The organism is Pseudomonas sp. B21128 (assembly GCF_044218865.1).
In the GTDB taxonomy this organism is placed as follows: Bacteria; Pseudomonadota; Gammaproteobacteria; order Pseudomonadales; family Pseudomonadaceae; genus Aquipseudomonas; species Aquipseudomonas iridis.
Genome location: NZ_CP162590.1, coordinates 921751 through 1037093, shown reverse-complemented (window position 1 = coordinate 1037093; position 115343 = coordinate 921751). Strand labels below are relative to the sequence as shown.

The following is a 115343-nucleotide window of genomic DNA, read 5'->3' as shown; positions in this document are numbered from 1 at the left end:
AGGTTCTCGAAGTTACCGCCAGTCGCTTCCTTAATGGTGACTTCGACTTTGCCCGCGTCTTTGTAGACGTCATCGGTCGGCGCAGGAATGGTCACGGTGCCCGTCGTTTTGCCAGCGTCGATGGTGATCACCGAGCCGTTGCTCAGAGTCACGGTCACTGGTGAACCAGCGGCGTTGGTCAGGGTGGCGGTGTAGGTGATCTGGCCACCCTCGGCCACGGAACCGGTCGCACTCAGCGACAGGTTGGTGGTGTCGACCGTATCGGTCACCGAAGTCACGGCCGGCGATTTGTCCGCCAGCAGATTTTCGTAGTTGCCGCCGCTGGTGCCGTCAATCTTCACGCTCAGGGTGCTGCCACCCGCGAGTGCATCGTTCGGTGCAGTGAAGTTGACGCTGCCGCTGCTGGCGCCGACCGGGATGGTGATGGTCTGGCCGTTGGACAGGGTCACGACAACCGGCGAACCGGTGACCGGCGCGGTCACGGACGCGGTGTAAACCACCACGCCACCTTCAACGGTGCTGGCCGTGGCGGTCAGCGAAACGGTGCTGTTGTCGATGGTGTCGGTCACGTCGGTCACGGCCGGGGTCTTGTCGACCACCAGGTTCTCGAAGTTGCCGCCGGTGGTCTTGGTGATGCTCGCGTCGACTTTGCCGGCGTCCTTGTACACGTCATCGCCAGGTGCTGCGACGGTGGCGGTGCCGGTAGTCGCGCCTTTGGCGATGTTGATCACTGCACCGTTGCTCAAGGTCACGGTCATGGCCGTGCCGGCTGCATGGGTCAGTGTGGCGGTGTAGATGATCGAGCCGCCCTCGGCGACCGAACCGGTCGCGCTCAGGCTGATATTGGTGGTGTCGACGGTGTCGGTGACGGTGGTGACCACGGCCGAGCGGTTGGCATCGACCTGCTCGAAGTTGCCGCCGCTGTGGCTGGCAATCGCGGTCTGCACTTTGCCGCCATCGATATACGGCGTGTTGGCTGGCGCGGCGAAGTTCACCGATCCCTGAGTGGCGCCGGCAGCAATGTTGATGACTGCGCCGTTGGCCAGGGTCACGGTCATGGCGGTGCCGGCCGGGTTGCTCAGAGTCGCGGTGTAGGTGATCTGGCCACCTTCGCTGACGGTGTCGCTTGCGGTCAGGGTCAGGCTGGTCTTGTCGACGGTGTCATTGACGGTGGTGCTGACAGGCGTCTTGCTGACGTCGAGCTTCTCGAAGTTGCCGCCGCTGGCATCGGTCATGGTCACGGTGAGCTTGCTGACGTCTTTATAGACGTCATCGCTCGGCGCCGGAATGGTCACCGAACCCGTGGTTTTACCGGCCTCGATGGTGATGGTCTGGCCGTTGCTGAGGTTGACGGTTACCGGCGTTTGCGCGGCGTTGGTCAGGGTCGCGGTGTAGGTGATCGACGTGCCTTCGAGCACATAGCTTTCGGCGCTGAGGGTCAGGTGCGTGGTGTTGATCGTGTCGGCAACGTTGGTGACCGCAGGCGTGGTGCTCGGAACGAGGCTCTCGAAGTTGCCGCCGGTAGCGTCCTTGATGGTCACTTCGACTTTGCCCGCGTCTTTATAGACGTCATCGACAGGTGCCGGAACAGTCACGGTGCCAGTGGTCTTGCCGGCGTCGATGGTGATGGTCGAGCCGTTGCTCAGGGTCACGGTTACCGGCGTGCCGGCCGGGTTGTTCAAGGTCGCGGTGTAGACGATCTGCCCGCCTTCGTTGACGTTACCGGTGGCGGTCAGCGAAACGGTGGTGGTGTCGACGGTGTCGGTCACGGTGGTGCTGACCGGGGTTTTGTCAGCGACCAGGTTTTCGTAGTTGCCGCCGGTCACGTTGGTGATCGAGTTGGTCAGCGGTGTGTGGCCGGCCAAAACGTCGTTCGGTGCGGTAGTGGTCGCGGTGCCTGTGGTCTGGCCCACGGCAATGGTGATGCTCTGGCCGTTGGCCAGGGTCACCACGACAGGTGAACCCGTCACGGGCGCGCCGACAGTAGCGGTGTAGATGACGCTACCACCTTCAGCCGCGGTTTCGCTGGCGGTCAGTTTGACGGTGGTGGTGTCGACGGTATCGGTCACGTCGGTGACGGCCGCAACGGTGCTTGGCACCAGGTTCTCGAAGTTGCCGCCGGTAGCGTCCTTGATGGTCACTTCGACTTTGCCGGCGTCCTTGTAGACGTCATCGGCTGGCGCTGGAACAGTGACGGTGCCGGTGGTCTTACCGGCCTCGATGGTGATCACCGAACCGTTCGACAGGGTCACGGTAACGGGCGAGCCCGCAGCGTTGGTCAGGGTCGCGGTGTAGGTGATCTGGCCACCCTCGGCCACGGAACCGGTGGCGCTGAGCGACAGGTTGGTGGTGTCAGTGGTGTCGGTCACGGTGGTGCTGACCGGGGTTTTGTCGGCCACGAGGTTTTCGTAGTTGCCGCCGGTGACGTTGGTGATCGAGTTGACCAGCGGTGCATGGCCGGTCAAGGCATCGTTCGGGGCAGTCGTTGTCGCAGTGCCGGAGGTCTGGCCAACACCGATGGTGATGGTCTGGCCGTTAGCCAGGGTCACGGTCACTGGAGAACCCGTCACCGGTGCACCGACAGTCGCGGTGTAAGTGACGGCGCCACCTTCAGCAGCGGACTCGGTCGCAGTCAGTTTGACAGTCGAAGTGTCAACGGTGTCGGTAATGTCAGTGACGGCTGGAACGGTGCTCGGTACCAGGTTCTCGAAATTGCCGCCAGTCGCCGTGGCAATGGTCGCTTCGACTTTGCCAGCGTCTATATAGACGTCATCGGCAGGCGCCGGAACGGTCACGGTGCCGGACGTTTTGCCGGCATCAATGGTGATCACGGCACCGTTCGACAGGGTCACGGTGACTGGCGAGCCAGCAGCGTTGGTCAGGGTCGCGGTGTAAGTGATCTGACCACCTTCATTTACCGAACCGGTGGCGCTGAGCGACAGGTTGGTGGTGTCGGTGGTGTCAGTCACAGTGGTGCTGACCGGGGTTTTGTCCGCTACGAGGTTTTCGTAGTTACCGCCCGTCACGTTGGTGATCGAGGTGGTGACCGGGGCTTGGCCAACCAATGCATCGTTCGGTGCGGTGGTGGTCACGGAGCCAGTGGTCTGGCCGACAGCGATGGTGATGTTCTGGCCGTTGGCCAATGTCACCACGACCGGCGAGCCCGTCACCGGCGCGCCAACGGTGGCGGTGTAGGTGAGGGTGCCACCTTCAGCGACCGTGGTGTCGGCAGTCAGTTTTACGGTCGAGGTATCGAGGGTGTCGGTGACTTCGGTAACGGCTGGAACGGTGCTTGGCACCAGATTCTCGAAATTGCCGCCAGTGGCGTCCTTGATGGTGACTTCGACTTTGCCGGCGTCTTTATAGACGTCGTCGGCAGGCGCCGGAACGGTCACGGTGCCGGTGGTGTTGCCAGCATCGATGGTGATGACAGAGCCATTGCTCAGAGTCACAGTCACTGGCGAGCCTGCGGCGTTGGTCAGGGTCGCGGTGTAGGTGATCTGGCCACCCTCAGCCACAGAACCCGTTGCACTCAGCGACAGGTTGGTGGTGTCCGCGACGTCAGTCACGGTGGTCGAAACCGGCGTCTTGTCGGCCACGAGATCTTCGTAGTTGCCGCCGGAAACGCCGGTGATCGAGTTGGTCAGCGGTGCATTACCGGCCAGCGCATCGTTCGGCGCGGCAGCGGTCACGGTGCCAGTGGTCTGGCCGACGGCGATGGTGATGCTCTGACCGTTGGCCAGAGTCACGACAACCGGCGAGCCGGTCACTGACGCACCCACGGTGGCGGTGTAAGTGACGGTGCCACCTTCAGCCACCGAAGTATCGGCGGTCAGTTTCACGGTCGAGGTGTCGACGGTATCAGTGACTTCGGTCACCGCTGGCGTGGTGCTCGGGACAATGTTCTCGAAATTGCCGCCGGTAACCGTGGCAATGGTCGCTTCGACTTTACCGGCGTCTTTATAGACGTCATCGGCAGGCGCCGGAACGGTCACGGTGCCGGTGGTGTTGCCAGCGTCGATAGTGATGACAGAACCGTTCGAAAGGGTCACGGTCACTGGCGTGCCAGCTGGATTGGTCAGGGTCGCTGTGTAAACGATCGAACCACCTTCAGCCACCGTGCCGGTGGCGCTGAGGCTCAGGCCAGTGTTGTCGACCGAGTCAGTGATGGTGGTCACTGCTGGCGTCGGGTTCGGCACCAGGTTTTCGAAGTTGCCACCGGTAGCACCAGTGATGGTGGTGCTGACGGTGCTGCCGTTGTTGTAAACGTCGTTGGCCGCGGTCGGCACGTTGACGGTGCCAGTGGTCTGGCCCGCGTCAATGGTGATGGTCGAGCCGTTCGACAGGGTGACGGTGACCGGCGTTTGTGCCGGGTTGGTCAGGGTAGCGGTGTAGGTGATCTGGCCACCTTCGGTGACGCTGCCGGTCGCGGTCAGGGTCAGGCCGGTGTTGTCGACCGAGTCAGCGATGGTGGTCACTGCTGGTGTCGGGTTCGGCACCAGGTTTTCGAAGTTGCCGCCGGTAGCGCCAGTGATGGTGGTGCTGACGGTGCTGCCATTGTTGTAGACGTCGTTGGCCGCGGTCGGCACGTTGACGGTGCCGGTGGTCTGGCCCGCGTCGATGGTGATGACAGAGCCGTTCGACAGGGTGACGGTGACCGGCGTTTGCGCCGGGTTGGTCAGGGTCGCGGTGTAGGTGATCTGGCCACCTTCGGTGACGCTGCCGGTCGCGGTCAGGGTCAGGCCGGTGTTGTCGACCGAGTCAGCGATGGTGGTCACTGCTGGCGTCGGGTTCGGCACCAGGTTTTCGAAGTTGCCACCAGTCGCGCCAGTGATGGTGGTGCTGACGGTGCTGCCATTGTTGTAGACGTCGTTGGCCGCGGTCGGCACGTTGACGGTGCCGGTGGTCTGGCCCGCGTCAATGGTGATGGTCGAGCCGTTCGACAAGGTGACGGTGACCGGCGTTTGTGCCGGGTTGGTCAGGGTCGCGGTGTAGGTGATCTGGCCACCCTCGACGACGCTGCCGGTCGCGGTCAGGGTCAGGCCGGTGTTGTCGACCGAGTCAGTGATGGTGGTCACTGCTGGTGTCGGGTTCGGCACCAGGTTTTCGAAGTTGCCGCCGGTAGCGCCAGTGATGGTGGTGCTGACGGTGCTGCCATTGTTGTAGACGTCGTTGGCCGCGGTCGGCACGTTGACGGTGCCGGTTGTCTGGCCCGCGTCAATGGTGATGGTCGAGCCGTTCGACAGGGTGACGGTGACCGGGGTTTGTGCCGGGTTGGTCAGCGTCGCGGTGTAGGTGATCTGGCCACCTTCGGTGACGCTGCCGGTTGCGGTCAGGCTCAGGCCGGTGTTGTCGACCGAGTCAGTGATGGTGGTCACTGCTGGTGTCGGGTTCGGCACCAGGTTTTCGAAGTTGCCGCCGGTAGCGCCAGTGATGGTGGTGCTGACGGTGCTGCCATTGTTGTAGACGTCGTTGGCCGCGGTCGGCACGTTGACGGTGCCGGTGGTCTGGCCCGCACCGATGGTGATGGTCGAGCCGTTCGACAGGGTGACGGTGACCGGCGTTTGTGCCGGGTTGGTCAGGGTCGCGGTGTAGGTGATCTGGCCACCTTCGGTGACGCTGCCGGTCGCGGTCAGGGTCAGGCCGGTGTTGTCGACCGAGTCAGTGATGGTGGTCACTGCTGGCGTCGGGTTCGGCACCAGGTTTTCGAAGTTGCCGCCGGTAGCGCCAGTGATGGTGGTGCTGACGGTGCTGCCATTGTTGTAGACGTCGTTGGCCGGTGTTGGCACGTTGACGGTGCCAGTGGTCTGGCCCGCACCGATGGTGATGATCGAGCCGTTCGACAAGGTGACGGTGACCGGCGTTTGCGCCGGGTTGGTCAGGGTCGCGGTGTAGGTGATCTGGCCGCCTTCGGTGACGTTCGCCCCCGTCGTCAGAGTGACGGTGGTGGTGTCGATCGTGTCGGTAACCTGAGTCGTGGCCGGTGTGGTCGGCGGCGTCACGGTGATACCGTTGCCGCCGGTGGTGCCGGTGACGGTCACGTCGATCTGGGTCGGGTCGTTATAAACCGAGTCGTTCGGTGCCAGCGGTACGTTGACAGTACCGGTGGTCGAGCCGGCAGGAATCACGATCACCGAGCCGTTTGACAGGGTGATGGTCAGGTTGGTGAGCGGCGCCTGGGTCAGGGTCGCGGTGTACACCAGCACGCCGCCGGCTTCGGTGATGGTCGGCGTGGCGCTGAGGCTCAGGGTCGAATCAAGCAGGGCATTCGTCGTGGTGTCGGTGGTCTGGCCACCGGTGATGTCCTGTGCAGCCTGACCGGCCGAACTGATGCCCGCCGTCGGGAAACCGATAGTCGGATCAACGCGACCCGCCGTGGCGTCGAGCATCACGAAACTGTGGCCGCCGCCGGCAGCCCCCCCCGTACCTGCGGCGCTTGGGCCGGCAGCGGTGGCTTCGAGTGCGGTAGTCGGGTCGACACCGGCGGCGATGGCCTGCTGCAGTTCTTCTACAGACGGCGCAGCCTGCGCGGTGGCTTCGGACAGGTCAGTGCTGGAGTCGGGCGCGTTGGCGCTCCATTGGGTATCGCGACCCAGATCCAGCGTGCGGCCATCAGCCAATTCCAGCGACACGGCGCCGGAAAGACCAGTGTCGATCTGATCGCCCACATACAGTCGATCGCCTTCAACGAGCACGCGACGTACGCCCTCTGGGGACACCACGAATACCTGACCAACAATGCTTTTGACGATGGCAACAACACTGCTCATTGAAGACTCTCCGGGTGTCACGTTCAGTTGACTTCCATGAACCTGAAGGCATGGATGCCAATTCAGTCTGGACGTACTTTAAAAATGTGCGAAACAAATTTTGACGCTGCTAATCGTCAATAATTTGGCTATATTCTTTGGCTATTAACTTTATGCCAAACTATTGACGTTCTGGGTGCCATCCTAAACAATCGTCCCACTAATGTCACATTGATATTCCGCGGCGACCTGTCCTTTTGCGTGTGAACCAGTTCCTGTTTTGAACTTTCCGACATATGGTCAATCCAGTCGCCAATCATCCGACGCAGCAGCACGTTTAGCTGTGATTCAAGACAAGAAGTTCTGGGAAATTTTTACCATGCGTTCGCAATTGCTCAAGGCTCTACCCTTCGCCCTCGCCGCCTCATTCGTACAAGCACAATCCTTACCAGAAGCCATGCAGCAGGCCATGGATGTCCATCCGGAAATCCAGGCAGGGGTTAACAGTCGATTGGCCGCGGATTATCAATTAAAGGCCGCGAAAGGTGGATACCTGCCCAAGGTCGATCTGCTGGGCGGTTATGGCCGTGAAGGCACCGACAGCGTGACCACCCGTGCCAACGGCGGCGGCAATCACTGGGAAACCCTGAACCGTAGCGAGTCAAGTTTACGTCTCTCGCAAATGGTCTTTGACGGTTTTGCGACGTCCAACGAAGTCGCGCGTCAACAAGCCAACGTCAGCTCCCGCGCCTACTCGCTGCTCGGTACGTCAGAGCGCACTGCGCTGACCGTCGCCCAGGTTTATCTGGATGTGCTGACCCGTCGTGAATTCGTGCGTCTGGCCGAGGACAACCTCAAGAGTCATCAGCGCATCTACGACCAGATCCAGTTGCGCACCCAGCGCGGCGTCGGCAGCGGCGCCGACCTTGACCAGGCCGAAGCGCGGATGGCCCAGGCGCGCAATAACCTGATCACCGAGCAGACCAACCTCGCCGACTCGGAAACCAATTTCCTCAGCGCCGTTGGCCAGATGCCTGATCAACTGGAGCGTCCGGCGCCGTTCATGGCGATGATGCCGGCCAACCTCAATGAAGCGCGTCAACAGATGTTGGAGAACAGTCCGATCCTGCGGTCGGCCGAGTCCGACATCGCCGCTGCCGAGAAGCAATACGCAACCGCCAAGTCGACCTTTTACCCACGCTTTGACGCTGAGCTGGGGCGTACCGCCGACAATGATCTCGACGGTCAGAACGGCCACAACAACGAATGGCAGGCCATGTTGCGCATGCGTTTCAACCTCTATTCCGGCGGCAGCAACAAGGCCGATCTGGAATCCAAGTCGTACCTGTCAAACCAGGCCCTGGACATCCGCAACAACGCCCTGCGTCAGCTGAACGAAGAACTTGGCTTGGCCTGGAATGCCCTGAACAACGCCAACGCTCAGGTGCCGATCGCGCAGCAGTACGTCGATCACAGCACCTCGGTGCGCACTGCTTATCAGCGTCAGTTCAGCCTCGGCGAGCGTACCCTGCTCGATTTGCTCGACAGCGAAAACGAGTTGTTCACCGCTTCACGGCGTCTGGCTGAAATCAAAAACATTCAGTTATTTACTCAGTATCGAATCAAGGCGACCATGGGCGAGTTGCTCAGAAGCCAGGGAGTGGTCGCGCCGTTGGCATCCGTTGTGCAGAACGACGTGAAGCCCAAGGTTCAGCTGCCTGGGATGAATTGAGTTATCCCTTTCAACTGTTAAAGAGTGTCGAGCGTGGAATCAGAAGTCAGTCGAGTTCATCTCAGTCATGATCCACGCGCGTTGCACGACGATCCGTTGCTGGACGGTCTGCTCGCCCTTTGCATGCTGCACCAGAAGCCCGCCAGCGCGGCGATGCTGACAACCGGCCTGCCGCTGCCCAAACAACGTCTGAGTGTCGAGTTGCTGCCCCGCGCGGCGGCTCGCGCCGGCCTGCAAGGGCGGGTTTTGCAGCGCAAGCTGGAAGAGATTCCAGCGATTGCCATGCCCGCGTTGTTGCTGCTCAAGGATGGCCGCAGTGCCGTCCTGCTCGGCTGGCAAGGTGACAACGAAGCGCGGGTGCTGCTCAGCGAAAGCGACGGCGGCGAATCCGTGGTCAGTCGCGAACTGCTGGCCGACGACTACACCGGCAAGGTCTTCTTCGCCCAACCGCAGCACAAATTCGACGTTAACCACGGCACGCTGATCCCGCGTGCGCGCTCATGGTTCCGCGACACCCTCAAGCGTTCGCGCTGGCTGTACGCCGACGCCATCGCCGCCAGTTTCCTGATCAACATCATCGCCATGGCCGCGCCGCTGTTCGTGATGAACGTCTACGACCGCGTCGTGCCGAACCAGGCCGAAGCCACCCTGTGGGTGCTCGCGCTGGGCATCACCGGCGCGTACATGTTCGACCTGATCCTCAAGAGCCTGCGCAGCCTGTGCCTGGATCTGGCCGGGAAGAAAACCGACCTGATCATCTCCGCCACGCTGTTCGAGCGCATTGTTGGCATGTCGATGAAGTATCGCCCGGCGCGGGTCGGCAGCTTCGCGCAGAACATCCATGAGTTTCAGAGCCTGCGCGATTTCCTCGCCTCGCTGACTCTGACCAGCCTGATCGACCTGCCGTTCACCATCCTGATCTTCATCGTCATCGCCATTCTCGGCGGGCATCTGGTGTGGATTCCCGTGCTGGCATTCCCGATAGCCCTGCTGATTGGTTACGCGCTGCAAAAGCCGCTGGTGGCAACCATGGAACGCACCATGGCCCTCGGTGCAGAACGTCAGTCGAGCCTGATCGAAACCCTCGCCGGCCTCGACGCGGTCAAGGTCAACAACGCCGAAAGCGAACGCCAATACCAGTGGGAACAGACCATCGGCACCCTCAGCCGCCTCGAACTGCGGGTGAAAATGCTGTCCGGTCTGGCGATGAACATCACCCTGCTGATTCAGCAACTGGCCGGGGTGATCATGATCGTCTTCGGCGTTTATCAGATCATCGCCGGCAACCTGAGCATGGGCGGTCTGATCGCCTGCTACATGCTCAGTGGTCGCGCACTCAGCCCGCTGGCTTCGCTGTCGGGTTTGCTGACCCGCTACCAGCAGGCGCGAGTGACGATGACATCGGTGGACCAGATGATGGAGCTGCCGCAGGAACGCAATTTCGAAGAGCGCCCGTTGAGCCGCAAGGTCCTGCAAGGCGCCATCGAGTGCCGTCAGCTCAACTTCACCTACCCCGAACAACAGAACCCGGCGCTGAAGAACATCAACCTGGTGATCCGTCCCGGCGAGAAAATCGGCATCATCGGTCGCAGCGGCTCGGGTAAGAGTTCGCTCGCCAAACTGCTGGTTGGCCTCTATCAGCCGGACGACGGCGCATTGCTGGTGGACGGCGTTGATATCCGCCAGATCGACGTCAGCGAGTTGCGCTACAACATCGGCTACGTGCCGCAGGACATCCAGCTACTGGCCGGCACCTTGCGTGACAACCTGGTTTCCGGCGCGCGTTATGTCGAAGACGAGCTCGTGCTGCAAGCCGCCGAACTGGCCGGTGTCCACGAATTCGCCCGCCTGCACCCGCAAGGCTACGAACTGCAAGTGGGCGAGCGCGGGCAAAACCTGTCCGGCGGTCAGCGCCAGAACGTCGCGCTGGCCCGGGCGCTGTTGCTCAATCCGCCGATCCTGCTGATGGACGAGCCGACCAGCGCGATGGACAACACCGGCGAAGAACGCCTCAAGCAACGCCTCGCAGCGGTGATTGAAAACAAAACCGTGGTACTCGTCACGCACCGGGCCTCCCTGTTGTCGCTGGTGGATCGTCTGTTGGTGATCGATCGCGGGCAGATTCTCGCCGACGGCCCGAAAGCTGCGGTGATGGAAGCGTTGAAGAAGGGGCAGATCAGTGTTGCTTAAGTCGGGTTTCAAGGATTCGATCCGTCGCTACTTCAAAGGCACTGCATCGCTGCAGGGCCAGCCACTGCCCGAGGTCAACAAGGCGCTGATCGAAGATGCCCCGCGCGTCGTGCGCCTGACCATCTGGGCGACCATCGGCTTTTTCGTGTTCCTCATGCTCTGGGCCAACTTCGCCGTGATCGACGAAGTGACCAAAGGCGACGGCAAGGCGATTCCATCGTCGAAGATTCAGAAAATCCAGAACCTGGAGGGCGGGATCGTCTCCGAATTGTTCGTCAAGGAAGGTCAGATCGTCGAAGCCGGTGCACCGTTGATTCGTCTCGATGACACGCGATTTGCCTCCAACGTCGGTGAAACCGAGGCTGATCGGCAGTCGATGCTGCTGCGCGTCGAGCGCCTGAGCGCCGAGGTCGATGACCGCCCGCTGAATTTCCCGGAAGACGTGGTCAAAGCCGTTCCCGGTCAGGCGAAAAGCGAAGAATCGTTGTATATCAGCCGTCGTCAGCAACTGCACGACGAGATAGGGGGCTTGCAGGAGCAGTTGATCCAGCGTCAGCAAGAGCTGCGCGAGTTCAGCTCCAAGCAGGCGCAGTATCGTCAGCAGCTGAATTTGCAGCGTCAGGAAATCAACATGTCCGAGCCGCTGGTGGCGCAGGGCGCGGTGTCCCCGGTTGAAGTGCTGCGCCTCAAGCGTGCCGAAGTGGAAACCCGTGGTCAGCTCGACGCCACCACGTTGGCGATTCCACGCGCCGAGTCGGCGATCAAGGAAGTGCAACGCAAGGTTGATGAGACGCGCGGCAAATTCCGCAGCGAAGCGCTCACTCAGTTGAACGAAGCGCGCACCGATCTGAACAAGGCGCAGGCCACCGGCAAGGCCCTGGAAGACCGCGTCAGCCGTACGCTGGTGACATCGCCGGTGCGCGGCATCGTCAACAAGTTGCTGGTCAACACCATCGGTGGCGTGATTCAGCCGGGCAGCGACATGGTGGAAATCGTACCGCTGGACGACACGTTGCTGGTTGAAGCGAAGATCCGTCCGCAGGACATCGCGTTCCTGCACCCGGGGCAGGAGGCGATCGTGAAATTCACCGCCTACGACTACACCATTTACGGCGGGCTGAAAGCCCAGCTGGAGCAGATCGGCGCCGACACCATCACCGACGAAGACAAGAAAACCACCTACTACATCATCAAGGTGCGCACCGAGCGCAGCCACTTGGGCACCGATGAGAAGCCGTTGTTGATCATCCCGGGCATGGTGGCGTCGGTGGATATCATCACCGGCAAGAAGTCGGTGTTGAGTTATCTGCTCAAGCCGATCATTCGCGCGCGGGCCGAGGCGTTGCACGAACGGTAGATATCTATTGGCTTTACTGGCCTCATCGCTGGCAAGCCAGCTCCCACAGGGTTCTCGGTTGGAACACGATTATGTGTTCAACATCGGGACCTGTGGGAGCTGGCTTGCCAGCGATGGCGTCATTGCAATCACTCCATTTCGCCAATAAGTGACACAAATCGTCACTCACCATTCAGTCCAGACAGGCGCCAACTAACTTAGGGATGTTTGCTAGCATTGCGCACAGATCAATCCAGATCGGCCACGAGTGCTCAGCATGCAACTCCCGGATATGAACCTGCTGGTCGCCCTCGACGCCCTGCTCGACGAGGGCAGCGTGGTCGGCGCCGCGCGGCGGATGAACCTCAGCCCGGCGGCGATGAGCCGGACGTTGACGCGGATCCGTGAAGCCATCGGCGACCCGATTCTGGTGCGCGCCGGCCGGGGGCTGGTGCCAACCCCAAAAGCGTTGGAATTGCGTGAGCAGGTGCGCGATGTCGTCGAGCAGGCCGCGCTGTTGTTCCGTTCGGCTGACGAGGTGGAACTGAGCACCTTGCGCCGGCGCTTCAGCATCCGCGCCAATGACTTTTTTGTCGGCGTTTACGGCGGCAAGCTCTTCGACACCCTCGACCAGGTTGCCCCGCACTGCGAACTGCGCTTCGTCCCCGAAGGCGATGGCGACGATGAAGCGTTGCGAGAAGGGCGGATCGACCTGAGCGTCAGCAACACCCGGCCGGTGACCCCGGAAGTGAAAGTACAGAATCTGTTCTCCACACACTTCGTCGGCCTGGTGCGCGAGGATCATCCCTTGCTCGATGGCGAGATCACCGCCGAGCGCTATGCCGGGTTTTCCCATATCAGCATGTCCCGCCGGGGCATTGCTCGCGGACCCATCGACACGGCATTGAACGCCTTGGGCCTGGAGCGGCGAGTGGCGGTGATCGCGCCGAGTTTCCATGCGGCGATGTTCGCTTTGCCGGACTCTGACCTGATCCTGCCGGTGCCCAAGGAAGCGCTGCTGAGTGTGCGGCGACTGGGACTGAAACTGCGCTCATTCGACCTGCCGATCCCGCTGCCGACGTTGATGCTGACGCAGGCGTGGCACCCGCGTTTCGACAAGGATCCGGCGCACCGCTGGCTGCGTGAAACCCTCAAGAGTTGCTGCGACGAAACCTGGCTCGCTGCCCAACCCTAGTATTGGCAGACACCATAAATCCCTGTGGGAGCGGGCTTGCCCGCGATGATGCCGGCGGCCAAGCCATCCTCAGTGACTGCCCCTCCGCTATGCGGGCAAGCCCCCTCCCACAAGGTTAATCGTTGCGTCAGACGCACTTATAACCTGCCAACAAGTCAATTTTCGTCAGCACTAAGCCCGACTAAGATGCTCCGGTATTTTTCCCTCCGGAGTTTGTACTCATGACATCCCTGACGGTCCCGGCGCCTCTTGCTGCGGCCAGCCCGGCGAAGGCGGTCACGCCTCCGGTGTTCGGGGCGCGGATCATCATCGGGCTGGTCGGCGTGCTGTTGGCGGTGCTGGTGTCGGGCCTTAACGAGATGGTGACCAAGGTTGCCCTGGCCGACATTCGCGGCGCGTTGAATATTGGTTACGACGAAGGTACCTGGCTGGTTGCCAGTTACACCGCCACCTCGGTCGCGGCCATGGCCTTCGCGCCGTGGTGCTCGGTGACCTTCTCGTTGCGCCGTTTCACCCTCTGCGCGATCAGCCTGTTCACCTTGCTCGGGTTGCTCTGTCCGTTCGCCCCGAATTACGAAAGCCTGCTGCTGATGCGCACCTTGCAAGGGTTGGCGGGCGGCGCGTTGCCGCCGATGCTGATGACTGTTGCGCTGCGCTTCCTGCCGGCCAATTTCAAACTCTATGGCCTGGCCGGTTATGCACTGACCGCCACTTTTGGCCCGGGCCTGGGTACACCGCTGGCCGGATTGTGGACCGAGTACGTCGGCTGGCAATGGACGTTCTGGCAAATCATCGTGCCGTGCCTGGTTGCCATGGTGATGGTGGCTTACGGCATCCCGCAGGATCCACTGCGCCTTGAGCGTCTCAAGGCGTTTAACTGGAAGGGCCTGCTGCTGGGCTTTCCGGCGATCTGCATGTTGGTGATCGGCCTGTTGCAGGGCAATCGGCTGGACTGGTTCGAATCGAACCTGATCAGCGCCTTGCTGATCTCGGGATCGCTGCTGCTGGTGGCGTTTCTGATCAACGAGTGGTCGCAGCCGATTCCGTTTTTCAAGTTGCAGATGCTTGGTATCCGCAATCTGGCGTTCGCGCTGATGACCCTGGCTGGCGTGTTGATCGTGCTGCAAGCAGTGGTGTTGATTCCGTCGAGCTATCTGGCGCAAGTGCAGGGTTATCGGCCGGTGCAGACCGCGCCGATCATGCTGATCGCGGCGTTGCCGCAGTTGATCGCGCTGCCGCTGGTGGCAGCCCTGTGCAACCTGCGCTGGGTCGATTGCCGTTGGGTGCTGGGGATGGGTTTGAGCATGCTGACGCTGTCCTGTCTGGGCGGGTCGCTGCTGACTTCGGAGTGGATTCGCGACAATTTCTATGTCCTGCAATGGCTGCAGATTTTTGGCCAGCCGATGTCGGTACTGCCGCTGCTGATGCTATCGACCGGCAGCATCCAGCCAACGGACGGGCCGTTTGCCTCGGCATGGTTCAACACTGTGAAAGGCCTGGCGGCGGTAGTCGCTACAGGCGTGATCGAAGCGCTGACCACATCGCGTCTGCATTTTCACTCGACCATGCTGGTCGACAGCCTCGGCAATTCGCCTCTGGCCGACCGCAACGACCCGGGCCTCGCCCATCGCCTCCACGAACAAGCGGTGGTGCTGACGTCTTCCGATCTCTATGTGTGCATGGCGGGCGTCGCAGTGACGCTGATCCTGCTGATTTTCTGGCTGCCGACGCGGATCTTTCCACCGCGCGCACCGACCTGATTGCTGTACTGAAAATGAAGGTTTCCATGACGACTCAAGCAAAGCAAAAACTCGCGGTGGCTATGGCGGCCACGCTGGCTGTTGGCGTGCTGGTGTATCTGGCGGTGCCCGGCCTGTTCGGCAAACGCACTCAGCAGAACACTAACGATGCGTTCGTTTCCGCCGACTACACCCTGGTGGTGCCGCGCGTGGCCGGGTTCATCAAGGAAGTGCTGGTGGAAGACAACCAGCAAGTGAAGGCGGGGCAGTTGCTGGCGTTGATCGATGATCGCGATTTGCGTGCTTCTGCCGAGGCGGCGGATGCGCAAACCCTGGTCGCCCGGGCGCAATTGCAGAACGCCAAGGCGACGCTGGAGCGTCAGACTTCGGTGATCGCTCAGGCGCAAGCTTCGGTGGTGTCGGCCAAGGCTGAAATGGCCTTCGCCCGGCAGGAATTGAATCGCTACAACCACCTCGCCGGTGTCGGCGCTGGCACCCTGCAGAACGCACAACAGGCCCGCACCCGCATCGATCAAGCCAGTGCGCGCCTTGACACGGCCAGCGCGAAACTGGCGGCGGAGCGCAAGCAGGTCGACATCCTCGCCGCCCAGCGCGATGCCGCCGAAGGCAGTTTGAAGCACGCGCAAGCGGCGCTGGAAATCGCCAGTTTCGAGCTGTCCTACACGCGCATCACCGCGCCGCAGGATGGCATGGTCGGCGAGCGGGCCGTGCGTGTCGGCGCTTATGTGACGCCGGGCAGCAAACTGCTGGCAGTGGTGCCGTTGAAGCAGGCTTATGTGGTCGCCAATTTTCAGGAGACACAACTGACCGATGTGCAGCCGGGGCAGGAAGTACAGGTGCGCGTTGATAGTCTTGGTGGCGAAGCGCTGACCGGTCGCGTCGAAAGCATTGCTCCGGCCACCGGCGTGACGTTCGCGTCAGTGAAACCGGACAACGCCACGGGTAACTTCACCAAGGTTGTGCAGCGGATTCCGGTGAAGATCATGCTCGAGCCGGGCCAGCCATTGGCCGAGCGCCTGCGGGTGGGTATGTCGGTGGAGGCGAGCATTGATACGCGTACGTCGGCAGCTTCGGTGCGTGAGGTGACTCAGCGATGAATCGAATTGACCGAACCGACGCCTTCGCGAGCAGGCTCGCTCCCACATCGTGCAATGCGTTCCACCTGTGGGAGCGAGCCTGCTCGCGAAGAGGCAATTTGCAGCGATTGATATCCACAGTCGTAATCGCTGCTGGCCTCACCGCCTGCACCGTCGGCCCCGACTTCCAAAAACCCGAAGCCCCGCAAATCGCCAACTGGGCAAAACCAGCCAAATCCGCCCCCAGCCAAGCGGTCAGCGAGCCCCTTGACGAGCGCTGGTGGGAAGTCTTCAACGACTCGCAACTCTCGGCCCTGACCCAGCGCGCTGTCAGCAGCAACCTCGACCTGAAACTGGCTAGCAGTCGCCTGCAACAGAGCCGTGCCGCACGTCAGGTCATCACTGCCGAGCGCTACCCGAATACCGCCGCCACCGGCAGTTACGGGCGCAAACGCAACAGCGGCGAAGGCCTGAACGACCCGTCCGGGCACAACGGCGATTCCGCCTTCAACCTGTGGGACGCCGGTTTCTCCGCCTCGTGGGAACTGGATTTCTGGGGCCGCGTGCGCCGCGAAACCGAAGCCGCCGACGCCACCCTCGAAGTCGCCGAAAACGACCGTCGCGGCGTGCTTTTGGCGGTGCTCGCCGACACTGCGCAGAACTACATCCAGCTGCGCGGCGTGCAGAACACGCGTGCCGTCACCGAGCAGAATCTCGACGTCGCCCGCCACAGCCTCAAGCTCTCGCAGCTGCGCCTCAACGATGGCGTGGCGACCGATCTGGACGTCGCCGAAGCCGCTGCGCAAGTCGCCGCCATCGAGTCCCGCTTGCCTGCACTTGAACAGCGCCAGTCGCAACTGATCAACGCGATCAGCCTGTTGATAGGCGAGCCACCGCAGGCTCTGAATAAAGAATTATCCACAGACGCCCCGGTGCCACAGTCGCCTCTCGAAGTTGCTATCGGCCTGCCGTCGCAACTGGCTGAGCGCCGGCCGGACATCCGTCAAGCCGAAGCGCGACTGCATGCCGCCACCGCCAACATCGGTGTGGCCAAGGGTGATTTCTATCCGCGCATCACCCTGTCCGGCAACCTTGGTTCGCAAGCGATGCAGCTCAGTGATTTCGGCTCGTGGGGCTCGCGTGCGTTCGGCATCGGCCCGCAATTCAGCCTGCCGCTGTTCGATGGCGGCCGCCTGCGCGGCGTATTGCAGTTACGCGAAGCCCAGCAACAGGAAGCAGCGATCGGCTATCAGCAGACCGTGCTGCGCGCCTGGCACGAAATCGACGATCAACTGACCGCCTACAACGCCAGCCAACGCCGCCGCGACAGCCTCGCGGAGGCCGTACGCCAGAACCAGATCGCCCTGCGCACCGCGCAACAGCAATATGTCGAAGGCGTGGCCGATTTCGTCAATGTGCTGACTGTGCAAGGTGCGTTGCTCGCAACGCAGGAGCAATGGGTGGAGAGTTCAACCGGGGTTTCGCTGGCGATGGTCGGGTTGTATCGGGCGTTGGGTGGAGGATGGGAGTCGGTGTATCCCGCAGAAGTTGTTACCAGTAATCCGCCTGGCCAGTAGTCCGTAAAAAACGTTTTAGCCATCGACAAAAAACCCATGGCGCACAAAAAAATCCTCAGAAACGAAAAAACCGGCCTGGGCCGGTTATTTATCCACAACTGCCAGCGCACTGAATCGCTGCGTACAGGGTTGTGAGTACGTCATGTCGCACTCATGACTTCCCTCGCGACAGGAATGGCCTCAGGATTTTCCCGACAAGTCCGCCATGCCCTTGAGCAACTCAATCGGTAGCGGAAAGACAATCGTCGAACTCTTGTCGCCAGCAATCGAGGTCAAGGTCTGCATGTAGCGCAGTTGCATCGCACCGGGCTGGCGCCCGAGCATTTCGGCGGCCTGCATGAGCTTTTCCGAGGCCTGCAGTTCGCCTTCGGCGTGGATTACCTTGGCCCGCCGTTCACGCTCGGCCTCGGCTTGTTTGGCGATGGCGCGCACCATCGACTCATTCAGGTCGACGTGTTTGATCTCGACATTGGCAACCTTGATGCCCCAGGTATCGGTTTGGGCGTCGAGCACTTGCTGGATGTCGATGTTCAGCTGCTCGCGCTCGGCCAGTAGTTGATCCAGTTCATGTTTACCGAGCACGGCGCGCAGCGTGGTCTGCGCCAGTTGGCTGGTGGCGGAGAGGAAGTCTTCGACCTGAATGATGGCCTTCTGCGGGTCGAGCACGCGGAAATACAGCACCGCGTTGACCTTCACCGAAACGTTGTCGCGGGTAATCACGTCCTGCGGCGGCACATCGAGAACCACGGTGCGCAGGTCGACCCGAACCATTTGCTGCACCACCGGAATCAGCAGGATCAGCCCTGGGCCTTTGACTTGCCAGAAACGCCCGAGCTGGAATACCACCCCGCGCTCGTATTCACGCAGGATGCGAAACGTCGATCCCGCCAGGACGATCACCAACAACAGCAGCGCAACAAAACCGATTTGCAGACCCATGATCACTCTCCGTGTTGAGCCGCGTCAGTCGCGCTGACTTGCAGCAATAAGCCGTTTCGCCCGACCACGCGTACCGACTGCCCTGTGTGCAGTGGTGTGGTGCTGAGCACCTGCCAATGTTCGCCTTGCAGTTGCACCCAGCCGTTATGCGGATTTTGCGCGTGCACGGTAGTCACCGCCGTCACGCTGCCGACCAGGCCGGCGTCGCCACTGACCGCGTGTCGCGGCCGGGTTTTCAAGGCGCGGATGATCAGCGCCAGCAAGAGCAAAGCGCTCAGCAGACCGAGACCGATCATCATGGGCACCGGCAAGTCGGCGTTGCCCAGAATCAGCGCACCGATGACGAACATGATGATCCCGCCCAGGCCAATCACGCCGTAATTGGGCAGCGCGGCTTCGGCAATCAAAAAAACGATACCCAAGGTGATCAGCCATAAGCCGACAGGGCTCATCGGCGGTAATGAGGTGTCGGCGGCGCAGGCCGACCCACTCAGCAGGAGTAACCAGACAAACGCACAACATCGGCTGTTCACGTGTTCCTCCGCGACAGTCATTGGTGGTTCTTTCAGTCTAGTTGAGCCTCGCGCTGGCTGAATGTTGATCAATGTGCGGATGTGTCCGGTGAGCGGATTTCCCTTCGTCTGCAACCTGCCGAACTAGACTCAAAGACACCGCAACCACCCTTCAGCGCAACTCCGAGGTGCATCATGCGAATGGCCAAAAAGGTGCAAAGAAGCCTGGCCCGGGGGTAATGGGAATATGACATCGTCGCCCACCGCAGCAGCCTGGAGAACGCGCGGGTTAGTCCATACGCAGGTGCGGGAGTTGAGTTATTAGGTTTTGTGCCGGTCTCGCTGACGCGTTCGCGAGCAAGCTCGCGAAAATTCTTCCACTCACCGCCTCATCCAAGGAATTCATCAATGGAAAACCCAAACCACAGCCTCCCGTCGCTATTCAAACAACTGGGCCTGGACAATGACCCGGTCAGCATCGACCAATTCATCGCCACCCATTCCCCCCTCAAACCAGAGCTGCATCTGGCGGACGCGTTTTTCTGGAGCAAAAGCCAGGCGGAGTTTTTGCGGGACGAGATTCTTGATGATGCGGACTGGGCGGAAGTGGTGGATCAGCTGAATGTGTTGTTGCGTAAGGGGCGGCAGGGATGACTGAATGATGACCGCTTGTAGCCTTATCTTTTTTACGATTGTAAAAAAGAAACTCGCCGAGCGATTGATGCTGCCAAGAGTATTGGCTGATGCGCTCCACGGAATGACTGATTGCTACAAAATCAAACTCAAGGCATCTGGTTACCGTTTGGTTTATCAAGTAATCGAAGAGCGCGTCGTCGTTTCCGTCGTTGCGGTAGGCAAACGCGAGCGCAGCAATGTGTATGAAAATGCAAAAAACGCTGAGTACATCCAGCCAATCCATTTCTCCATGGCTGAACGGTCAATTTGTTTCAAAACTTGACTGAAATTCCCCTCCAATGCGATATTGATAGTTAGCAAACTAACAGTGTCTATTCTCCCGTGCCAAATTCCCTCGACGCTCTCCAGATGAACATCAGCAGTGCCATGGTGGTGGCCGCCAGGCATTGGCGGAAGATCTGCCAGACCACGCTGGTCAACTATGGAATCTCCGAAGCCTGCGCCGTGCCGTTATTAATGATCGGGCGTTTGGGCGAGGGTGTGCGCCAGGTGCAAGTGGCGCAGGCGGCCGGGATGGAGAGTCCGTCGCTGGTGCGACTGCTCGATCAGTTGTGCCACGCCGGCTATGTCTGCCGCACCGAAGACACACAGGATCGCCGCGCCAAGTGCCTGAGCCTGACCGACACCGGTCGTGAGCTTGTGCACGCGGTGGAAGTCGAACTGGTGCGTCTGCGTCACGAAGTACTCGAAGGCATCGACCAGAGTGATCTGGAGGCTACGCTTCGAGTACTCAGAGCTTTTGAGGCGGCCAATCCGCCCGTGGTGGTTAATTCTTGAACGGTTTTTTCACTGGCATTCCGCCGGCCCGTGACTGGTTCTACGGGATCCGCACGTTTGCCGCGTCGATGCTCGCGCTGTACATCGCCATGCTCATGCAAATGCCACGTCCCTATTGGGCGATGGCCACGGTGTACATCGTTTCCAGCCCATTTCTGGGCCCGACCAGTTCCAAGGCGCTGTACCGCGCCATCGGTACTTTTCTCGGTGCGGCGGCGGCGGTGTTTTTTGTGCCGATGTTCGTCCAGAGCCCTTTTGTGCTGGTGGTCGTCATCGCCTTGTGGACGGGGATTTTGCTGTTCCTGTCGCTGCATTTACGCACCGCCAACAGTTACGCCTTGATGTTGGCCGGTTACACGCTGCCGCTGATTGCCTTGCCAGTGGTGGATAACCCGTTGGCGGTGTGGGACGTGGCGGAAGCGCGTACCGAAGAGATTTTCCTCGGCATTGCCGTCGCCGCCGTCGTGGGTGCGATGTTCTGGCCACGTCGTCTTGCGCCGGTATTCAACGATGCCGTGGGCAAATGGTTTGCCGACGCGTCGACCTACAGCGTGAGGTTTCTCAGCCGCGATGTGCAGCCCGAAGAAGTCACGGCCCTGCGCATGGCGATGGTTGCCAGTTTCAATAGCCTTGAGTTGATGATCGGCCAGTTGCCGCACGAAGGCGCGCGACCGCAAACCGTGCGCAATACCAAGGAACTGCGCGGGCGAATGATCCACCTGTTGCCGGTGATTGATGCCCTCGAAGACTCGCTCTATGCACTCGAACGACGCACGCCGGAGCTGGTGGAAAAATTCGCGCCGTTGTTGGCCGCGACGCGTGAATGGCTCAAGCACAACGACGCCGATCTCGACCGCTGGCAGGCACTCAAAGATCAGCTCGAAGCCTTGCAACCAAGCGCCGAAGCACTTGAGGACCGCAAGCAGTTATTGTTTTCCAACGCGATTTATCGCCTCGGCGAATTCATCGATTTGTGGCAGGACTGCCGCAGTCTGCAAGACGCGATTCTCTGCGAGCGGCAGGACAGTTGGCGCGCGGTTTATCGCCACTGGCGCCTCGGCCGCCTGACGCCGTTTATCGACCGTGGGCTGATGTTCTATTCGGTGGCGTCGACCATTCTGGCGATCATCGTCGCCTCGGTGCTGTGGATTTTGCTCGGCTGGCCGGATGGCGGCAGTGCGGTGATTCTGGCGGCAGTCGCGTGCAGCTTCTTCGCTTCGATGGACGACCCGGCGCCGCAGATTTACCGGTTCTTTTTCTGGACTGGCATGTCGGTGCTGTTCGCCAGCCTGTATTTGTTTTTGATTCTGCCGAACCTGCACGATTTTCCGATGCTGGTATTGGCGTTTGCCGTTCCGTTTATCTGCGTTGGCACCCTGACGGTACAGCCGCGTTTCTACCTCGGCATGCTGCTGACGCTGGTTAACACCTCGTCATTCATCAGTATTCAGGGGGCTTACGATGCGGACTTTTTTGCCTTCGTGAACTCCAACCTGGCGGGGCCGATCGGCCTGCTGTTCGCGTTCATCTGGACGCTGGTGGCGCGTCCGTTCGGTGCCGAGTTGGCAGCCAAACGGCTGACCCGCTTCAGTTGGAAAGACATTGTCGACATGACCGAGCCGGCCAGTCTTGCTGAACACCGCAAGCTGGGCGTGCAGTTGCTTGATCGGCTGATGCAGCACCTGCCGCGTCTGGCGCTGACTGGGCAGGACACCGGCATTGCCATGCGCGAAGTACGCGTGGGCCTGAATCTGCTCGACCTGCTCGCCTACACACCGCGAATGACCGGCATACCGAAGGCACTGTTGCAGCAAGTGGTTAGCGAGGTCGGCGGGTATTTCCGCGCTTGCCTCAAGGCTGGCGAACGCTTGCCGGCGCCGAGCCCTTTGCTGATGACCCTGGACCGCACCCGCCGTGCGCTCAATGGCCACGGCGACGAAGAAACCCGGCTACACCTGTTGCACGCCCTGAGCGGTTTGCGTCTGGCGTTGCTGCCCGGCGTTGAATTCGTTTCCAGCGCCGAGCCCGAAGAACCGCTGCCCGATGGAGCGCCCCTATGATCGGTGATCTGGACATCAGCGGCATTTTCCTGCCGACCCTGCTGGTGTTGATGGGCATCACTTATGTGCTGTTTTTGCTGGTGCATGCCGTGCTCACGCGCGTGCACTTTTACCGTCTGGTCTGGCACCGGGCATTGTTCAACGTGGCGCTCTACGCCGTGCTTCTGTACGGCGTGGACTCACTCAGTCGATACCTGATGACATGAAAAAACCGTTTTTGACCATCGGTCGCGTGGTACTGACCCTGCTGATCGTGACTTTTGCCGTTGTCCTCGTCTGGCGCATGGTGATGTATTACATGTTCGCGCCGTGGACCCGCGACGGCCACATTCGCGCCGACATCATCCAGATCGCCCCGGACGTTTCCGGGCTGATCCAGCAGGTCGAGGTGAAGGACAACCAGCTGATCAAGCGTGGCCAGGTGCTGTTCAGCATCGACCAGGACCGCTTCAAACTGGCGCTGCGTCAGGCTAAAGCCGCGGTCGCGGATCGCGAAGAAACCCTGGCGCAAGCGCAGCGTGAAGCCAAGCGAAACCGTGGATTGGGTAATCTGGTCCCGGCCGAGCAACTGGAAGCGAGCCAGTCGCGTGTCGCCCGTGCCCAATCGGCGCTGGCCGAAGCGCTGGTGACGGTGGACAGCGCTCAGCTCAACCTTGATCGCTCGGTCATCCGCAGTCCGGTGGATGGCTACGTCAACGACCGTGCACCGCGTCCTCAGGAATTCGTCACCGCCGGGCGCCCGGTGTTGTCGCTGGTCGACAGCAACTCCTTCCACATCGACGGCTATTTCGAAGAGACCAAACTCGACGGCATTCATGTCGGCCAGTCGGTGGATATCCGTGTGATTGGCGACCGTGCGCGACTGCGCGGGCATGTCGAAAGCATCGTCGCCGGCATCGAAGACCGCGACCGCAGCAGCGGCAGCAACCTGCTGCCAAACGTCAACCCGGCGTTCAGTTGGGTGCGGCTGGCGCAGCGGATTCCGGTGCGCATCGCCTTCGATGAGGTGCCGGCAGACTTCCGCATGATCGCCGGGCGGACCGCCACGGTGTCGATTATTGACGACAGAACCCAGGAGCCCGAGCAATGAACAAGGCCCTGATGATCGCCGGGTTGGGCGTGATGCTCTCGGCCTGTCAGATGGTCGGGCCTGATTATCAGGTGCCCGATGAGGCAGCCGTCCAGCGCAAGGATTTTCAGGGCGAGCTGGCGGTGGCCGGTAAACCGGTGGTCTCGGCGCCGGTGCCGGCTGACTGGTGGCGCCTTTATAAGGACCCGCGACTGGATCAACTGGTGCAGCAGGCCATGGCCTCCAACACGGATCTGCGCGTGGCGGCGGCGAACCTGGCGCGGGCGCGCGCGCAGGTGGATGAGGCCGAAGCGGCGGGTGGCTGGAGCGCTGGCGTAAAAATGGGCGCGCAGCGTTTGCAGGAATCCGGTCAGGCATTCCTGCTTCCGGAAAAAGTCCCGGTCGATAACGTCGGCGACATCGGCATCAGCGCTTCTTATCAATTCGATTTGTGGGGCACCTTGCAGCGCGGCATCGAAGGCGCGAAGGCCAATGCCGATGCCACCCAGGCAGCCGCTGATACTGCGCGGATCACGTTGGTGGCTGACGTGGTTCGCGCCTACACCCAGGTGTGTGCGGCGAATGAGGAGCGGGAAATCGCAGAACATTCTCTTGATCTGCAAGCGCAAAGCACCACGCTGACCCAGCGCTTGCGCGATGCCGGACGTGGCGACGAAACCCAGGTCACCCGCTCGCAAACCCAATTCAAATCTCTGCGCGCAGACCTGCCACGTTACGAAGCGGCGCGTCAGGCTGGGCTGTTTCGATTGTCGATGCTGCTGGCCAAACCCGTTGATCAATTGCCGGCAGGCACAGCGACCTGTGCCGAGCTACCCAAAATCGCGCAATTGGTGCCGGTCGGTGATGGCGCCGCGTTGCTCAAGCGCCGGCCTGATATTCGTCAGGCCGAACGGCGCCTGGCCGCTTCGACCGCAGGGATCGGTGTCGCCACCGGCGAGTTGTACCCGGACATCAGCATCGGCGCGACGATCGGCACCGTCGGCCTGATCGACGACCTGGGCGACCCATCGACCAATCGTTGGGGCTTCGGTCCATCGCTGAGCTGGAAGGTGCCGACCAACGGTGCCCGCGCGCGCATTCGCGAGGCCGAAGCGTCTACGCAAGGCGCGTTGGCGCATTTCGACGGCGTGGTGCTCAACGCCATTCGCGAAACCCAGACGGAGCTGGCTCAGTACACGGCCTTGTTGCAGCGCCGTGATGCACTGGCCGATGCCGAGCAATCGGCGAAACTGGCTGCAGACCAGACGCACCGCTTCTTTCAGGCCGGCCGCGAATCGTTCCTCGCCGACCTGCAAGCGACCCGCACCTACACCGATGTCACTGCGCAACTGGCCGCTGCCAACACTCAAGTCGCCATGAGCCAGATCGATTTGTTCCTCGCCCTCGGCGGCGGTTGGGAAAGCGGACGAACGCAAGCCTCAAGCCCGAGCAAACCCTGATGCCGTAGCTATGCTTGAAGTGTTGAAAGGGCGCCCCGTGCAAAAGCGTCCTTTCAGCGCACATTGCTAGCGCTGGTCTAGGGGAAACCAATAATGAAAAACCCTTACGCTCTCGGCTTCTGGTGCTCGTTGGCAGCGCTGGTGCTGCTTTCGGCCACCTATTTCTACGGCATCATGCTGGCCCACCAGATCGACAAAGCGATGATTTTCCTCGACAGCGCTGTGGCGCTGATCGCGGTGATGGCAATCGTCGTGGTGGCCTGGGCGTCTCTGCAGGTCCAGCGAGTCAAGAAACGACAGCTCGAACGAGGCAAGACCCTGGTGCTGATCTGGGACACCAAAGTCGCCCTGCGCCGGGTCGAAACCGTGTTCGACCGGTATTTCTGGGGCAGCTACTGGCAACCCGGGCGTACCTTCGCCGAGGTCATGGGCGAACTCACCGGCACGCCGCTGGAAAAAAGCCTTGAAGCGCTGAAGAAGCAATGCCTGGAACTCGACAAGCAGTTCGACGACGAGGGCTGGCATTGGCTGAACAATGCCCGCGAACTGTCCGATGTCGCCACGGCCATGGCCCGTGAACGCTATCAACTGGATTACTGCGACCCGCGCGCCGATGGCCCGAGCGGCGCGGTGATTGATCGGGATTTTGAAGTGCTGGTGTATACCTGGACTGCGCGGTTGAAGAGCTTTGATCATCAATTGGATGAGATCGAGGTTCAGTATTCCTGATCTTCTGCGAATCACCTGGCCTCATCGCTGGCAAGCCAGCTTCCACAGGTTTTTGTGGTGTTCACAAGTTTTGTGATCACCCAAGGCTCTGTGGGAGCTGGCTTGCCAGCGATGGCGTCTGCAAAAACAGCGAAACGCTTCCAGCCTGTCGACTGTCCACACTCCCCATAGACACTCTTTCACCTTTAAACATTGGGCCGTATCCCGCGCCCAGTGCTAATCTGCACCGCTAATTCAAGCGGAGTCGAGCCGTAACCCGGTCACGGGTTCAGGGAAGACGACCACACTTACAGCCACGGAAATCGATCAGGTCATTCATGAATAAATCAGCAGGCGTGCTACTCGGAATTGTTGTTGCCATCGGCGCGATCAGCGCAGGCGGGGCCTGGTACACCGGGACCAAGATCGAAGGCGTACTGAACAACGCCGTCACCAACGCCAACAAAGAACTGCAAACCGCGATGGCCGGCTCCAACGGCACGGCGTCGCTGGAACTGGTGTCGCTGGAGCGCCACACGTTCACCAGCACCGCGCACTATCGCCTCAAAGGTGAAGGCGAGTTGTTTGGCGATGCGCCGGTCGAGCTGCTGTTTGTCGACCACATCGAGCACGGCCCGCTGCCGTTCTCGCGTCTGGTGTCGCTGAAGTGGCTGCCGGTCATGGCTACCAGCAACTACGAGCTGGAAAAGAACCCGGCCACCGAAAAATGGTTCGCTGCGACCAAGGGTGCAGCACCGCTCAAAGGCGTGACCAACATTGGCTACGACGAATCCACCACCAGCACCATCGACCTGCTGCCGCTGGAAACCGCACTGGATGCGCAATCGAGCCTGAAATTCTCCGGCCTGACCCTGAATATTTCCGCCAGCGCCCAAGCGCAAAAGGTCAAGGCTGACGGCTACATGGACAGCCTGAAGCTGGTCACCGTGGCTGAAGACCAGGCGCCCGTGCAGATCGAACTCAACGGTCTGACCCTGGCCAGCAACCTCGCCAAGAGCAGCTTCGGCTACTACACCGGCGCCAACACCCTGGAACTGACCAACAGCAAGACCACTTTCGGCACCAAGCAATCGGTGCTCGGCGTGAAGGGCTTCGAGATGAAGAACCTCACCGAAGAAAGCGGCAGTAATGCGTCCGGTCGCGCCGATTACAAGGTTGACGAAGTCACCCTCAACGACAAGAAAATCGGTTCCGCCAACCTGGCATTCAGCCTGAAGAACCTCGACATCCCGTCGACCCTGTCGCTGATGCAGATCTATCAGACCAAATTGCAGCCTTACGAAAAAGCCGCTGCCGAAGCTGCAGAAGCAGGCCTGCCAGCGCCGGAGCTGAACCTGACCGAAGCCGAATCGGCTCAGGTCAAAGCCGATCTGCAAAAGCTGCTGGCGGCCGGTCCGCAAGTGGCGCTGGAGAACCTCTCGCTGAAAACCGCCAATGGTGAAAGTCGCGCCAATCTGGTGATCGACCTGACCAAGCCGCAATCGATGGACCTGCCGCCGGATCAACTGGGCAAACAGCTGATCGCGTTGCTCGATCTCAATATCGTCGTGTCCAAGCCAATGCTGATCGATCTGCTCAGCGTCCAGGCGCAGCTTGATGGTCAGACCGACGCCAAAGCCATTGTCGATCAGGCCAGCGGTGCGGCCGACATGTTCTCCGGGATGGCCGTCGGTTCGCAGTTGGCGACCGTTGAAGGCACCAATGTCGTGACCAAGCTGCATTACGCCGCCAATCAGGTGGAGTTCAACGGCCAGAAAATGACCGTCGAGCAGTTCGTCGCTTTCCTGATGAGCAAGTTCGCGGGCGTCACGCAAGTGCAGTAATACTGCGTCCTTAATAGCAACGCCCGGCCTCTGTCTTGCACAGACGCCGGGCGTTTTGCTGTCTGGTGTTCGGGTTTTCAGCGCTCCTGCCAAGCCGCCATCACGATTCTGAACAATTATTGTGTTCCGAATTTTGCTCCGCGCTTGCGTGCAAACTGCCTGACTAAGCTTGGCCGAGCGTTGTTGGCTCGGCTCCGTTACGAATGGGCAAGGAGGGCATTGAGACCCGGCTAGCCATGTAAGGATGCTGACGAATGCCGCGTATTGATGTTCCCGTATTGCATCGTGGTTTACGCCCTTTGTTCCGCGTAGCGTTGTGCAGCCAATTACTTTGGCCGGCACTCGCGTTTGCCGATACACCCTATGATCAGAGGGTGCGCGACGCCCGTGCTGGGCAAACCACGCCTGCGCTGACGGTGCTGCGTCAGGTACCGCCGGGGCAGGCGAGCACCGGACAGATCAGCGATCACCTGCAAATTGCCAGTTGGGCCGGGCTCGACGCCGAAGTGGTGCAGGTCTATGAAACCCAGGGCCGCGCCCGCGTGCTGCCGATTCAGGCGCTGACGGCCACTGCTCGCGCCTATCGCAACCTCAAGCGTTGGGATCAGGCGACTCAGGTCTACAACAAGGCCTTGGCGCTGGAGCCGGACAACGCCGACCTGCAACTGGGTCTGGCCCTGACCCAGGCTGACGCCGGCCAACCCGATCAAGCTGTAACCCGCGCCAAAGCGCTGGTGGCCGCCAAGCCTGAAGATCCTTCGCGCCGTTTGGCACTGGGCTATGCGCTTAGCCGTGCCGGCAAGCAATATGACGCCTTGTTCGAATACGATCAGGCCTTCATCCGCGCTGGCCACAAACCGGAAGTCGCCCGCGAGTACGTGGTCGCGCTGCAGAAGGCGCGTCTGCCGGAACCGGCACTGCGCCTGGCCCATCAGCGTCCGGGGTTGATCGATCCGGTCACCCTGCGCCGCCTCGAAGGCGATCTGGCTGCCGAACGCGTACGCCTCGCTGAACTCGCGACCCGCAGCGAAAAAGAACGCTACGTGATCGCCGATCGTGCCTTGGCCGATTACGACAAACTGCTCGCCACCTGGACGCCCGACGCCAGCGCCAAAGACGACGTGACCCGCTGGCGCATCGACCGCATGGGCGCACTCAAGGCCCGGGCGCGTACCGCCGACATCATCAGCGAATACCAGAGGCTGCAAGCCGAAGGTGTGAAGATTCCGACCTACGCCCAGCGCTGGGTGGCGGCAGCCTATCTGGACCAGCGCGAGCCAGAGATAGCCTCTGATCTCTATCGCCAAGTGCTCTCGGCGCCGGACGCTGATGTCGGTGATCGTCTGGAGGACACCAGTGCGCTGTACTACTCGCTGCTGGAAAGTGACCGCGCCGACGAAGCGCGCAAAGTCGCCGAAGACTTGGCCAAGTCCCAGCGTCCACGCGTTGAACTCAAGGGCTTGCCGATAGGCAACCCGAACGATGAGTGGATGGACGCCCAGCAACTCGCGGCGCAGGCCGGTATCTATGGCGCCGACCTGCCCCATGGCGAAGAGCGTTTGCAGACCCTGGTCGATCAGGCGCCGGGCAACGTCGGTTTGCGCCTTGCTCAAGCCGATCTGTACCTGGCCCGCAACTGGCCACGTCGCGCTGAGATCCAGCTCAAGGACACCGAAAGCATGGTGCCACGCGACATGGGTCTGGAAGTTGCTCAGGCCCGCACCGCCATGCAGCTGCAGGAATGGCGGCAGATGGATGCGCTGACCGACGATGTGGTGGCGCGTTATCCGGACAACCGTCAGGTACAGCGTCTGGCTCGAGAGCGTGAAGTCCACGACATGTCCGAGCTGCGCGTCGAAGCCTATGGCGGCAAGGCCAATGGCGGTGGCAGCGGTGAGGCTGGTGCGGTGAGTGGCAGCCGCGATTTCGGTATCCAGACGACGTTGTACAGCCCGCCGATCGATGAAGACTGGCGTGTGTTCGCCGGTGCCGGTTATGCCACTGGCGACTTCGCCGAAGGCACCGGCCATCACCGCTTCCAGCGCGTCGGTCTGGAGCGTCGTACTCGCGACATGACCCTCGAAGCCGAAATCTCCAATCACGATTATGGCTTCGGCGACAAACAGGGCGCGCGTCTGGCGATCGCCCGCGACATCAATGACAACTGGCAGTACGGCGGCAGCCTCGAGTACCTGTCGGCGGAAACGCCGTTGCGCGCGCTCAACAGCGACATCAAGGCCAACGGTGGCAGCGGTTTTATCCGCTGGCGCGCCAACGAAAGCCGCGAGTGGCGGCTGTCGGTGAGCCCGTCGCACTTCAGTGATGGCAACAACCGCGTCGAAGCCTTGCTCACCGGTCGCGAAGGCGTCTACAGCGCGCCAAACGTGCAAGTCGATGCGGGGCTGGAAGTCGGCACCAGCCACAACTCCAAATCCGATGACGTGCCGTACTTCAATCCCAAATCCGACTTCAGTGTGATGCCGCTGATCAACGTCAATCACGTGCTCTACCACCGTTACGAAACCTCCTGGAGCCAGCAGTTCCAGGCGGGTGCGGGTACGTACAGCCAGCGTAACCACGGCACCGGCGGCATGGCGTTGCTGGGCTACGGCCAGCGTTATACCTGGAACGACGTGTTCGAGGTGGGCGGTTTGTTCAGTGTGATCAACCGGCCCTATGACGGCGATCGGGAGACCGATCTGCGTCTGCTCGTCGACCTCACTTTCCGCTTCTAGAAGAGTTTGAAGATGCCTTTTATTTCGCGTTTCATCCTTTTGCTGGGAGCGCTGCTGGTCAGCGCTTGCGCCCAGCAAGCCCCGGCCTTCACGCCGCCGTCCGAGCGCCCGGTGGCGGCCAGTGAAAAACCGTGGCCGAAGAATCACGTGCTGGGCATTGCTTATCACGATGTCGAAGATCTTGATCCCGATCAGGCCGTGGTGGCGGTGCGCACCGAGCGCATGATCGAACAGCTCGCCTGGCTGCGGGAGAACAACTACAAACCGGTCACGGTCGACCAGATCATGGCCGCCCGCAAGGGTGGGCCGGAGCTGCCGCCGAAGGCGATCCTGCTCAGTTTCGACGATGGTTATTCGAGCTTCTACACCCGCGTGCTGCCAGTGTTGCGCGCCTATAACTGGCACGCGTTGCTGGCGCCGGTCGGCACCTGGATCGACACGCCGCTCAACCAGCCAGTGGATTTTGCCGGTACGCCACGAGCGCGCTCCGACTTCCTGACCTGGGAGCAGGTACGCGAGATCTCCAGGTCCGGGCTGGTGGAAATCGCCGCCCACACCGACGCCAATCACAAAGGCATTCTCGCCAACCCGCAAGGCAATCTGCAGCCTGCCGCCGCGACCCGACGTTACGATCCGCTGACCAAACGCTATGAGTCCGAGGCCGATTTCCAGGCGCGGATTCGCACCGACGTCAGCAACATCTCGGAAAAAATCCGCAAGGCCACCGGTTATAGACCGCGGGTCTGGGTCTGGCCATATGGCGCGGCGGACGGCACTTCGCTGACCGTGGTGGGCGAGGAGTGCTATGAAATGGCCCTGACCCTCGACGACGGTCTCGACGCCCTCGACAACCTGATGAGCAGCCCGCGCTTCCTCGTCGCCTCCGATCCTGACGGCACGCATTTCGCCAACAGCGTTGTCTCGGCGCAGGCGGATTTCGCCATGCGCGTGGTGCACGTGGATCTGGACAACGTCTACGACCCGGACCCGGTGCAGCAGGACATCAACCTCGGCAAACTGGTGCAGCGCATGGCCGACATGGGCGCCAACACCGTATTCCTGCAAGCCTTCGCCGATCCCAAGGGCGACGGTCTGGTGCACTCGCTGTACTTCCCCAACCGCCACTTGCCGGTGCGTGCGGATATTTTCGATCGTGTGGCCTGGCAACTGCGCACCCGTGCTCACGTGAAAGTCTTCGCCTGGATGCCGGTGCTGAGTTTTGCTCTCGATTCGAAATTGCCGCGTGTGATGAGCTGGGACCCGGAAACCGGTACCACCTCGGTCGCTCCTGATCAGTACAAACGCCTGTCGCCGTTCGATCCGGAAGTACGGCGGATCATCGGTGAAATCTACGAAGACGTGGCGCGCCTGACTTCGGTCGACGGCATCCTTTACCACGACGATGCCGTGTTCTCGGACTTCGAAGACGCCGGCCCGCAAGCATTGAAGGTATACGCCGCAAACGGCTTGCCGGGTTCGATCGCGGCACTGCGTGATGACCCGGCGGCGATGCAGCGCTGGACGCGCTTCAAGAGTCGTTACCTGATCGATTTCACCAACGAGCTCACCGCCAAAGTCCGCGCCATCCGAGGGCCGCAAGTGCAGACCGCGCGCAACATCTTCGCCGAGCCGATGCTCAATCCACACAGTGAAGAATGGTACGCACAGAACCTCGATGACTTCCTCGCGACCTACGACTGGACGGCGCCGATGGCCATGCCGCTGATGGAAAAACAGACGCAGGAACAGTCTGGCCCATGGCTGGAAAAGCTGGTGCAAACCGTCAGCAAACGCCCCGGCGCGCTGAACCGCACGGTATTCGAATTGCAGGCCCGCGACTGGACGAAAAAGGATCAGGCCGACATCGATGGCGCGCATCTGGCGGACTGGATGGGCCGCCTCAAGCGTCAGGGCGCGACCAGTTTTGGCTACTACCCGGACAACTTCCTCGACAACCTGCCGGACCTGAAAACCGTAAGGCCTGCACTCTCCAACAAATGGAACCCATGACATGCTGGATAGACTGTTAGCCCTGCTTGTTCTGGCGCTCGTCCTCGGCGTACCGCTGGGGCTGATCTTCCTGGTCACCGGGCAGTTCCTGATGGACTTCGTGTTTTTCTACCCGTTGTTCATGTCTGGCTTGTGGATTGCCGGTGGCCTGTATTTCTGGCTGCACTGGGAGCGGCACTGGCCGTGGAAGGACGACACGCTGCCGCCGTCACTGGAAGGCGAGCCGCTGATCTCGATCCTGATCCCTTGCTACAACGAAGGCGACAACGCCGCCGACACCATCCATGCGGCGCTGGCCCAGCATTACCCGAACATCGAAGTCATTGCGATCAACGACGGCTCCAAGGACAACACCGCTGAAGTGCTCGACCGGCTGGCCAAGGAAGACCCGCGGCTACGGGTCCTGCACCTGGCGGAAAACCAGGGCAAGGCTGTGGCCCTGCGTATGGGCGCGATTGCCGCGCGCAGTGAATATCTGGTGTGCATCGACGGCGATGCGCTGCTGGCGCCGAACACGGCGGCCTATCTGGTGGCGCCGATGCTCGACAACGCACGCCTTGGAGCCGTGACCGGCAATCCGCGGATCCGTACGCGTTCGACGCTGGTCGGGCGGGTGCAGGTCGGCGAGTTCTCATCGATCATCGGGCTGATCAAACGCACTCAGCGCGTATTCGGGCGAATCTTCACCGTGTCCGGCGTCATCGTCGCGTTCCGCCGCACGGCGCTGAACCGGGTGGGCTACTGGAGCCCGGACATGATCACCGAAGACATCGACATCAGCTGGAAACTGCAACTCGATCACTGGAGCATCTTCTACGAGCCCCGCGCCCTGTGCTGGATTCTGATGCCGGAAACCCTCGGCGGCCTGTGGAAGCAGCGGTTGCGCTGGGCACAGGGCGGCGCCGAAGTGCTGTTCAAGAACATTCGCGGCATTTGGCAGTACCGCCATCGTTACCTGTGGCCGCTACTGTTCGAATACTGCCTGTCCACCGGTTGGGCGTTTACCTTCCTGCTGTCGGTGATCTTCTGGGGCGTCGGCAAGTTCGTGGTCATGCCAGAAGCCATCGCGGTGGATCATTTGATGCCGCCGGCGTTTACCGGGTTGCTGCTGGCGTTCGTGTGTCTGGTGCAGTTTGCGGTCAGCATCGTCATCGACCGTCGTTATGAACCGGGGCTGGGCCGGACGATGTTCTGGGTGATCTGGTACCCGCTGGTGTTCTGGTTGATCAGTCTGCTGACCACGCTGGTCAGTTTCCCCAAGGTGCTGTTCGGCCAGCATCAAAAACGTGCGCGTTGGGTCAGTCCCGATCGGGGTATCAAGCCGATCGGCGACGACGAAGAGGAAGTCATCAAATGAAAATCATCCGGACCCGCCAGCGGCCAATCCTGGTCGTGATCGACGTTATCCTCACGGTGGTGGCCTGGGTCGGCCTGCTGTTTCTGCTGGTGCGCGGGCTATGGCCGCTGATGGAAACCCACGCCGGCGCGCCGCGCATCGACAGCTCGGCATTCGATGCGCTGGGCACGTTGCAGATTTACCTGTGGATCGCTGTGGTCAACGCCGTGATCCTGATTGCATGGGCGCGTTATCAACAGCGCAAAAGCAGAAGCTTCGCTCAGCGCCGTTTGCCGTCACCGGTGATCGACGATGCAGGGCTGAGCAAGAGTTTCAAACTCTGCGATGACCGTCTGCAGAAACTGCGCACGCCCGGGGTGATGACCATCCACAACGATCAGGAAGGTGACATCAGTCATGTGGTGACGCATTTCTGGCCAGTGACACCCGCGCAGCTGCCATCGCCACTGGCACCGCTGGAGCATCCGCGGGTGATCTTCTTGCACGCTGAAGATGACGATAATCGCGAGCCTTTGCACCAGTAGAAAAGCTTGCTTGAAATTCGGCAGCGCCTGCAGGGATCGTGTTTACTCGCGGATCAATTGCCACGCCTCTTCAATGGATAGCGGCTGCTTCATGCGCACGGCCAGCATCGCCATCGCCCGCTCTTTTTCGCAGGCCACTGCCGCGACAACGATACCGTTTTTGCCGAACAGGCCGATGAAGGGCGGGTGCTCGGGTTCACCCATGAATTCGACCTCATCCCATCGCTCGGCATGGCCGAGGTATTCGTAGTTCTTGCCGAAGTGCCACGTCCAGAAAAACGGCACATCCAGGTAGTGCTCATTGCCACCGAGCATATTGGCGGCGGCGATTCGCGCGTGTTGCTGGGCCAGGCGCCAGTGTTCGATGCGCTGAGGCTGGCCGCTCAGCGGAAACGTGGCGATGTCGCCAATCGCCCATAGACCTTCAGCCACCCGCATACCGTCATCGACACGCAGTGAGTGATCCTTTTCCCTGGGCAATGACGCGAAAGCTTCTGTGGCCGGATGCACGCCCACGCCGGCCACCACCAGATCCGCCGAAAGCCGCAAACCGTTGTCGAGCAACACCGTCTCGACTTTACCGCTGCCGGTGATCTCCTGCGCCTCATGCTCGGTGATGAACTTCACGCCGTTTTCTTCGTGCAAGGCGCGGATGGCTTTCCCCACAGCGTCGCCGAACTGAGCGGCGAAAGGGATCGCGTGGCGAGCGAGGACGGTGACGTCGAGGCCGTGCTGGCGCAGGGCCGAGGCGCATTCGAGGGCAATGAAACTGTCGCCGATGATCACTGCACGTTGATCGGGTGCGGCGGCGTTCATGATCTGTTCTGCCTGGGCTTTTGAGCGCAGGAGGAACACCTGCGGCAGATCCGCGCCGGGCAACTCCAATGGATTGGGCTCGCCGCCGGTCGCCAGCACGGCTGCATCGTAATTCACGGTTTGGCCATCGTGCAGGTGAAGGGTTTTTGCTGCGGCGTCGAGCAAACTGATTTCGCCCTGAATGCGCTCGATGCGCTGCTCTTTATAAAAATCTTCATCGCGCAACGGTGGGGTTTCTTCCGGCGACATTTCCCCGGCGAGGACAAATTTGCTCAGCACCGTGCGGTCGTACCCGGCATCGGGCTCGCGGTCGATCATTTTGATGCGGCCGCCAAAACCCTTTTCCCGCAGCGCCGCCGCACACGCAGTACCTGCCGCACCGGCACCGACAATCACGAACGTACGTGCATCGTCAGCCGGCGGGATGTGCGGGTCGGCAATCGGCTGCTCATCCACCCAAACCTCATCGCCACGCAGCTCCAGCGGATAACGCTTGAGGCTGTCGAGGGCTGGCGGCTCACACAAAGCACCGTCTTCAGCGCGAAAGGCTGCCTTGTGCCACGGGCAAACCAGCCGCCCGTGGCACAACGCGCCGTCAGCCAAAGGCGCGCCGGCATGCGGGCATTCACCCTGAAAAGCACGTAATTCGCCGGCGGCACGCAGCAACACAATCTTGCAGTCGCCGATTTTCACTTCCAGACCACGATCTTCAGGAACATCGGCGAAACGGGCGACACGGTGCAGAGACATGTTGGGCTTCCTCGCGGGCATTTCTCTTACGAGTTTGCAGCGCAGTGCGAGGTTCAGCCATTTGCTACTGCCAAGGCACGAACGGTACAGCTATAGTTTGTAAGCCGACGACGGCCCAACTGCACAAGGTGCTCCCGGAATGACCCGATTGACCTCTCTCAACCCTTGGCTGGCGGCCGTTGCCGTCGCCCTTTGCGTGCAGTTACCGGCGCAGGCCCAAGAGCGCTTTACCCTGAGCATCCCGGGTGTGTCGGATAACCGTCTGTTCACTGCGGCGGCGGCCAGCGATGCGGCCGGTTGCGGCGGCAAGAACCAGTCACCCGCGCTGAGCTGGAACGCCGGCCCTGCCGGGACCCTGAGCTACGCGATTGTCATGCACGACCCGGACGGCCAGAAAGGCCTGGGCGTCGATCACTGGATTCACTACGGCATCAAACCCACGGCTCATCAGATTGCTGCGGGTGTCGGCGCCAAATCCGCTTTCGAAGGCATCGGTGGCACCAACAGCAAGGGCAACACTCATTACATGGGGCCATGCCCACCGGTGGGCGACAGCGCGCATCACTACATCATCCAGCTCTACGCGCTGGATCTGGCCCCGGACGCCTTGCCTGCCGGTTTGACCCGTGCCGAACTGATGGAAAAAATCAAAGGCCACGTGCTGCGCAACAGCAGTGCGGTGCGGCGTTATCACCGCTGAAAAAAATTTCAGCGGCGTTTAACCCGAACTGAACGGGCTGCCCGTCTCAGTGGATGAATGATCAATTTCATCCCGAGGTCAGCCCCCATGTCTCTTCCTCTTTTACGTCCTGTAGTGGTCGGTATTTTGCTGGCCCTCGGCGGTTGCGGTGTCTCTTCCAAACCTGATTCCGCTGCTGCACCGGCTCAGACTGAAGCCGTTGTGCAACATGAAGCGATCATCGCTGACGGTGCCATGGCCAAGCGCAGCGCGCGTCCGGCACCCATAGCCAGTTTTGCCGCAATGCCTGCCGGGGAACGTTATCCACAAGGCTATCGCGACGAGCAGCGCGAGCAATATCAAACGCTGGCCGACAACCCTATCCACAGCGTCGCCGACACCCCGGTCTCGACCTTCAGCGCCGACGTCGATACCGGCGCCTACGCCAACGTTCGTCGCTTGCTCAATCAGGGACGCCTGCCGCCGGAAGGCGCGGTGCGGCTGGAGGAAATGGTCAACTATTTCCCTTACGACTACGCATTGCCCAGTGACGGCTCGCCGTTTGGCATGACCACCGAGCTGGCAGCATCGCCGTGGAATCCGCACACGCGCTTGCTGCGCATCGGCATCAAGGCTTCCGACCGTGCGGTTGCGCAACTGGCCCCGGCCAATCTGGTGTTTCTGGTCGACGTGTCCGGCTCGATGGATCGCCGCGAAGGGCTGCCGATGGTCAAAAGCACGCTGAAATTGCTGGTTGACCAGTTACGCGATCAGGATCGGGTTTCGTTGGTGGTGTATGCCGGTGAATCCAGAGTGGTGCTTGAGCCCACATCCGGACGAGAAAAAGCGAAGATTCGCACAGCCATCGAGCAATTAACTGCGGGCGGCTCCACCGCTGGGGCGTCAGGCATCGAACTGGCTTATCAAATGGCGCAACAGGGGTTCATCGCCAAAGGCATCAACCGCATCCTGCTGGCCACCGACGGCGACTTCAACGTCGGGGTCAGCGACTTCGACAGCCTTAAACAAATGGCTGTGGATAAACGTAAAACCGGTATTTCCCTGACCACCCTGGGTTTTGGTGTGGATAACTACAATGAACACTTGATGGAACAATTGGCCGATGCCGGCGATGGCAGCTACGCCTACATCGACAACCTGCGCGAGGCGCGCAAAGTGCTGGTGGATCAACTCGGCTCGACCCTCACCGTGGTGGCGAAAAACGTCAAATTGCAGGTGGAGTTCAACCCCGCGCAAGTCAGCGAGTATCGCCTGCTCGGTTATGAAAACCGTGCGTTGAAGCGTGAGGATTTCAGTAATGACAAGGTCGATGCTGGCGAAATTGGTGCAGGACACACGGTGACGGCGTTGTATGAAATTGTTCCGGCAGGCGAGAAGGGCTGGCTGGAGCCACTGCGCTACGGTAAATCTGAAAAGGCTGTTTCCGAGAGCAGCGGGGAATTGGCGATGTTGCGTGTGCGTTATCAACAGCCCGAAGGTGGGAAAAGTCTTTTGATCGAGCGGCCGATTGCCAATCAGGTTGTGCCAGCCAGCGAGGATTTGCGTTTTGCTGCGGCGGTCGCCGCGTTTTCCCAGCAACTTAAAGACGGTCGCTATACCGGCGATTTCACCCTGAGCGACACCGAAGCGCTGGCTCGTGGTGCCCGTGGCGATGACCGTTTCGGTCTGCGCAACGAGTTTGTGCAACTCGTCGAACTGGCGCAGAGCCTGCGCACTTCAACCGCATCGAATGCGCTGTCCACTGAGCGACGGATTGAATAGTGAGTCGTCTGAAAGGCTTCATCAGTCAGCTGTTTGCTTCGTCAGACAGCCCGGCCGCCAGCAGCGATGAAGCGCTGCTGGCGCGTTATCGCGAGGGCGACGCCGCGGCGTTCGAGACCTTGTACGCCCGCCACCGTCAGGGTTTGTATCGGTTTCTGCTCGGTCTGAGTGGCAAACCCGAACTGGCTGACGAAGTCTTTCAGGAAACCTGGCTGAGCCTGATCCGCAGCGCCAGTCAGCCACAAGGACGGGCGACATTTCGTACATGGCTGTTCCAGATTGCCCGCAATCGCCTGATCGACCACTGGCGCAAACACGGTGCCCGGCAACCGCTGCACGACAGTTACGATGAACAACTCCACGCGGTCAGCGACGAAGCCACCGACCCCGAACAACTGCTGAGTCTCAGTCGCGACAGTCAGCGCCTGGAAAACGCCCTGCAAACGCTGCCCACCGATCAACGCGAAGTATTCCTGCTACGCGCCCACGGCGACCTCGACCTGGCGCAAATCGCCAGCCTCACCGATACGCCGCTGGAAACCGTGAAAAGCCGCTTGCGCTACGCCCAGCAAAAACTGCGTCGGCTGCTGGCCGAGGAGGTACTGACATGACTGACGCCCGCCAGACACCCGAAGATTCGGTGATCAAACATGTGCGCGAACAGCACAACGCTGAACCGCCAACGCACCTTGATGCGTTCATTCTCAATGCTGCGCACCGCCACGCCCCGCCGGCTAAGCCTGGTCTGTGGCAACGCTGGCTCGACGCCTGCCGCAAACCGCGCTGGCAAGTCGCGTTCGCCAGCCTCGTCGGCGTGGCCCTGATGCTGTCGTTGGTGCAACGCGCGCCCGAGCCACAGCCGCAATTCGACTTTGCGCCCACCGCCAAACCCGCCGCGCCCCTTGCCCGTAAACAAGCGCCCGAAGCATTGAGCGCCCCGGCAGGTGCCATGTCCGCACCCGCGCCGATGGCAGAAATGGCTGCGCCGATGCAAAGCGAATCGATCCACGCCGACGAAGCCAAAGCCAGCAAACGCGCCGCCGCCCCGGCCAACGGTCTCGACGAACAACTGCGCGAAGTCCTGCGCCTGCGCGAATCCGGCCAATCGCAAGCCGCCGACACGCTGTTCAACGACCTGCACAAACGCTACCCGAACGCCGACCTTGACGCCCGGCTCAAACAAATCCAGAAGAACTGACTGCCTGTGGGCCCAGCCATTTGGCATTGCCCCGCAAAACGCGCACTATCGGGCCATAGCTGAAGCGCTGGAGAACACCGTGGCACCAAAAATCGACCGCATCGCCCAACTCCTCAATTGCCCGAAAAAGGGCGAAGAGATGCGGCGCGCGATTACTGAAGCGCGTAAGGAGTTTCTGCTGAGTCAGCAGGAAGAAGACGTGCTTGAGGAAGAGGACGTATTTGAGGAGGAGGTTGAGGGGGAAGACGACGAGGATGAGGATTACGATGAGTTTGACTGGACGACGGAGTAACGTTGGGTCCAAACAATTCAGCGCCCACAAAAAAGCCCCGGACCACCACAGTCCGGGGCTTTCTCATTTTGATTCATGGTGCACCAGGCGGGATTCGAACCCACGACCACTGCCTTCGGAGGGCAGTACTCTATCCAGCTGAGCTACTGGTGCAGCGGGCGACATCATACCTAGGTCGGCTCGGGGCGTCCATGCTGCGTTTCGGCACCTATTGTCAGTGCGCGTGTCGGAATAAAACGCTGCATTCCAGAAAGCGGTAACGTCCTGCAAAACCCTCGCTTGGCGCTTTGGCGGGGCTGATCTATGGTTTTACTGCGGCATGGGTTTTTGCGCGTTGATCTGAAAATTTCCACAAACACGCCGTTTTTGTTCTTTTTTTCGAACGCCCTATTGTCCTTTAACCCCTTTGCTCCTACGATCCGTTTGAGATTTCAAACGCCCGTTGATTGGGTGTTGAAGCGCAGATGTTCCGAAGCGTGCACTATTTTTGCGCCTCACCCGGTCACTGATTTCCCTGACGGCAGCCTTGCGAGGCGCCTTTCTACAATCATAATTTGCTCCGCGCAGGCCGCGGTGCTGTTAAGGAAAGCCGACATGCAGCTTAAAGACACCCAGTTGTTCCGCCAGCAAGCCTTCATTGATGGCGCTTGGGTCGATGCGGACAACGGTCAGACGATCAAGGTCAATAACCCGGCCACTGGCGAAATCCTCGGCACCGTGCCGAAGATGGGCGCTGCCGAAACCCGCCGTGCCATTGAAGCCGCTGACAAAGCGCTGCCGGCCTGGCGTGCACTGACCGCCAAGGATCGTGCGAACAAGCTGCGCCGCTGGTTCGAACTGATCATCGAGAACCAGGACGACCTCGCTCGCCTGATGACCCTCGAGCAGGGCAAGCCGCTGGCCGAAGCCAAGGGCGAAATCGTTTACGCCGCTTCGTTCATCGAATGGTTCGCCGAAGAAGCCAAGCGCATCTACGGTGACGTGATTCCGGGTCACCAGCCCGACAAGCGCCTGATTGTTATCAAGCAGCCGATCGGTGTTACCGCGGCCATCACCCCGTGGAACTTCCCGGCAGCGATGATCACCCGTAAGGCCGGCCCTGCGCTGGCTGCCGGTTGCACCATGGTGCTCAAACCGGCTTCGCAAACCCCATTCTCCGCATTCGCGCTGGCTGAACTGGCTCAGCGTGCCGGCATTCCTGCCGGCGTGTTCAGCGTGGTGTCCGGCAGCGCCGGTGACATCGGCAGCGAACTGACCAGCAACCCGATCGTACGCAAACTGTCCTTCACCGGCTCGACTGAAATCGGCCGTCAGTTGATGGCCGAATGCGCCAAGGACATCAAGAAAGTGTCGCTGGAGCTGGGCGGCAACGCGCCGTTCATCGTGTTCGACGATGCGGATCTGGATAAGGCCGTCGAAGGCGCGATCATTTCCAAATATCGCAACAACGGTCAGACCTGCGTCTGCGCCAACCGTCTGTACATTCAGGATTCGGTCTACGATGCGTTCGCCGAAAAACTGAAAGTGGCAGTAGCCAAGCTGAAGATCGGTAACGGTCTGGAAGACGGCACCACCACTGGCCCGCTGATCGACGAAAAAGCCGTGGCGAAGGTGCAAGAGCACATTGCTGACGCTGTAGCCAAAGGCGCAACCGTTTTGGCTGGCGGCAAGCAAATGGAAGGCAACTTCTTCGAGCCGACCATCCTGACCAACGTGCCGAAAAACGCGGCAGTGGCCAAGGAAGAGACCTTCGGTCCGCTGGCGCCGTTGTTCCGCTTCAAAGACGAAGCCGAAGTGATCGCGATGTCCAATGACACCGAGTTTGGTCTGGCTTCTTACTTCTACGCTCGCGATCTGGGCCGTGTGTTCCGTGTGGCTGAAGCCCTGGAATACGGCATGGTTGGCGTCAACACCGGGCTGATCTCCAACGAAGTCGCACCGTTCGGCGGCATCAAGGCCTCGGGCCTGGGCCGTGAAGGCTCCAAGTACGGCATCGAAGATTACCTGGAAATCAAATACCTCTGCCTGGGCATCTAAGCCGGGAAAGGGATCGCTGCAAACGCAAAGGGCACGAGAGCGCTGTCCCTTTGCGTGTTTCAAACCGGAATTTTCTCTGCGGCCGGGAACGCTGTGGCAGTCGATCATCGCATGCTGCCACCGTCGCTTCCTCCCGCTTAATCCTTGAACCACGCCGCCCGATGAGCGGCGAATGAGGACTGTAATGAGCAAGACTAACGCTGAACTGATGGCCCGCCGTACCGCTGCTGTACCCCGTGGTGTTGGCCAGATTCACCCGATCTTCGCCGAATCCGCGAAGAACGCTACCGTGACTGACGTTGAAGGTCGTGAATTCATCGACTTCGCCGGCGGCATCGCAGTACTGAACACCGGCCACGTGCACCCGAAAATCATCGCGGCCGTGACCGAACAGCTGAACAAGCTGACGCACACCTGCTTTCAGGTGCTGGCCTACGAACCGTACGTTGAGCTGTGCGAAAAAATCAACGCCAAGGTGCCTGGTGATTTCGCCAAGAAAACCCTGCTGGTCACCACCGGTTCCGAAGCGGTAGAAAACGCCGTGAAAATCGCCCGTGCTGCCACTGGCCGCGCTGGCGTGATCGCCTTCACCGGCGCTTACCACGGTCGCACCATGATGACCCTGGGTCTGACCGGTAAAGTCGTGCCTTACTCGGCCGGCATGGGCTTGATGCCAGGTGGCATCTTCCGCGCGCTGTACCCGAACGAACTGCACGGCGTGAGCATCGACGACTCGATCGCTTCCATCGAACGCATTTTCAAGAATGACGCCGAGCCGAAAGACATCGCCGCGATCATCATCGAGCCTGTACAGGGCGAAGGTGGTTTCTACGTCGCGCCGAAAGAATTCATGAAGCGTCTGCGTGCCCTGTGCGACCAGCACGGCATCCTGCTGATTGCTGACGAAGTACAAACCGGCGCTGGCCGTACCGGTACGTTCTTCGCCATGGAGCAGATGGGCGTTGCTGCCGACCTGACCACCTTCGCCAAATCCATTGCTGGCGGTTTCCCGCTGGCCGGTGTGTGTGGCAAGGCTGAATACATGGACGCCATCGCACCAGGCGGACTGGGCGGCACTTACGCCGGTAGCCCGATCGCTTGCGCCGCTGCTCTGGCAGTGATGGAAGTGTTCGAGGAAGAACAACTGCTGGACCGCTGCAAAGCGGTCGGCGAGCGTCTGGTGACCGGCCTTAAAGCCATCCAGGCCAAATACCCGGTGATCGGCGAAGTCCGTGCATTGGGCGCGATGATCGCCGTTGAGCTGTTCGAAAACGGCGACAGCCACAAGCCGAACGCTGCCGCTGTAGCGTCCGTTGTGGCCAAGGCTCGCGACAAGGGCCTGATCCTGCTGTCCTGCGGCACCTACGGCAACGTGCTGCGCGTACTCGTACCGCTGACCTCGCCGGACGAGCAACTGGACCAAGGCCTGGCGATCATCGAAGAGTGCTTCTCCGAGCTCTGATCATCCGGTGTGATCTGATCGACAAAAAACCCGCTTCGGCGGGTTTTTTTATGCCCCTGAAACACATCGGCTGTTTTAGCGCTGTATCGAATGGCCATCATTGGCTAAGGTTCAAGCATTGCAAGGGAGAGCGTGCATGACTGCCGTTGATTTACCCGCCGTACCCCGAGTGCTGATCGCCGAGGCTGATCCGTGGTCCCGGGACCTGCTCGAACAAGTGTTGCTGAGCGTGCGTTGTGATGCGCGGCTGGATCTGTGTGCCGATGGCAAACAAGCGCTATCGATGCTCAGTGAAGTGCCGTATGACCTGGCCATCGTCGATTGGGAACTGCCCGGCGTCGATGGTTTGAATGTGCTGCGCAGTGTGCGTCAGCGCAAACGTAATCCGCCGCTGCCGTTCATCTTGATGAGCAGCCGCAACGACAGTGCCAGCGTGCGTGAGGCCATACTGCTGGCGCCGACGGCATACCTGACCAAACCCCTGAACATGGAAAGCCTGACCGAGCGTTTGCAGGGTTTGCTGTTGAATGCCGGGGAAGAAGTGTTCTGTGAAGTGCCAGTACTGGCGCCTGGCATGACCTTGTCGGTGTTCCTCGAGCGCCGCCGTGAGCAGGCCGACGGCGCGCCGTTGATGATGGATGTGCAGGTAGCGGTCAAGCGCAGCCTCAATCCCGGCGGTCTCGATCTGACGCAGCTGCAACAGGAATTCCGTACCGATCCGCAGATTACAGCGGTATTGATTGCGGCTGCCAACAGCGCCGGGCAACACCATGGCGCACCGGTACAAACTCTGGCGCAGGCACTGCAGCGGCTTGGCACGGGGCAGAGCATGAATCTGATTCTGGGGCTGGCGCTCAAACGCAGCGCGCGGCTTAGCGATCCCTGTCTGGCGGACTACGCCGAGCGTTATTGGGACCTGTCGCTGCACACCGCTGAATTCGCGCGCACGCTGGCGCGGTTGCTCGATCTGGATCAGGAGCGCTGCTATTGCGCGGGCCTACTGCATCGTCTCGGTGATCTGGCGTTGCTGCGCTGTTTGCAAGAATGGAAACAGGCGGGCGGTGAGCTGGACGATCTTGAGGAAGTGGGTGAAGCGTTGGCGCAATTTGGCGCGGCCTACGGTTCGGCGCTACGCACTCGCTGGCGACTGCCGCTGGAACTGCGTGAGTTGATTGCCTCGGCCTACCAGCTCGGCGGTGGGGTGTATTCCCGCGAGGCGCTGGTGATGAACATGGCGGCGCAGATGGCTCACCTGACCGAGCATGAAGGTATTGAGGCGTTGGCGAAGAGCCGGACGGCGCGGTTGCTCAAGATCGGTTTGCCAGAGTTGATGCGGATGCGTAAATAGCCTGGTTACAGATCCCTGTGGGAGCGGGTTTGCCCGCGATGGCGTTGGGGCAGGCATCATTTGTGTTGAATGTGCTGGCCTCATCGCTGGCAAGCCAGCTCCCACAGGTTTTGTGGCGAATTCAAATAAAAGCTATGCAGAAATAATCCGGTTCTTGCCCTGACGCTTGGCTTCATACATTGCCGCATCTGCCCGGGCGAAGAGGCTGTCGAGGCTTTCGTCGCTTTCGGTCAGGCTCGTCAGGCCCTGGCTGATGGTGATGCCGAACGTCTGGCCGTCCTGGCTGAAGCTCAAACGCTGAATCTCCTGTTGCAGCCGCTCGGCGACTTGCAAGGCCATGTCAGGGGCGCAGCCCGGGAACACCGCGGCAAATTCTTCACCGCCTATTCGCCCGAACAAGTCTCCCCGTCGCAACGAGGCGCGTCCACATTCGGCAATGGCTTGCAGCACGCTGTCGCCTTGTGGGTGGCCGTAGGTGTCGTTGATGATTTTGAAGTCATCGATATCCAACAGCAGAAACGCCAGCGGCGAGCCTTGCAGCCGCGCCTCTGCGAACTCGCGATTGGCGCATTCGAAAAAGTGCCGGCGGTTGCTGCTCTGGGTCAGCACATCGGTGGTGGCCAAGCGTTGCAGTTCGGTTTCCATCTGCTTCTTGTCGGTGATGTCTTCGGCGATGCCGACGATGATCACCGGTTGCCCGGGCTCGTCCTGACGATTGATGAAGCATTTGTCGCTGAGCCAGCGCACCTGCCCGTCAGCGGCGATGATCCGGTACTCGCGATCTTCCACTGCGCCTTTGTGCAGGACTTGCGCGAGGCTGCGTTCAGCGTAATCCAGATCGTCGGGATAGATGCTGTCGCGCCACTGGTTGTAATCCGCCAGCAGAAGCCCTGTCGAGCGACCGAAAATTCGCTCATAGGCCGGGCTGACGTACAGCACTTGACGGGTTTCCCAGTTGAATGCCCAGAGCACAGCGTTGACGCTGACCAGCAGCGAGCTGAACAGCTGTTCGCGTTCGCTCAGACGGGCGACTTCGCCCTGGGCGTGCATCAATGCCATGAGTGTTTGCGCGGCCTCGGGCCACTGCGGGAGGGATGAGTCTTTTTGGTTGTTCTTGACCATCGGCACAATTCTCAGAGGGCGTGCCGCGTTGACAACAACGGCCACACCTAAGCCCGCCGGAATGGCGAAGTCTTTGAGATGGGGGATTTTCGGCGAAGTTCCCAACGGTAGTGGGGTTCTGCCAGATGGTACTGAGAATGAGTCTGAAGGAGCTGTCGAGTGAAACGAGGCTGCGATCTTTTGTTTTTACAAGCACAGGTCAAAAGAACGCAGCCTGGAGCAACTTCTATGTGGGTCAGGCGGCGGCAGGGCGCAACGAGTAGGTTTTCAGCTGGTCGGCAAACTCGCGCAGGGACTGGATACCGCTGGCCTCGGCTTCGTGGATCCACTCTTTGATGGCGGCGAGCATGTCGTGGCCATTGGAGCTGGTCTTCACCCAGATCTGCTGCAGGGCCAGGCGTTTCTCGTAAATGACCTTCAGCGCGTGGCTGTGCTCGAGCATGCTCTGGATGCGCGCATGGTGGCGATCTTCCAGCAGACTGGTTTCCCGCGAGAGCAGGCGTTTGGCTCGATGGAACTGGTGACGCACCGAGTGATCAACCTTGGCCAACTCCTGCTTGACCAGCGGGCCAATGACCAATTTGCGGTACTGGGCCATGATCTGGAAGCGGTTGTTGAGGATCGCCATGGCGGTGTCCATGTCCAGATTGCCCTTGCCTTCGACGCGATGGGCAATAGGGGCCACACGCTGAACCTTGGCCAGACGCAGAAAACTGAAGACTTTGATCCATGCCCAGCCGAGGTCGAATTCCCATTTCTTCACCGACAGCTTGGCCGAGTTCGGGTAGGTGTGATGGTTGTTGTGCAGTTCTTCGCCGCCGATCAGGATGCCCCAAGGCACCAGATTGGTTGCCGCATCGCGGCATTCGAAGTTGCGATAACCGACCGCATGGCCCAGTCCGTTGATGACGCCAGCGGCCCACACCGGGATCCACATCATCTGGATCGCCCAGATGGTGATGCCGATGGTGCCGAACAGCAGCAGGTCGATGACGCCCATGATTGCCACGCCCAACAACGGGTAACGGCTGTACACGTTGCGCTCGATCCAGTCCTCGGGGCAGTTCTTGCCGTAGATGCGCAGGGTTTCCGGGTTCTGCGCTTCGGCGCGGTACAGCTCGGCGCCGGTACGCAATACCGTGGACAAACCCTTGATGACCGGGCTGTGCGGATCATCTTCGGTTTCGCATTTGGCGTGGTGCTTACGGTGGATGGCGGTCCACTCGCGGGTGTTCTGCGCCGTGGTCAGCCACAGCCAGAAACGGAAAAAGTGCTTAAGACCGGCATTCAGCTCCAGGGAGCGATGAGCCGAGTAGCGGTGCAGATAGACCGTGACGCCGACAATCGTCACGTGGGTCATCAGCAGGGTGACCGCGACCAGAGACCAGGCCGACAAGCCAAGAAAACCTTCGTACCACATAGGCTATAGGGCCCTCGATAAAGATAAAAACAGCCGATGCATTATCACTAAGCACACAGATAAAACCAGTCGCGCTTTCAGATAAGAGTTAGCTGGATGTTTCTTGACCTATAATCCCACTTTTTTGTAGGGACATGGATGGTCTAATGCCTGACACTTATCGCGATGCCTTACGTGCAGCGCTGCTCTATCTCGTGCTTGCGGTGGTCTGGCTGCAAGGTACTGGTTATTTATTAAACAGTTTCTTCGATAACTCGGTCCAACTCGCACGATGGCAACTGATCAACGGTTATGTCTTTGCGGCGATCAGTGCCGGGCTGATTTTTCTGGCGCGGGCGCGGTTGTATGAGTTTCTCGGGATAGGTGCGAGGTTACGTGAACGTCACGCTGATCGTGAGCGCTTGCGGCAAGCGGCGGCTGTGTTCGATTGCACCCGCGAGGGCGTGTTGGTCACCAACCACCAGGGGCTGATCGTGCACGTCAATCGTGCGTTCATCGAGATCACCGGTTATCTGCGCGAAGAAGTGCTCGGCCAACAACCCAGTTTGTTCAAGTCCGGCCATCATCCGCCGGGCTTCTATCAGGCGATGTTTGCCACGCTGCAATCGCAAGGCGAGTGGAGCGGCGAGATCTGGAACCGCCGCAAAAGCGGGGAGATTTATCCCCAATGGCAAACCATCCGCGTCATTCATGATGATCAGAGCCGGATCAGTCATTACGTAGCGGTGTTTTCCGATATCAGTGCGATCAAGCATTCCGAGCATGAGCTTCAGCACCTTGCCCACCACGATCCGCTGACCGATCTGCCCAACCGTCTGTTATTCAGCGATCGTACCGAACAGGCTTTAACGTCGGCGCAGGCCCACAAGCGCGGCTGTGCGCTGCTGTTGCTCGATCTGGATCACTTCAAGATGATCAACGACAGCCTCGGCCACAACGTGGGCGATCGTTTGCTCAAAGCGGTGGCGATCCGTTTGCAGGAGCTGTTTGGGCCCGGCGTCACGGTGGCGCGACTGGGGGGTGACGAATTCGCGGTGTTGGCAGAAAGTTGTCCACAGCCCGGCCAGGCGGCGGCATTCGCTCAACGTATTCTCGATGCTCTGAAGGAGCCGGTCTGCATCGACGGCGATGAGTTATTCATCAACGCCAGCGTCGGCATCAGCCTGTTCCCCAGCGATGCGCTGAGCGCCGACCAGCTGTTGCGCAATGCCGACGCGGCGCTGTTCAAGGCCAAGAGCAGCGGGCGCAACGGTTACGCCTTGTACACCGAAGAGCTCACCGCTCACGCCCAGCAACGGGTCGAAATTGCCTTCGAACTGCGCCGTGCCCTGGAGCAACAGGAGTTGCGGGTCTATTACCAACCGGTGCATGAGCTTAAAACCGGTCGCCTGGTCGGCGTTGAAGCCCTGGTGCGCTGGCAGCATCCGCTGCGGGGGCTGGTGTCGCCGGCCGAGTTCATACCGATTGCCGAGCGCACCGGGTTGATCGTCGAAATCGATGCCTGGGTGATGCAGCAGGCTTGCCGGCAGATGTGCCAGTGGCAGCAGGCCGCAAGGGGGCTGTCGTTTGTGGCGGTGAATGTGTCGTCGCGGTTGTTTGCCCGGCGCGAGCTGTACCAGCAGGTGGCGCAAGTGCTGCGCGAGACCGGGCTGGATCCGGCGTATCTGGAACTGGAAGTGACCGAAAGCGCGGTGATGGACGATCCGGAGGTGGCGCTGGAGCAAATGCATCGCTTGCGTGAATTGGGTGTTCGCCTGGCGATCGATGATTTCGGCACCGGGTATTCGTCGTTGCTGCGGCTCAAGCGCTTGCCGGTGCAAAAGCTCAAGATTGATCAAGGATTCGTCGCCGGTTTGCCGTGGGACGAGGATGACGCAGCGATCGTCCGGGTGATCATCGCGCTGGCGCAGAGTATGGGCATGCAGGTGCATGCCGAAGGGATCGAGCAGGTTGAACAGGCGGCTTTTTTGCTGGAGCAGGAGTGCGATCTCGGGCAGGGATATTGGTATGGGCGGCCGGTGCCGGCACAGGAGATAGATTGGGCGAGAAAACCGATGGTTGGTTAAAAGGTCAAAAGATCGCAGCCTTCGGCAGCTCCTGCACCGATCCATGCAGGAGCTGCCGAAGGCTGCGATCTTTTGCTGCGCCAACGCGCAACCCCTTGCCCCGCCACAGAATGTTTTCTGGTTATATAAACATTCTTAAATAGTCTTTTTAAGAATATCCACGCCTCTCTTATATTGCTCCCACGCCGGACGCAGTGCCGCCCCACTGTCAGGCATATCCCATTCAAAGGAGCAGCACCATGAGCGCATCCCTTCGCAGCGTTGACGGTCAGGACGAAAGCACCATCTTGCGTGAAATCCAGAGCGCCCTGCGCGATCTGCGGTTTGGCGCGGTGGAGATCACCGTGCACAACGCTCAAGTCGTGCAGATTGAACGCAAAGAGAAATTCCGTTTGCAGCAGCCGGGCAACAAGCCGAGCTAAAAAGATCGTCCGATCGCGGCCCGAGCCTTCGGCAGCTTTTACAGGGGGCTGTGTGCAGGCGCTGGCGAAGGCGGCGATCTTTCAGCGGGACCCGATTTCAGTAGTACATAAGAAAAAGCCACCACCCAGAATTCCAGGAGCTTTCACCATGTCGTCGATTCGCCGTTATGCTTTGGCCGCCCTGGCCAGCGCTGTGTTTGCCGGTTCTGCGGTTGCCAAGGATTACGAACTGCTCAATGTGTCGTACGACCCGACGCGCGAGCTGTATCAGGACTACAACGCCGAGTTCATCAAGTTCTGGCAGAAAGACCATGCCGGCGACACCGTGAAAATCCAGCAATCGCACGGTGGCTCGGGCAAGCAGGGCCGTGCGGTGATTGACGGTCTGCGTGCCGACGTCGTGACCCTGGCGCTTGCCGGCGACATCGACGAAATCGCCAAACTCGGCAAGACCCTGCCGGCCGACTGGCAGAAGCGTCTGCCGGAAGCGAGCACACCGTACACCTCGACCATCGTGTTCCTGGTGCGCAAGGGCAACCCGAAAGGCATCAAGGACTGGGGCGATCTGGTCAAGAATGACGTCTCGGTGATCACGCCGAACCCGAAAACCTCCGGCGGTGCACGCTGGAACTTCCTCGCCGCCTGGGCCTACGGCCTGAAAGCCAACGGCGGTGACGAAGCCAAGGCCAAGGAATACGTGCAAACCCTGTTCAAGCACGTGCCGATTCTCGACACCGGTGCTCGCGGTTCGACCATTACCTTCGTCAACAACGGTCAGGGTGACGTGTTGCTGGCCTGGGAAAACGAAGCGTTCCTGGCGCTGAAAGAAGACGGCGGCGCGGACAAGTTCGACATCGTCGTGCCTTCGTTGTCGATTCTGGCTGAACCACCGGTGGCCGTGGTCGACAAAAATGCCCAGAAGAAAGGCAACGAGCAGATCGCCGAAGCCTACCTCAAGCACCTGTACAGCCCGGCCGGTCAGGAAATCGCCGCGAAGAACTTCTATCGTCCACGTGACAAGGACGTGGCCGCCAAGTACGCCCAGCAGTTCCCGAAACTGGAACTGGTGACCATCGACAAGGACTTCGGCGGCTGGAAAACCGCGCAACCGAAATTCTTCAATGACGGTGGCGTGTTCGACCAGATTTATCAGGCGCAGTAATCTGCCTTCAGCCACACACCTAGCCTGCGGCCAGGCGCGGAAAATGTGGGAGCGAGCTCGCTCGCGAAAGCGGAGTGTCAGACGACGTAAAGTTGACTGATACTCGCTCTTCGCGAGCAAGCTCGCTCCCACATTAGTGCGCTCAGCGGATCTCTTTTTAACCAGGGACTTTTATGTCGCGTCGTATCTCCCCCGTCATACCCGGCTTCGGGCTGACGCTGGGTTACACCTTGGTGTACCTCAGCCTGATTGTGCTTATCCCGCTGGCGGCGATGTTCGTCCACGCCTCGCAGCTCACCTGGGATCAGTTCTGGACGATCATCTCCGCCCCCCGCGTGCTGGCAGCCTTGAAGCTGAGTTTCGGCACCGCGCTGTGCGCTGCGATCATCAACGGCATCATTGGCACATTGCTGGCGTGGGTGCTGGTGCGCTACACCTTCCCCGGGCGTAAGGTGATCGACGCAATGATCGATCTGCCGTTTGCCTTACCGACGGCCGTAGCCGGTATTGCGCTGACCGCGCTGTATGCGCCGGCCGGGCTGGTCGGCCAGTTCGCCGCCGACCTCGGTTTCAAAATCGCTTATACCCCGCTGGGCATCACCCTCGCGCTGACCTTTGTGACGCTGCCGTTCGTGGTGCGCACGGTGCAACCGGTGCTGGCCGACATTCCCCGTGAAGTCGAAGAAGCCGCAGCGTGCCTCGGCGCGAAGCCATGGCAGGTGTTCCGCCACATCCTGGTACCGGCATTGCTGCCCGCCTGGCTGACCGGTTTTGCCTTGGCCTTTGCCCGTGGTGTCGGCGAGTACGGTTCGGTGATTTTCATCGCCGGCAACATGCCGATGAAAACCGAGATCCTGCCGCTGCTGATCATGGTCAAACTCGACCAGTACGATTACACCGGCGCCACGGCCATCGGCGTGTTGATGCTGGTGGTTTCCTTTGTCCTGTTGCTGCTGATCAACCTGCTGCAGCGGCGCATCGAAACCCCATAAGGAGGCGCGAACATGTCCCAATCGTCTATTGCGGCCGCTTCCTCGGCCAACGCTGCACGCCGTGGCAGTGCCACGTCGCGCAGAATCCTGATTGGCCTTGGCTGGCTGATCTTTTTCCTGTTTCTGTTGCTGCCGTTGTTCATCGTGGTGTCGCAGGGTTTGAAGAATGGCCTTGGCGCATTCTTCACCGCGATCTTTGAGCCGGATGCACTCTCGGCACTGAAGCTCACCGTGTTCGCCGTGCTGATTTCGGTGCCGCTCAATCTTGTGTTCGGGGTGAGCGCCGCGTGGTGCGTGAGCAAGTACTCGTTCCGCGGCAAGAGCATGCTGGTGACGCTGATCGACCTGCCGTTCTCGGTGTCGCCAGTGATCGCCGGTCTGGTCTATGTGTTGATGTTCGGCGCCCAGGGCTTTTTCGGGCCGTGGTTGCAGGATCACGACATTCAGATCGTTTTCGCCCTCCCAGGCATCGTGTTGGCGACGATTTTCGTCACCGTGCCGTTCGTGGCTCGCGAGCTGATCCCGCTGATGCAGGAACAAGGCACTCAGGAAGAGGAAGCGGCGCGTCTGCTCGGCGCCAACGGCTGGCAGATGTTCTGGCATGTCACCGTGCCCAACATCAAGTGGGGCCTGATTTATGGCGTGGTGCTCTGTACCGCGCGGGCCATGGGGGAGTTTGGTGCGGTGTCGGTTGTTTCCGGGCACATTCGCGGGGTGACCAACACCTTGCCGCTGCACGTCGAGATCCTCTACAACGAATACAACCACGTGGCCGCGTTCGCCGTGGCGAGCCTGTTGCTGATCCTGGCGCTCTTCATCCTGCTGCTCAAGCAGTGGAGCGAAAACCGTATCAACCGCCTGCGCGCCAGCGCCGCGGAGGAATAATTCATGTCGATCGAAGTGCGTAACGTCAGCAAGAATTTCAACGCGTTCAAGGCGCTGGACAACATCAGCCTGGATATCCACAGCGGTGAGCTGGTGGCGCTGCTCGGCCCGTCCGGCTGCGGCAAGACCACCTTGCTGCGCATTATTGCCGGTCTGGAAACCCCGGATCAGGGCAACATCGTCTTCCACGGTGAAGACGTGTCCGGTCACGACGTGCGTGATCGCAACGTCGGTTTTGTGTTCCAGCACTATGCGCTGTTCCGCCACATGACCGTGTTCGACAACGTCGCCTTCGGCCTGCGCATGAAGCCGAAAAACCAGCGCCCGAGCGAAAGCCAGATCGCGACCAAGGTTCACGAGTTGTTGAACATGGTGCAACTGGATTGGCTGTCGGATCGCTACCCGGAGCAACTGTCCGGTGGTCAGCGCCAACGTATCGCCCTGGCCCGTGCCTTGGCGGTTGAGCCGAAAGTGCTGCTGCTCGACGAACCGTTCGGCGCCCTCGATGCCAAGGTGCGTAAAGAGCTGCGCCGCTGGCTGGCTCGTCTGCACGAAGACATCAACCTGACCTCGGTATTCGTGACCCACGACCAGGAAGAAGCGATGGAAGTCGCCGACCGCATCGTGGTGATGAACAAAGGTGTGATCGAGCAGATCGGTTCACCGGGTGATGTCTACGAAAACCCGGCCAGCGATTTCGTTTATCACTTCCTTGGGGATTCGAACCGCTTGCTGTTGAGCGATGACAACCACGTGCTGTTCCGTCCACACGAAGTGTCGTTGTCCAAACATGAGCTGGAAGATCACCATGCCGCCGAGGTGCGTGACATCCGGCCGCTGGGCGCGACCACGCGGGTGACGCTGAAGGTCGAGGGGCAGACTGATTTGATCGAGGCCGAAGTGGTGAAAGACCACGACAGCCTGATTGGTTTGGCCAAGGGTGAGACGTTGTTCTTCAAACCCAAGGTCTGGCAGAAAGTCGCCAGCCTCTGACGCAAAAGACCTTGTAGGCGCTGCGATCCTTTGAGCTTGATTCTTGTAATCAGGACCACGGATTGCAGCGTGCCGTGGCGCCTGTGCGAATGATGTCATATGGCTATTGGTCTTAACTCAATTTGGTCTAACGGCTCCACCAACCGTGTCCCGTTCTTTGCCTAATCTCCATGCTGTGCCAGGAGGCGCGGTGAAGAGTCCATGACGGACCGGCGTATCTCCTGGACCCTGATGCCAAGGAGATAACGATGAGAACGGAAGTCCACCGGCCCGCGCCGTGGCTCGGTTGCGCGCTGTTCGGCGCAATGCTTAGTCCACTGGCCAACGCCGACCCCACGCTGTCAACGCAAATACCTTTCGATGTCACGGCGACCCCGCCGTTTTCCCTGACCAGCCTGCAACAAAACTTCGATGAAATGTCGTGGCAGACGTTTATCGCCTTGAACTGGCCGGCGCTGGATAACGGCGATCCGAACACCGGCACACCGATCGGCCAGCAGGACGGTGCGACGGTCTGGGAAAGCTGGAAAGAGAGCTATCAGATTTTCCTCGCCAAAGGGCAGACGCCCAATCCCTGGAACGCACCGGCGACTATTCCGAAAGCCTGCGAGGGCCTCGGTTCCGGGCGTTTGCTGCAACAGATGGGCAAGGTGCCAGATGTGCTCGATGAGTTTATCCAGCCGTTTCAGAGCGGGCCGTTGGTGGATCAGAGCGGGGTTTATACGCGTAACGAAATCGTGGTCAACCAGCCGATGTTCAACGACATCGTCAACAACGGTCTGTACAGCATTCAGGGCCAGCAGGCATTTTTTGCGGCCGACCCGAAGAATACGGTGGCGTTCAGTTGCGGCAACAATGACACCAGTCAGGTTGGTTCGCTGATGGTCAAGGCGTCGTGGAAAGTGCTCGACGGCAATGATCAACGGGAGAAATTCCACACCGTCGATGCGCTGGTATACACGCCGGGCAACAGCGACCCGAGCAAAGGCCCCGTGGTGCCAGAGTCATGCAAGGCCGAACCGGTGGGGTTGGTGGGCTTGCACATCGTGCACAAGACCAGCAGTGCGCCGCAGTGGGTCTGGTCGACGTTTGAACACGTCGATAACGTGCCGGAGCAATCCACACCCGTGGCCGAGCGCAAAGGTCCGTATCTGTTCTACAACGCCAACAGCCAGGCGGAAATCAACCAGCCACCGCCACGGCCATGGAATCCGGCAATCAAGGCCACGCCTTCGCAGATCGTTCGCGAGACCTCGCTGACGCCGGCGACCCGAACTCTCAACAGCACCTATCAGACGCTGCTGCGTACGGTGAACCCGAAGAGTGTGTGGGCCAACTATGAGTTGATCAGTACGCAGTGGCCGACCCTGACGCCGCAGCCACCGTGCCAGATCTCGAAAACCGAACCTTTGGGCCGCCCGGCGCCTTCGTTCCTCGCCAACGCTACGCTGGAAACCTACATCCAGGGCACCGTGCCACAAGCGTCCTCCAGTTGCATTGCTTGCCACGGTAACGCCGCCACCCATGTCACCGAGTCGCCGCGCACCAGTTTCGCGGACTTCACTTACTTGCTCGAACGCGCACAATCGACTGGCGCGACAAGGAGTCAGCCATGAGCATCGATCTGGACAACTTCGCCGGTCTGTCTTCGGCCCTGACCGGCATCCCACTAACGTTCATCGCTCCCTCCGTGGACCCGATCGACCTGCCAACGCAGTTCCTGACCTTCATCGGGCCGCGCATCACCCCTGCGGTAATGCAGGCGTTACTGAAACAATACGCGACGTTGCTGGCGGATAAAGTGCCGCCGGACCAGATCGCCCAAGCGGTGTTGATGAACGGCACGCAACCGGCTACCACGCAAACGGCGCAAGCCGCCCGGTCGATCATGAAACTCTGGCTGTTGGGCGTCTGGTATCAGCCGTACACCGTCGGCAGCAACAAGGCGGGGGATCAGATGGTGGTTTCCGATCAGGCCTACACCCAGAGCTGGGCATGGAGAATTGCCCAGGCGCACCCCATGGGTTACAGCGAGTCCTTCTTTGGTTACTGGAACGAAGTGCCGCCCAGCCTTGAAGACTTCACCGGGGTGCCTGCAAGCGGACAACAAGGAGCGTCGTCATGAGTACCGAACAAGCAGATGTGGTGATCGTCGGCGCCGGTCTGGCGGGCAGCATCATCGCCTATCAGTTGGGACTGGCCGGAGTGAAAGTATTGGTGCTGGAGTCCGGGCCGGAGATTCCGGCCAACCGAAATCAGTACCTTGAACGCTTCTATACCGCGACCTTGAAGACTCCCGAATCGCCGTATCCACCGGTCAGCACGCTGGACACACCGCGCAATCCGGCCGAGCAGAATGCGCCGCGTGCAACCATCGCCGACCTGATTCTGGGGTGGGACAATCCTGCCGTCAGCTACCTGGTGCAAAAGGGGCCACTGGCGTTTACCAGCACTTACGAACGGGTCGGCGGCGGCACCACCTGGCATTGGGTCGCGACCTGCCTGCGCATGGTGCCCAACGACTTCCGCCTGAAATCGCTGTACGGCGTCGGTGTCGACTGGCCGATCAGCTACAACGATCTGCAAAGCGCTTACTGTCGTGCCGAAGCGGAAATTGGCGTGGCGGCCAATGTGGCGGACCAGGCGTATCTGGGCATGACCTTCCCGGACGGCTATCAATTCCCGATGACCAGCATTCCGCTGTCACTGGTCGATGGCAGTTTTGTCGCGGCGGTTCAGGGTCAATCGTTCGACGGCCTGCCACTGGTGGTCAGCCCGACACCGGCTGGGCGCAACTCGCAGCCCTATGCGGGTCGTCGTGTGTGCGCCGGCAACACCAACTGCACACCGATTTGCCCGATCCAGGCCAAGTACGACGCCACGGTGACCATGAACAACGCGCTGAATACCGGCAATGTGCGGGTGCTCTACAAAACCGTGGCAAGCAAAGTCACGGTGGCGGCGGACAAGTCCATCAGCGGCATCGAGTTTATCCAGTATCAACTGGGCGACGGCCCGCCGACCGGCACGGGCGTTGCGGTCGGCCAGCGTTATGTGATCGCGGCCCATGCCATTGAGACGCCGAAGCTGTTGCTCAATTCCACTAGCCCCGCGTGGCCCAAAGGCGTGGCCAACAGCAGCGGTCAGGTCGGACGCAGCCTGGCGGACCATCCGATCTATCTGGCCTGGGGCCTGATGCCGGAAGGTAAAGCTGTGTTCCCTTATCGCGGACCGGTTTCCACCGCAGGCATTGAAAGCCTGCGCGACGGTGCCTTTCGCAGTCAGCGTGCTGCGTGGCGGATCGAGATTGGCAACGAAGGCTTCAACTGGCCGGTGGGCGATCCCTACGTCACCGTTGCCGATCTGATCGATGGTACCAACGGCAGCGCCACCAATCCATTGCCACCGGCCGAGGGCCCGCAGCAAGTGTTGTATGGGACGGCACTGGTGCAGAAACTCAACGACTTGCTGACTCGTCAGTTCCGCATCGGTTTTCTTGTAGAACAGGTCGAGGACGATCCGGATAACGCCAATTGCTACATCGTGCCGTCAACGCAGTACAAGGATCGCTTGGGCATCCCGCGGCCGGAAATTCACTACGACTTGTCCAATTACACCAAGGAGGGTTTCCGCCAGGCGAAAATCCTCGCCACGCACATCATCACCGAGCTGCTCGGCGCCACCGAGTTGACCAAGCCGTTGCCGCCCGGAAAATTCAACTACAAGGACGTGGATTACAGCTTCCAGGGCGCCGGCCACCTGATGGGCACTTACCGCATGGGCGATAACCCGTTGAAATCGGTGGTCGACAAGGATCAGCGCAGTTGGGACCACAAAAACCTGTTCCTGGTGGGCGACGGTGTGTTCCCCAGCACCGGCACTTCAAACCCGAGCCTGACCATCGCGGCGTTGTCGATTCAGGCCGGCGACACCCTGGCCAATGACCTGAAAACCGCCATGGTGCAGGTTCAAGCCAATCAGCCCTGGCAGGGCACGGGCGTGCAGATCAACGGGCCGAGTCCGCGCCTGGTGCGGTATCTCAGTGGTCACTGGTTCGCCAGCCCGGCGGGCGGCATGGTTGACGGCAATGGCAGCGCGGGCCTGACCGCCAAACCCGGCTACACCTTGCCGGGCGCCAATGAGGGGGCGTTGATCGGTCGGATCAGCAGTACGGGGGCGCCGTTTCTGATCGGTGATCTGGCGCAGATTCCGGCGGGGCAGCAAGGCGAATTGCAGCTGTGCATCAACGACGATCTGGAGGGTCGCTATGGCGTCGGGCTTGCAGACAATCAGGGTGCGTTGACGGTGCAGGTGACGTTCGGCACATTGTGAAACAGGCCACGCGAGGAGCGCAGTCGCGCACCTCGCTTGGTTTTTTTAATGGGCGGTTTTGTGTGTGCGCAGGGTCACCGGACCGCAGCGCTGTTCAATCGAGTGCTTCAATTCCTGCCGCATCCCGAGCATGAACGCCAGCTCCACCACGACAAACAGCGGCCCGACGATCAAACCGCTGACGTCATCGACAAACGCCGGTTTGCGCCCCTCGTAGTGATGCCCGACAAACTGGATCACCCAGCCAATCACGAACATCGCCAGACCGCTGCTCAGCCAGACCATGGTGCTTTGTTGCGCCAGTACATGCCCCGCCCAGACGGATAACCCCATCAGCACCGTCATCAGTACGCCGAGCTTCACTTCCAGGCGCAGGTAAAACCACGCCGAGGCCAGCGCTACCACAAGCGCTGGAGATATCCACAAGCCGCCCAGCGACCATTCCGGACGCGACAACAAAACTGCCACCGCCACCACGATCAGCGGAATACCGATAAAGTGGCTGGCGATGTTGCGCGGGTCACGGTGGTAGGCGGCGTATTGACTCAGATGATCGACGAGGCTTTTCATTGTTGTTCCTCCTGTAGGGTGATCGCAGCATGCCTCGGGTTCAGCGTTCGCTCTGTCAGGCAGGCGACAATTGGGAGTGTTCATGGATAAGCGTTCACGGCTGCTGACCGGGCAGTGGTTCAGTCATTTGCCTGCGTCCTTTCAGGATAGTCTGCTGGCAGCTGCGCGGGAGCGGCGGCTGACGGCGGGGCAGCGGCTGTTTCAGCGTGGCGATCCGCCGTGTGGTCTGTACGCGGTGCTCGATGGCGCCGTGCGCATCGGCGCGGTGAGCGAGCAGGGCAAGGAAGCGTTACTGAGTCTGGTCGAGGCGCCGCATTGGTTTGGCGAAATCTGCCTGTTCGACGGTCAGCCGCGCACCCATGACGCCTATGCCGTGGGGTCTTGCACGCTGCTGAATATCCCGCAAGCGACACTGCTGAAACTGCTCGACGAACACCCGGTGTACTGGCGGCATCTGGCGTTGCTGATGAGCCACAAACTGCGCCTGACGTTCATCAATCTCGAACAGCTCAGCCTGCTGCCCGCCCCGGCGCGACTGGCTCATCGCTTGCTGATGATTGCCGAGGGCTACGGCGAAATTGACGCGCCCCGCCGGGTGCTGCAACTGCCGCAGGAGCAGTTGGCATCGATGCTCTCGCTATCCCGGCAGACCACCAATCAGATCCTCAAGGACTTGCAGGGGCAGGGGATTATTGGCTTGGGGTATGGCGAGATCGAGATCCTTGATGCGGCGCGGTTGCGAGCGCTGGCCACGATCTGACCATCACACTGCCCCCTGTGGGAGCGAGCTTGCTCGCGAAAGCGGTGTATCAGCCTTCACTTGACTGACTGATGCATCGCCTTCGCGAGTAAGCTCGCTCCCACATTTAATCCGAGGTGACCTTAAGAACCGCGATAGGTCGAGAAGCCGTACGGGCTCAGCAGCAGCGGGATGTGGTAATGCTGATCGGTCTGCTTCACTTCGAAAATCACCGGAATTTCCGGAAAGAACGTGTCGTGTTTGGTCTTCTTGAAGTACTCGCCAGTCTTGAACACCACCCGGTATTCGCCCGCTTCAAATGGCTGTTTGGCCGGGAACAGTTCGGCAATGCGCCCCTGCTCATTGGTGGTGCCTTCGGCCAATGGCTGCCAGTTCTGGCCAACGTGTTTTTCCAGGGTCACGTTGACGCCCGGCGAGGGCAGGCCGTTTTCCAGGTTGAGTACGTGCACGCTGAGCGGATTGCCAGCAGCGAGTGCCAGGCTGGAAAACGCGCTGAGGCCCAGCGCAGCGAAGGTCATGCGCAAAGTCGTCATGGTGAATCTCCTTATCAGGAACGGGTGATGGACAGGCCAGCTTTGTCAGCGGCCCGGGTTGCACAGTTTTCGTCTTGCTCACCGCCGCCGGATCCAGCCACGCCCATGGCCCCCACCAGCTCATCGCCTGCGAACAATGGAATGCCGCCGCCTAGCAACAGCAATTCGTCGAGGGTGTTGAGGTTGGCGGTTTCCGGATTGCTGCGGGCGCGCTCGGCGAACAGTCGGGTTGGGGTTTTTGTCGACAGCGCGGTGTAGGCCTTGCGCTGGCTGGCCGCGGTGTTGTGCGGGCCGACACCGTCGCCGCGCAGGGTCACCAGCACGTTGCCGCCCCGGTCGAGCACCGACACCGTGCCGGTGCAGCTGCTCATTGCCGTGTCGGCCAGCAGGCGCGCCGTTTTCAGGTCGAGGTCGGCGTGGCGTGGCAGTTCTGGGCTGGCGAAGACGCTGGCGCTGAGGCCGATGGCCAGGCTCGCCACAAGGTATTTGATGTTCATAAACAGGCTCCGGAAGCGAAGGCCACCACCTTAGCCGCCGGACTTCGTCAGAACGCCGTCAGCCGGATTACAAGTTTGTAATGGGCAACGAGGCCGAAGGCGCCTAGCCTGTGCGTCTGAATAACCGAGGTGTGCCATGCGTTTGCTGGTCGTAGAAGATGAAGCCAAAACCGCCAATTTCCTCGCCAAGGGGCTGGGCGAGTCGGGTTTTGCCGTGGACGTGGCGCTCAATGGCCTTGATGGCCGCTATTTCATCGAGCAGCAGGCGTACGACCTGATCATCCTCGACGTGATGCTGCCGGGCCTTAATGGCTGGCAACTGCTGCAACTGATCCGTCAGCGCGGCGCCACGCCAGTGCTGTTCCTCACCGCCAAGGACGCCATCGAAGATCGCGTGCGCGGTCTCGAACTCGGCGCCGACGATTACCTGTTGAAGCCTTTTGCCTTCGCTGAATTACTGGCGCGCGTGCGCACGTTGCTGCGGCGCGGGCCGATGCGTGAAGCCGAGTCGTACAGCATTGCCGATCTGGAAATCGACGTATTACGCCGTCGCGTCAGTCGCGGCGGCCAGCGCATTGCCCTGACCAACAAGGAATTCGCGTTGTTGCAATTGCTCGCCAGCCGCCAGGGTGAAGTGCTGTCGCGCACACTGATCGCCTCACAGGTGTGGAACCTGAATTTCGACAGCGACACCAACATGGTCGAAGTCGCGGTACGGCGTCTGCGCTCGAAAGTCGATGACCCGTTCATGCCGAAACTGATCCACACCGTGCGCGGCGTCGGTTATCAACTGGAAGCGCCCGACGATGCGCTCTAGGTCGATTGCCTGGCGCCTGGCGCTGGCGTTCGCGATGGTCTGCGCTTTGGTGTTGAGCGCAATTGGCGTGTTTCTCTACCGCTCCCTCGCCGCTGAAATCGCCTATCGCGATGACTTGGCGTTGCTCGGGCGACTGGAACAGGTACGAGCCTTGCTCGCCGACAGCGACAGCCTCGACGCGCTGCAGGCGCGGCCGCGGCTGTATCAGAACATGCTCGGTAATCTCGACAGTTTGCTGCTGGTGCGCCGCGCGGATGGATCAAATGTGATCGCGATCAACCCGCGCCAGCGAACGCTTCCAGCGCTGAACTCCATCGCGCGCGATCAGCCGCCGCAACGTCGCGACGTCATGACCTGGCAGGCCCCCGACGGTGCAGAAGTGGCGCTGCTGTCCGGCGAAGCTCAGGGGCCGAACGGCGAATCGTTAACCGTGATTGCCGGCAAAGTGTTAAACGAACGCGAGCAGATGCTCGCCAGCTACCGGATGCGGCTGTACGTCGCGATCGGGTTGGGTGCGTTGCTGGCGTTTGCGTTGGGGCTGGTGCTGCTGCGCCGTGGCTTGCAACCTTTACGGCAATTGAGCGCAGCGGTGCGCGGCATTGACTTGCGCAGCCTTGATCAGCGTCTGCCTGCCGTTGGCACGCCGGCGGAACTGCTCGAGCCGGTAAACGCGCTGAACGCCATGCTCGCGCGGCTGGAGGACAGCTTCCAGCGCCTGTCGCAGTTCTCCGCCGACCTCGCTCACGAAATCCGCACGCCGCTGCATACCTTGCTCGCCAGTAATGGCCAGGCGCTGAATCACCCGCGCAGTACGGCGGAATATCAGGAAGTGCTGGCCTCGAACATGGAAGAGTTCGAACGGCTCAAACGTATGGCGGAAAACCTGATGTTCCTCGCCCGTGCCGAACAGGCGGAGCGTGCGCTCGACTTGCGCACGCTGGATCTGGCTGACATCGGCAGTGAGCTGTGTGACTACTTTGAAGCCCTGGCCGACGATCGTGGGATTCACTTGAGAAACATGTTCAGTGGGCAATTGTGTGCCGACCAGCAACTGCTGCAACGCGCCCTCGGCAACCTGTTGGCCAACGCGGTGCGCCACGCTGACGTCGGCTCGGTCATCAGCTTGCGCCAGCGCGATGAGCCGGGCCTGTGCTGGTTGCAGGTGAACAACTACGGCCCGGCCATCGCACCTGAACATCTGGACAAACTGTTCGACCGTTTCTACCGCGTCGACCCGGCTCGCGCTGAACCCGGTGATTCCGGCGGGTTAGGTCTGGCGATCGTGCAGTCGATCATGCAATTGCATGGTGGGCAGGTGCGGGTGAGCAGTGATGCGACGGGGACTGTGTTTGAGCTTGGGTTTGTGCGGATCTGACTGGCGCCATCGCGGGCAAGCCCGCTCCCACAGTTTTTTGCGTTGGACACCAAACGCCCATTCACTGGAGATCTCTGTGGGAGCTGGCTTGCCCGCGAAGAGGCCAGTGAATCCAGCAAAGCTCAACGCAACTGATCCCGAAACTGCCCCGGTGTCATCCCCGTCCAGCGTTTGAACGCGCGGCTGAAACTGCTGGTGTCGGCAAACCCCAGCAGATAACTGACTTCACTCAATGAGCACTGCGGATCACGCAGGTGCAGCAGCGCGAGGTTTTCGCGGCTTTCGTTGAGCAACGTGTCGAAGCGGCAGCCTTCATCTGCCAAGTGCCGTTGCAGGCTGCGCAAACTCAAATGCAGAGCCTGGGCGATGCGTTCGGCGCTGGGCTCGCCTTCCGGTAGTTGCTCCTCGATGGCGTCGCGCACCTTGCGCTCCCAGGTCAGCGGTTTGAGCTGGGCCATGGTGCGCTTGAGCACAGCTTCGTTGTGTTCCGCCAGTTCGGGGTTGGCGTCGTCGAGGTGGCTGTCGAAGTCGTTGAGGGCGAATTCCAGGCGATCTTCGGCGGAGGCGAAATGCACCGGGGCACGGAAGACTTTGTGCCATTGATGGACATCGAGCGGTTCCGGGCGACGCAGGTAAACGGCCAGCGGCGCATAGTCGCGGCCGAGGCGATTGCGGCAGGTGCGCACGTAGATCGCAGCGAAGGCATCGATGGCTTCGAAGGCTGGCGCGGGATTGCCTGCGGGAATTTTCAGACGGAACAGATAGCGGTCGTCGGTGCGGCTCAGGTCCAGCTCCAGGGCATCGCTGACCACCGGGTGATAGCGCGCGATACGCTCGAACACTTCGCGCAAACTGCCACTGGCCACCAGCGCGTATCCGAGCGCATGGAACGTGGTCGGGCTGACGAACCGCGACACACGCAGACCAATCGCCGGGTCGCCGCTGACCTGCACAGCTAGCTGCCAGAGGCGCGTGGTGGCGGACAGGGGATAGCGGGCGTTGGGGTCGTCCATCAGTTGCGGATCGAGCCCGGCCTGTTGGCACAGGTCAGTACTGTCCAGCCCCAGCGCGTCGAGTTGCTTGCGCAGGGCACGGGTCCAACTGGCGAGGGAGGTCGGTTCCTTCATGCTGATTGGCGCGTCCGGTCAACAGGTTGGCGTTCTCGGCTACCGTCATTGCAAACATCACAACGCAAGATGCGAACATCTTAAACCCGAGGATGGAAGCATGGACGGTACTTCTGCAAGCCCCCAGCGACACAATGCGGCGCAGCGATCAGCGCATATTCGCCAAGTGGTGCTGGCCAAAGGCATGGAATTGCGCGAGCGCTACCCGATTCTCAAGCATCAGGATGCGCTGGGTGCGGGAATTCTGGCTTTTGCCCTGGCCGGGATGATCGGTTCAGCGGCGCTTTACATCACTGGGCACATGACCTGGTGGGTGTGCCTGTTGCTTAACGCGTTTTTCGCGTCATTGACCCATGAGCTTGAGCACGACCTGATCCACAGCATGTATTTCCGCAAGCAACGCGTGCCGCATAACCTGATGATGGGCCTGGTGTGGCTGGCGCGGCCGAGCACTATCAATCCGTGGATCCGCCGGCATTTGCACCTCAATCACCACAAGGTTTCGGGCACTGAAACCGACATGGAGGAGCGCGCGATCACCAACGGCGAACCATGGGGTTTTGCGCGCCTGCTGATGGTCGGCGACAACATGATGTCGGCGTTCATCCGCTTGTTGCGGGCGCCGACCTGGGCGCATAAGTGGAACATTCTCAAACGGGTTTTCAAGGTTTATGCGCCGCTGGCACTGCTGCATTGGGGCGCTTGGTATGTGTTTCTCGGCTTTCATGCAGCCAACGGCATCGCCTCTCTGTTGGGCGCGCCCATTGAGTGGTCGGCAACCACACTTTCGGTGATGCAAGTGATCGATATCGCTGCTGTGGTGATCATTGGCCCGAACGTGTTGCGCACGTTCTGCCTGCACTTCATCAGTTCGAACATGCATTACTACGGGGATGTCGAGCCGGGCAATGTGATGCAGCAATGCCAGGTGCTGAATCCTTGGTGGCTATGGCCGTTGCAGGCGTTCTGCTTCAACTTCGGCAGCAGCCACGGGATTCATCATTTTGTGGTGAAGGAACCGTTTTACATTCGCCAGATGACCGTGCCGGTGGCGCATAAGGTAATGCGCGAGATGGGCGTGCGGTTCAATGATTTCGGCACATTCGGGCGGGCGAACCGGTTTGTGCGCCGGGATGACGTGGTGAGTGAAGAAGCGCGTACAGCCCGGGCCTGATCACTGGATTCAAGGACCTTTTCGCTGGCTAGCCAGCTCCCACAGGTTCTGTGTGGTTCATGAAATTTTTGAACGACATCGCCCCCTGTGGGAGCTGGCTTGCAAGCGATAGCTATAGCTCAGACAACCTCAATCCGGCCGCAATGGTGAAGCACGCAAAATCCCCCTCGTTACTCAACACACAGCCGCAGCCAGACCATGAATCTCCCCAGATCAATTTCCAGGTGATAACGCTGCTGTGTCGCGGCTGGTGAATACGGAGCGTTTGCTGGCCTGAAAGGGCGCCAAGCGGACGGCATCGAGAATCGATTTCGTACTGTACAAGGTGTGGTATGAAATAAGTACAGTTGCTAGTTCCAGCAGTGCGGTTTGATGTACGAAAAATGCAGACGCCAGAATTTCTCGCGTTCCTCATCGATGAATTCGATAGCGCAATTTTTAGTGTAGTCAGCTTCTGCGTGTTCGCCCGCGGTACTTGCGGGTGCACGTTGCGGGCAAGCAGGCTGATGTCGTGCAGGTCGGCTGGGTCAGCGTGCCCGTCGATTTCAAAATTCATCAAACCGAAACCAAATTCGCGCGAAATGTTTACATGGGGGAATACATCATGAGGCTACCGCTATCTGCACAGGAATCGATCTGGCGCGGTTAGCTGGCGGCTGGTCGGGTTAACAGCATTTAAGATTTTCCGGGGCCGTCTCCTTGGCAGGGTGCGGCCCTTTTTTATGTCTGGATTTACGGCAGAAGCCCCGCACCCTCACCCTAGGCCTCTCCTGGGGGATGAGGGCCGTTGACCTAAAGCGTTCCGGGAAACGTATATGCAATTAAGGTCTTAATAAATAGCTTCTTATTCCTTAACGGATATAAATCCCCTCCCTATACTCGTTCAGGAACAGACACGCAGGAGAGCTTCCCCATGCGCAACGAATCAATTCGCTACCTGATTGTGCCGGGCTGGCAGGGATCGCCAGAAGATCATTGGCAAACTCACTGGCAGAACAGCTTGCCGAACAGCGCGCGGGTGGAACAGGCCGACTGGCTGACCCCGCGCCGTGAAGACTGGGTCGCGGCGCTGGCCGAGGCGATTGCCGCTGACAGCACGCCGGTCATCCTCATCGCGCACAGCCTCGGCTGCATCACTCTCGCCCATTGGGCGGCGAGCGCGCCTTTTCAATTCCTGCGTCAGGTACGCGGCGCCTTGCTGGTTGCGCCGGCGGATGTCGAGCGCCCGGCTTGCGCCCCGGCGCTGCGCAATTTCGCGCCGATCCCGAGCGATCTGCTGCCGTTCCCGAGCCAGGTCGTCAGCTCCGACAACGACGCCGCCGTCAGTACGCCGCGTGCTCTGGAAATGGCACGCAACTGGGGTGCCGAGGCGGGAATTCTGGCCGGTGCCGGGCATATCAATGTGAAGTCCGGGCATCAGCGCTGGGAGCAGGGTTTTGCCTATCTCTATCGCCTGCAAAACCGCATGGAACACCACGCCCGACGTCGCGCCTGATTTTTACTTCTTCAAACGCCCCCGTCTGCCGGCGGTTCTGGGCGGGAGTCCGCCATGAGTTTCGAAACTTTCGGTCAGCCGCTGCTGACCTTTCCCGATGCGGAAAAAAGCCCCCTGAGCATTCGCGCCAAAGCGCTGGTGTTTGTCGATCCGCGCTCGCGTCAGTTGCGTGAAGAACTTGAGCAGTTGGCGCCACGATCGGTCTCGGTATTGATCCGTGGTGAGACCGGCACCGGTAAGGAGTTGCTCGCCCGCCACATCCATCGCGCCAGTGACCGCAGCGGCCTGTTTGTTTCAGTCAATTGCGGGGCGATCAGCCCGACCTACGCCGATGCCGAGCTGTTCGGTTATGCGGCCGGCAGTTACACCGGTTCTGCGAGCAGTCGCGCTGGCTGGTTCGGCTCAGCCAACGGCGGCACTTTGTACCTCGATGAAATTGGCGACTTGCCGTTGCCGATCCAGATCAAGTTGCTTGCCGCGCTGGAAAACCACGAAGTCACTCGCGTTGGCGCGCATCAGCCGAGCCCAGTGGATGTGCGGCTGGTGGCGGCGACCAGTATCGATCTGGCGCAAGCGGTGGACGCCGGGAAATTCCACGAGCGGCTCTATCATTACCTCAGCGAAGGGCAACTGGAGTTGCCGGCGCTGCGCGCGCGAATCGGCGACATCCTGTCGCTGGCCGAATATTTCCTCGGCATCTACAGCCAGCGTCTGGACCTGCCAGTGCCGCTGATCAGCGAAGCGGCGCAGCACGTTTTGGAGCAACACAGTTGGCCGGGCAACACCCGTGAGCTGGAAAACGTCATTCACTTTGCCTTGTTGGTGAGCACCGGCGACGAGATTCTGCCGGAGCACCTGAACCTGCCCGACGCGTCTGGCCCGCAGGTTCAGATCGAGCGGCTCGTGACGCAAATCAACATCGGTGGCAGTGTCGATGAGCGTAAAGCGTTGAAAGAATTGCTGATTAGCTTGAGCAAGCAGCTGTAACCGCTTCGTTCAACATGAACAAAATGGAATATGAAGCTGAATAAACGTTATTGTCCGGGAATAAAAAATCCCGGTATTGTCCGCTTCACGCCGGCGATAGCATTCCACTGGCACACGTATTAATAGCCGTCGCCATGAGCGACCGTGATTTTCGATAAGGACACTGCATGAAAAAGGTTCTGTTGTTCACCGCATTGGCGGCAGCTTTGACGGCTTCCCTGGCCCAGGCCGGCGAGAAACTGGTAGTCGCGGCGACCCCGGTCCCGCACGCTGAAATTCTTGAACTGATCAAACCGACCCTCGCCAAAGAAGGCGTGGATCTGGAAGTCAAAGTCTTCACCGACTACGTTCAGCCGAACGTACAGGTTGGCGAGAAGCGTCTGGACGCCAACTACTTCCAGACCAAGCCATACCTGGACAGCTTCAACGCCGGCAAATACAAGGACGACAAGTCCAAGTACCTGGTGACCGTGCAAGGCGTGCACGTTGAACCGTTTGGTGGTTACTCGAGCAAGTACAAAACCCTGGCTGAACTGCCGGACGGCGCAACCATCGCCATCCCGAACGAAGGCAGCAACAGCGGCCGCGCTCTGATCCTGCTGCAGAAGGCTGGCCTGATCGAACTCAAAGACCCGAAAAATGCCCTGGCAACGCCGAAAGACATCGCCAAGAACCCGCACAACTTCAAGTTCAAGGAACTGGAATCGGCGCTGCTGCCACGCGTTCTGAAGGAAGTTGATCTGGACATGATCAACACCAACTACGCGCTGGAAGCCGGTTTGAATCCGACCAAGGATGCGCTGGTGATCGAAGGCGCTGATTCGCCGTACGTGAACTTCCTGGTGGCCCGTGAGGACAACAAGAACAGCGACGCGATCCAGAAACTGGCCAAAGCCCTGACCAGCCCGGAAGTCAAAGCGTTCATCGAGAAGAAGTACAACGGCGCGGTACTGCCGGCGTTCTGATCTGACGTTTTAAAACACCCCCTTCAGGTGTAAAAACGCCGATGGCCAGTGATGGGCATCGGCGTTTTTGTGTGTGCCTTTAAAAGCCCCTCACCCTAGCCCTCTCCCGGAGGGAGAGGGGACTGATCGGGGGATGCTTTAGAAGTACGCCGACGTGAACGAACTCTGCTGAATCCATAATCGACTTGATTTTTCAGGTCGATGTAAAACGCCATGCACCTCGGTCGGCCCCCTCTCCCGGAGGGAGAGGGGCTGGTCGGGGGATGTCGTAGAGGTACGCCGACGTGAACGAACTCTGCTGAATCCATAATCGACTCGATTTTTCAGGTCGATGTAAAACGCCAGACACCTCGGTCGGCCCCCTCTCCCGGAGGGAGAGGGACTGATCGGGGGATGTCGTAGAGGTACGCCGACGTGAAAGATCTGTGCTGAATCCATAATCGACTCGATTTTTCAGGTCGATGTAAAACGCCAGGCACCTCGGTCGCCCCCCTCTCCCGGAGGGAGAGGGACTGGTCGGGGGATGTCGTAGAGGTACGCCGACGTGAAAGATCTGTGCTGAATCCATAATCGACTCGATTTTTCAGGTCGATGTAAAACGCCAGACACCTCGGTCGGCCCCCTCTCCCTCCGGGAGAGGGCTGGGGTGAGGGGCTTTTGATTCTCAGGCCACCTGGGCCTTCAACGCCCGCCTCAACGCCATCAACAATTTCACAATCTCCTGCGGATCCAGTCGCTGCGGCACTTTTACGTCCATGTTCTCTTCCTTGTTATGGGGGTTGGCCGGGGGAGTCTGGCCAAAAGCTGTTCGTCCTTGGAGGGCTTTCGTCAAAAAAAGATCCTTCCTACATCGAAAAGGAAAATAGCTTTCTTATTCCTTCCCGGCAAATTCACGGACAGGTTTTTGCTTGATACCAATTAGGCTTTAACCGTTTTCGTGGCAGCCCAGAAACTGCCGCAGGTCACGAGATTTTTGGTTTCGGAATCAGTCAGGCCAATGCCACGCCGGCTCATCCAGCACGCGCTGCCCGACAATGCCGGTCTGCCCCAGCGTCTTCTCCAGCACAATGCAATTGCACTCCGGGTCTTCTTGCAACGCCGAGATCAACCGCCGCGCATGGGATACCACCCACACCTGACACTCTTGCGACGCTTTGATAATCAACCGCGCCAGCGCCGGTAGCAGGTCCGGGTGCAGGCTGGTTTCTGGTTCGTTGAGCACCATCAACGACGGTGGTCGTGGCGTGAGCAATGCCGCGACCAGCAGCAGATAACGCAACGTCCCGTCCGACAGCTCCGCCGCCGACAATGGTCGCAGTAACCCTTCCTGAAAAAATTCGATGGCGAAACGTCCGCCGGCTTGGGATTCGATGTGCAACCGCGCGCCGGGAAACGCGTCGGTGATGGCGGCCCGCATCGCGTCGGCATCGCCTATTTCGATGATCGTCTGCAACGCCGCCGCCAGATCGCGACCATCGTGATGCAACACCGGCGTGCGCGTGCCCAGTTGCGGCTGGCGCACTGCGGCGTCGGCATCGCTGCGAAAGTGATCATAGAAGCGCCAGCGGCGGATGAACTCGCGCATCTGGAATACTTCCGGCGAGCTGCGCAGGCTGCCGACCTGATCGAACAGGCTGTCGAAGTTCGGTGTGTGTTGTGCCAGAACGTCCCATTTTCTCTCAGAGCGGGCACGGATCATTGGCCCGTCACGGTCCACCAGCAGGCTGGCGGGCCGGTAATGAGGGCCAGCCCAGATGCATTCGCGCTTGATTTGCGGATCAAGGCTGAACCGCGAGGGAATCGGCCGCGGATTCTCCGGCAACATGAAGTGGCCGTTGGAATCGGGCAGCCCGAGGCTGATCGAATAACTGAAATCCTCCCCGGCAAACCCCAGGCGCAGACGTTTGACGCCTTGGCGCACCGTCGGCTCGATCGCCACCTCACCGTTGCGCATCCGGCGACTGATGGTTTCCGGTCCGGCCCAGAACGTCGAATCCAGCCCGCCTTCACGGGCCAGCGCATTGACCACGCCGCCCTGTGCAGTTTCCGCCAACAGGCGCAGCGCCCGGTACAGGTTGGACTTGCCGCTGCCGTTGGGGCCGGTGATCAGGTTCAGCCGACCCAACGGGATCACCAATTTATTGATCGAGCGGTAATTGGCCACCGCGAGGGTCCTGAGCATAAAAATCCTTCTCTTGATCGTTCTTGCGCGGGGCAGCGCCTACAGGGGTAAATGCAGCATCATGCGCGCAATGGCGGAACCCTGTTCTAAGCTCACAGTCGTATCGTCACTTGCACGTTCGTACACAGGAAGGAGTCTGCATGGCGAGTCCCGGATTGAAAACAGTGGTCGTGCTCGGCCTGCTCACATTGCTGGCCGCCTGTGGCGATAAGAAACAGGTCGAAAAAGAACTGCCCCGGGTCTTCGTGCAAGAGGTCAAACCGGCGGATTACGCGGCTTCGGTGACGCTGACCGGCGACGTGCAGGCGCGGGTGCAGACCGATCTGTCGTTCCGTGTCGGCGGCAAGATCATCCAGCGTTCGGTTGACGTCGGCGACCGCGTCACCGCCAAACAGGTGCTGGCCAAACTCGATCCGAAAGATTTGCAGACCAACGTCGACTCCGCACAGGCACAAGTGGTGGCCGAGCAGGCGCGGGTCAAACAGAGCGCAGCGGCTTTCGTCCGCCAGCAGAAACTCTTGCCCAAGGGCTACACCAGCCAATCCGAATATGACGCCGCGCAAGCACAATTGCGCAGCAGCCAGAGCGCGCTGACGGCCGCTCAGGCACAACTGGCCAATGCCCGCGAGCAACTGAGCTACACCTCGCTGATCGCCGAAGCGCCGGGGATCATCACCGCGCGCCAGGCCGAAGTTGGCCAGGTCGTGCAAGCCACCGTGCCGATCTACAGCCTGGCCCGTGACGGTGAGCGCGACGCGGTGTTCAACGTCTACGAGTCGCTGTTGGCCGGACCGCCGACGGATCGCTCGATTGAAGTCAGCCTGCTCGACAATCCAAAAATCAAAACCACCGGCACTGTGCGCGAAATCACACCGGCGGTATCCGCGCAGACCGGCACCGTGCAAGTCAAAGTCACCCTCGACAGCCTGCCGGAAGGCATGCAGCTCGGCTCGGTGGTCAGCGCCACGGCCAAGACGCCCGGCCAATCCGCCGTAGAACTGCCGTGGTCGGCGCTGACCAAAAACCTCAGCGAGCCGGCGGTGTGGATCATCGACGGCGAGGGCCGCGCGCAACTGCACACAGTCACGGTCGGGCGTTACCTGACCGGCAAAGTCATCGTCAGCGACGGTTTGAAGGCTGGTGACAAAGTGATCATCGCCGGCGGCCAGTTGCTGCATCCGGGGATGAAAGTCGAGATTGCCGAAAACACTTACAAGGATCTGCAAGTGGGAGCCCAGCCATGAAGCGCCTGTGGTTGCTTACGGCGTTGCTGGCGCTGGCCGCGTGCTCGGAAAAAGAAGCGCCGCCGGAGCCGGTGCGTCCAGTGTTGTCGGTGGAAGTAAAAACCCTCAATCAGGAAGACCTCGGGCGTTTTGCCGGGAGCATCCAGGCACGCTACGAAAGCAACGTTGGTTTCCGCATCCCGGGACGTATCGCCAGCCGTAACGTCGATGTCGGCGCCGAAGTCGAGAAGGGCGCCTTGCTCGCCACACTCGACCCGACCGACCAGCAGAACCGGTTGCGCGCCGCCCAAGGGGATCTGGCGCGCATTCAAGCGCAGTACATCAATGCCCAGGCCAACGCCCGTCGCCAGCAGCAATTATTTGACCGTGGCGTCGGTGCGCAGGCGCAACTGGACATCGCCCAAACCGACCTGAAAACCACTAAGGCTTCGCTGGATCAGGCCAAGGCGTCGCTGAGCCAGGCCAAGGATCAGCTCGACTACGTGCAACTGCGCACCGATCACAAAGCCGTGGTCACCGCGTGGAATGCCGAGGCCGGGCAAGTGGTTACCGCTGGCCAGCAAGTGGTGACGCTGGCGCAACCGGACATCAAGGAAGCGGTGATCGACCTGCCCGATACCCTGGTCGATCAACTGCCACCGGATGTGGTGTTTCTGGTCGCCGCACAACTCGACCCGAGCATCAACACCACGGCGATCATCCGCGAAATTGAACCTCAGGCCCAGAGTGCCACCCGCACCCGGCGTGCACGCCTGACGCTCACCGAGACGCCTCCCGGTTTTCGTCTCGGCACAGCGATCAGCGTGACCCTCAGTTCGGCAATCAAGCCGCGTCTCGAATTGCCGGTCAGCGTGTTGCAGGAAGTCGACGGCAAAACACGGATCTGGGTCATCGACACGCAAGCGCAAACCGTCTCGCCACGTGACGTCACCCTGATCAGTCGCAACGACAGCACCGTGGTGCTGTCCGGCGGCGTCAAGGCTGGCGAGCGGGTGGTAACGGCCGGTGTGAACAGCCTCAAACCGGGGCAGAAAGTCAAAATCGACGAGGACAGTCCACGATGAAAGGGCCTTTCAACCTATCCGAATGGGCTCTGAAACATCAGTCGTTCGTCTGGTACCTGATGTTCGTCGCGCTGCTGATGGGCGTGTTCTCGTACATGAATCTGGGCCGCGAGGAAGACCCGTCGTTCACCATCAAGACCATGGTCATCCAGACCCGCTGGCCGGGTGCGACGCAAGAGGAAACCCTCAAACAGGTCACCGACCGCATCGAGAAAAAGCTCGAAGAACTCGACTCCCTCGACTACGTGAAAAGTTACACGCGCCCCGGCGAATCCACGGTGTTCGTGTACCTGCGCGATACCACCAGCGCCAAGGACATCCCGGACATCTGGTATCAGGTGCGCAAGAAGATCAACGACATTCGTGGCGACTTCCCCCAAGGCCTGCAAGGGCCGGGGTTCAACGATGAGTTCGGTGATGTGTTCGGCTCGGTGTATGCGTTCACCGCCGACGGCTTGTCGATGCGCCAGTTGCGCGATTACGTCGAACAGGTGCGTGCCGAGATCCGTGAAGTGCCGGGGCTGGGCAAGGTCGAGATGGTTGGCGAGCAGGATGAAGTGCTCTACCTGAACTTCTCCACACGCAAACTGGCGGCGCTGGGCATCGATCAGCGTCAGGTGGTGCAGAGCCTGCAATCGCAAAACGCGGTGACCCCGGCGGGCGTGATCGAAGCCGGGCCGGAGCGCATTTCTGTGCGCACCTCCGGGCAGTTTGCCTCGGAGAAGGACCTGGCCGACGTCAACCTGCGCCTTAACGACCGCTTCTATCGCCTCGCCGATATCGCCAACATCACTCGCGGCTACGTCGACCCGGCGACACCGGAATTTCGTTATGACGGTAAAAAAGCCATCGGCCTCGCGATTGCGATGAAGAAGGGCGGCAACATTCAGGAATTCGGCAAGGCGCTGCACGAGCGCATGGAGTCGCTGACCGCCGACTTGCCGGTGGGCGTCGGCGTACACACGGTTTCCGACCAGGCCGACGTGGTGGAAAAAGCCGTCGGCGGTTTCACCAGTGCGCTGTTCGAAGCGGTCATTATCGTGCTGGTGGTGAGCTTCATCAGCCTCGGCGTGCGCGCCGGTCTGGTGGTGGCGTGCTCGATTCCGCTGGTGCTGGCGATGGTCTTCGTGTTCATGGAATACAGCGGCATCACCATGCAGCGGATCTCGCTGGGTGCGTTGATCATCGCCCTCGGCCTGCTGGTGGACGACGCGATGATCACGGTGGAGATGATGGTCACGCGCCTGGAAATGGGCGAGACCAAGGAGCAAGCGGCGACCTACGCCTACACCTCGACCGCGTTCCCGATGCTCACCGGTACGCTGGTGACTGTCGCCGGGTTCGTACCGATCGGCCTCAACGCCAGTTCGGCGGGTGAGTACACCTTCACCCTGTTTGCGGTGATTGCCGTGGCGATGCTGGTGTCGTGGATTGTCGCGGTGCTGTTTGCACCTGTAATCGGCGTGCACATTCTCAGCGCCAACGTCAAACCGCACAGCGATGAACCGGGTCGCATCGGCCGCGCGTTCAACTACGGCATGTTCTGGGCCATGCGCAACCGCTGGTGGGCGATCGGCATCACCATCGCGTTGTTCGTGGCGTCGGTATTCTCCATGCAGTTTGTGCAGAACCAGTTCTTTCCGTCTTCGGACCGCCCGGAAATCCTCGTCGACCTCAACCTGCCGCAGAACGCCTCGATGGCTGAAACCCGCAAGGCTGTGGACAGGCTCGAAGCGACGTTCAAGGACGACCCGGACATCGCGCGCTGGAGCACCTACATCGGCGAAGGCGCGATCCGTTTCTACCTGCCCCTCGACCAGCAATTGCAGAACCCGTACTACGCGCAACTGGTCATCGTGAGTAAGGGGCTGGAGTCGCGTGAGGCCTTGAGCCAGCGCCTGCGCGAACGCCTGCGCAAGGACTTCGTCGGCATTGGCAGTTACGTGCAGGCACTGGAGATGGGCCCGCCGGTAGGGCGGCCGATTCAGTACCGGGTCAGCGGCAAGGACATCGATCAGGTGCGCAAGCACGCGATCGAGCTGGCCACCGAACTCGACAAGAACTCGCACATCGGCGAAATCATTTACGACTGGAATGAACCGGGCAAAGTCCTGCGCATCGACATCGCCCAGGACAAGGCGCGGCAACTCGGCTTGTCCTCGGAGGACGTCGCCAACCTGATGAACAGCATCGTCGTCGGTTCGCCGGTGACCCAGGTCGATGACGACATCTACCTGATCAACGTTATCGGTCGTGCCGGGGATGCCGAACGCGGTACGCCGGAGACCCTGCAAAACCTGCAGATCGTCACGCCGAGCGGCACATCGATTCCACTGCTGGCCTTCGCCACCGTGCGCTATGAGCTGGAGCAGCCGCTGGTGTGGCGTCGCGACCGCAAGCCGACAATCACCATCAAAGCGGCGGTGCGCGATGAGATTCAGCCGACCGATCTGGTCAAGCAGCTCAAGCCCGACATCGACAAATTCGCCGCCGGGTTGCCGGTGGGCTACGAGGTCGCCACTGGCGGTACGGTCGAGGAAAGCGGCAAGGCCCAAGGGCCGATTGCCAAGGTCGTGCCGCTGATGCTGTTTTTGATGGCGACGTTCCTGATGATCCAGTTGCACAGTGTGCAGAAGCTGTTCCTGGTCGCGAGTGTTGCGCCCCTCGGCTTGATTGGCGTGGTGCTGGCGCTGATCCCGACGGGCACGCCGATGGGCTTCGTGGCGATCCTGGGGATCCTTGCGCTGATCGGCATCATCATCCGCAACTCGGTGATTCTGGTCACGCAGATCGACGAACTGGAGAAAGAAGGTCTGGAACCCTGGGATGCGGTGGCGAAAGCGACCGAGCACCGACGCCGTCCGATCCTGCTGACCGCTGCGGCGGCGAGCCTGGGCATGATCCCGATTGCCCGCGAAGTGTTCTGGGGGCCGATGGCTTACGCGATGATCGGCGGGATCATCATCGCCACGTTGCTGACGCTGCTGTTTCTGCCAGCGCTGTACGTGGCCTGGTACAAGATTCGCGAGCCGAAGAAAGACTCATCGCCGTCGGCACATTGATCGCTCTTGTTACACCTTTGGGAACGGTCTGACTTACAAGCCTGATTCATTGCGTTACCGTCCCTCCTCCATTTGGAGAGGGACGCCTGATGTCTACGATTGCTTGCTGGCCGCGTCAGCTGCTGCTGATGCTCGGGCTGTGCCTGTCGCCTTCGACGCTGGCCGCAACGCTGTTGGCCAACGCGCTGTGGCAGGTGCAGATCGACCCCGCGACCCTTGCCGTGCAGGTCACCCCGGCTGACCGCGCCAGCGTGCAGGCATCAACGGGGGTTGAAGGGCACAAGGTCAGTCAATTGATCCGAAGCGGCAATCGCCTCGACTGGCAATGGGATGACGGTGCCTGGGCCCTCAGTGTTGAACTCGATCAGCGCGACCTTTCGTTCTCGATTACCGCGCGCAAGCCAGGTGAATTCGAGTTCCTGCGCCAACCCGGCAGTGCCATGGGCCAAGGCTTGATCTGGCCGCTGGCCGAAGGGCATTACGTGCCGCGTGGGGATCAGGTCTGGCAGAAATTTCTGCTCGGTGAGGGCGCATTCAATACCACCCAGGATCTCGGCTTGCCGCTGTGGGGCGTCGTGCACGACGGGTTCAGCCTCAATTGGTTGCTGAGCAATCCGTACAACAATCGTCTGCTGTTCAGCGCTGACGGTCAGACCCTGGCGTTGTCAGCGCAGCATCAATTCACCTCATTGCAACCGTCGACGCCGCTGACGTTCAGCCTGTTTCTGGGCGACGCCGACCCGTTGGCGGGGGCCAAGCGCTACCGGCAATGGCTGATCGATAACGGCCATTATGAAACGCTGTGCAGCAAGCTTGAGAAAACCCCGCAGGCCAGCAAGCTGCTGGGGGCCAGCCATGTCTACCTGTGGGGCAATGATCTGTTGGGCGCGAAAGATGTGCGCAACTGGCCGGCGCTGCTCGGCAAATTGCGCAGTCAGACACCGCTGGCCAGCGCGCTGCGCGGCGCGATGGATCACGAAGCCTTGCAGATGCTCGCCGGCGAAGCCGTGCTCAATCGCTACCAGCAATCGGTGCTGCTGCGCAGTCTCAATCGCGCGCTCAACACCTTGGCGCGCAAAACCTGGCAAGCCCGCGCGGTGCCGGACATGCAGGCACTGGTCAGTGGTTATGGCGCCCTTCGCGGGCAACTGGCCGGCGAATTCGCGGGTGCCTTGACCGCCGATCCCATGCGCTGGGGCAGCACCTTGTCGCTCGATACCCTCGAACGCTTGCACAGCGCAGGGCTGACGCGTTTGTGGCTGGGGCTTGGCGAGGGTTGGGAGGGCGGACTTTGGCAGCCGGAGGTGGTTCGCGCAGCGGTGAAGGCGGGGTACCTGATCGCTCCGTATGACTCCTACCAGACCGCCCTGAGCCGTGACGAAAACCCGGACTGGATCACCGCGCACCTGGGCGACATGGCGAACACCGAATGCGCCATCGTGCTGGAAGACCGCACGCTGAAAACCGGTTTCCAGCAGTCGGGACACTACACCGATCCGCGTTGCGTGCGGCCGTTGCTGGAGAAACGCGTCAGCGCCATCAGCGCCGCTGCCGGTTTCAACAGTTGGTTCCTCGACGCCTACGCCACGGGCATGGTGCTCGACAGTTACCGCCCTGGTGCCACGATGACGCAAGCGCAAAATGCCGAAAGCAACGTCGAGGCGTCACGCTGGATCAATCAGGTCTTGCAACTGCCCACCGGCTCCGAGGATGGCAACGCGACTACAGCGCAAGGCGTGCTGTTCGCCCATGGCATGCAGACGCCGGTGATCGGCTGGGGCGATGTCGATATGAGTAAAAATCCTGACTCTGAATACTTCGTCGGCAAATGGTATCCCCCGGAGCAACCGGCAGTGTTCTTCAAGCCTGTGCCGATCAAAGAACCGTACCGCCGCATCCACTTTGATCCGGCCAGCCGTTTGCCGCTGTACCAGGCGGTGTTCCACGGTTCGGTCATCACCACCCATCACTGGTTGTACGACAGCCTGAAGCTGAGCAACGTGCGGGCGGCGAATGAGCTCACGCAGTTGCTCTACAACGTGCCGCCGCTGTATCACCTGAGCGCGGCGACGCTGGCGCAGCGGCTGCCGCTGATGGCGCGGCAGGACGTTTTTTTCCGCCCGTTGCATGAACGTCTGGCGAAGCAGGCGCTGACCGGATTCGAATGGCTGAGCGATGATCGACGCGTGCAGCAGACAACCTTCGCGGACGGCACTCGATTGCTGGCCAACTTCGATCAAGCCGCGCGTGAAGTGCGCGGCCAGACCCTGCCGGGCGAGAGCCTCACGGTGTTGCTGCCCGACGGTACGGTGAGCCACTACCGGGCGCATAACGCTCCCTGAGTCAGACCTTGCGCCAAACACTCGCCAGCCACGGCTGTTGCTCTCGCGGCAGCCCTGCTGGCCGGAAGTAGTGTTCCAGCTCGACGAAACCGGCCGCCGTGAGCAACCCGCGCCACGCCTCCAGATCGTGATAAGCGCCATAACGTGGGCCGTTCCAGCCCTCGCTGTTATCGCCGCGTGGATTGGAACTGAACAGCACGCCACCCGGTTTCAGGCTGGCGTGCAGTTGCTGCAAAACCCGCGGCAGTTCCTGCAACGGCACATGGAACAGCACCGCGTTGGCGAAAACGCCGTCGAAGCGCGCTGCGGGCAAATCCAGCTTCAGGAAATCTTGCTGCAGCACTTCGCAACCACTGTCCTCACGCGCCATCTGCGCAAATTTTTCCGAGCCGTCGAGGCCGACAGCCACGTGGCCCATGCGCGTGAACGTCTGCAAATCCCGCCCCGGCCCACAGCCGAAATCAAGAATCGTGAACGGTGCCGTGCCCTGAATGTGCCGCAACAGCGCGTCGATGTTCTGGCTGACATCGTGATCGCGGGTGCCTTCGCGAAAGTCCTCGGCCACCGAGTTGTAGTGACCGAGGGTGGTGGCGGTGATCTGTTCGAGGTCGGTAGGGGTCTGCTTCATGGTCTGTTCGTGGCGTAAAGAGAGATGGGCTGACTATAAGCGCTTTCGCGCTTTAAAAGATCGCCTCAGCGCTTGTTCAAGCCACGCGCCAAGCGATCACCGCCGAGCTGAATCACCGCCACCAGCGCCACCAGCAACACAATCACCGTCAGCATGATCTGGCTATCAAAGCGCTGATAACCGTAGCGATAGGCGATGTCGCCCAGCCCACCGGCACCAATCGCGCCGGCCATGGCCGAGGAGTTGATCATCGTCACCAGGGTGATAGTGAAGCCGCCGACGATGCCTGGCAGTGCCTCCGGCAGCAGCACATGCCAGACGATGTGCCAGCGCCGGCAACCCATCGCTTGCGCGGCTTCGATCAAGCCGTGGTCAACTTCACGCAAGCTCACCTCGGCGATCCGCGCAAAGAACGGCGTGGCAGCAATGGTCAGTGGCACCACCGCCGCCCATACGCCGTAGGTGGTGCCGACGATCAGCCGCGTAAACGGGATCAGCGCGACCATCAGAATCAGAAACGGGATCGAACGGAACAGGTTCACGAATGCGCCCAAAGCGCGGTTCAGCGCCGGAGCTGCGTAGATCCCGCCCTTGTCGCTGGTGACCAGAATCACCGCCATGGGAATGCCCACCAGCAGCGCGATCAACGACGACACGCCGACCATCAAAAACGTATCGATGAAACCCTGCAGCAAGCGATCAAACCACATAACCCAGCACCTCCACCCGTTGCGCCCATTGCCCGGCGCGTTGGCGCAATGTTTCGGCGTCCAGCGAAGCACCACTGACCGCCAGCAGCAACTGCCCCAGCGCATGGCCCTGAATCCGTTCGACGCCGCCCTGCAACAACTTGACCCGCCCACCGAGGGCCGCGAACAACGCGGCCAGATCGGGCTCGTCGCTGGCGCTGCCAGTGAACTGCAAACGCAGAACCACAGCCGCTTCGCTGGAGGGCGAATGCGCGTGCAGACGGCTTTGCAACTCTTGCGGCAACGCATGTTGCAGCGGCGCGAGCAGCGTTTGGCTGACCTCGTGTTGCGGGTTGCCAAACACTTCCCAGACCGGACCTTGCTCGACGATTTGCCCGTGTTCCAGCACCACCACGCGGTCGCAGATTTCGCGAATCACTGCCATTTCGTGGGTGATCAATACGATGGTCAGGCCCAGACGCTGGTTGATCTCGCGCAGCAAACCGAGAATCGATTGCGTGGTCTCCGGATCGAGCGCCGAAGTCGCTTCGTCACATAGCAAAATATCCGGGTCATGCACCAGCGCGCGGGCGATGCCGATACGCTGTTTCTGCCCGCCGGAGAGCTGCGCCGGATAAGCCTTGTGCTTGCCTTGCAGGCCCACCAGCTCCAGCAGTTCGCGGACCTTGTTCTCGCGTTGTTCTTTGGGCACACCGGCGACTTTCAGCGGCAACTCGACGTTCTGCCAAACGGTCTTGGCCGACATCAGATTGAAGTGCTGGAAAATCATGCCGATTCGCCGACGCAGAGCGACCAAGCGGTGTTCATCGAACTCGCCAATGTCCACTTGATCGATCAGCACCCGCCCTGAAGTCGGTTGTTCCAGACGATTGATCGTACGAATCAGCGACGACTTGCCGGCACCGCTGCGGCCGATAATCCCGAACACTTCACCGCGCTGGATCGCCAGGTCGATGCCTTGCAACGCAGCGACCGGGCCTTGTCGGCCGTCGTAGGTTTTGCCGAGGTTGATGAAGCGCACGTGGGCGCGGTTCAGTTGCGGGTGCAGTTCAGTGCGCTCAGCATTCTTTGGCTCTGGAAGCTCCAGTCGCCGTTGGGTCGCGGCCGTCATGCTCAGCTTTCCCAACCGGCCTGGTACAGCTTGCCGTGGGCCTTATCCAGTGCCGCGCGAACGGCTGGGGAATGCTGATAGATATCGACGAATTTGATCAGGCGCGGGTCGGTTTTGCTCTTCGGCTGAATCACGAACTGGATCACGTACTCCTTGTGATCGAGGCCATCGAACAGCAGTGCCGAGCCGGCATCGAAGGTCTTCGCCAGGCGAATATAGGCCGGGTAGCCCTGGACCAGATCAGCGTCGTCGTAAGCGCGCACCAGTTGCACGGCTTCGACCTGGAGGATTTTGATTTTCTTCGGATTGGCGACGATGTCGTCTTCGGTGGCTTTATAGCCGACGCCCGGTTTGAGCGTGATCAGACCGGCCTTGGCCAGCAGTTGCAGACCGCGACCGCTGTTGATCGGATCGTTGGCGATGGCAACGCTGGCGCCTTCCGGCAACGCGTCAAAACTTGTGTATTTCTTTGAGAAGAGGCCGACGTTGTTGATGATCCCCGGGGCGAACGGCACCAGGTCAAAACCGGCGGCGGCTTTGGCATTTTCGAGGAACGGAATGTGCTGAAAGTAGTTCACGTCGATGTCGCCGGCGGCGAGGCTAACGTTCGGTGCGATCCAGTCGGTGAACTCCACCAGCTCGACGTTCAGGCCTTGTTTGCTGGCCTCCTCGACGGCGGCTTCCAGCGGGATGGCGAAGGCGGCGGTGGTGCCGATTTTCAGCGGGGCGTCGGCGGCGAAAACCGCCGAGCTGAACAGGCCGAGGGCCAGGGCCAGTGCTTTGACTGGGTGGGACAGGGTTTTCTTGGTCATGATGAGTTTTCCAGTCAGTGCCTAAATTTTTGGTGTCTGTTGCGGCCTCATCGCTGGCAAGCCAGCTCCCACAGGTTTTGTGAACGCCACAGACCCTTGTGGGAGCTGGCTTGCCAGGGATGCTTTTAGCGGCGAAACGCGGAACCCGTGTGTTGCTCGGGCAAGTGCGCCTCGCCGTGAAACAGCTTCTCGCGCAAGCTGCCGCTGTCATACGCGGTCTTGTACGACCCACGCCGCTGCAGCTCCGGAATCACCAAATCAATGAAATCCACGTAGCTTTCCGGCGTGACGATGCGGGTCAGGTTAAAACCGTCCAGACCGGTTTCGGCGATCCACGATTCCAGTTCATCTGCCACTTGCTCAGCCGAGCCGACCACGGTGATGTAGCGGCCACCGAGAGCGTGCTGGTCTAGCAATTTGCGTCGGGTCCAGTCGTTGTTTTGCAGGTTTTTGGTGGCGGACTGTATAGCGTTGTTTTTCACGTACTGGATCGGCTCGTCGATCTGGTACTGGGAAAAGTCGATGCCGGTGGACGCGGAGAAATGCGCCACGCCGGCCTCGGCACTGGCGTAGCCGAGATATTCAGCGTGCTTGGCCCAGGCCGCTTCTTCTGTTGCACCGACGATCACGTTGAGGCCCATGAACACCTTGATGTCCTCGGGATTGCGCCCGGCCTCTGTAGCGCTGGCACGGACCTTGTCGACCTGAACCTTGGTCGACGGTTTGTTCTGGCCGCTGATGAACACGCACTCGGCGTGGCGCCCGGCAAACAGCAAGCCGCGATCAGAACTGCCGGCCTGAAACAGCACCGGCGTGCGCTGCGGCGACGGCTCGCAGAGGTGATAACCCTCGACCTGATAGAACTCGCCTTTGTGCTCGACCTTGTGCACTTTTTCCGGTTGGGCGTAGATACGCTGTTCGCGGTCGTTGAGTACCGCACCGTTTTCCCAGCTGCCTTCCCAGAGTTTGTAGAGCACCTCAAGGTATTCATCGGCCTGGTCGTAGCGCCGGTCATGCTCGACTTGCTCGCTCAGGCCCATGGCTTTGGCGGCGCTGTCGAGGTAACCGGTGACGATGTTCCAGCCCACGCGCCCACGGCTCAGATGATCGAGTGTCGACATGCGCCGGGCGAACAGATACGGCGGTTCGTAGGTGAGGTTGGCAGTCAGGCCGAAACCCAGGTTTTGGGTCACGGCAGCCATCGCCGAAACCAGCAACAACGGATCGTTCACCGGCAACTGGATCGACTCCTTCAACGTGACATCTACCGAGTTCTGATAGACGTCATACACGCCGACGATGTCGGCGATGAACAGCCCGTCGAACAGTCCTCGCTCCAGCAACTGCGCCAATTCGGTCCAGTATTCGATTCTATTGAATTGGGTCGACGTGTCGCGCGGGTGCGTCCACAAGCCATGGTTGATATGCCCGATGCAGTTCATGTTGAACGCGTTGAGCAGGATTTTTTTCTTGCTCATCAGATGGTGCCCCGCAGTGGCGGGTTTTCATCGTTGAGGTAGTAATTGCCCACCGCGTGATACTTCCAGCGCACCGGGTCGTGCAGGGTGTGCACCCGGGCGTTGCGCCAGTGGCGGTCGAGGCCGTGTTCGATCAGCGTGGCCTGGCTGCCGGCCAGTTCGAACAGCGTGCTACCGGCGGCCAGCGAAATTTCAGTACTGATGGCGCGTGCTTCGGCGACGGCAATCGATGCCGCGGCGACGGTGTCCGCGTTGGTTTCGGCCTGCGCGACATCAAGGAATTCGCCGGCGCGCTCAAGCAAAGCCTCGGTCGCGTGCAGGCGAATACTCAAGTGGCCGAAGCTTTTCAGTGTCAGCGGATCTTCGGTGGCAGTGTCATTACCCGAGTCGATCCATGGCCGGGTTTTGCTGCGCACAAAGTGCAGCGCGTCTTCATAAGCGGCGCGGGCGATACCGGTGTCGATGGCGGCGTGAAGGATCTGCGCCAGCGGGCCGACGGTGGTCGGGCGTTCGAAGGCGCTTTGAAACGGCAGCACGTCTTGCGCTGCGACGTACACGTCTTCGAACACCACCGAACCGCTGCCAGTGGTGCGCTGGCCGAAGCCGCTCCAGTCGTCGATCACGATCAGGCCTTGGCTGTCACGCGGGACGAAGGCCAGTTGCTGCACGCCGTTTTCATCGACCACTGAGGTAGGAATGCGCTGCGCGTAAATCGCCCCGGTTGCGTAGAACTTGCGGCCGTTGATGCGATAGCCGTCGCCATCACGCTTGAGACTGGTCACGCGGTCGTGGGCGGTTCTGGTGCCCAGTTCCGCCAGTGCATTGCCAAAGCGCTGGCCGGCCAGCACCTCGGCGTACAACCGTTGTTTCTGCGCGTGGCTGCCGTTTACCCTGAGGACTTCGAGGGCATAGAAATGGTTCTGCGGAATCTGCCCAAGAGAGCCGTCAGCCTGAGCGATCAGGGCGATGACTTTGGCCAGGGTGACGTTGGACACAGCGGCGCCGCCGTATTCCTTGGGGACGGTGATGCCCCACAGGCCGGAGCGGGAAAACACGTCGAGTTCCGGCAGCGGCAGGCGTCGTTCACGGTCGCGCAGGGCGCTGTCGCGTTTGAAATCTTCGGCCAGGTCGCTGGCGACGATCAGGGCTTGCTCATCGCTGGTGATGACCGCGACGGGATGGGAAAAAGTCATGTGCTTCTCCAGAGATCTGGTCAAAAGTGTTCTGGTCAAATCCAGGAATGGCGAGCCGGCAACGTGCCGTTCAGGCGATAGGCGCCGACCGCGTGATATTTCCAGCGCACCGGGTCGTGCAGCGTGTGCACGCGGGCGTTGCGCCAGTGACGGTCGAGGTTGAATTCGGCGAGGGTGGCGCGGCTGCCGGCCAGTTCGAAAAGCTTTTCGCTGGCCAGCAGCGAGATCTCGGTGGTCAGCACTTTGGCTTCAGCCACAGCTATCGAGGCGCGGGCGGCGGACTCGACGGTGACTGGCGCGGCGTGTACCTGATCGAGCACTTGCCCGGCCTTGCGCAGCAGCGCTTCGGCGGCGTGCAGTTCGATTTTCAGCTTGCCGATGTCAGCTATGACATAGAGGTCATCGCTGGCGCGCTCGACCTTGGCGTCAATCCATGGCCGCGCGCGGGTTTTGACAAACTCGATGGCGTCTTCGATGGCACCACGGGCGATGCCGGCGTCGATCGCTGCTTGAATCAGCTGTGACACCGCGCCTTGAATGTTCGGGGTTTCGTTGATCTTCCAGTTGTCGACGACAAGACTCGCTTCGACGCGCACGTTGTTCAGCAGGATCGTGCCGCTGGCGGTGGTGCGCTGACCGAAGCCCGACCAATCATCAACAATGCGCAAACCCGGTGTGCCGCGGCGGACGAAGGCCAGCACTTGCTTGCCGTCGTCGTTGAGCGCTTTCACCGCGACCCAGTGCGCAAACAGCGAGCCGGTGGAATAAAACTTCTGGCCGTTGATCACGTACTCATCGCCGTCAGCGGTGATGCGCGCTTTCAGTTCCAGGGTGTTTTTGGTGCCGCGTTCAGGGCCGGCATTGCCGATGCGCCAGCCTTCCAGAACACTTTGGAACAGCTGCTTTTTCTGCGCTTCGGTGGCGCAGCCCAGCACCAGGTTGATAATGCCGAACTGGTTCTGCGGGATCTGTCCCAGCGCGGGATCGGCGGCGGAAATAATCGCGAACACCTCGGCCAGCGTGACGAACGAAACCTGCGGACCACCGTATTCGCGCGGGATGGCAATGCTGCCCAGACCACTGCGGGTGAACTGTTCGATTTCCGACCACGGCAATTTGCGTTGGCGGTCGCGCTTGGCGGCCTGCACGCGGGCGACTTGCGCCAGCTCAATGGCGGCCTCTAGGGCCTGGGCGTCGTTTTGCAGGACTTGCGCGGGCAACAACAACGGGGCGATGTCCAGATCAGACTGGACGATTGCATCTGCCAGACTGGACATCAGTGCCGCTCCTTGGCTGCACGCAATGCCCTGGCGATCTGCACTGGGGTGATTGTGTTCCGGACCATACGACCTACCTCACATCTCATGAAAACGCCGCACAGTGCAGCGAAAGAAAGAATGTCCGGTGGTCCGGTTCATATACCCTAAACGTGTATAAAAATTAAATAAACTAACTTTTAGGAATATGTATAGAAGGGTTGATGGTCGAGTTGGTCTAGATTTCCAAGGTTGGCAAAACACCTGCGGTGATCTTGAACGATGGTGAGGCGAACGTTCCCTCACCCCTTGGATTCACTGCTAAGGCTTGCGCGTTTCGGCCGCCTTGAGTGCTTGCCTCAAAGGCACCTTCAGATAAGGATTCACACAACCGATCTTCAATGCCCGTGGCGGTGCCCAGCGCGAGTTGTTGCCGACCCGGTCGAGGATGCAGTAGGTCACGTCCAAGCGCATATCCTCGCCGGCTTCGACGATGACCGCCGGCGGCACCCAGACCTGAATCGGCAGCCCGATATCGGCAGCCGTGATCGGCGCGAGATCCATACGAACGTCGCCCCAGCGCAAAGTGATGGCGTCGTCTTCCGCCATGTTCAGGTAGGGCTCTATGGTCAGTGGCACGCCGCGTTTGATCTGATTCGGATTCACCCCCTGACGGCGAATGGCATCGGGAATTATCACCGGCGCCAGTTGCTGGTTTTCGTCACCGCACACGGCGGCTGGCTGGCCGCCAGGACAATCGAGTTTGACCTGCACGCGGGTCGCCGCCGACAGTGCCGCGCCCTGACCGACTTGCATCACCCGGTAGTGGATACGCGCGGTGCCGTTGGCAATGAAACTCTCCGGCACACGCAGGCTGATCGACTCGCCAACGTCCTCGGCGGTCAGCACCTTTGATGCGACGTAGCACTTGTTCCAGAACAGTTCGATCAGGTCGCCGCCGTCCATGTCGGGATAGGGCGAAACGGCGACCAGCAGATGGGCGGCGGCGGTCAGGTTGATGCCGGTTTTTTGCGCTGGCGACAGTGTCGGTGCTGCCAGTTCGGGGGTGTGCGAAGTGCGAGTCATCGATTTCTCTCCTTGAAGCCTTGCAGCGAAGTCCGTTTCTGGAAGAACAAATGGCATGAATCAACTGGCAATAAAGCAATGAACATTTTGTTAAACTTGAAAGTGAGTTGATTGAACTAAGTAGTGCCGGTTGGCGACTAGATAAGAGGGTGCGGGGAGGGGTGTCAATAGTCGGCGGTAGTTAATCTTGGAATTGAGGTTCTATCAGAAGTTTCCTACATTTCTGACGTCGAACTCCTAGGCATAAAAGCGAATCTGACTACCATTCACAGGCTTTTTTAGCCGTTTTGACGCAGAGTTATTCATACTCATGCCAGTGACATTCGATAAGTTTCAGACGAGTTTTATCTGTTGCAGAACATATATACATGTCGTGCGTTGAGTGTGCCTGGCGTGTATATAGTCGGGAGAGGATTGGAGCGGGGTAAAGATAACTTCCATCCATGGAAGTTGGAGAGGGTGCGTTAAACATTCTCAGGCGTGATTCAGGAACTTGCTGAGAAACTGTTGAGTGCGTTCTTCTTTCGGGTTGGCAAACAACGCTTTGGCTTCACCTTGTTCTACGATCACGCCCTTGTCGAAAAACACCACACGGTTGGCCACGTCACGGGCGAAGCCCATTTCGTGGGTGACGATCACCATGGTGCGTTTTTCTTCGGCGAGACCGCGGATGGTCGCCAGCACTTCGCCGACCAGTTCCGGATCGAGGGCCGAAGTCGGCTCGTCGAACAGAATCACTTCCGGCTCCATCGCCAACGCCCGGGCAATCGCCACGCGCTGTTGCTGACCCCCTGAAAGTCGACGCGGATAAGCGTCTTCCTTGCCGGCGAGACCGACTTTGGTCAGTAGCTTCATGCCCAAGGCAACCGCTTGCTCGCGGGGCATCTTCTTGACCACGATCGGCCCTTCGATGACGTTTTCCAAAGCGGTGCGATGGGGGAACAGGTTGAAGTTCTGGAACACGAAGCCCACGTGCTGGCGCAGATTGCGCACCAGACCTTGCTGCTGGTTCAGCGGGCGGCGGGTATCGATTTCGATATCGCCGACCTTGATCCGGCCGCTGGTGGGTTCTTCAAGGAAATTCAGGCAGCGCAGGAACGTCGTCTTGCCCGAGCCGCTAGGGCCGATGATCGCGACAACCTCGCCTTCCTTTACCTCAAGGTCAATGCCGTTGAGCACCACTTGACCCTTGAACTGCTTTGTCAGTTTTTCCACGACAATCATGGGGTCAGGACTCCTGGTCGTGCCGATTGACCCGCTCTTCCAACTTGTTCTGCAAGTGCGACAGCACCGTGGCCAGAATCCAGTAGATCAGCGCGGCGGCAAGATACATGGTGAAGACTTCGAAAGTCCGGGCGGTAATCAGCTGCGCCTGACGGAATAGTTCCGGCACCTGAATGGTTGCGGCCAGTGCAGTGTCCTTGACCAGTGAAATGAAGCTGTTGCCCAGCGGCGGCAATGCCGTGCGCATCGCTTGCGGCAGGATGGCCCGACGCAAGGTTTGCGCGCGGGTCATGCCGATGCTCGCAGCGGCCTCCCACTGGCCGCGTTCGATCGAGCCGATCGCGGAGCGCAGGATTTCACAGGCATAGGCGGCCATGTTCAGCGAAAAGCCGATCAGCGCCGCTGGCAGCGGATCAAGCTCCAGGCCCATTTGCGGCAAGCCGTAATAGATCACGAACAGCTGCACCAGCAACGGCGTGCCGCGAAAGAACGACACGTAGATGCGGGCCAGCCAGCTGACCGACTTGAAGCGCGACAGGCGCATCAACGCCAGGCCAAAGCCCAGCAGCAGGCCGAAGAACATCCCGCCAAGGCTGAGGACAACCGTGTAATACGCGCCCTTGAGCAGAAAGGGCGCGGAATCAAGTGCGAGTTGGAAAGCTTCTTCCATTATTTAGTGACGTCAGCGTTGAAGTATTTCGTGGACAGCTTCTCAAGGGTGCCGTCGGCACGCAGTTCGTCGAGGGCCTTGTTCAGGGCTGCCAGCAATTCAGGCTCGCCTTTGCGCAGGGCTATACCCGATTCCTGACGGGAGAAGGCTTCACCGGCAGCGACGGTTTTCGGGGCTTTCTTGGCGTATTCGAGAGCGGCCAGACGGTCGATCAGGATGGCATCGGTACGGCCGTTGTTCAGATCGGCGAACTTGGTCGGATCATCATCATAGGTACGCACGTCTGCACCCGGCACGTTGGCGCGGACCCACTGCTCGTAGTTGGTGCCCAGACCTACACCGACTTTCTTGCCGGCCAGGTCGGCGGCGGTCTTGATGTTCAGCGCGGATTCCTTGCTCTTCAGCACCAACGCCTGGATACCGGAGACGGTGTACGGTTCGGAGAAGTCGTACTTCTTCTTGCGCTCCTCGGAGATGGTCACCTGATTGACCACGACGTCCAGGCGCTTGGATTCCAGCGCGGCGAGGATGCCATCCCATTTGGTTGGCTGGATCTTGGCTTTGACACCGAGTTTTTGCGCCAGGGCTTCGGAGAGCTCGACTTCGAAACCGGACAGTTTGCCGTCGGCATCGACGAAGCTGAACGGTGGGTAAGTGCCTTCCAGGCCGACGTTGATAACGCCTTTGTCCTTGATCTGTTGCAGCTGCTCACCGGCCACTGCCTGGCCGATCAGACCGGCGCTCAGCGCCAGGCCCAGCGAACCAACCAGCAGATTGCGACGTAGTGCGGAAAAATTCATGACAAGCCCCTGTGTTTTCTTATGGAAGACGCTTAAGGAATGTAGGCAAATGGGTGATTTGAACGACAGCGCTATCCTGCCTTAAAGCAGCTTATGCGTCTCTCGCGAAATTCGCCTGCGGCGAGACTATATGGCTTCTGTCTTAGACTTGAAAATACTAATTATCTAATTTGATATTCGTTTTCAGAATATGTGGCGAATTCGAAAAAATCGCAGCCCTGCTCTTCGCAGGAGCTGCCGAAGGCTGCGATCTTTTGATCTTTCAGTTACAGAAAATCCTTATAGGCAAACAGCGCCGGGGCCCCACCGGTGTGCAGGAAAATAATCGGACCTTGATCGAAGCGCGAACGGCCAATGCCATCGAGCAAACCCGCCATGGCCTTGCCGGTATACACCGGATCCAGCAACAGACCCTCCTGACTCGCCAATAGCTTCACCGCCGCCAGTGTCCCGGCATTCGGTTCGCCGTAGCGCGGGCCGAAGTACTCGTCCCACAACTCGACCTTGAAGCTTGCCGGCAGTTCCACGCCGAGCAGCTCCGCGGTGCGTTCGGCCAGACCCTGTACCTTCGGGCGCTGGTCTTCTTCGCTACGCGAAACGGTTACGCCGATCACCGGCAATTCGGGCAACGCTTCGCTCAGGGCCAGCGCCAGACCGCTGTGCGTGCCGGCACTGCCCGACGCCAATACCACGGCGGCGAAGTCGAGGCCGGTGTCCTTGATCTGCTCGGCCAGCTCCAGGCCCGCACGCACGTAACCCAGCGCTCCGAGCGCATTCGAGCCACCGATCGGCACCAGATACGGCTTCTTGCCGTTGCTGCGCAAACGCGCGGCGAGGGCGGCCAGTTGTTCGTCGGCGTTGTCGAGGTTTTCGACCAACTCGACTTTGGTGTCGAACAGGTCCAGCAGCAGCTGATTGCCGTTGCTGGTGTAGTTACTGTCGTCAGTGCCCAACGGATTTTCCAGCAGCGCGACACAACTCAGGCCCAGTTTGGCGGCCAGTGCTGCGGTCTGGCGAACATGGTTCGATTGCAGCGCGCCTGCGGTGATCAGCGTGTCGGCGCCCTGCGCGAGCGCATCGGCCGCGAGGTATTCGAGTTTGCGTAATTTGTTGCCACCCATGGCCAGCGGCGTCAGGTCATCGCGTTTGATGTAAACGTCGCGGCCGAGCCAAGCAGAGAGGCGCTCCAGTTTTTCCAGCGGGGTGGGTTGGCCGAGCAGGTCGAGACGGTTAAAACGGTCCAGCTGTTGTTTAATCATGAGTCCGTACTGGCGGAGAAAGATGAAAGGACTATAGGCAGTCGATTTTGCAGGGGCAACCGCGAATCGCTTATAGCCAAATGGACTGAGGACAGCACTATCGGTTCTTAATTCGCCCGCGCAGGCATGCCGTAAAGTGGTCGCCGTTGACGCGGCCAGACAGTCCGGCCGCGCGTGAGGAGTCTTTACCGTGAGCGAGCGTTCCAGCCATTGGCAATTGCAGACCATCGTCAGCCAACTGCGCACCGCACGGGATCAGTGGCGCGCACAAAATGGCCGGGCCTCCGGCGAGCAGGGTGGCCGCGAGCTGCCCTCGCGTGCTGCGATGGCGGAGATTCTCGAGACGTTGTGTGGCGCGTTGTTCCCGATGCGCCTGGGGCCGGTCGATCTACGCGAAGAAAGTGAAGATTTTTATGTGGGGCACACCCTCGACGTCGCGTTGAATGCCTTGCTGGCGCAGACGCGACTTGAGCTGCGTTATGTTGCCCGGCACAGCGCGCAGGTCGACACCGAAGTTGATGCCCGGGCGATCCAGATCGTCCAGGATTTCGCCCTTGCCTTGCCGGGGTTGCGCACGCTGCTCGACACCGACGTGCTGGCGGCCTATCACGGCGATCCGGCAGCGCGCAGCGTTGATGAAGTGCTGCTGTGCTACCCGGGGATTCTGGCGGTAATTCACCATCGTCTGGCGCACCATTTGTATCGCGCCGGGTTGCCGTTGCTGGCGCGGATCAGCGCGGAAATCGCTCACTCGGCGACGGGCATCGATATCCACCCGGGCGCGCAGATCGGCCGCAGTTTCTTCATCGACCACGGCACGGGTGTGGTGATCGGCGAGACCGCGATTATTGGTGAGCGGGTGCGGATTTATCAGGCCGTGACGCTGGGCGCCAAACGCTTCCCGGCAGATGAAGACGGGCAGTTGCAGAAGGGCCATCCGCGTCATCCGATTGTTGAAGATGACGTGGTGATTTATGCCGGGGCGACGATTCTTGGACGGATCACCATTGGCAAGGGCTCGACCATTGGCGGCAATGTGTGGCTGACCCGCAGTGTGCCGGCCGGGTGCAATTTGACTCAGGCCAATTTGCAGCATGATGACGGGACGCAGAAGTAGGCTTTTTGCGACCTTGAAATCCAGGCCCCTCACCCCAGCCCTCTCGCGGGGGAGACGGGGCCGACCAAGTCGATTATGGATTTGAAAACGCAACGTCATCTGCCGATTACGGGTTCGAGGCAACTGTGTCTGCCGACTCCGGATTCGGTACAGCAGGATCAAGTCGGTGTAGCTCTCAAACATTCCCCAATCAGTCCCCTCTCCCTCTGGGAGAGGGTTAGGGTGAGGGGCTGTTGAACGAACTACCCCAAACCAACGTCATACGCGTCCTTGGGCTACTGTAGGAAAGCTACCGCCTAGCCCTGCGATTAGTCCTAACCACCCCATTCATGTTTAACTTGAACGTTCATTCAAGTTAAACCGGTGGTTCGCTGCCCGCTCACAACAGGAGGCTTGCCTTTGCTGAGTCCGATCATTTCAGCCACGTTTCAACCCCTCGAGGTGCATGTTTCATGAGTGCATCGTCTACCCCCGCCAGCGGTCTGGTGCGGATGAATCCGCCGGTGTTCTACTTCGCCGCGACGTTTATTCTGCTGTTTGGTCTCGTTGTCATCGCCATGCCGCAACAAGCCGGTGCCTGGCTGCTTGAAGCGCAAAACTGGGCGGCCAACACGGTCGGCTGGTATTACATGCTCGCGATGACGCTGTATCTGGTCTTCGTGGTGGTCACCGCGTTATCCGGCTACGGCAAGATAAAACTCGGTGCCGACCACGACGAACCCGAATTCAGTTATCTGTCCTGGGCCGGCATGCTGTTCGCCGCCGGGATCAGCATTACGCTGTTCTTTTTCTGCGTTTCAGAGCCGCTGACGCACATGCTGCAGCCGCCACAAGGCGAGGCCGGCACCGCGGACGCGGCGCGTCAGGCCATGCAGGTGCTGTTTCTGCACTGGGGCCTGCATGGCTGGGGCGTTTTTGCCTTCGTCGGTATGGCCCTGGCGTACTTCGCCTATCGGCATAACCTGCCGCTGGCCCTGCGTTCGGCGCTGTATCCACTGATCGGCAAACGCATCAACGGCCCGATTGGTTACGCGGTGGATGGCTTCGGCATCATCGCCACGGTGTTCGGTCTCGGCGCCGACATGGGCTTCGGTGTGCTGCACCTCAACTCGGGTCTCGACTACCTGTTCGGCATTGCCCACACCCAGTGGATTCAGGTCGGCCTGATTACGCTGATGATGGGCGCGGCGATCCTCGTCGCCGTGGCCGGGGTCGATAAAGGCGTGCGGGTGATGTCCGACATCAACATGCTGCTGGCGTGTGCGCTGCTGCTGTTCGTGCTGTTTGCCGGCCCGACTCAGCACCTGCTCAACACTTTGATCCAGAACATCGGCGACTACCTCGGCGCTTTGCCGATGAAGAGTTTCGATCTCTACGCCTATGACAAACCGAGCGACTGGCTCGGCGGCTGGACAGTGTTCTACTGGGCCTGGTGGATTGCATGGTCGCCGTTCGTGGGCCTGTTCATTGCGCGGATTTCCCGTGGCCGCACCATCCGTGAATTCGTTTTCGGCGTGCTGTTGATTCCGCTCGGTTTCACCTTGGCGTGGATGTCGATCTTCGGCAACAGCGCCATCGATCAGGTGCTCAATCACGGAATGTCGGCGATGGGCATGTCGGCGATCGAGAATCCGTCGATGACCCTCTACCTGCTGCTGGAAACCTACCCGTGGAGCAAAACTGTCATCGCCGTGACGGTGTTTATCAGCTTCGTATTCTTCGTCACCTCGGCTGACTCCGGCACGGTGGTGCTCTCGACCCTGTCCGCCAAGGGCGGCAACCCTGACGAAGACGGGCCTAAATGGCTGCGGGTGTTCTGGGGCGCGATGACAGCGTTGATCACCAGTGCGCTGCTGTTCTCCGGCAGCATTGATGCATTGAAGTCGGCCGTGGTGCTGACCTCGTTGCCGTTCTCGCTGATTCTGCTGTTGATGATGTGGGGTCTGCACAAGGCGTTCTATCTCGAATCGCAGAAGCAGATCGCGCAACTTCATTCGCTGGCGCCGGTGTCCGGTGCACGGCGTGGGACGGGCGGTTGGCGACAGCGTTTGAGCCAGGCCGTGCATTTCCCGTCGCGTGATGAGGTGTACCGCTTCATGGACACCACGGTGCGCCCGGCGATCGAAGAAGTGACGGCGGTGTTCGTCGAGAAAGGCTTGAATGTGGTCACTCAGCCCGATCCTGCGCATGACAACGTCAGCCTGGAAATCGGCCATGGCGAGCAGCATCCGTTCATCTATCAGGTGCAGATGCGTGGCTACTTCACGCCGTCGTTCGCACGTGGCGGCATGGGTTCCAAACAGCTCAATAATCGCCGTTACTACCGCGCTGAAGTGCACCTGAGCGAGGGCAGTCAGGATTACGATCTGGTCGGCTACACCAAGGAACAGATCATCAACGACATCCTCGACCAGTACGAACGCCACATGCAGTTCCTGCACCTGGTACGTTGATCATGAGCTGGGCGCCAGGTCTGCTGAGGACTTGGCGCTCAGCTCGCGAAGCAGTCGACACCTGTTCCAAGACAAACAAGAGAGGATTCGATGACTTACACCGCTGCCGAAAATCGCTACGACTCCATTCCGTACCGCCGCGTCGGCCGCAGCGGTCTGGTGCTGCCGGCGCTGTCGCTGGGCCTGTGGCACAACTTTGGCGACAGCACGCCGATCGACACCCAGCGCGCCTTGCTGCGCACCGCGTTCGACCTGGGGATCAACCACTTCGACCTGGCCAACAACTACGGCCCGCCGTACGGCAGCGCCGAGATCAACTTCGGTCGCCTGCTGCGCGAAGACTTCAAGCAGTATCGCGATGAGCTGATCATCTCCAGCAAGGCCGGTTGGGACATGTGGCCCGGCCCTTACGGGCAGGGCGGCGGTTCGCGCAAATACGTGCTGGCGAGCCTCGATCAGAGCCTGCAACGCCTCGGTCTGGACTATGTGGATATCTTCTATTCGCATCGCTTCGACCCGGACACCCCGCTGGAAGAAACCGCCAGCGCCCTCGCCACTGCAGTGCAACAGGGCAAGGCGTTGTACATCGGCATCTCATCGTATTCGGGCGTGAAAACCCGCGAGATGGCAGCGCTGCTCCAAGAGTGGAAAGTGCCGCTGCTGATTCATCAGCCGGCGTACAACCTGCTCAATCGCTGGGTGGAAAAAGACCTGCTCGACACCACCGACGAACTCGGCACCGGGGTCATCGCCTTCACGCCGTTGGCGCAAGGTCTGCTGACCGACAAATACCTCAACGGCGTGCCGGCAGATGCCCGGGTCAATCGTCCGGGCGGTGGTTCGCTGCAGGCTGCGCACTTGTCCGAGGCCAACATCGCCCACGTGCGCGCGCTGAACGAGATTGCCAAGCGTCGCGGCCAGAGCCTGGCGCAACTGGCGCTGGCCTGGACCCTGCGTGATCCACGGGTGACCTCGGCACTGATCGGCGCGAGCCGGCCGGAGCAGATTATCGAGAACGTCGGGGCATTGAAGAATTTGAGTTTCAGTGCTGAGGAATTGGCGGAAATCGACCGGTTTGCCCAAGAGGGCGGGATCAATCTTTGGGAGAAGCCTTCGACGGCGGAGTGATGAAGATTGGGTTGGGTCAGCAAGATCCAACCCCCTCACCCCAGCCCTCTCCCCCAAGGGGGCGAGGGGGAAAGGGAGCCGATCTTCATGCTTTTCAAAACTTGAATTCAACCCGATATTTCATGTCGATGTAGCTCGTACAAACACCTCGGTCAGTCCCCTCTCCCTCGGGGAGAGGGTTAGGGTGAGGGGCTTTTGCTGTTTCAGGGCTCAACGAAAAAACGGCACATCCCCCAACACCGTCGCCCGCTGCATCACCCGCCGCGCCGGGCGGTAATCATCCACCGCGTAATGCTGCGTCACGCGGTTATCCCAGAACGCAATATCGTCCTGCTGCCAACGCCAGCGAATGGTGAATTCCGGCCGCGTTGCATGGGCGAACAGAAACTTCAGAATCGCCTCGCTTTCGGTTTCCGAGAGCTCATTGACCTTCGACGTAAAGCCTTCATTGACGAACAACGATCGATGCCCGCTCACCGGATGTGTACGAATCACAGGATGCGACAGAGGTGGATTCTTGCGCCGCGCCTCTTCCCATTGGGCAAGCGCTTCAGGCGTGTTGCCATAGCGCTCCAGCGGAAACGAACCGGTGAAATCGTGAGTCGCAGTCAGCCCTTCGAGCAGGGTTTTCATCGGTGTCGATAGCGCTTCGTACGCGGCAATCCCGCTCGCCCACAACGTGTCGCCACCAAACTCCGGCAGCAGCTTGGCGCTGAGTACTGCGCCCATCGCCGGCGTCGGCAGGAAGGTCACGTCGGTGTGCCAGATCGCATTGTCGCGCACGTCGGTGACGGCGGTGTCGAGGATCAGCACTTGCGGGTGCTCCGGCACGTTCGGGTAGATCGGGTGAATGTGCAGGTCGCCAAAATACGCGGCGAAACGCGCCTGTTGCGGCGGTTCGATCGGCTGGTTGCGAAAGAACAGCACTTGATACTTGAGCAACGCCTGCTCGATGGCATGGCGGTGTTCCAGGCTCAATGGCTGGCTGATATCGACACCGCTGATCTGTGCGCCGAGGGCCGAGCTTAACGGGGTGATGTGCAGGCTGCTCATGGTGGTTCTCTTCGAATTCGGGGGCTTACAAATAGTCAATGCGCCTGGCCGTGCCACGGCACCAGTTTGCGTTGCAGGGCGCGCAGGCCCATCTCCATGGCGAAGGCGATCAGGGCGATGACCAAAATCCCCAGCACCACCACATCAGTCACCAGAAACTGCGCGGCCGATTGCACCATGAAGCCCAAACCGCTGGTGGCGGCGATCAGTTCGGCGGCGACCAGCGTCGACCAACCGACCCCCAGACCAATGCGCACACCGGTAAGAATGTCCGGCAGGGCGCTGGGCAGAATCACGTGGCGAATCAATTGCGCACGAGTGGCGCCGAGCGATTGCGCAGCCCGCAATTTCGCCGGGTCTACGGTGCGCACGCCGGTCGCGGTCGCAATAGCGATCGGCGCGAAAATCGCCAGGTAGATCAGCAGCACTTTCGACAATTCGCCGATGCCGCACCAGATCACGATCAGCGGCAGATAAGCCAGTGGCGGAATCGGCCGGTAGAACTCGATCAGCGGATCAAGCACACCACGGGCGATGCGGTTGGCACCGATGGCAATGCCCACCGGCACGGCGGTCAGAATCGCGAAACCCAGGCCCAGGCCAATACGGCTCAGACTCGCGCCGAGGTGCTGCCACAACGTCGAATCCATGTAGCCGCTGGTCGCCAGCAACCAGCCTTTTTGCAGAACGGCAGACGGTGGCGGCAGAAACAGCGGTTCGATCAAGCCAGTGGCGGTAACTGCCCACCACACTGCCAACAAAGCGAATAACGTCAGGAGACTGATCCAGCGAGTGCTGAGGCTGCGGCGCGCTGGGATTACAACCGAAGGGGGTTTTACTGGCGCAGCGGAAACGTCGTAACTGCTCATGCGCGCTCCTGCCGTTGAACGGCGCTGCGTTGCGAGAACACTTTGCTGAGTACGTGTTCGCGGGTTTCGATAAAACGCGGGTCGGATTTGATTGCTCGCGCGGACTCACCAGCGGCATATCGCTGACCGAAGTCCAGGTGCAGGCGCTCGACGATCTGCCCCGGATTCGGCGCCAGCAGAATCAGGTCAGTGGCGAGGAACACCGCTTCTTCAATGTCGTGGGTAATCAGGAAAACCGGTTTGGCGGTGCGCTGCCAGACTTGCAGCAACAGCGCCTGCATCTGTTCGCGAGTAAAGGCGTCGAGGGCGCCGAAGGGTTCGTCCATCAGCAAAACGCGCGGGTCGGCAGCGAGGGCACGGGCAAGGCCGACGCGTTGCTTTTGCCCACCAGAGAGTTGCCAGATGCGTCGGCTTTCGAACCCGCAAAGATCGACCAGTGCGAGCATTTCGCGGGCGATTTTTTCGCGTTTGTCTTTGGCAAGGCCGGCCAGTTCCAGACCGAATGCGACGTTGGCCAACACGTCCTGCCAAGGCAGCAAGGCGTCGTCCTGGAACACCACGCCACGTTCGGCGCTCGGGCCTTTGACCGCCACGCCGTCGAGGGTGATGCGCCCGGCACTCGGTTCAACGAAACCGGCAATCAGGTTCAACAGCGAAGTCTTGCCACTGCCGGACGGGCCGAGGGCAACCAGCAATTGTTGAGGCCCCAGGGTCAGAGAAATATCCGCCAGCACCGGGTCCGGGCTGCCCGGGTACTGTGCGCTGATGCGCTCCAGCTGTAGCAAGGCCATCGCGGTTAACTCCCGATCAGTTGGTGATGTATTTGGCGCTGACGTACGGCGCGTAGTCCGGCAGAACGGCTTCGACCTTGCCTTGTTCCTTGAGGAACGCGGCGGTGTCGGTAATGGCTTTGGTGGTCGGCGCCCCGAGGTCGCTGACCTGATCCGCCGCCAGCGGATAGACGTTGCCTTGCAGCAGCAGCGGAATGTCGCTGGCCTTGGCGCCCGACAACTTCACAAGTTTGTCGACGTTGGATTGATCGGCGAGCCAGGCTTTCGGGTCCTTGCGGTAATCGGCGTAGGCGTCGAGGGTGACCTTGGCGAACGCGGTGACGATTTCCGGGTGTTTCTCGGCGAAGTCCTTGCGCACGATCCACGCATCGAACGTCGGCGCGCCGAATTTGGCCAGTTCGCCGGAAGTGATCAGCACTTTGCCGTTTTCCTTGGCCACACCGAGGGCCGGGTCCCAAACGTAGGTGGCGTCGATGTCACCGCGTTTCCACGCCGCGATAATCGCTGGCGGGGCGAGGTTGAGCACGGTGACTTTCGCTGGATCAATGTTCCAGTGCTTCAGAGCGGCGAGCAGGCTGTAGTGACCGGTGGACACGAACGGCACGGCGATTTTCTTGCCGATCAGGTCCTGCGGCGTCTTGATCCCGGAACCGTCGCGGGCAACCAGTGCTTCGGCAGCGCCGATCTGGGTGGCAATGAGGAAAGTTTCTACCGGGACTTTGCGGGTGATCGCCGCGGTCAGCGGGCTCGAACCGAGGTAACCAATCTGCACGTCGCCGGAAGCGATGGCGGCGATGATGTCGGCGCCATTGTCGAACTTGCGCCAGCTGATATCGGCTTGGGTGGCTTTCTCGTAGGCGCCGTCGGCCTGAGCGACTTTCGCCGGGTCAACGGTGGTCTGGTAGGCAACGGTGAGGTCGGTGGCCTGAGCCAGAAAACTCGCGGCAGCCAAAGAGGCCACGGCCAGCAGGCGAAGCGGGAAATTCAGTTTCATTGAAAAGCTCCATGTCAGGCGACCGAGTGTCGGCGTGAAAGGAGACTAAATGATCTAAGAATCGAGAAATAAATAACTTTTTCGAATGAGCTTATGAGCGGAAGAATCTAATCGGGAGATGTATTCGAGAAAAATTTGTGTCAGTGAGATCCAGCCCCTCACCCCAGCCCTCTCCCAATGGGAGAGGGGGAAAGGGAGCAGATCGGGGGCTTTTCAAATCCTGAGTTCGACTTGGTCGTTCAGGTCGGTGTAGCTCGAGCTAACAACACGGTCAGTCCCCTCTCCCTCCGGGAGAGGGCTAGGGTGAGGGGCTTTCAGGGGCTCTTCAGTTACTGATCGCCAGAATGCTCGCCTGGTACGACCCGACAAACACATCAAAATCGCCCACCTCGTTTTGCTCCAGCTCAGCCTGCGCCGCCAGCGAAGTTCGCGCCAACTCCTCAAACTTCCCTTGCTCATCAGCCGCCAATGGCTCGCTGCGGAAGAACTCGGCATGAGCCTGACTCTGGCGCAGAGAGAACTGCGCGAAGCTTTCCTTGTGCTCGGCCATCGCGGCCAGCACCTGCGCCGATGGCGTCAGGGACGAATCCTTGACCTTGGCCAGTTGCGCATCCAGCGCGGTGCTGTGCGCATCAGAGCCATGGCTTTGATCCAGCAGTGCCGCCAGCGGAGCAATCTGTTCCAGCAATTCGGCTGCCCAGGTCTTCATGTCGACCGCCTCACCGTCACGCTGCAATTGCAGGCCCGGACGGCGACCTTCCTTGACCACGCTGAGGAAGTTCGAGGTGGCATTGCTGCACGAGGTGTTGGTCAGCAGCGGGCTGTCGTTCAGCGCGCAATACAGCAGGAAGGCGTCGAGGAAGCGCGACTCGGTAAGGTCGATGCCCATCGGCAAAAACGGGTTGATGTCCAGACAGCGCACTTCGACGTACTGAATGCCACGGGCGACCAGCGCCTGGATCGGCCGCTCGCCGGTGTAGGTCACGCGTTTCGGGCGGATGTTGGAGTAGTACTCGTTTTCGATCTGCAGGATGTTGGTGTTCAGTTGCACCCATTCGCCATCCTGATGCGTGCCGACTTCAACGTACGGCGCGTAGGGCGTGGCGACGGCTTTTCGCAGGCTGTCGGTGTAGCTCGCCAGATCGTTGTAGCACGGCGTCAGGCCGGCCTGGGCGTTGCTCTGATAACCGAGATCGCTCATGCGCAGGCTGGTCGCGTACGGCAGGTACAGCGTGTCCGGGTCCAGTTGTTCCAGTTGATGCGAACGACCGCGCAGGAAACCGGCGTCGAGCGCAGGCGACGCACCGAACAGGTACATCAGCAGCCAGCTGTAGCGACGGAAATTGCGGATCAGCGCAATGTAGGAGACTGACTGGAAATCCCGGTCGGTACCGACAAAACCTTCCGCTTCCTTGAGCAGCGGCCAGAGTTTTTCCGGCAGGGAGAAGTTGTAGTGAATCCCGGCGATGCACTGCATGGTCTTGCCGTAACGCAGGGCCAGGCCTTTGCGATAGACGTACTTGAGTTGACCGATGTTGGAGGTGCCGTAATAGGCGATCGGGATGTCTTCCTCGGCCGGCAACGGGCACGGCATCGATGGACTCCACAGGTACTCGTTGCCGAGTTTGCTGTAGGCAAAGCGATGAATCTTGTCCAGGCTCGCCAAGGTGTCTGCCGGGTCGGGCAGGGCGGGCGTGATGAATTCCAGCAACGACTCGGAATAGTCGGTGGTGATTTTTTCATTGGTCAGCGCGGAACCCAAGGCTTCCGGGTGCGGCGTTTGCGCCAGTCGACCTTCGCTGGTCACGCGCAGGCATTCACGTTCGATACCGTGGAGGCACTGTTCGAGCAGAGAGAGGTTGGCGCGCTCGCCGAGCAGAGCCAGGCGGCGGTTGAGAAGTTCGCTCAATTTGGATTCCTTCACGCGTCAGTCGCCCCAATATGGGGGTGGGCAGGACGGTCTACAAGGGTGAAGTTGAAACTGGCGTTTTCGCCTGGTTTTTTGCGGCAGGCCATTTGCCGGTCGGTCAAGAACTGCACAATCCCTGTGGGAGCGAGCCTGCTCGCGAAGAGGGTTTTCCAGCCGACATCATCGCCGACTGACACACCGGCTTCGCGAGCAGGCTCGCTCCCACAGGATTCATTGCGCCGAAATTAACTCAAAATGATGATCAACATCTACAGGACAGCGAACGTGCCTTGCGCTTTTGCGACCAGTTTGTCGCCCTGCATCACCTCGGCCTCGACCACCAGCGTGCGCCGGCCCGGGTGGATCACCCGCGCCGTGCACAGCACCTCGCCGTCCGAGACGGCGCGGATGTAGTTGATCTTGCACTCGATGGTCGCGCTCTGCTGATCGAAGCCGTGGGTGCTGGAACACGCCAGCCCCATGGCGATATCGACCAGACTGAACAGCGCGCCACCGTGCAATTTGCCGCCGCGGTTGCGCAGTTCGGGTTCCAGCCCCAGGGCGACTTGCGCCACCCCGGTTTCCAGGCTGTGCAGGCGACAGCCCAACAGCTTGAAAAACGCGCTCTCGACGAGCCCGGCCGGCATTTCCATCAGCGTTTCTTCAGCTGTTTGGCGTTAGCGAACAGCGAGGCCATTGCATTGTTCACTGGCGCGGCAGTCGCGGTTTCCTTGCGCGGCGCGTTGTTCGACGGCTGACGCTGCGCCGAGCCCGGACGCGAGCCGCGGGCTCCGTCGATTTTCTCGCCCGGGGTGTCGCCCATGCGCATCGACAGGCCGACGCGTTTGCGCGGAATGTCGACTTCCATGACCTTCACTTTCACCACATCACCGGCCTTCACCGCTTCGCGTGGGTCCTTGATGAACTTCTCCGACAGCGCCGAGATGTGCACCAGACCGTCCTGATGCACGCCAATGTCGACGAATGCGCCGAACGCGGTCACGTTGGTGACGACACCTTCAAGGATCATCCCCAGTTGCAGGTCCTTGAGGTCTTCTACGCCTTCCTGGAACTCGGCAGTCTTGAACTCCGGACGCGGGTCACGGCCGGGTTTTTCCAGTTCCTGGAGGATGTCGGTCACCGTCGGCAGACCGAAGGTCTCGTCGGTGAATTTCTTCGGATCCAGACGCTTGAGGAAACTGGCGTCGCCGATCAGCGAACGGATGTCGCGGTCGGTTTCAGCGGCAATGCGTTGCACCAGCGGATAGGCTTCCGGGTGAACGGCCGAGGAATCCAGCGGGTTGTCGCCGTTCATCACGCGCAAGAAACCGGCAGCCTGTTCGAAGGTTTTTTCGCCCAGACGTGCGACTTTCTTCAGCGCTGCACGGGTCTTGAACGCGCCGTGTTCGTCGCGGTGGGCAACGATATTCTGCGCCAGTGTGGCGTTGAGGCCGGAGATCCGCGCCAGCAGCGCCACCGAGGCGGTGTTCACGTCCACGCCGACGGCGTTCACGCAGTCTTCGACCACGGCATCCAGACCACGCGCCAGTTTCAGCTGCGAGACGTCGTGCTGGTACTGGCCAACGCCGATGGATTTCGGATCGATCTTCACCAGCTCTGCCAGCGGATCCTGCAGACGGCGGGCGATGGACACCGCGCCACGGATCGACACGTCCAGATCCGGGAATTCCTTGGCTGCCAGTTCCGACGCCGAGTACACCGATGCACCAGCCTCCGAAACCATGACCTTGGTCATCTTCATCGCTGGATATTTTTTGATCAGTTCGATGGCCAGTTTGTCGGTTTCGCGGCTGGCGGTGCCGTTGCCGATGGCGATCAGGTCAACCGAATGCTTGGCGCACAGAGCGGCCAGAATGGCGATGGTCTGATCCCACTTGTTGTGCGGCACGTGCGGGTAAACCGTGGCGTGATCGAGCATCTTGCCGGTCGAATCGACCACGGCAACCTTGCAACCGGTACGCAAGCCCGGGTCGAGGCCCAGGGTTGCGCGTGGGCCGGCCGGTGCGGCCAGCAACAGGTCATGCAGGTTGTGGGCGAAAACGTTGATCGCCTCGGTTTCGGCGCCGTCGCGCAGCTCGCCCAGCAGGTCGGTTTCGAGGTGGGTGTAGAGCTTGACCTTCCAGGTCCAGCGCACCACTTCACCAAGCCATTTGTCGGCCGGACGGTTCTGGTTCTGGATATTGAATTGCTGACCGATCATGCCTTCGCACGGGTGCATGGTGCCCGGCAGTTCGTCGCCGACTTTGAGCGCCGAGCTGAGGATGCCTTCGTTGCGACCACGGAAAATCGCCAATGCACGGTGCGACGGCATGCTTTTCAGCGGTTCGTCGTGTTCGAAGTAGTCGCGGAATTTGGCGCCTTCCTCTTCTTTGCCGGCGATGACGCGGGCAGTGAGGATGGCTTCCTGCTTGAGATAGGTACGCAGTTTTTCCAGCAGGCTGGCGTCTTCGGCGAAACGCTCCATCAGGATGTACTTGGCGCCTTCCAGCGCAGCCTTCACGTCGGCCACGCCTTTTTCGGCGTCGACGAAGCGTGCGGCTTCGGTTTCCGGTGCAAGGTTCGGGTCGTTGAACAGGCTGTCGGCCAGGTCGCCGAGGCCGGCTTCCAGGGCAATCTGGCCCTTGGTGCGGCGCTTCTGCTTGTACGGCAGGTACAAGTCTTCGAGGCGGGTCTTGGTGTCGGCGAGTTTGATATCGCGCTCAAGAGCAGGAGTGAGTTTGCCTTGCTCCTCGATACTGGCCAGGATGCTGATGCGCCGTTCGTCGAGTTCTCGCAGGTAGCGCAGACGCTCTTCCAGATGACGCAACTGGGTGTCATCGAGGCTGCCGGTGACTTCTTTTCGGTAACGGGCAATGAAGGGAACGGTTGAGCCTTCATCGAGTAGCGCGACGGCCGCTTCGACCTGTTGTGGGCGTACGCCGAGTTCCTCGGCGATGCGGCTGTTGATGCTGTCCATAAAACCACCTGACATATTGTGAAAGCAGGCTCGCAGGCACGGAAATAAAAGGCCCGGAGTCTGGTTGAGCGGCTTGAAGATTGCCGCTGCCTGGGTCAAAAGGCAGCCCATTGACCCGTGAAATCGAACAATTACTGCGCTGGCCGGGAAAAAAGCCGGCTACTTGCGGTAACGATTCAGACGTTGCCTGGCACAAAACGCCGCGCATTATAACCAGCGTTCTGTCATTCGGGGGCGTCACAGTCTGTAGGCTTAAACCCCGGTTTTCTGGCAGTGAAGGAAAAATCTGCTAACAATGCACACGGTGCGTATAACGGCAGCTACGCCATAATGCGCGCCGAGCTAAAAGGAGCATCCAATGAGCAGCACTGCACAAACTGCTGAAGGCGAAAAAATTCTTATCGTTGATGACGATCCGGGGCTGAGCAGCCTGCTGGAACGTTTCTTCGTCAGCAAGGGCTACCGTGCCCGTACCGTACCGAATACCGAGCAGATGGACCGTCTGCTGGCGCGTGAAGTATTCAATCTGGTCGTCCTCGACTTGATGCTGCCCGGCGAAGACGGTCTGACCGCTTGCCGCCGTCTGCGGGCCGCGAACAACCAGATTCCGATCATCATGCTCACCGCCAAGGGCGATGAGATGAGCCGCATCAAGGGTCTGGAACTGGGCGCTGACGATTACCTGGCCAAGCCGTTCAACCCGGACGAACTGATGGCCCGGGTCAAAGCGGTGTTGCGTCGCCAGGCCTCACCCGTGCCGGGCGCACCGGGGAGCGAAGACGAAAATGTCACCTTCGGTGACTACGTGTTGTCGCTGGCCACTCGCGAGCTCAAACGTGGCGACGAAGTGCACATGCTCACTACCGGTGAGTTTGCGGTACTCAAGGCCTTGGTGATGAACGCGCGTCAGCCACTGACCCGCGACAAGCTCATGAACCTGGCCCGTGGCCGCGAGTGGGATGCCCTGGAGCGTTCCATCGACGTGCAGATCTCCCGTCTGCGCCGGATGATCGAGCCCGATCCGTCGAAACCGCGCTACATCCAGACTGTCTGGGGCGTTGGCTACGTGTTCGTACCGGATGGCGCCGCCACCAAGTGATCGGCGATTTGTAGGAGCGGGTCTGCTGGGGTTTGGTCAAACGGCCATGCCCACAGACTCGCAATCCGCAATATGCGAGCATTGCTCGCTCCTGCAAGTGTGTAGCGGTTATTGATGAAGACGCCCGTCTGGTTCCCCCAAAGTTTTTTCTCTCGCACCCTCTGGCTGGTGCTCATCGTCGTGCTGTTTTCCAAGGCGCTGACCCTGGTTTATCTGTTGATGAACGAGGACGTGCTGGTGGATCGTCAATACAGCCACGGCGTCGCCCTGACGCTGCGCGCCTATTGGGCCGCTGACGAAGAAAACCGCGCGAAGATCGCCGATGCCGCGACCCTGATCCGGGTGGTGGGTGCCGGTGTGCCGGAAGGCGAACAGCACTGGCCGTACAGCGAGATCTATCAACGACAGATGCAGGCGGAACTCGGCGCCGACACCGAAGTGCGATTACGCATGCATTCGCCGCCGGCCCTGTGGGTTCGCGCCCCGAGCCTGGGTGATGGCTGGCTGAAGGTGCCGTTGTATCCACATCCGTTACGTGGTCAGAAAATCTGGAACGTGCTGGGCTGGTTCCTCGCGATCGGTTTGCTGTCGACGGCCTCGGCGTGGATTTTTGTCAGCCAGCTCAACCAACCCTTGAAGCGCCTGGTATACGCCGCCCGGCAACTCGGCCAGGGTCGAAGCGTGCGTCTGCCGATCAGCGACACGCCGAGCGAGATGACCGAGGTCTATCGCGCCTTCAATCAGATGGCCGAAGATGTCGAACAGGCCGGACGTGAGCGTGAGCTGATGCTGGCCGGCGTCTCCCATGACCTGCGTACGCCGTTGACGCGCTTGCGTCTGTCGCTGGAATTGATGGGCGACCACAACGACCTGACTGACGACATGGTGCGCGATATCGAAGACATGGACGCGATTCTCGACCAGTTCCTCGCGTTCATTCGCGATGGTCGTGACGAGTCGGTGGAGGAGGTCGACCTCAGCGATCTGGTGCGTGAAGTGGCGGCGCCGTACAACCAGACTGAAGAGAAAGTTCGTCTGCGTCTGGAGCCGATCCAGCCGTTCCCGTTGCGTCGGGTATCGATGAAACGTCTGCTCAACAACCTGATCGGCAACGCTTTGAACCATGCCGGCAGCGGCGTTGAAGTGGCGGCTTATGTGTCCGGCGACACCAGTGCGCCGTATGTGGTGCTGAGTGTGATGGACCGTGGTGCGGGGATTGATCCGTCGGAGCTTGAGGCGATCTTCAACCCGTTCACGCGTGGCGACCGTGCACGCGGCGGCAAGGGTACGGGGTTGGGCTTGGCGATCGTGAAGCGGATTGCTTCAATGCATGGCGGCAATGTTGAACTGCGCAACCGGTCCGGTGGTGGTCTGGAAGCGCGGGTGCGGTTGCCGTTGGGGTTGATGCTTCCGCGCGATGCGGTATAGAAGCAGCTGCAAGTTTCAAGCTGCAAGCGGCAAGCGGCAAGCAAGAGCGACTTTACTTGTCGCTTGGGGCTTGCCGCTTGAAGCTGGCTTTAGCCTTTGCCTTTGGTGCGGGTCATATTCGGCCCGCCATTCTTCTCAAGATGCTCAATGATGATTCCCGCCACGTTCTTCCCGGTGGTGGTCTCGATCCCTTCCAGTCCCGGCGACGAATTCACTTCCATCACCAGCGGCCCGTGATTGGAGCGCAGAATATCCACGCCCGCCACCGACAGCCCCATGACCTTGGCCGCACGCAGCGCCGTCATGCGTTCTTCCGGGGTGATCTTGATCAGACTGGCGCTGCCGCCGCGATGCAGGTTGGAGCGGAATTCACCCGGTTTGGCCTGACGCTTCATTGCCGCGATTACCTTGTCGCCGACCACGAAGCAACGGATGTCTGCACCGCCAGCCTCCTTGATGTATTCCTGAACCATGATGTTTTGCTTCAGGCCCATGAACGCCTCGATCACCGACTCGGCCGCGGTCGCGGTTTCGCACAACACCACGCCGATGCCCTGGGTGCCTTCCAGCACTTTGATCACCAGTGGCGCGCCGTTGACCATGTCGATCAGGTCGGGAATATCATCCGGCGAGTGAGCAAACCCGGTCACCGGCAAACCAATGCCACGGCGCGACAGCAATTGCAGCGAGCGCAATTTGTCCCGCGAGCGGGCAATGGCCACCGACTCATTGAGCGGGAATACACCCATCATTTCGAACTGGCGCAACACCGCGCAGCCATAGAACGTCACCGACGCGCCGATCCGCGGGATCACCGCGTCGAAGCCTTCCAGTGGTTTGCCGCGATAGTGGATCTGCGGCTTGTGGCTGGCGATGTTCATGTAGGCGCGCAAGGTGTCGATCACGACCATTTCATGCCCGCGTTCAGTGCCGGCCTCGACCAGACGACGGGTGGAATACAGACGCGGGTTCCGCGACAGCACAGCGATCTTCATGCAACACCTGTGGAGGAGGTAGATACCGGGAACACCGGCTTGTCTTGTACATATTTGATGCCCGGATTGACCACCAACTGGCCATCAATCAGGGCTTTGGAGCCGAGTAACAGGCGATAGCGCATGGACTTGCGGCAGGCCAGGGTGAACTCGATGGGCCAGACCCGATCACCCAGGGCCAGTGTGGTGCTGATCACGTAGCGTTCCTGGGCATGGCCGTTGGAGCTCTTGATGGTTTTGCGCGTCACCAGTGGTGCTTCGCAACGCCGGTGACGCAACTGCACCACCGTGCCCAGATGCGCGGTAAAACGCACCCATTTCTCGCCGTCACGTTCGAACGGTTCGATGTCGGTGGCATGCAGGCTGGAGGTACTGGCACCGGTGTCGATTTTTGCGCGCAGGCCTGCAACGCCCAAATCCGGGAGCGCCACCCACTCGCGCAGACCGACAACGGTCAAATGGTCAAATGTCTTCAATATAAAAAACCAACGATTAACGCGCCCAGGCGTCAGGTGGTATCTGAGCCAAGGCTTTGAATGCAGGTTTGGCGAACCAGTAACCCTGCATCAGAAATATTCCACAGTCCGCCAGGAAATCCCGTTCACCGGCGCTCTCGATGCCTTCGGCAATGACTGTAACGTCCAACTCCGCACAGATTGTGACAATCCCCCGCACGATTGCCTGACGGACACGGTCTTGATCGACATCGCGGATCAACGCCATGTCGAGTTTGATCAGGTCCGGTTGGAAATCAGCCAGCAGATTGAGCCCCGAATAACCGGCACCGAAGTCGTCGATGGCGGTCTTGAAGCCGAATTCGCGGTATTCACGCAGAATATGGGTCAAATGGCGATAGTTATCTACGTGCTGGCTTTCCAGTGTTTCAAAAATCAGTCGGTCGATCGGGAAATTGTGTTTTTTTGCCGCTTCCAGGGTGCTGCGAATACATAACTCTGGACGATAGACAGCGTTGGGCATGAAGTTGATCGACAAGTGTGTCTGCATATTAAGATTGGCCGCGCCTTCGATGGCGCGCATCCGGCAGAGCTGGTCGAAACGGTAGCGGTTTTCTTCTGTAACCTGATCTAACACCGTCAATGCCCCTTCGCCGGCTACACCGCGGACCAGCGCTTCATGAGCGAAAACCGACTGGTCGCGCAGATCAACGATAGGTTGGTAGGCGAAGGCAAAATCGAAGCCCAGCGGCTCACTTTGCTGGCAGCCCTGGCAGCCCGTCTTGGGCGAGGTTAATGAAGACGGAAATTTAGTCACTCGATCACTCCATGCCGATGAATCGGCCAAGATCACAGTCTATCTGGAGGGGCGCGTTCTTGCGCCCGACAGAAACGGTAGTACAGTTCCGACTACTGGCTGAGCGAGGAATTCATATGGCACAAAAACAGGAAGAGGACGACAAGGTCCGTCTCGATAAATGGTTGTGGGCGGCGCGCTTTTATAAAACCCGTGCCTTGGCCAAAGCCGCAATCGAGAGTGGCAAGGTGCATTGTCGAGGCGAACGCTGCAAGCCCGGCAAAGAACCACGCGTCGGCGATGAGTTCGAGATACGTACCGGTTTCGAAGTGCGCATCGTCAGGGTCGAAGCCTTGTCGATCGTGCGTCGTGGGGCACCCGAGGCGCAGGCTTTGTACGCGGAAACCGAAGCGAGTATTGCTAAGCGCGAAGCGGCCGCAGCAATGCGCAAGGCTGGCGCATTGGGCATGAGCACCGACGGCAAACCGAGCAAGAAGCAGCGGCGGGATCTGTTTAAATTTCGTGGGAACAGCAACGACGACTAAGACTGATGTTTCAGTGCCGCCTCATCGCCAGCAGGCTGTCTCCACAGTAGGAATGTGGGAGCCAGCCTGCTGGCGATTCGAGTGCGCAGCACTCGCCGGGGCGACACGGTATCAGGCGCTACGCACCACACTCATCCGCGAAACCAGCGGCAACTTGCCCAGCAGATTGAACATCGGCGCCGTCACCTTCAACCAGAAATTCGCCGAGTGATACGCAAACGGCGTGTAGTAACCCCAGCCTAACGCCCACACCGCCAGCAACATCCCGCCGATGTAATCGTCCTGACCCCAATGCGCGCCAGCCACCAGTCGCGGCAGCATGAACAGCAGCGTCAGGCTCCAGATCGTCACGAACTGTCCGACCGTACGGCTGAACACACCCATGAACAGTGCCCAGATTAGCAACACCGACGCATGGTCACCGGGGAAGCTCTGGCTCGAGCGATCCTTCAGCTCCCAGGCCTTCTCCAAATGCGGGAAGTAGTCGCTGAGGTGCACCGCGCCCTCCAGCACCATCGACGGACTGCTGTGCTGCCAGCCCATGTGGTCGGCGAACTTGGAAAACAGTGCGCGAATCACCACCATCAACAACAGAATCGAGAAAAAACCGAAAAACGCGCGACGCACGTCAATTGCCTTGAACACCCAGTCGCCCTTGATCAACAGCATCAGCAGAATCAGTCCGACGACGATGTCGAACGGGCGCAGACTTGCAATTGCCCAGATGTGGAGCCATATCGGGTTGCTGGCCAGCGGTGCATTGAGCGAGCGAAACAGCCACTCGTCGAAAATCACACACAGCATGTTGCCCGTAGGCCATAACCAGAAAGCCAGCAACGCCAATGGCACGACGTTGCACAGAACCAGCCGACCGAGGTTCCACCTTGATTGGAACAAACCCGGATTGTTCATAAAATGCCTCCCGTGGCTGAACGATCGCACCAAACAGGTGCAAAGAAGCGCGGCATTTTCATATTTTGTAACCAATTTGTCATCAATTCAGATACCCAAACCTATGACCGATCTCCCGGATACCGATTACACCCAACGCTTCATCTTCGATGACAGCGATACTCGCGGCGAACTGGTAGCGCTTGAGCGCAGCTACGCCGAAGTCCTCGCCAAGCACCCGTACCCGGAACCGGTTGCGCAACTGCTGGGCGAATTGATGGCGGCGGCCTCGTTGCTGGTGGGCACCCTGAAGTTCGACGGTTTGCTGATTCTGCAGGCGCGTTCCGAAGGCCCGATCCCGATGTTGATGATCGAGTGCTCCAGCGATCGTGAAATCCGTGGCCTGGCGCGTTACCACGCCGATCAGGTCTCGGCGGATGCGACCCTCAGCGACTTGATGCCCAACGGCGTCCTGGCCCTGACCGTCGACCCGACTGTTGGCCAGCGCTATCAGGGCATCGTCGACCTCGATGGCGAAACCCTGTCCGATTGCTTCACCAACTATTTCGTCATGTCGCAGCAGGTCGGTACCCGCTTCAAGCTGTTCGCCGACGGTCGTCGCGCCCGTGGCATGTTGTTGCAACAACTGCCGGCCGATCGCCTGAAAGACGAAGAAGATCGCGCCGCCAGCTGGCAGCACATCACCGCGTTGGCCAGCACCCTGAGCGCCGATGAACTGTTGAGCCTGGACAACGAAACCGTGCTGCATCGCCTTTATCATGAAGAGCAGGTGCGCCTGTTCGATGTGCAACCTCTGCGATTCCACTGCAGCTGCTCGCGGGAACGCTCGGGCAATGCGCTGGTCAGTCTGGGTCTGGAAGATGCGCAGGCACTGGTGGCCGAGCAGGGCGGTACCGTCGAGATCGATTGCCAGTTCTGCAACGAGCGCTACCTGTTTGATGCGGCCGATATCGCTCAATTGTTCGCAGGTGCGGGCGTCGACACGCCGTCAGATACCCGGCACTAAAACGGTTCAGCGCAGGTAAATTCACTGCTCAACGACGGAATTACGCCGTTACGACGGGAGGGCCCTACTCTTTTTGGGCTTTTCTGGCATAATCCGGCCCACTTTTTTCGCGGTAGTAGTGCACGACTTTCTACTACAAAACGTTTGGAGCACACTCGGCCACTGGCCGACGGGGAACCTCATGACGCAAGCCAATAACGCCGTGTACACCGATCTGAGTGTTGATGATCTGGTAAAAGAAGCCCTGAACCGCGGTGAAGGCGAGCTTGCCGATACCGGCGCTCTGGTTGTTCGCACCGGTCATCGCACCGGCCGTTCGCCAGTCGACCGTTTCATCGTTGAAGAGCCTTCCACTCAGGCCGCTATCGCCTGGGGCCCGATCAACCGCAAGTTCCCGGCCGACAAGTTCGATGCCTTGTGGGCTCGCGTAGAAGCCTTCAACAACGCGCAAGAGCACTTCGTTTCCCACGTGCATGTAGGCGCGGCTGAAGATCACTACCTGGCCGTGAAAATGACCACCCAGACTGCCTGGCAGAATCTGTTCGGTCGTTGCCTGTTCATCAACCCGGCCCAGTACAACCCGGCTGGCCGTGATGAGTGGCAAGTACTCAACGTCGCCAATTTCGAGTGCGTGCCTGAGCGTGACGGCACCAACTCCGACGGTTGCGTGATCATCAACTTCGCACAGAAAAAGGTGCTGATCGCGGGCATGCGTTACGCCGGCGAGATGAAGAAAGCCATGTTCTCCGTGCAGAACTTCCTGCTGCCGGCCGCTGACGTGCTGCCAATGCACTGCGCTGCCAACATCGGCGAAGAAGGCGACGTGACCCTGTTCTTCGGTCTATCCGGCACCGGCAAGACCACCCTGTCCGCCGACGAAAGCCGTTACCTGATCGGTGACGACGAACACGGCTGGGGCGAAGGCGTTGTCTTCAACATCGAAGGCGGCTGCTACGCCAAGTGCATCGACTTGTCCGAGAAGAACGAGCCGGTCATCTGGAAAGCCATCAAGCACGGCGCTGTGCTGGAAAACGTCGTCATCGACGATGCCAAACACGCTGACTATGCCGATGTCAGCCTGACCCAGAACAGCCGCGCTGCGTACCCGCTGGAACACGTTGCCAAGCGTTCCGAGCACAACCTCGGTGGCGAGCCGAACGCTGTGATCTTCCTGACCTGCGACCTGACCGGTGTCCTGCCGCCAGTGTCGATCCTCAACGAAGAACAAGCGGCTTACCACTTCCTGTCTGGTTACACCGCACTGGTGGGCTCGACTGAAATGGGTTCGGGCAGCGGCATCAAGTCGACCTTCTCCACCTGCTTCGGCGCACCGTTCTTCCCGCGCCCGGCCGGCGAATACGCAGAACTGCTGATCAAGCGCATCCGCGGCTTCGGCTCCAAGGTTTACCTGGTCAACACCGGCTGGACCGGCGGTGGCTACGGCGTCGGCAAACGCTTCAACATCCCGACCACCCGCGCGGTGATCGCAGCGATTCAGAGCGGCGCCCTGATCGGCACCGAAACCGAACACCTGGACACCATCAACCTCGACGTGCCACTGGCCGTACCGGGCGTTGAAACCGGTCTGCTGAACCCACGCAACACCTGGGCTGACAAGGCTGCATACGACGAAGCCGCAAAAGCACTGGCCGGTCTGTTCATCGAGAACTTCAAGAAGTTCGAAGTGAGCGACGCGATCAAGGCTGCTGGGCCGAAGTTGTAAGATCTGTCGTGAATGAAGAAGCCGCCCCTTGGGGCGGCTTTTTTGTGGGTGAGGGAACTATTGTTCTTTTAACTCGCTTTGAGCTTTTCTAGTTTTGAAAAAATCTCTTATCGAAAGAGGAGTTAATTGTTGCGCCTCTAATGTAGCCATTGTTTGGGCCCTCCAATCTAGGTCGCCTTCTTGTCTTAAGGATTTTCTAATCTCAATTATGGTTCCTAGTGCGCGGGCGGCCCAATCCCTGAATGCGTCAGGCTTCAAGATGAAAACATCTTTTAAGTGTTCAGCCCCTCCGGGTGATACGTGGTTCACGGGAGTAATCAGTACTTTTATTATCTCCGTCCCTTCGTGTACACCACCCACATTTTCTCTAATCCAGTTGTCGTGACAAAATACCTGTCGTGCTTTCTCCACTGACAGAACATCATTAGTAGCGTTTGTATGATCTTCGAATACGATGCACAAGTCATTGCTAAGCAGCCACCAAGGATCTGGTGCTGCTCTGAGTTCAGTGTTACCTGCCTCGCAGCCAAGCATTAATCCTAATTCAAATTGACCTTGTTCAAATTTTTGTGCCTCCGAACTTGCTAAGGCACTTATTATTTCGGAATGTTTTCTATTGAATCGACTGTTATTTTTTACGCCAAAACTAAGCAGATGATTTTCTAGGCGCTCAACTGTTTTGGGAAGGTAAGGATCTTGGGTGTTGAATTGAGATAGTTCTACTCCGGCGGATTTTGCTAGATCTACAAGCCATAGAATAGCCATGGTCGCTTTCATGGCTTCTGCGTAGTAATCCTTACTAGTATCTTCAGAAATCTGTTTTGCTTCGAATGCCATGCTCAGGCACGAGCCAGCAAGATAATTCCATAATGCCCTGTACCCCTTTAAATTAGGGTGTTTTATTACTCCCAAGATATTCCTGCATTCATCAAATGCAGAAAGATAATCAGCCCTCCATAGATGATTTAAGTATTTGATTTCAAACGTCACTGACTTTTCTAGCTCCGCCATTTCCACGGGGGTTTTGCGAGTTTTACTACTCCTGTTTTGAACGATGGAATCGTTCGCTTCAACCCAATCATCATTTTGAGATCTAAATGCTAGGAGATTTTCCACTATGTCAGAGATCTCCGCAGATGATTGAAATTCTCCAAAGTCAATTTCAGCTTGTATTTCAGGATGAAGATATTGGGTGTTATCCTTTGTTAGCAAATAATCTAACCATTCGTTGCCTTTTACAATAACAGCCGCGTAATCACTATTGGCCCTAGTGCAGCGTCCTACAGCTTGTACGATCCTAGTTTGAATTCGATCATTTAATAGTACGCCACATCCCATTTTTGACATTAAGAACTTTTCTTGTAAGTTGGCAGACTTTGGAAGTCCCTCTAACACTAGCAGACGACATTCGTCATGAGGGAAATCCATGCCGTCATATCTATTTGCAATTACGGCAGCTGCAAAGGTACAGCTTGTAAAATCCTCTTTTGATGCCTCGATCTCTTTTGCACCGAATAGTGTGTATTTTCCAAGTTTTTGTATCTTTTGCTTCCTGTCTTCGGTTGCTCTGTCGCTAGGCGTTATAAACAAAGCTCTACCAAAGATAGATAGAGATTTCTCGATTAAGTCTTCTGTCTTGGTCTCATCATGTGAAACTTCAGGGAAGATAAAGAAGCGTCTTCCTATGCCTTGTTCATCAGTTTGAGATTCTGGAGTCAATCTATAAATATTAGCTCTGCCAGTTATCCGCTCTAGATCTCCGCCATTCCCCAAGGTGGCTGACATGTAAATTCTTTGCTTTGCGTCACTAAAAGGAACGTGGGTGTGGGTTGGAGGAATTATTGGTCTAATTAAAATTTGAGTTGCTGAAATATAGCAGTGGCAGGCTTGAATATGATCTCTCAATAATGACCATGGATAATATAATGAATTATCCGTTGTTTCGATATCTAATAGATTTATGATTTGATCTTTTAACTTGTAAAATGTAGTTGTAGGTATTTTTTCCAACCAGCTAAGAGATTGGAGGTCTAGTTCTCTTTGAGCTCTTGTTAGATTGGGTGTATCTTTGTGGCCGTCGAGCAAAGTTACTAGAGCGTTGTAAGTGCTCGAATTGTTTTTTCTGTCGATAAGCAGGGAGAACATTGAAGAGATATAGTTTTCGCAGGAGTGGGCGTCATCTAGGATTATTACGTCCGGGTTTTCAAAGAACGGGTTTGTATTGAATAGCGCGCTATAGGATGTAACGGCGATTTTTTCGATTCGTCGATACGAATTCTTTGACTCAAATGAATAGTCTTGTTTGGCGCCGGTGAATTCAGCGACATCAATTCCATAAATGTCACGGGCTTGTTTGACTACTTGGTGTACTAATTGATTTGTTGGGCACAAATATACGACTCTATCTTGAAACTTTCTCCGGCGCCATTCAGCAAGCACAATTCCAACTAAGGTTTTCCCACTGCCTGTAGGAAGTCTTATAGCTACGTCCGGTTTTTCTAATGCCTTGTCTGTATATTCCCTCCAAACATCAGCTTGTCTCGCTAAAGGACCTTCGATCTTTTTTGTTCTTATATCATGCAGCATTGACTCAGGCGTCGTAACTGAA

General features: G+C 59.8%; 90 protein-coding genes, 1 tRNA gene and 1 pseudogene (2 of these 92 only partly in view). 56 read left to right on the top strand and 36 right to left on the bottom strand.

The genetic code is table 11. The features are described from left to right. Positions 1–6770, bottom strand: the start of a protein-coding gene (locus tag AB4P91_RS04475) for a retention module-containing protein (protein WP_395604395.1). It extends 10969 nt beyond the left edge of the window; 6770 of the gene's 17739 nt are visible here — the first part of the coding sequence; the start codon lies at positions 6768–6770; its stop codon lies off the left edge, out of view. Between the two features lie 358 nt (positions 6771–7128). On the opposite strand from AB4P91_RS04475, the gene AB4P91_RS04470 reads away from it, so the two are divergent. The 7 genes from AB4P91_RS04470 (at position 7129) to AB4P91_RS04440 (ending at position 17615) form a co-directional block, all read left to right on the top strand. Beyond that, a complete protein-coding gene (locus AB4P91_RS04470; RefSeq protein ID WP_150593770.1) occupies positions 7129–8481 on the top strand; it encodes a TolC family outer membrane protein in 1353 nt (450 codons plus the stop codon). A gap of 33 nt (positions 8482–8514) precedes the next feature. Then, on the top strand, positions 8515–10671 hold the full coding sequence (locus AB4P91_RS04465; RefSeq protein WP_150593771.1) for a type I secretion system permease/ATPase: 2157 nt from the start codon (positions 8515–8517) through the stop codon (positions 10669–10671). Then, the gene (locus tag AB4P91_RS04460) at positions 10661–12028 is read left to right on the top strand and encodes an HlyD family type I secretion periplasmic adaptor subunit (protein ID WP_395604394.1); all 1368 of its coding nucleotides are present in this window, start codon (positions 10661–10663) and stop codon (positions 12026–12028) included. Before AB4P91_RS04465 ends, AB4P91_RS04460 begins: the two co-directional genes overlap by 11 nt. Before the next feature lie 256 nt (positions 12029–12284). Beyond that, the gene (locus AB4P91_RS04455) at positions 12285–13202 is read left to right on the top strand and encodes a LysR family transcriptional regulator (RefSeq protein ID WP_042557033.1); all 918 of its coding nucleotides are present in this window, start codon (positions 12285–12287) and stop codon (positions 13200–13202) included. A 221-nt stretch (positions 13203–13423) separates the two neighbouring features. Beyond that, on the top strand, positions 13424–14962 hold the full coding sequence (locus tag AB4P91_RS04450) for an MFS transporter (protein WP_395604393.1): 1539 nt from the start codon (positions 13424–13426) through the stop codon (positions 14960–14962). A gap of 26 nt (positions 14963–14988) precedes the next feature. Next, positions 14989–16059, top strand: coding sequence for an HlyD family secretion protein (locus AB4P91_RS04445; RefSeq protein WP_395604392.1), 1071 nt, complete (start codon positions 14989–14991; stop codon positions 16057–16059). Next, positions 16056–17615, top strand: a complete 1560-nt coding sequence (locus tag AB4P91_RS04440; protein WP_395604391.1) for an efflux transporter outer membrane subunit — start codon at positions 16056–16058, stop codon at positions 17613–17615. The genes AB4P91_RS04445 and AB4P91_RS04440 overlap by 4 nt, the downstream gene beginning before the upstream one ends. A gap of 180 nt (positions 17616–17795) precedes the next feature. Here AB4P91_RS04440 and AB4P91_RS04435 read toward each other — a convergent pair whose 3' ends face one another. Next, positions 17796–18554 carry a slipin family protein gene (locus AB4P91_RS04435; protein ID WP_042557037.1) on the bottom strand — a complete coding sequence of 253 codons (759 nt, stop codon included), beginning with the start codon at positions 18552–18554 and terminating at the stop codon, positions 17796–17798. 2 nt (positions 18555–18556) lie between these two features. After that, complete coding sequence (locus AB4P91_RS04430) at positions 18557–19087, bottom strand: NfeD family protein (RefSeq protein WP_224787135.1); 531 nt, start codon at positions 19085–19087, stop codon at positions 18557–18559. Positions 19088–19474: 387 nt separating this feature from the next. Here AB4P91_RS04430 and AB4P91_RS04425 point away from each other — a divergent pair, with 387 nt between their 5' ends. The 13 genes and pseudogenes from AB4P91_RS04425 (at position 19475) to pgaD (ending at position 34306) form a co-directional block, all read left to right on the top strand. Then, complete coding sequence (locus AB4P91_RS04425; protein ID WP_047299243.1) at positions 19475–19720, top strand: DUF2789 domain-containing protein; 246 nt, start codon at positions 19475–19477, stop codon at positions 19718–19720. A 43-nt stretch (positions 19721–19763) separates the two neighbouring features. Next, positions 19764–20024: pseudogene (locus tag AB4P91_RS04420) on the top strand (type II toxin-antitoxin system RelE/ParE family toxin); the annotation flags it as partial. Positions 20025–20110: 86 nt separating this feature from the next. Continuing rightward, positions 20111–20539 carry a MarR family winged helix-turn-helix transcriptional regulator gene (locus tag AB4P91_RS04415; RefSeq protein WP_191624036.1) on the top strand — a complete coding sequence of 143 codons (429 nt, stop codon included), beginning with the start codon at positions 20111–20113 and terminating at the stop codon, positions 20537–20539. Further along, the gene (locus AB4P91_RS04410; protein ID WP_395604390.1) at positions 20536–22599 is read left to right on the top strand and encodes an FUSC family protein; all 2064 of its coding nucleotides are present in this window, start codon (positions 20536–20538) and stop codon (positions 22597–22599) included. The genes AB4P91_RS04415 and AB4P91_RS04410 overlap by 4 nt, the downstream gene beginning before the upstream one ends. Continuing rightward, positions 22596–22805, top strand: a complete 210-nt coding sequence (locus tag AB4P91_RS04405) for a DUF1656 domain-containing protein (RefSeq protein WP_007917703.1) — start codon at positions 22596–22598, stop codon at positions 22803–22805. The genes AB4P91_RS04410 and AB4P91_RS04405 overlap by 4 nt, the downstream gene beginning before the upstream one ends. Beyond that, a complete protein-coding gene (locus tag AB4P91_RS04400) occupies positions 22802–23689 on the top strand; it encodes an HlyD family secretion protein (RefSeq protein ID WP_150593780.1) in 888 nt (295 codons plus the stop codon). The genes AB4P91_RS04405 and AB4P91_RS04400 overlap by 4 nt, the downstream gene beginning before the upstream one ends. Beyond that, a complete protein-coding gene (locus AB4P91_RS04395; RefSeq protein ID WP_395604389.1) occupies positions 23686–25128 on the top strand; it encodes an efflux transporter outer membrane subunit in 1443 nt (480 codons plus the stop codon). Before AB4P91_RS04400 ends, AB4P91_RS04395 begins: the two co-directional genes overlap by 4 nt. Before the next feature lie 93 nt (positions 25129–25221). Beyond that, positions 25222–25857, top strand: coding sequence for a hypothetical protein (locus AB4P91_RS04390; protein WP_042557045.1), 636 nt, complete (start codon positions 25222–25224; stop codon positions 25855–25857). A 317-nt stretch (positions 25858–26174) separates the two neighbouring features. Continuing rightward, positions 26175–27680, top strand: coding sequence for a YdgA family protein (locus tag AB4P91_RS04385; RefSeq protein ID WP_150593783.1), 1506 nt, complete (start codon positions 26175–26177; stop codon positions 27678–27680). A gap of 254 nt (positions 27681–27934) precedes the next feature. Continuing rightward, positions 27935–30415, top strand: coding sequence for a poly-beta-1,6 N-acetyl-D-glucosamine export porin PgaA (gene pgaA, locus AB4P91_RS04380; protein WP_395604388.1), 2481 nt, complete (start codon positions 27935–27937; stop codon positions 30413–30415). 12 nt (positions 30416–30427) lie between these two features. Further along, a complete protein-coding gene (pgaB, locus tag AB4P91_RS04375; RefSeq protein ID WP_395604387.1) occupies positions 30428–32425 on the top strand; it encodes a poly-beta-1,6-N-acetyl-D-glucosamine N-deacetylase PgaB in 1998 nt (665 codons plus the stop codon). Position 32426: 1 nt separating this feature from the next. After that, a complete protein-coding gene (gene pgaC / locus AB4P91_RS04370) occupies positions 32427–33782 on the top strand; it encodes a poly-beta-1,6-N-acetyl-D-glucosamine synthase (protein ID WP_150596746.1) in 1356 nt (451 codons plus the stop codon). After that, complete coding sequence (gene pgaD, locus AB4P91_RS04365) at positions 33779–34306, top strand: poly-beta-1,6-N-acetyl-D-glucosamine biosynthesis protein PgaD (protein ID WP_395604386.1); 528 nt, start codon at positions 33779–33781, stop codon at positions 34304–34306. Before pgaC ends, pgaD begins: the two co-directional genes overlap by 4 nt. 42 nt (positions 34307–34348) lie before the next feature. On the opposite strand, the gene AB4P91_RS04360 is transcribed toward pgaD, so the two are convergent. Continuing rightward, a complete protein-coding gene (locus AB4P91_RS04360; protein ID WP_395604385.1) occupies positions 34349–35872 on the bottom strand; it encodes an FAD-dependent oxidoreductase in 1524 nt (507 codons plus the stop codon). Between the two features lie 139 nt (positions 35873–36011). On the opposite strand from AB4P91_RS04360, the gene AB4P91_RS04355 reads away from it, so the two are divergent. The 5 genes from AB4P91_RS04355 to AB4P91_RS04335 all read left to right on the top strand — a co-directional run bounded on the left by AB4P91_RS04355 (position 36012) and on the right by AB4P91_RS04335 (position 39823). After that, a complete protein-coding gene (locus tag AB4P91_RS04355; RefSeq protein ID WP_395604384.1) occupies positions 36012–36572 on the top strand; it encodes a YbhB/YbcL family Raf kinase inhibitor-like protein in 561 nt (186 codons plus the stop codon). 87 nt (positions 36573–36659) lie between these two features. Further along, positions 36660–38333 (top strand): von Willebrand factor type A domain-containing protein, encoded by a 1674-nt coding sequence (locus AB4P91_RS04350; RefSeq protein ID WP_395604383.1) that lies wholly within the window; start codon positions 36660–36662, stop codon positions 38331–38333. Between the two features lie 29 nt (positions 38334–38362). Next, a complete protein-coding gene (locus AB4P91_RS04345; protein ID WP_395604940.1) occupies positions 38363–38944 on the top strand; it encodes an RNA polymerase sigma factor in 582 nt (193 codons plus the stop codon). After that, positions 38941–39531, top strand: a complete 591-nt coding sequence (locus AB4P91_RS04340; RefSeq protein WP_395604382.1) for a hypothetical protein — start codon at positions 38941–38943, stop codon at positions 39529–39531. Before AB4P91_RS04345 ends, AB4P91_RS04340 begins: the two co-directional genes overlap by 4 nt. Positions 39532–39586: 55 nt before the next feature. Then, positions 39587–39823 carry a hypothetical protein gene (locus AB4P91_RS04335; RefSeq protein ID WP_224795356.1) on the top strand — a complete coding sequence of 79 codons (237 nt, stop codon included), beginning with the start codon at positions 39587–39589 and terminating at the stop codon, positions 39821–39823. A 76-nt stretch (positions 39824–39899) separates the two neighbouring features. On the opposite strand, the gene AB4P91_RS04330 is transcribed toward AB4P91_RS04335, so the two are convergent. Continuing rightward, a tRNA-Arg gene (locus tag AB4P91_RS04330) sits at positions 39900–39976 on the bottom strand. A gap of 441 nt (positions 39977–40417) precedes the next feature. Here AB4P91_RS04330 and gabD point away from each other — a divergent pair. The 3 genes from gabD (at position 40418) to AB4P91_RS04315 (ending at position 44670) form a co-directional block, all read left to right on the top strand. Beyond that, positions 40418–41860: an NADP-dependent succinate-semialdehyde dehydrogenase gene (gabD, locus tag AB4P91_RS04325; RefSeq protein ID WP_042557069.1), complete on the top strand. Its 1443-nt coding sequence runs from the start codon at positions 40418–40420 to the stop codon at positions 41858–41860. Positions 41861–42044: 184 nt separating this feature from the next. After that, positions 42045–43322, top strand: a complete 1278-nt coding sequence (gene gabT / locus AB4P91_RS04320; protein ID WP_042557070.1) for a 4-aminobutyrate--2-oxoglutarate transaminase — start codon at positions 42045–42047, stop codon at positions 43320–43322. Positions 43323–43458: 136 nt separating this feature from the next. Beyond that, positions 43459–44670: a response regulator gene (locus tag AB4P91_RS04315; RefSeq protein ID WP_150593792.1), complete on the top strand. Its 1212-nt coding sequence runs from the start codon at positions 43459–43461 to the stop codon at positions 44668–44670. A gap of 132 nt (positions 44671–44802) precedes the next feature. Here AB4P91_RS04315 and AB4P91_RS04310 read toward each other — a convergent pair whose 3' ends face one another. Together AB4P91_RS04310 and desA are read right to left on the bottom strand one after the other, a co-directional pair. Further along, positions 44803–45792, bottom strand: a complete 990-nt coding sequence (locus AB4P91_RS04310) for a GGDEF domain-containing protein (RefSeq protein ID WP_395604381.1) — start codon at positions 45790–45792, stop codon at positions 44803–44805. A 235-nt stretch (positions 45793–46027) separates the two neighbouring features. After that, positions 46028–47212: a delta-9 fatty acid desaturase DesA gene (desA, locus tag AB4P91_RS04305; RefSeq protein WP_150593794.1), complete on the bottom strand. Its 1185-nt coding sequence runs from the start codon at positions 47210–47212 to the stop codon at positions 46028–46030. A 146-nt stretch (positions 47213–47358) separates the two neighbouring features. Between desA and dibA the strand changes: the two genes are divergently transcribed. The 9 genes from dibA to AB4P91_RS04260 all read left to right on the top strand — a co-directional run bounded on the left by dibA (position 47359) and on the right by AB4P91_RS04260 (position 58064). After that, a complete protein-coding gene (dibA, locus tag AB4P91_RS04300; RefSeq protein WP_395604380.1) occupies positions 47359–49278 on the top strand; it encodes a phosphodiesterase DibA in 1920 nt (639 codons plus the stop codon). A 239-nt stretch (positions 49279–49517) separates the two neighbouring features. Further along, complete coding sequence (gene oscA, locus AB4P91_RS04295; protein WP_039772974.1) at positions 49518–49700, top strand: sulfur starvation response protein OscA; 183 nt, start codon at positions 49518–49520, stop codon at positions 49698–49700. 148 nt (positions 49701–49848) lie between these two features. Then, the gene (locus AB4P91_RS04290) at positions 49849–50862 is read left to right on the top strand and encodes a sulfate ABC transporter substrate-binding protein (RefSeq protein WP_150593796.1); all 1014 of its coding nucleotides are present in this window, start codon (positions 49849–49851) and stop codon (positions 50860–50862) included. A gap of 173 nt (positions 50863–51035) precedes the next feature. Then, positions 51036–51854: a sulfate ABC transporter permease subunit CysT gene (gene cysT / locus AB4P91_RS04285; RefSeq protein WP_042557076.1), complete on the top strand. Its 819-nt coding sequence runs from the start codon at positions 51036–51038 to the stop codon at positions 51852–51854. A gap of 12 nt (positions 51855–51866) precedes the next feature. Continuing rightward, a complete protein-coding gene (gene cysW, locus AB4P91_RS04280; RefSeq protein ID WP_042557077.1) occupies positions 51867–52739 on the top strand; it encodes a sulfate ABC transporter permease subunit CysW in 873 nt (290 codons plus the stop codon). Positions 52740–52742: 3 nt separating this feature from the next. Further along, positions 52743–53732: a sulfate/molybdate ABC transporter ATP-binding protein gene (locus tag AB4P91_RS04275; protein ID WP_003220514.1), complete on the top strand. Its 990-nt coding sequence runs from the start codon at positions 52743–52745 to the stop codon at positions 53730–53732. Positions 53733–53980: 248 nt separating this feature from the next. Further along, complete coding sequence (locus tag AB4P91_RS04270; protein ID WP_042557079.1) at positions 53981–55348, top strand: hypothetical protein; 1368 nt, start codon at positions 53981–53983, stop codon at positions 55346–55348. Further along, positions 55345–55857, top strand: a complete 513-nt coding sequence (locus tag AB4P91_RS04265; protein WP_042557080.1) for a sorbitol dehydrogenase — start codon at positions 55345–55347, stop codon at positions 55855–55857. Before AB4P91_RS04270 ends, AB4P91_RS04265 begins: the two co-directional genes overlap by 4 nt. Beyond that, positions 55854–58064 (top strand): GMC family oxidoreductase, encoded by a 2211-nt coding sequence (locus tag AB4P91_RS04260; RefSeq protein ID WP_150593798.1) that lies wholly within the window; start codon positions 55854–55856, stop codon positions 58062–58064. The genes AB4P91_RS04265 and AB4P91_RS04260 overlap by 4 nt, the downstream gene beginning before the upstream one ends. Before the next feature lie 45 nt (positions 58065–58109). Here the strand turns inward: AB4P91_RS04260 and AB4P91_RS04255 are convergent, their stop codons facing one another. Then, a complete protein-coding gene (locus tag AB4P91_RS04255) occupies positions 58110–58634 on the bottom strand; it encodes a DUF962 domain-containing protein (protein ID WP_395604379.1) in 525 nt (174 codons plus the stop codon). Positions 58635–58716: 82 nt separating this feature from the next. Between AB4P91_RS04255 and AB4P91_RS04250 the strand changes: the two genes are divergently transcribed. After that, positions 58717–59394 carry a Crp/Fnr family transcriptional regulator gene (locus tag AB4P91_RS04250; protein WP_395604378.1) on the top strand — a complete coding sequence of 226 codons (678 nt, stop codon included), beginning with the start codon at positions 58717–58719 and terminating at the stop codon, positions 59392–59394. Between the two features lie 122 nt (positions 59395–59516). Here AB4P91_RS04250 and uraH read toward each other — a convergent pair whose 3' ends face one another. After that, positions 59517–59927, bottom strand: a complete 411-nt coding sequence (gene uraH, locus AB4P91_RS04245; protein WP_042557084.1) for a hydroxyisourate hydrolase — start codon at positions 59925–59927, stop codon at positions 59517–59519. Positions 59928–59941: 14 nt separating this feature from the next. Then, on the bottom strand, positions 59942–60424 hold the full coding sequence (locus AB4P91_RS04240; RefSeq protein WP_150687684.1) for a heme-binding protein: 483 nt from the start codon (positions 60422–60424) through the stop codon (positions 59942–59944). Between the two features lie 136 nt (positions 60425–60560). Between AB4P91_RS04240 and AB4P91_RS04235 the strand changes: the two genes are divergently transcribed. Both AB4P91_RS04235 and AB4P91_RS04230 read left to right on the top strand, forming a co-directional pair. Beyond that, positions 60561–61241, top strand: a complete 681-nt coding sequence (locus AB4P91_RS04235; RefSeq protein WP_150593803.1) for a heavy metal response regulator transcription factor — start codon at positions 60561–60563, stop codon at positions 61239–61241. Then, positions 61231–62616 (top strand): heavy metal sensor histidine kinase, encoded by a 1386-nt coding sequence (locus tag AB4P91_RS04230; protein ID WP_395604377.1) that lies wholly within the window; start codon positions 61231–61233, stop codon positions 62614–62616. Before AB4P91_RS04235 ends, AB4P91_RS04230 begins: the two co-directional genes overlap by 11 nt. Before the next feature lie 122 nt (positions 62617–62738). On the opposite strand, the gene AB4P91_RS04225 is transcribed toward AB4P91_RS04230, so the two are convergent. Then, positions 62739–63743, bottom strand: a complete 1005-nt coding sequence (locus tag AB4P91_RS04225) for an AraC family transcriptional regulator (protein ID WP_115146069.1) — start codon at positions 63741–63743, stop codon at positions 62739–62741. A gap of 100 nt (positions 63744–63843) precedes the next feature. Here AB4P91_RS04225 and AB4P91_RS04220 point away from each other — a divergent pair, with 100 nt between their 5' ends. The 4 genes from AB4P91_RS04220 (at position 63844) to AB4P91_RS04205 (ending at position 68364) form a co-directional block, all read left to right on the top strand. Further along, the gene (locus AB4P91_RS04220; RefSeq protein ID WP_395604376.1) at positions 63844–64917 is read left to right on the top strand and encodes a fatty acid desaturase; all 1074 of its coding nucleotides are present in this window, start codon (positions 63844–63846) and stop codon (positions 64915–64917) included. 913 nt (positions 64918–65830) lie between these two features. Next, positions 65831–66412, top strand: coding sequence for an alpha/beta hydrolase (locus tag AB4P91_RS04215; protein WP_395604375.1), 582 nt, complete (start codon positions 65831–65833; stop codon positions 66410–66412). Positions 66413–66466: 54 nt separating this feature from the next. Continuing rightward, positions 66467–67399 (top strand): sigma 54-interacting transcriptional regulator, encoded by a 933-nt coding sequence (locus AB4P91_RS04210; RefSeq protein ID WP_395604374.1) that lies wholly within the window; start codon positions 66467–66469, stop codon positions 67397–67399. A gap of 167 nt (positions 67400–67566) precedes the next feature. After that, a complete protein-coding gene (locus AB4P91_RS04205; RefSeq protein ID WP_150593809.1) occupies positions 67567–68364 on the top strand; it encodes a MetQ/NlpA family ABC transporter substrate-binding protein in 798 nt (265 codons plus the stop codon). Between the two features lie 985 nt (positions 68365–69349). Here the strand turns inward: AB4P91_RS04205 and AB4P91_RS04200 are convergent. Further along, a complete protein-coding gene (locus AB4P91_RS04200) occupies positions 69350–70546 on the bottom strand; it encodes an AAA family ATPase (RefSeq protein WP_150596759.1) in 1197 nt (398 codons plus the stop codon). A 140-nt stretch (positions 70547–70686) separates the two neighbouring features. On the opposite strand from AB4P91_RS04200, the gene AB4P91_RS04195 reads away from it, so the two are divergent. The 4 genes from AB4P91_RS04195 (at position 70687) to AB4P91_RS04180 (ending at position 78258) form a co-directional block, all read left to right on the top strand. Next, a complete protein-coding gene (locus AB4P91_RS04195) occupies positions 70687–71790 on the top strand; it encodes an efflux RND transporter periplasmic adaptor subunit (RefSeq protein WP_042557108.1) in 1104 nt (367 codons plus the stop codon). Continuing rightward, positions 71787–72854 carry an efflux RND transporter periplasmic adaptor subunit gene (locus AB4P91_RS04190; protein WP_395604373.1) on the top strand — a complete coding sequence of 356 codons (1068 nt, stop codon included), beginning with the start codon at positions 71787–71789 and terminating at the stop codon, positions 72852–72854. Before AB4P91_RS04195 ends, AB4P91_RS04190 begins: the two co-directional genes overlap by 4 nt. Then, positions 72851–75916 carry an efflux RND transporter permease subunit gene (locus AB4P91_RS04185; RefSeq protein WP_395604372.1) on the top strand — a complete coding sequence of 1022 codons (3066 nt, stop codon included), beginning with the start codon at positions 72851–72853 and terminating at the stop codon, positions 75914–75916. Before AB4P91_RS04190 ends, AB4P91_RS04185 begins: the two co-directional genes overlap by 4 nt. 89 nt (positions 75917–76005) lie before the next feature. Continuing rightward, on the top strand, positions 76006–78258 hold the full coding sequence (locus AB4P91_RS04180; protein WP_395604371.1) for a glycoside hydrolase: 2253 nt from the start codon (positions 76006–76008) through the stop codon (positions 78256–78258). Position 78259: 1 nt separating this feature from the next. Here the strand turns inward: AB4P91_RS04180 and AB4P91_RS04175 are convergent, their stop codons facing one another. From AB4P91_RS04175 to AB4P91_RS04120, 12 genes are all read right to left on the bottom strand, one after another. Then, the gene (locus AB4P91_RS04175; protein WP_150593814.1) at positions 78260–78886 is read right to left on the bottom strand and encodes a bifunctional 2-polyprenyl-6-hydroxyphenol methylase/3-demethylubiquinol 3-O-methyltransferase UbiG; all 627 of its coding nucleotides are present in this window, start codon (positions 78884–78886) and stop codon (positions 78260–78262) included. Between the two features lie 65 nt (positions 78887–78951). Beyond that, on the bottom strand, positions 78952–79596 hold the full coding sequence (locus AB4P91_RS04170; RefSeq protein ID WP_150593815.1) for a methionine ABC transporter permease: 645 nt from the start codon (positions 79594–79596) through the stop codon (positions 78952–78954). Beyond that, complete coding sequence (locus tag AB4P91_RS04165) at positions 79586–80707, bottom strand: methionine ABC transporter ATP-binding protein (RefSeq protein ID WP_395604370.1); 1122 nt, start codon at positions 80705–80707, stop codon at positions 79586–79588. The genes AB4P91_RS04170 and AB4P91_RS04165 overlap by 11 nt, the downstream gene beginning before the upstream one ends. A 2-nt stretch (positions 80708–80709) precedes the next feature. Then, positions 80710–81519 (bottom strand): MetQ/NlpA family ABC transporter substrate-binding protein, encoded by an 810-nt coding sequence (locus AB4P91_RS04160; protein WP_395604369.1) that lies wholly within the window; start codon positions 81517–81519, stop codon positions 80710–80712. A 125-nt stretch (positions 81520–81644) separates the two neighbouring features. After that, a complete protein-coding gene (locus AB4P91_RS04155) occupies positions 81645–82997 on the bottom strand; it encodes an LLM class flavin-dependent oxidoreductase (protein WP_395604368.1) in 1353 nt (450 codons plus the stop codon). Continuing rightward, complete coding sequence (locus tag AB4P91_RS04150) at positions 82997–84190, bottom strand: SfnB family sulfur acquisition oxidoreductase (protein ID WP_395604367.1); 1194 nt, start codon at positions 84188–84190, stop codon at positions 82997–82999. The genes AB4P91_RS04155 and AB4P91_RS04150 overlap by 1 nt, the downstream gene beginning before the upstream one ends. A 35-nt stretch (positions 84191–84225) precedes the next feature. Next, the gene (locus AB4P91_RS04145; RefSeq protein WP_395604366.1) at positions 84226–85467 is read right to left on the bottom strand and encodes an SfnB family sulfur acquisition oxidoreductase; all 1242 of its coding nucleotides are present in this window, start codon (positions 85465–85467) and stop codon (positions 84226–84228) included. Positions 85468–85767: 300 nt separating this feature from the next. Continuing rightward, entirely contained in the window at positions 85768–86532 is a 765-nt protein-coding gene (locus AB4P91_RS04140) for a hypothetical protein (protein WP_150596766.1), read from the bottom strand. 474 nt (positions 86533–87006) lie between these two features. Further along, positions 87007–87756 (bottom strand): L-cystine ABC transporter ATP-binding protein TcyN, encoded by a 750-nt coding sequence (tcyN, locus tag AB4P91_RS04135; protein ID WP_150593822.1) that lies wholly within the window; start codon positions 87754–87756, stop codon positions 87007–87009. A gap of 4 nt (positions 87757–87760) precedes the next feature. Further along, positions 87761–88426 carry a cystine ABC transporter permease gene (gene tcyL / locus AB4P91_RS04130; RefSeq protein ID WP_042557122.1) on the bottom strand — a complete coding sequence of 222 codons (666 nt, stop codon included), beginning with the start codon at positions 88424–88426 and terminating at the stop codon, positions 87761–87763. Next, a complete protein-coding gene (tcyJ, locus tag AB4P91_RS04125) occupies positions 88426–89226 on the bottom strand; it encodes a cystine ABC transporter substrate-binding protein (protein ID WP_150596767.1) in 801 nt (266 codons plus the stop codon). The genes tcyL and tcyJ overlap by 1 nt, the downstream gene beginning before the upstream one ends. A 266-nt stretch (positions 89227–89492) precedes the next feature. Beyond that, positions 89493–90485 (bottom strand): D-cysteine desulfhydrase, encoded by a 993-nt coding sequence (locus AB4P91_RS04120; protein WP_395604365.1) that lies wholly within the window; start codon positions 90483–90485, stop codon positions 89493–89495. 190 nt (positions 90486–90675) lie between these two features. On the opposite strand from AB4P91_RS04120, the gene epsC reads away from it, so the two are divergent. The 3 genes from epsC to mgrA all read left to right on the top strand — a co-directional run bounded on the left by epsC (position 90676) and on the right by mgrA (position 95183). Next, positions 90676–91602, top strand: a complete 927-nt coding sequence (gene epsC / locus AB4P91_RS04115; RefSeq protein WP_395604364.1) for a serine O-acetyltransferase EpsC — start codon at positions 90676–90678, stop codon at positions 91600–91602. 491 nt (positions 91603–92093) lie between these two features. Next, the gene (gene betT, locus AB4P91_RS04110) at positions 92094–94055 is read left to right on the top strand and encodes a choline transporter BetT (protein ID WP_191624045.1); all 1962 of its coding nucleotides are present in this window, start codon (positions 92094–92096) and stop codon (positions 94053–94055) included. Between the two features lie 90 nt (positions 94056–94145). Continuing rightward, entirely contained in the window at positions 94146–95183 is a 1038-nt protein-coding gene (gene mgrA / locus AB4P91_RS04105; RefSeq protein WP_150596768.1) for an L-glyceraldehyde 3-phosphate reductase, read from the top strand. Between the two features lie 210 nt (positions 95184–95393). Here mgrA and tauD read toward each other — a convergent pair whose 3' ends face one another. From tauD to AB4P91_RS04070, 7 genes are all read right to left on the bottom strand, one after another. Beyond that, positions 95394–96236: a taurine dioxygenase gene (gene tauD, locus AB4P91_RS04100; protein WP_395604363.1), complete on the bottom strand. Its 843-nt coding sequence runs from the start codon at positions 96234–96236 to the stop codon at positions 95394–95396. A 35-nt stretch (positions 96237–96271) separates the two neighbouring features. After that, entirely contained in the window at positions 96272–97105 is an 834-nt protein-coding gene (gene tauC / locus AB4P91_RS04095; RefSeq protein WP_150596770.1) for a taurine ABC transporter permease TauC, read from the bottom strand. Then, complete coding sequence (gene tauB / locus AB4P91_RS04090) at positions 97102–97896, bottom strand: taurine ABC transporter ATP-binding subunit (RefSeq protein ID WP_150687664.1); 795 nt, start codon at positions 97894–97896, stop codon at positions 97102–97104. Before tauB ends, tauC begins: the two co-directional genes overlap by 4 nt. A 16-nt stretch (positions 97897–97912) precedes the next feature. After that, positions 97913–98890, bottom strand: a complete 978-nt coding sequence (gene tauA / locus AB4P91_RS04085) for a taurine ABC transporter substrate-binding protein (RefSeq protein ID WP_150687663.1) — start codon at positions 98888–98890, stop codon at positions 97913–97915. 325 nt (positions 98891–99215) lie between these two features. Next, a complete protein-coding gene (gene gshA, locus AB4P91_RS04080) occupies positions 99216–100799 on the bottom strand; it encodes a glutamate--cysteine ligase (RefSeq protein ID WP_150593831.1) in 1584 nt (527 codons plus the stop codon). Positions 100800–101068: 269 nt separating this feature from the next. Further along, positions 101069–101452 carry a PaaI family thioesterase gene (locus tag AB4P91_RS04075; protein WP_150596774.1) on the bottom strand — a complete coding sequence of 128 codons (384 nt, stop codon included), beginning with the start codon at positions 101450–101452 and terminating at the stop codon, positions 101069–101071. Continuing rightward, positions 101452–103776: a Tex family protein gene (locus AB4P91_RS04070; RefSeq protein WP_395604362.1), complete on the bottom strand. Its 2325-nt coding sequence runs from the start codon at positions 103774–103776 to the stop codon at positions 101452–101454. Before AB4P91_RS04070 ends, AB4P91_RS04075 begins: the two co-directional genes overlap by 1 nt. 358 nt (positions 103777–104134) lie before the next feature. On the opposite strand from AB4P91_RS04070, the gene ompR reads away from it, so the two are divergent. Both ompR and AB4P91_RS04060 read left to right on the top strand, forming a co-directional pair. After that, positions 104135–104875, top strand: coding sequence for a two-component system response regulator OmpR (gene ompR, locus AB4P91_RS04065; protein WP_150593835.1), 741 nt, complete (start codon positions 104135–104137; stop codon positions 104873–104875). Between the two features lie 114 nt (positions 104876–104989). Then, entirely contained in the window at positions 104990–106303 is a 1314-nt protein-coding gene (locus tag AB4P91_RS04060; RefSeq protein ID WP_042557135.1) for an ATP-binding protein, read from the top strand. An 89-nt stretch (positions 106304–106392) separates the two neighbouring features. Here the strand turns inward: AB4P91_RS04060 and rimK are convergent, their stop codons facing one another. The 3 genes from rimK to AB4P91_RS04045 all read right to left on the bottom strand — a co-directional run bounded on the left by rimK (position 106393) and on the right by AB4P91_RS04045 (position 108570). Continuing rightward, on the bottom strand, positions 106393–107298 hold the full coding sequence (rimK, locus tag AB4P91_RS04055) for a 30S ribosomal protein S6--L-glutamate ligase (RefSeq protein WP_007952690.1): 906 nt from the start codon (positions 107296–107298) through the stop codon (positions 106393–106395). Continuing rightward, positions 107295–107714: an ATP-dependent zinc protease gene (locus tag AB4P91_RS04050; RefSeq protein ID WP_234451789.1), complete on the bottom strand. Its 420-nt coding sequence runs from the start codon at positions 107712–107714 to the stop codon at positions 107295–107297. The genes rimK and AB4P91_RS04050 overlap by 4 nt, the downstream gene beginning before the upstream one ends. 76 nt (positions 107715–107790) lie before the next feature. Beyond that, positions 107791–108570, bottom strand: coding sequence for an EAL domain-containing protein (locus tag AB4P91_RS04045; protein WP_150596775.1), 780 nt, complete (start codon positions 108568–108570; stop codon positions 107791–107793). 116 nt (positions 108571–108686) lie between these two features. Between AB4P91_RS04045 and AB4P91_RS04040 the strand changes: the two genes are divergently transcribed. After that, positions 108687–109094 carry an RNA-binding S4 domain-containing protein gene (locus tag AB4P91_RS04040; protein ID WP_150593838.1) on the top strand — a complete coding sequence of 136 codons (408 nt, stop codon included), beginning with the start codon at positions 108687–108689 and terminating at the stop codon, positions 109092–109094. Positions 109095–109205: 111 nt separating this feature from the next. Here AB4P91_RS04040 and AB4P91_RS04035 read toward each other — a convergent pair whose 3' ends face one another. Next, positions 109206–110006: a phosphatase PAP2 family protein gene (locus tag AB4P91_RS04035; protein ID WP_395604361.1), complete on the bottom strand. Its 801-nt coding sequence runs from the start codon at positions 110004–110006 to the stop codon at positions 109206–109208. A gap of 103 nt (positions 110007–110109) precedes the next feature. On the opposite strand from AB4P91_RS04035, the gene hslO reads away from it, so the two are divergent. Then, positions 110110–111012 carry an Hsp33 family molecular chaperone HslO gene (hslO, locus tag AB4P91_RS04030; protein WP_150593840.1) on the top strand — a complete coding sequence of 301 codons (903 nt, stop codon included), beginning with the start codon at positions 110110–110112 and terminating at the stop codon, positions 111010–111012. Between the two features lie 181 nt (positions 111013–111193). Continuing rightward, the gene (locus tag AB4P91_RS04025; RefSeq protein ID WP_047299301.1) at positions 111194–112735 is read left to right on the top strand and encodes a phosphoenolpyruvate carboxykinase; all 1542 of its coding nucleotides are present in this window, start codon (positions 111194–111196) and stop codon (positions 112733–112735) included. Positions 112736–112792: 57 nt separating this feature from the next. On the opposite strand, the gene AB4P91_RS04020 is transcribed toward AB4P91_RS04025, so the two are convergent. Continuing rightward, positions 112793–115343, bottom strand: partial view of a DEAD/DEAH box helicase gene (locus AB4P91_RS04020; RefSeq protein WP_395604360.1) — the 3' portion only. 32 nt of this gene lie beyond the right edge of the window; the window shows 2551 of its 2583 coding nt (coding positions 33–2583); its start codon lies beyond the right edge, outside the window — the gene reads right to left on this strand; the stop codon is at positions 112793–112795.

Bases quoted from the DNA above. Each gene is read 5' to 3' on its own strand.
- AB4P91_RS04470 (WP_150593770.1), top strand. From the start codon at position 7,129: ATGCGTTCGCAATTGCTCAAGGCTCTACCCTTCGCCCTCGCCGCCTCA.
- AB4P91_RS04455 (WP_042557033.1), top strand. From the start codon at position 12,285: ATGCAACTCCCGGATATGAACCTGCTGGTCGCCCTCGACGCCCTGCTC.
- AB4P91_RS04450 (WP_395604393.1), top strand. From the start codon at position 13,424: ATGACATCCCTGACGGTCCCGGCGCCTCTTGCTGCGGCCAGCCCGGCG.
- AB4P91_RS04445 (WP_395604392.1), top strand. From the start codon at position 14,989: ATGACGACTCAAGCAAAGCAAAAACTCGCGGTGGCTATGGCGGCCACG.
- AB4P91_RS04440 (WP_395604391.1), top strand. From the start codon at position 16,056: ATGAATCGAATTGACCGAACCGACGCCTTCGCGAGCAGGCTCGCTCCC.
- AB4P91_RS04435 (WP_042557037.1), bottom strand. From the start codon at position 18,554: ATGGGTCTGCAAATCGGTTTTGTTGCGCTGCTGTTGTTGGTGATCGTC.
- AB4P91_RS04425 (WP_047299243.1), top strand. From the start codon at position 19,475: ATGGAAAACCCAAACCACAGCCTCCCGTCGCTATTCAAACAACTGGGC.
- AB4P91_RS04415 (WP_191624036.1), top strand. From the start codon at position 20,111: ATGAACATCAGCAGTGCCATGGTGGTGGCCGCCAGGCATTGGCGGAAG.
- AB4P91_RS04405 (WP_007917703.1), top strand. From the start codon at position 22,596: ATGATCGGTGATCTGGACATCAGCGGCATTTTCCTGCCGACCCTGCTG.
- AB4P91_RS04400 (WP_150593780.1), top strand. From the start codon at position 22,802: ATGAAAAAACCGTTTTTGACCATCGGTCGCGTGGTACTGACCCTGCTG.
- AB4P91_RS04395 (WP_395604389.1), top strand. From the start codon at position 23,686: ATGAACAAGGCCCTGATGATCGCCGGGTTGGGCGTGATGCTCTCGGCC.
- AB4P91_RS04390 (WP_042557045.1), top strand. From the start codon at position 25,222: ATGAAAAACCCTTACGCTCTCGGCTTCTGGTGCTCGTTGGCAGCGCTG.
- AB4P91_RS04385 (WP_150593783.1), top strand. From the start codon at position 26,175: ATGAATAAATCAGCAGGCGTGCTACTCGGAATTGTTGTTGCCATCGGC.
- pgaA (WP_395604388.1), top strand. From the start codon at position 27,935: ATGCCGCGTATTGATGTTCCCGTATTGCATCGTGGTTTACGCCCTTTG.
- pgaB (WP_395604387.1), top strand. From the start codon at position 30,428: ATGCCTTTTATTTCGCGTTTCATCCTTTTGCTGGGAGCGCTGCTGGTC.
- pgaC (WP_150596746.1), top strand. From the start codon at position 32,427: ATGCTGGATAGACTGTTAGCCCTGCTTGTTCTGGCGCTCGTCCTCGGC.
- pgaD (WP_395604386.1), top strand. From the start codon at position 33,779: ATGAAAATCATCCGGACCCGCCAGCGGCCAATCCTGGTCGTGATCGAC.
- AB4P91_RS04360 (WP_395604385.1), bottom strand. From the start codon at position 35,872: ATGTCTCTGCACCGTGTCGCCCGTTTCGCCGATGTTCCTGAAGATCGT.
- AB4P91_RS04355 (WP_395604384.1), top strand. From the start codon at position 36,012: ATGACCCGATTGACCTCTCTCAACCCTTGGCTGGCGGCCGTTGCCGTC.
- AB4P91_RS04350 (WP_395604383.1), top strand. From the start codon at position 36,660: ATGTCTCTTCCTCTTTTACGTCCTGTAGTGGTCGGTATTTTGCTGGCC.
- AB4P91_RS04340 (WP_395604382.1), top strand. From the start codon at position 38,941: ATGACTGACGCCCGCCAGACACCCGAAGATTCGGTGATCAAACATGTG.
- gabD (WP_042557069.1), top strand. From the start codon at position 40,418: ATGCAGCTTAAAGACACCCAGTTGTTCCGCCAGCAAGCCTTCATTGAT.
- gabT (WP_042557070.1), top strand. From the start codon at position 42,045: ATGAGCAAGACTAACGCTGAACTGATGGCCCGCCGTACCGCTGCTGTA.
- AB4P91_RS04315 (WP_150593792.1), top strand. From the start codon at position 43,459: ATGACTGCCGTTGATTTACCCGCCGTACCCCGAGTGCTGATCGCCGAG.
- AB4P91_RS04310 (WP_395604381.1), bottom strand. From the start codon at position 45,792: ATGGTCAAGAACAACCAAAAAGACTCATCCCTCCCGCAGTGGCCCGAG.
- desA (WP_150593794.1), bottom strand. From the start codon at position 47,212: ATGTGGTACGAAGGTTTTCTTGGCTTGTCGGCCTGGTCTCTGGTCGCG.
- dibA (WP_395604380.1), top strand. From the start codon at position 47,359: ATGCCTGACACTTATCGCGATGCCTTACGTGCAGCGCTGCTCTATCTC.
- oscA (WP_039772974.1), top strand. From the start codon at position 49,518: ATGAGCGCATCCCTTCGCAGCGTTGACGGTCAGGACGAAAGCACCATC.
- AB4P91_RS04290 (WP_150593796.1), top strand. From the start codon at position 49,849: ATGTCGTCGATTCGCCGTTATGCTTTGGCCGCCCTGGCCAGCGCTGTG.
- cysT (WP_042557076.1), top strand. From the start codon at position 51,036: ATGTCGCGTCGTATCTCCCCCGTCATACCCGGCTTCGGGCTGACGCTG.
- cysW (WP_042557077.1), top strand. From the start codon at position 51,867: ATGTCCCAATCGTCTATTGCGGCCGCTTCCTCGGCCAACGCTGCACGC.
- AB4P91_RS04275 (WP_003220514.1), top strand. From the start codon at position 52,743: ATGTCGATCGAAGTGCGTAACGTCAGCAAGAATTTCAACGCGTTCAAG.
- AB4P91_RS04270 (WP_042557079.1), top strand. From the start codon at position 53,981: ATGAGAACGGAAGTCCACCGGCCCGCGCCGTGGCTCGGTTGCGCGCTG.
- AB4P91_RS04265 (WP_042557080.1), top strand. From the start codon at position 55,345: ATGAGCATCGATCTGGACAACTTCGCCGGTCTGTCTTCGGCCCTGACC.
- AB4P91_RS04260 (WP_150593798.1), top strand. From the start codon at position 55,854: ATGAGTACCGAACAAGCAGATGTGGTGATCGTCGGCGCCGGTCTGGCG.
- AB4P91_RS04255 (WP_395604379.1), bottom strand. From the start codon at position 58,634: ATGAAAAGCCTCGTCGATCATCTGAGTCAATACGCCGCCTACCACCGT.
- AB4P91_RS04250 (WP_395604378.1), top strand. From the start codon at position 58,717: ATGGATAAGCGTTCACGGCTGCTGACCGGGCAGTGGTTCAGTCATTTG.
- uraH (WP_042557084.1), bottom strand. From the start codon at position 59,927: ATGACGACTTTGCGCATGACCTTCGCTGCGCTGGGCCTCAGCGCGTTT.
- AB4P91_RS04240 (WP_150687684.1), bottom strand. From the start codon at position 60,424: ATGAACATCAAATACCTTGTGGCGAGCCTGGCCATCGGCCTCAGCGCC.
- AB4P91_RS04235 (WP_150593803.1), top strand. From the start codon at position 60,561: ATGCGTTTGCTGGTCGTAGAAGATGAAGCCAAAACCGCCAATTTCCTC.
- AB4P91_RS04230 (WP_395604377.1), top strand. From the start codon at position 61,231: ATGCGCTCTAGGTCGATTGCCTGGCGCCTGGCGCTGGCGTTCGCGATG.
- AB4P91_RS04225 (WP_115146069.1), bottom strand. From the start codon at position 63,743: ATGAAGGAACCGACCTCCCTCGCCAGTTGGACCCGTGCCCTGCGCAAG.
- AB4P91_RS04220 (WP_395604376.1), top strand. From the start codon at position 63,844: ATGGACGGTACTTCTGCAAGCCCCCAGCGACACAATGCGGCGCAGCGA.
- AB4P91_RS04215 (WP_395604375.1), top strand. From the start codon at position 65,831: ATGCGCAACGAATCAATTCGCTACCTGATTGTGCCGGGCTGGCAGGGA.
- AB4P91_RS04210 (WP_395604374.1), top strand. From the start codon at position 66,467: ATGAGTTTCGAAACTTTCGGTCAGCCGCTGCTGACCTTTCCCGATGCG.
- AB4P91_RS04205 (WP_150593809.1), top strand. From the start codon at position 67,567: ATGAAAAAGGTTCTGTTGTTCACCGCATTGGCGGCAGCTTTGACGGCT.
- AB4P91_RS04200 (WP_150596759.1), bottom strand. From the start codon at position 70,546: ATGCTCAGGACCCTCGCGGTGGCCAATTACCGCTCGATCAATAAATTG.
- AB4P91_RS04195 (WP_042557108.1), top strand. From the start codon at position 70,687: ATGGCGAGTCCCGGATTGAAAACAGTGGTCGTGCTCGGCCTGCTCACA.
- AB4P91_RS04190 (WP_395604373.1), top strand. From the start codon at position 71,787: ATGAAGCGCCTGTGGTTGCTTACGGCGTTGCTGGCGCTGGCCGCGTGC.
- AB4P91_RS04185 (WP_395604372.1), top strand. From the start codon at position 72,851: ATGAAAGGGCCTTTCAACCTATCCGAATGGGCTCTGAAACATCAGTCG.
- AB4P91_RS04180 (WP_395604371.1), top strand. From the start codon at position 76,006: ATGTCTACGATTGCTTGCTGGCCGCGTCAGCTGCTGCTGATGCTCGGG.
- AB4P91_RS04175 (WP_150593814.1), bottom strand. From the start codon at position 78,886: ATGAAGCAGACCCCTACCGACCTCGAACAGATCACCGCCACCACCCTC.
- AB4P91_RS04170 (WP_150593815.1), bottom strand. From the start codon at position 79,596: ATGTGGTTTGATCGCTTGCTGCAGGGTTTCATCGATACGTTTTTGATG.
- AB4P91_RS04165 (WP_395604370.1), bottom strand. From the start codon at position 80,707: ATGACGGCCGCGACCCAACGGCGACTGGAGCTTCCAGAGCCAAAGAAT.
- AB4P91_RS04160 (WP_395604369.1), bottom strand. From the start codon at position 81,519: ATGACCAAGAAAACCCTGTCCCACCCAGTCAAAGCACTGGCCCTGGCC.
- AB4P91_RS04155 (WP_395604368.1), bottom strand. From the start codon at position 82,997: ATGAGCAAGAAAAAAATCCTGCTCAACGCGTTCAACATGAACTGCATC.
- AB4P91_RS04150 (WP_395604367.1), bottom strand. From the start codon at position 84,190: ATGACTTTTTCCCATCCCGTCGCGGTCATCACCAGCGATGAGCAAGCC.
- AB4P91_RS04145 (WP_395604366.1), bottom strand. From the start codon at position 85,467: ATGTCCAGTCTGGCAGATGCAATCGTCCAGTCTGATCTGGACATCGCC.
- AB4P91_RS04140 (WP_150596766.1), bottom strand. From the start codon at position 86,532: ATGACTCGCACTTCGCACACCCCCGAACTGGCAGCACCGACACTGTCG.
- tcyN (WP_150593822.1), bottom strand. From the start codon at position 87,756: ATGATTGTCGTGGAAAAACTGACAAAGCAGTTCAAGGGTCAAGTGGTG.
- tcyL (WP_042557122.1), bottom strand. From the start codon at position 88,426: ATGGAAGAAGCTTTCCAACTCGCACTTGATTCCGCGCCCTTTCTGCTC.
- tcyJ (WP_150596767.1), bottom strand. From the start codon at position 89,226: ATGAATTTTTCCGCACTACGTCGCAATCTGCTGGTTGGTTCGCTGGGC.
- AB4P91_RS04120 (WP_395604365.1), bottom strand. From the start codon at position 90,485: ATGATTAAACAACAGCTGGACCGTTTTAACCGTCTCGACCTGCTCGGC.
- betT (WP_191624045.1), top strand. From the start codon at position 92,094: ATGAATCCGCCGGTGTTCTACTTCGCCGCGACGTTTATTCTGCTGTTT.
- mgrA (WP_150596768.1), top strand. From the start codon at position 94,146: ATGACTTACACCGCTGCCGAAAATCGCTACGACTCCATTCCGTACCGC.
- tauD (WP_395604363.1), bottom strand. From the start codon at position 96,236: ATGAGCAGCCTGCACATCACCCCGTTAAGCTCGGCCCTCGGCGCACAG.
- tauC (WP_150596770.1), bottom strand. From the start codon at position 97,105: ATGAGCAGTTACGACGTTTCCGCTGCGCCAGTAAAACCCCCTTCGGTT.
- tauB (WP_150687664.1), bottom strand. From the start codon at position 97,896: ATGGCCTTGCTACAGCTGGAGCGCATCAGCGCACAGTACCCGGGCAGC.
- tauA (WP_150687663.1), bottom strand. From the start codon at position 98,890: ATGAAACTGAATTTCCCGCTTCGCCTGCTGGCCGTGGCCTCTTTGGCT.
- AB4P91_RS04075 (WP_150596774.1), bottom strand. From the start codon at position 101,452: ATGGAAATGCCGGCCGGGCTCGTCGAGAGCGCGTTTTTCAAGCTGTTG.
- AB4P91_RS04070 (WP_395604362.1), bottom strand. From the start codon at position 103,776: ATGGACAGCATCAACAGCCGCATCGCCGAGGAACTCGGCGTACGCCCA.
- ompR (WP_150593835.1), top strand. From the start codon at position 104,135: ATGAGCAGCACTGCACAAACTGCTGAAGGCGAAAAAATTCTTATCGTT.
- AB4P91_RS04060 (WP_042557135.1), top strand. From the start codon at position 104,990: ATGAAGACGCCCGTCTGGTTCCCCCAAAGTTTTTTCTCTCGCACCCTC.
- rimK (WP_007952690.1), bottom strand. From the start codon at position 107,298: ATGAAGATCGCTGTGCTGTCGCGGAACCCGCGTCTGTATTCCACCCGT.
- AB4P91_RS04040 (WP_150593838.1), top strand. From the start codon at position 108,687: ATGGCACAAAAACAGGAAGAGGACGACAAGGTCCGTCTCGATAAATGG.
- AB4P91_RS04035 (WP_395604361.1), bottom strand. From the start codon at position 110,006: ATGAACAATCCGGGTTTGTTCCAATCAAGGTGGAACCTCGGTCGGCTG.
- hslO (WP_150593840.1), top strand. From the start codon at position 110,110: ATGACCGATCTCCCGGATACCGATTACACCCAACGCTTCATCTTCGAT.
- AB4P91_RS04025 (WP_047299301.1), top strand. From the start codon at position 111,194: ATGACGCAAGCCAATAACGCCGTGTACACCGATCTGAGTGTTGATGAT.